Annotated in this window: 95 protein-coding genes and 3 pseudogenes (1 of these 98 running past the window's edge); 33 read left to right on the forward strand and 65 right to left on the reverse strand. The window is 69.8% G+C overall.

The features are described from left to right. Window positions 1–456 precede the first annotated feature (456 nt). The 6 genes from KJS59_RS13345 to KJS59_RS13370 all read right to left on the reverse strand — a co-directional run bounded on the left by KJS59_RS13345 (window position 457) and on the right by KJS59_RS13370 (window position 4,578). Window positions 457–714, reverse strand: coding sequence for a hypothetical protein (locus tag KJS59_RS13345; RefSeq protein ID WP_213453180.1), 258 nt, complete (start codon window positions 712–714; stop codon window positions 457–459). 44 nt (window positions 715–758) lie between these two features. Then, entirely contained in the window at window positions 759–1,049 is a 291-nt protein-coding gene (locus KJS59_RS13350; RefSeq protein WP_213453181.1) for a hypothetical protein, read from the reverse strand. A 253-nt stretch (window positions 1,050–1,302) separates the two neighbouring features. Continuing rightward, window positions 1,303–1,824, reverse strand: coding sequence for a GNAT family N-acetyltransferase (locus KJS59_RS13355; RefSeq protein WP_213453182.1), 522 nt, complete (start codon window positions 1,822–1,824; stop codon window positions 1,303–1,305). Further along, window positions 1,821–2,111 carry a type II toxin-antitoxin system TacA family antitoxin gene (locus KJS59_RS13360; protein WP_213453183.1) on the reverse strand — a complete coding sequence of 97 codons (291 nt, stop codon included), beginning with the start codon at window positions 2,109–2,111 and terminating at the stop codon, window positions 1,821–1,823. Before KJS59_RS13360 ends, KJS59_RS13355 begins: the two co-directional genes overlap by 4 nt. Before the next feature lie 507 nt (window positions 2,112–2,618). Continuing rightward, window positions 2,619–2,885 (reverse strand): Imm32 family immunity protein, encoded by a 267-nt coding sequence (locus KJS59_RS13365; protein ID WP_456316012.1) that lies wholly within the window; start codon window positions 2,883–2,885, stop codon window positions 2,619–2,621. A 499-nt stretch (window positions 2,886–3,384) separates the two neighbouring features. Continuing rightward, window positions 3,385–4,578, reverse strand: a complete 1,194-nt coding sequence (locus tag KJS59_RS13370; RefSeq protein ID WP_213453185.1) for a helix-turn-helix domain-containing protein — start codon at window positions 4,576–4,578, stop codon at window positions 3,385–3,387. Between the two features lie 175 nt (window positions 4,579–4,753). On the opposite strand from KJS59_RS13370, the gene KJS59_RS13375 reads away from it, so the two are divergent. Continuing rightward, a complete protein-coding gene (locus KJS59_RS13375; RefSeq protein WP_213453186.1) occupies window positions 4,754–5,020 on the forward strand; it encodes a flavin reductase in 267 nt (88 codons plus the stop codon). 32 nt (window positions 5,021–5,052) lie between these two features. Here the strand turns inward: KJS59_RS13375 and KJS59_RS32020 are convergent. The 3 genes and pseudogenes from KJS59_RS32020 to KJS59_RS13390 all read right to left on the reverse strand — a co-directional run bounded on the left by KJS59_RS32020 (window position 5,053) and on the right by KJS59_RS13390 (window position 6,953). Beyond that, a pseudogene (locus tag KJS59_RS32020) lies at window positions 5,053–6,326 on the reverse strand (tyrosine-type recombinase/integrase). Then, window positions 6,316–6,489: a helix-turn-helix domain-containing protein gene (locus KJS59_RS32025; RefSeq protein WP_213453269.1), complete on the reverse strand. Its 174-nt coding sequence runs from the start codon at window positions 6,487–6,489 to the stop codon at window positions 6,316–6,318. Before KJS59_RS32025 ends, KJS59_RS32020 begins: the two are co-directional and overlap by 11 nt. A 140-nt stretch (window positions 6,490–6,629) precedes the next feature. Beyond that, window positions 6,630–6,953: a hypothetical protein gene (locus KJS59_RS13390; RefSeq protein ID WP_213453187.1), complete on the reverse strand. Its 324-nt coding sequence runs from the start codon at window positions 6,951–6,953 to the stop codon at window positions 6,630–6,632. A gap of 154 nt (window positions 6,954–7,107) precedes the next feature. On the opposite strand from KJS59_RS13390, the gene KJS59_RS13395 reads away from it, so the two are divergent. Beyond that, window positions 7,108–7,716 carry a GntR family transcriptional regulator gene (locus KJS59_RS13395; protein ID WP_213453188.1) on the forward strand — a complete coding sequence of 203 codons (609 nt, stop codon included), beginning with the start codon at window positions 7,108–7,110 and terminating at the stop codon, window positions 7,714–7,716. 413 nt (window positions 7,717–8,129) lie between these two features. On the opposite strand, the gene KJS59_RS13400 is transcribed toward KJS59_RS13395, so the two are convergent. Both KJS59_RS13400 and KJS59_RS13405 read right to left on the reverse strand, forming a co-directional pair. Beyond that, window positions 8,130–8,741 carry a hypothetical protein gene (locus KJS59_RS13400; RefSeq protein ID WP_213453189.1) on the reverse strand — a complete coding sequence of 204 codons (612 nt, stop codon included), beginning with the start codon at window positions 8,739–8,741 and terminating at the stop codon, window positions 8,130–8,132. A 17-nt stretch (window positions 8,742–8,758) separates the two neighbouring features. Further along, window positions 8,759–15,778, reverse strand: a complete 7,020-nt coding sequence (locus KJS59_RS13405) for an RHS repeat-associated core domain-containing protein (protein WP_213453190.1) — start codon at window positions 15,776–15,778, stop codon at window positions 8,759–8,761. Window positions 15,779–16,181: 403 nt separating this feature from the next. Between KJS59_RS13405 and KJS59_RS13410 the strand changes: the two genes are divergently transcribed. Beyond that, on the forward strand, window positions 16,182–17,846 hold the full coding sequence (locus tag KJS59_RS13410) for a LamG domain-containing protein (RefSeq protein ID WP_213453191.1): 1,665 nt from the start codon (window positions 16,182–16,184) through the stop codon (window positions 17,844–17,846). A gap of 15 nt (window positions 17,847–17,861) precedes the next feature. Here the strand turns inward: KJS59_RS13410 and KJS59_RS13415 are convergent, their stop codons facing one another. From KJS59_RS13415 to KJS59_RS13480, 14 genes are all read right to left on the reverse strand, one after another. Beyond that, on the reverse strand, window positions 17,862–18,665 hold the full coding sequence (locus KJS59_RS13415; RefSeq protein WP_249714091.1) for an IclR family transcriptional regulator domain-containing protein: 804 nt from the start codon (window positions 18,663–18,665) through the stop codon (window positions 17,862–17,864). 86 nt (window positions 18,666–18,751) lie between these two features. Further along, window positions 18,752–19,891, reverse strand: a complete 1,140-nt coding sequence (locus tag KJS59_RS13420; protein WP_213453192.1) for an acetyl-CoA acetyltransferase — start codon at window positions 19,889–19,891, stop codon at window positions 18,752–18,754. Then, window positions 19,881–20,303, reverse strand: coding sequence for a Zn-ribbon domain-containing OB-fold protein (locus tag KJS59_RS13425; RefSeq protein WP_213453193.1), 423 nt, complete (start codon window positions 20,301–20,303; stop codon window positions 19,881–19,883). The genes KJS59_RS13420 and KJS59_RS13425 overlap by 11 nt, the downstream gene beginning before the upstream one ends. After that, the gene (locus KJS59_RS13430) at window positions 20,300–21,484 is read right to left on the reverse strand and encodes a CaiB/BaiF CoA transferase family protein (protein ID WP_213453194.1); all 1,185 of its coding nucleotides are present in this window, start codon (window positions 21,482–21,484) and stop codon (window positions 20,300–20,302) included. The genes KJS59_RS13425 and KJS59_RS13430 overlap by 4 nt, the downstream gene beginning before the upstream one ends. Continuing rightward, window positions 21,481–22,572, reverse strand: coding sequence for an alcohol dehydrogenase catalytic domain-containing protein (locus tag KJS59_RS13435; protein WP_213453195.1), 1,092 nt, complete (start codon window positions 22,570–22,572; stop codon window positions 21,481–21,483). The genes KJS59_RS13430 and KJS59_RS13435 overlap by 4 nt, the downstream gene beginning before the upstream one ends. A gap of 56 nt (window positions 22,573–22,628) precedes the next feature. Then, the gene (gene fabG / locus KJS59_RS13440; protein WP_213453196.1) at window positions 22,629–23,363 is read right to left on the reverse strand and encodes a 3-oxoacyl-ACP reductase FabG; all 735 of its coding nucleotides are present in this window, start codon (window positions 23,361–23,363) and stop codon (window positions 22,629–22,631) included. 8 nt (window positions 23,364–23,371) lie between these two features. Continuing rightward, a complete protein-coding gene (locus KJS59_RS13445) occupies window positions 23,372–23,842 on the reverse strand; it encodes a MaoC/PaaZ C-terminal domain-containing protein (protein WP_213453197.1) in 471 nt (156 codons plus the stop codon). After that, entirely contained in the window at window positions 23,842–25,206 is a 1,365-nt protein-coding gene (locus KJS59_RS13450; protein WP_213453198.1) for a lyase family protein, read from the reverse strand. The genes KJS59_RS13445 and KJS59_RS13450 overlap by 1 nt, the downstream gene beginning before the upstream one ends. Next, window positions 25,206–26,309, reverse strand: a complete 1,104-nt coding sequence (locus KJS59_RS13455) for a mandelate racemase/muconate lactonizing enzyme family protein (protein ID WP_213453199.1) — start codon at window positions 26,307–26,309, stop codon at window positions 25,206–25,208. Before KJS59_RS13455 ends, KJS59_RS13450 begins: the two co-directional genes overlap by 1 nt. After that, window positions 26,306–27,010: an aspartate/glutamate racemase family protein gene (locus tag KJS59_RS13460; protein WP_213453200.1), complete on the reverse strand. Its 705-nt coding sequence runs from the start codon at window positions 27,008–27,010 to the stop codon at window positions 26,306–26,308. Before KJS59_RS13460 ends, KJS59_RS13455 begins: the two co-directional genes overlap by 4 nt. Further along, window positions 27,007–27,780 carry an aspartate racemase/maleate isomerase family protein gene (locus tag KJS59_RS13465; protein WP_213453201.1) on the reverse strand — a complete coding sequence of 258 codons (774 nt, stop codon included), beginning with the start codon at window positions 27,778–27,780 and terminating at the stop codon, window positions 27,007–27,009. Before KJS59_RS13465 ends, KJS59_RS13460 begins: the two co-directional genes overlap by 4 nt. Before the next feature lie 2 nt (window positions 27,781–27,782). Beyond that, entirely contained in the window at window positions 27,783–29,567 is a 1,785-nt protein-coding gene (locus KJS59_RS13470; RefSeq protein WP_213453202.1) for an ABC transporter permease, read from the reverse strand. A 22-nt stretch (window positions 29,568–29,589) separates the two neighbouring features. After that, window positions 29,590–30,768: an extracellular solute-binding protein gene (locus tag KJS59_RS13475; RefSeq protein ID WP_213453203.1), complete on the reverse strand. Its 1,179-nt coding sequence runs from the start codon at window positions 30,766–30,768 to the stop codon at window positions 29,590–29,592. A gap of 49 nt (window positions 30,769–30,817) precedes the next feature. Beyond that, the gene (locus tag KJS59_RS13480; RefSeq protein ID WP_213453204.1) at window positions 30,818–31,906 is read right to left on the reverse strand and encodes an ABC transporter ATP-binding protein; all 1,089 of its coding nucleotides are present in this window, start codon (window positions 31,904–31,906) and stop codon (window positions 30,818–30,820) included. A gap of 261 nt (window positions 31,907–32,167) precedes the next feature. Here KJS59_RS13480 and KJS59_RS13485 point away from each other — a divergent pair, with 261 nt between their 5' ends. From KJS59_RS13485 to KJS59_RS13510, 6 genes are read left to right on the forward strand one after another with little or no spacing between them, the layout of a single operon-like run. Then, on the forward strand, window positions 32,168–33,499 hold the full coding sequence (locus tag KJS59_RS13485) for an MFS transporter (RefSeq protein ID WP_213453205.1): 1,332 nt from the start codon (window positions 32,168–32,170) through the stop codon (window positions 33,497–33,499). 32 nt (window positions 33,500–33,531) lie between these two features. Further along, window positions 33,532–33,993, forward strand: coding sequence for a nuclear transport factor 2 family protein (locus tag KJS59_RS13490; protein WP_213453206.1), 462 nt, complete (start codon window positions 33,532–33,534; stop codon window positions 33,991–33,993). Then, window positions 33,990–35,168, forward strand: a complete 1,179-nt coding sequence (locus tag KJS59_RS13495; protein ID WP_213453207.1) for a mandelate racemase/muconate lactonizing enzyme family protein — start codon at window positions 33,990–33,992, stop codon at window positions 35,166–35,168. Before KJS59_RS13490 ends, KJS59_RS13495 begins: the two co-directional genes overlap by 4 nt. A 12-nt stretch (window positions 35,169–35,180) precedes the next feature. Next, window positions 35,181–35,999: a fumarylacetoacetate hydrolase family protein gene (locus tag KJS59_RS13500; RefSeq protein ID WP_213453208.1), complete on the forward strand. Its 819-nt coding sequence runs from the start codon at window positions 35,181–35,183 to the stop codon at window positions 35,997–35,999. Beyond that, window positions 35,996–36,802 carry an IclR family transcriptional regulator gene (locus KJS59_RS13505; protein WP_213453209.1) on the forward strand — a complete coding sequence of 269 codons (807 nt, stop codon included), beginning with the start codon at window positions 35,996–35,998 and terminating at the stop codon, window positions 36,800–36,802. Before KJS59_RS13500 ends, KJS59_RS13505 begins: the two co-directional genes overlap by 4 nt. A gap of 11 nt (window positions 36,803–36,813) precedes the next feature. Continuing rightward, on the forward strand, window positions 36,814–38,361 hold the full coding sequence (locus KJS59_RS13510) for an aldehyde dehydrogenase (NADP(+)) (protein WP_213453210.1): 1,548 nt from the start codon (window positions 36,814–36,816) through the stop codon (window positions 38,359–38,361). Between the two features lie 178 nt (window positions 38,362–38,539). On the opposite strand, the gene KJS59_RS13515 is transcribed toward KJS59_RS13510, so the two are convergent. After that, a complete protein-coding gene (locus KJS59_RS13515) occupies window positions 38,540–39,226 on the reverse strand; it encodes a hypothetical protein (protein ID WP_213453211.1) in 687 nt (228 codons plus the stop codon). Between the two features lie 111 nt (window positions 39,227–39,337). Here KJS59_RS13515 and rpsD point away from each other — a divergent pair, with 111 nt between their 5' ends. Continuing rightward, window positions 39,338–39,946, forward strand: coding sequence for a 30S ribosomal protein S4 (gene rpsD, locus KJS59_RS13520; protein ID WP_213453212.1), 609 nt, complete (start codon window positions 39,338–39,340; stop codon window positions 39,944–39,946). Window positions 39,947–40,070: 124 nt separating this feature from the next. On the opposite strand, the gene KJS59_RS13525 is transcribed toward rpsD, so the two are convergent. The 3 genes from KJS59_RS13525 to KJS59_RS13535 form a co-directional block, all read right to left on the reverse strand. Then, window positions 40,071–40,928 carry a hypothetical protein gene (locus tag KJS59_RS13525; protein WP_213453213.1) on the reverse strand — a complete coding sequence of 286 codons (858 nt, stop codon included), beginning with the start codon at window positions 40,926–40,928 and terminating at the stop codon, window positions 40,071–40,073. Then, a complete protein-coding gene (locus KJS59_RS13530; protein WP_213453214.1) occupies window positions 40,925–42,097 on the reverse strand; it encodes a WxL protein peptidoglycan domain-containing protein in 1,173 nt (390 codons plus the stop codon). The genes KJS59_RS13525 and KJS59_RS13530 overlap by 4 nt, the downstream gene beginning before the upstream one ends. Window positions 42,098–42,191: 94 nt before the next feature. After that, window positions 42,192–43,688: an HtaA domain-containing protein gene (locus KJS59_RS13535; RefSeq protein WP_213453215.1), complete on the reverse strand. Its 1,497-nt coding sequence runs from the start codon at window positions 43,686–43,688 to the stop codon at window positions 42,192–42,194. A gap of 197 nt (window positions 43,689–43,885) precedes the next feature. On the opposite strand from KJS59_RS13535, the gene KJS59_RS13540 reads away from it, so the two are divergent. From KJS59_RS13540 to KJS59_RS13560, 6 genes are read left to right on the forward strand one after another with little or no spacing between them, the layout of a single operon-like run. Continuing rightward, window positions 43,886–44,689: a hypothetical protein gene (locus tag KJS59_RS13540; RefSeq protein ID WP_213453216.1), complete on the forward strand. Its 804-nt coding sequence runs from the start codon at window positions 43,886–43,888 to the stop codon at window positions 44,687–44,689. Continuing rightward, entirely contained in the window at window positions 44,686–45,741 is a 1,056-nt protein-coding gene (locus KJS59_RS13545) for a heme/hemin ABC transporter substrate-binding protein (RefSeq protein WP_249714092.1), read from the forward strand. Before KJS59_RS13540 ends, KJS59_RS13545 begins: the two co-directional genes overlap by 4 nt. After that, window positions 45,738–46,823 (forward strand): FecCD family ABC transporter permease, encoded by a 1,086-nt coding sequence (locus KJS59_RS13550; RefSeq protein WP_213453217.1) that lies wholly within the window; start codon window positions 45,738–45,740, stop codon window positions 46,821–46,823. The genes KJS59_RS13545 and KJS59_RS13550 overlap by 4 nt, the downstream gene beginning before the upstream one ends. After that, window positions 46,820–47,704 carry a heme ABC transporter ATP-binding protein gene (locus KJS59_RS31105; protein ID WP_249714093.1) on the forward strand — a complete coding sequence of 295 codons (885 nt, stop codon included), beginning with the start codon at window positions 46,820–46,822 and terminating at the stop codon, window positions 47,702–47,704. Before KJS59_RS13550 ends, KJS59_RS31105 begins: the two co-directional genes overlap by 4 nt. A 3-nt stretch (window positions 47,705–47,707) precedes the next feature. Then, window positions 47,708–48,373: a biliverdin-producing heme oxygenase gene (locus KJS59_RS31110; protein ID WP_249714094.1), complete on the forward strand. Its 666-nt coding sequence runs from the start codon at window positions 47,708–47,710 to the stop codon at window positions 48,371–48,373. Then, window positions 48,370–48,675, forward strand: a complete 306-nt coding sequence (locus tag KJS59_RS13560) for a DUF2470 domain-containing protein (protein ID WP_213453218.1) — start codon at window positions 48,370–48,372, stop codon at window positions 48,673–48,675. The genes KJS59_RS31110 and KJS59_RS13560 overlap by 4 nt, the downstream gene beginning before the upstream one ends. Before the next feature lie 9 nt (window positions 48,676–48,684). On the opposite strand, the gene KJS59_RS13565 is transcribed toward KJS59_RS13560, so the two are convergent. The 9 genes from KJS59_RS13565 to KJS59_RS31115 all read right to left on the reverse strand — a co-directional run bounded on the left by KJS59_RS13565 (window position 48,685) and on the right by KJS59_RS31115 (window position 58,042). Beyond that, entirely contained in the window at window positions 48,685–49,440 is a 756-nt protein-coding gene (locus KJS59_RS13565) for a class I SAM-dependent methyltransferase (RefSeq protein ID WP_213453219.1), read from the reverse strand. 92 nt (window positions 49,441–49,532) lie between these two features. After that, window positions 49,533–51,032, reverse strand: a complete 1,500-nt coding sequence (locus tag KJS59_RS13570; protein ID WP_213453220.1) for a hydrogenase large subunit — start codon at window positions 51,030–51,032, stop codon at window positions 49,533–49,535. A gap of 2 nt (window positions 51,033–51,034) precedes the next feature. Then, the gene (locus KJS59_RS13575) at window positions 51,035–52,519 is read right to left on the reverse strand and encodes a proton-conducting transporter transmembrane domain-containing protein (protein ID WP_213453221.1); all 1,485 of its coding nucleotides are present in this window, start codon (window positions 52,517–52,519) and stop codon (window positions 51,035–51,037) included. A gap of 1 nt (window position 52,520) precedes the next feature. Next, window positions 52,521–53,168: a hypothetical protein gene (locus tag KJS59_RS13580; RefSeq protein ID WP_213453222.1), complete on the reverse strand. Its 648-nt coding sequence runs from the start codon at window positions 53,166–53,168 to the stop codon at window positions 52,521–52,523. Between the two features lie 12 nt (window positions 53,169–53,180). After that, entirely contained in the window at window positions 53,181–54,122 is a 942-nt protein-coding gene (locus tag KJS59_RS13585) for a respiratory chain complex I subunit 1 family protein (RefSeq protein ID WP_213453223.1), read from the reverse strand. Beyond that, the gene (locus KJS59_RS13590; protein ID WP_213453224.1) at window positions 54,119–56,137 is read right to left on the reverse strand and encodes a proton-conducting transporter transmembrane domain-containing protein; all 2,019 of its coding nucleotides are present in this window, start codon (window positions 56,135–56,137) and stop codon (window positions 54,119–54,121) included. The genes KJS59_RS13585 and KJS59_RS13590 overlap by 4 nt, the downstream gene beginning before the upstream one ends. Continuing rightward, entirely contained in the window at window positions 56,134–56,577 is a 444-nt protein-coding gene (locus KJS59_RS13595; RefSeq protein WP_213453225.1) for an NADH-quinone oxidoreductase subunit B family protein, read from the reverse strand. Before KJS59_RS13595 ends, KJS59_RS13590 begins: the two co-directional genes overlap by 4 nt. 106 nt (window positions 56,578–56,683) lie before the next feature. Beyond that, a complete protein-coding gene (locus tag KJS59_RS13600; RefSeq protein WP_213453226.1) occupies window positions 56,684–57,028 on the reverse strand; it encodes an ArsR/SmtB family transcription factor in 345 nt (114 codons plus the stop codon). A gap of 804 nt (window positions 57,029–57,832) precedes the next feature. Next, window positions 57,833–58,042, reverse strand: coding sequence for a hypothetical protein (locus tag KJS59_RS31115; protein ID WP_249714095.1), 210 nt, complete (start codon window positions 58,040–58,042; stop codon window positions 57,833–57,835). Between KJS59_RS31115 and KJS59_RS32210 the strand changes: the two are divergent. The 3 genes and pseudogenes from KJS59_RS32210 to KJS59_RS13610 all read left to right on the forward strand — a co-directional run. Further along, window positions 58,020–58,109: pseudogene (locus KJS59_RS32210) on the forward strand (hypothetical protein); the annotation flags it as partial. The gene KJS59_RS31115 and the pseudogene KJS59_RS32210 sit on opposite strands and share 23 nt — an antisense overlap. Before the next feature lie 118 nt (window positions 58,110–58,227). Next, on the forward strand, window positions 58,228–58,383 hold the full coding sequence (locus KJS59_RS31120; protein WP_249714096.1) for an ATP-binding protein: 156 nt from the start codon (window positions 58,228–58,230) through the stop codon (window positions 58,381–58,383). Window positions 58,384–58,411: 28 nt separating this feature from the next. Further along, a pseudogene (locus KJS59_RS13610) lies at window positions 58,412–58,870 on the forward strand (response regulator); the annotation flags it as partial. Window positions 58,871–58,994: 124 nt separating this feature from the next. On the opposite strand, the gene KJS59_RS13615 reads toward KJS59_RS13610, so the two are convergent. After that, window positions 58,995–59,639: a GNAT family N-acetyltransferase gene (locus KJS59_RS13615; RefSeq protein ID WP_213453229.1), complete on the reverse strand. Its 645-nt coding sequence runs from the start codon at window positions 59,637–59,639 to the stop codon at window positions 58,995–58,997. A gap of 180 nt (window positions 59,640–59,819) precedes the next feature. Then, complete coding sequence (locus KJS59_RS13620; protein ID WP_213453230.1) at window positions 59,820–61,511, reverse strand: glycosyltransferase 87 family protein; 1,692 nt, start codon at window positions 61,509–61,511, stop codon at window positions 59,820–59,822. A 262-nt stretch (window positions 61,512–61,773) separates the two neighbouring features. Between KJS59_RS13620 and KJS59_RS13625 the strand changes: the two genes are divergently transcribed. The 4 genes from KJS59_RS13625 to KJS59_RS13640 all read left to right on the forward strand — a co-directional run bounded on the left by KJS59_RS13625 (window position 61,774) and on the right by KJS59_RS13640 (window position 65,989). Next, window positions 61,774–62,571, forward strand: coding sequence for an LLM class flavin-dependent oxidoreductase (locus KJS59_RS13625; protein WP_213453231.1), 798 nt, complete (start codon window positions 61,774–61,776; stop codon window positions 62,569–62,571). Between the two features lie 122 nt (window positions 62,572–62,693). Beyond that, a complete protein-coding gene (locus KJS59_RS13630; RefSeq protein WP_213453232.1) occupies window positions 62,694–64,328 on the forward strand; it encodes a tripartite tricarboxylate transporter permease in 1,635 nt (544 codons plus the stop codon). After that, on the forward strand, window positions 64,318–64,788 hold the full coding sequence (locus KJS59_RS13635; protein ID WP_213453233.1) for a tripartite tricarboxylate transporter TctB family protein: 471 nt from the start codon (window positions 64,318–64,320) through the stop codon (window positions 64,786–64,788). Before KJS59_RS13630 ends, KJS59_RS13635 begins: the two co-directional genes overlap by 11 nt. Before the next feature lie 52 nt (window positions 64,789–64,840). Next, complete coding sequence (locus KJS59_RS13640; protein ID WP_213453234.1) at window positions 64,841–65,989, forward strand: Bug family tripartite tricarboxylate transporter substrate binding protein; 1,149 nt, start codon at window positions 64,841–64,843, stop codon at window positions 65,987–65,989. Between the two features lie 526 nt (window positions 65,990–66,515). Here the strand turns inward: KJS59_RS13640 and KJS59_RS13645 are convergent. The 12 genes from KJS59_RS13645 to KJS59_RS13700 form a co-directional block, all read right to left on the reverse strand. After that, window positions 66,516–67,769, reverse strand: coding sequence for an MFS transporter (locus KJS59_RS13645; RefSeq protein WP_213453235.1), 1,254 nt, complete (start codon window positions 67,767–67,769; stop codon window positions 66,516–66,518). Between the two features lie 13 nt (window positions 67,770–67,782). Continuing rightward, window positions 67,783–68,562, reverse strand: a complete 780-nt coding sequence (locus KJS59_RS13650) for an SDR family NAD(P)-dependent oxidoreductase (protein WP_213453236.1) — start codon at window positions 68,560–68,562, stop codon at window positions 67,783–67,785. Between the two features lie 2 nt (window positions 68,563–68,564). Beyond that, a complete protein-coding gene (locus KJS59_RS13655) occupies window positions 68,565–69,965 on the reverse strand; it encodes an MmgE/PrpD family protein (protein ID WP_213453237.1) in 1,401 nt (466 codons plus the stop codon). Next, window positions 69,962–70,711 carry an enoyl-CoA hydratase/isomerase family protein gene (locus KJS59_RS13660; RefSeq protein WP_213453238.1) on the reverse strand — a complete coding sequence of 250 codons (750 nt, stop codon included), beginning with the start codon at window positions 70,709–70,711 and terminating at the stop codon, window positions 69,962–69,964. Before KJS59_RS13660 ends, KJS59_RS13655 begins: the two co-directional genes overlap by 4 nt. Then, the gene (locus KJS59_RS13665) at window positions 70,708–71,103 is read right to left on the reverse strand and encodes a Zn-ribbon domain-containing OB-fold protein (protein ID WP_213453239.1); all 396 of its coding nucleotides are present in this window, start codon (window positions 71,101–71,103) and stop codon (window positions 70,708–70,710) included. The genes KJS59_RS13660 and KJS59_RS13665 overlap by 4 nt, the downstream gene beginning before the upstream one ends. A gap of 48 nt (window positions 71,104–71,151) precedes the next feature. Further along, window positions 71,152–72,285, reverse strand: a complete 1,134-nt coding sequence (locus tag KJS59_RS13670) for a thiolase family protein (RefSeq protein ID WP_213453240.1) — start codon at window positions 72,283–72,285, stop codon at window positions 71,152–71,154. A gap of 275 nt (window positions 72,286–72,560) precedes the next feature. After that, window positions 72,561–73,424, reverse strand: a complete 864-nt coding sequence (locus KJS59_RS13675; RefSeq protein WP_213453241.1) for an IclR family transcriptional regulator domain-containing protein — start codon at window positions 73,422–73,424, stop codon at window positions 72,561–72,563. Window positions 73,425–73,449: 25 nt separating this feature from the next. Continuing rightward, window positions 73,450–74,826: an MmgE/PrpD family protein gene (locus KJS59_RS13680; RefSeq protein WP_213453242.1), complete on the reverse strand. Its 1,377-nt coding sequence runs from the start codon at window positions 74,824–74,826 to the stop codon at window positions 73,450–73,452. Further along, window positions 74,823–76,034, reverse strand: a complete 1,212-nt coding sequence (locus tag KJS59_RS13685) for a CaiB/BaiF CoA transferase family protein (protein ID WP_249714101.1) — start codon at window positions 76,032–76,034, stop codon at window positions 74,823–74,825. Before KJS59_RS13685 ends, KJS59_RS13680 begins: the two co-directional genes overlap by 4 nt. 5 nt (window positions 76,035–76,039) lie before the next feature. Next, complete coding sequence (locus KJS59_RS13690) at window positions 76,040–77,032, reverse strand: CoA transferase (RefSeq protein ID WP_213453244.1); 993 nt, start codon at window positions 77,030–77,032, stop codon at window positions 76,040–76,042. Between the two features lies 1 nt (window position 77,033). Continuing rightward, on the reverse strand, window positions 77,034–78,500 hold the full coding sequence (locus tag KJS59_RS13695) for an aldehyde dehydrogenase (protein WP_249714097.1): 1,467 nt from the start codon (window positions 78,498–78,500) through the stop codon (window positions 77,034–77,036). Further along, complete coding sequence (locus KJS59_RS13700) at window positions 78,497–79,180, reverse strand: GntR family transcriptional regulator (RefSeq protein WP_213453245.1); 684 nt, start codon at window positions 79,178–79,180, stop codon at window positions 78,497–78,499. Before KJS59_RS13700 ends, KJS59_RS13695 begins: the two co-directional genes overlap by 4 nt. Window positions 79,181–79,284: 104 nt before the next feature. Between KJS59_RS13700 and KJS59_RS13705 the strand changes: the two genes are divergently transcribed. Continuing rightward, window positions 79,285–79,686 (forward strand): carboxymuconolactone decarboxylase family protein, encoded by a 402-nt coding sequence (locus KJS59_RS13705; RefSeq protein WP_213453246.1) that lies wholly within the window; start codon window positions 79,285–79,287, stop codon window positions 79,684–79,686. Next, entirely contained in the window at window positions 79,683–80,588 is a 906-nt protein-coding gene (locus tag KJS59_RS13710; protein WP_213453247.1) for an NAD(P)-dependent oxidoreductase, read from the forward strand. Before KJS59_RS13705 ends, KJS59_RS13710 begins: the two co-directional genes overlap by 4 nt. Here KJS59_RS13710 and KJS59_RS13715 read toward each other — a convergent pair whose 3' ends face one another. Further along, window positions 80,589–81,902, reverse strand: coding sequence for an MmgE/PrpD family protein (locus KJS59_RS13715; protein WP_213453248.1), 1,314 nt, complete (start codon window positions 81,900–81,902; stop codon window positions 80,589–80,591). It abuts the gene before it with no gap. A 176-nt stretch (window positions 81,903–82,078) separates the two neighbouring features. Beyond that, on the reverse strand, window positions 82,079–83,830 hold the full coding sequence (locus KJS59_RS31770) for a carbohydrate-binding protein (protein ID WP_283775778.1): 1,752 nt from the start codon (window positions 83,828–83,830) through the stop codon (window positions 82,079–82,081). Between the two features lie 574 nt (window positions 83,831–84,404). Between KJS59_RS31770 and KJS59_RS13725 the strand changes: the two genes are divergently transcribed. Continuing rightward, entirely contained in the window at window positions 84,405–84,626 is a 222-nt protein-coding gene (locus KJS59_RS13725) for a mycothiol transferase (protein WP_249714098.1), read from the forward strand. Between the two features lie 206 nt (window positions 84,627–84,832). On the opposite strand, the gene KJS59_RS13730 is transcribed toward KJS59_RS13725, so the two are convergent. Next, window positions 84,833–86,374 carry a PQQ-dependent sugar dehydrogenase gene (locus tag KJS59_RS13730; RefSeq protein WP_213453249.1) on the reverse strand — a complete coding sequence of 514 codons (1,542 nt, stop codon included), beginning with the start codon at window positions 86,372–86,374 and terminating at the stop codon, window positions 84,833–84,835. 267 nt (window positions 86,375–86,641) lie between these two features. Between KJS59_RS13730 and KJS59_RS31130 the strand changes: the two genes are divergently transcribed. The 4 genes from KJS59_RS31130 to KJS59_RS13750 all read left to right on the forward strand — a co-directional run bounded on the left by KJS59_RS31130 (window position 86,642) and on the right by KJS59_RS13750 (window position 90,747). Then, window positions 86,642–87,484, forward strand: a complete 843-nt coding sequence (locus KJS59_RS31130) for a hypothetical protein (RefSeq protein ID WP_249714099.1) — start codon at window positions 86,642–86,644, stop codon at window positions 87,482–87,484. Between the two features lie 57 nt (window positions 87,485–87,541). Further along, on the forward strand, window positions 87,542–88,258 hold the full coding sequence (locus KJS59_RS13740) for a hypothetical protein (RefSeq protein WP_213453250.1): 717 nt from the start codon (window positions 87,542–87,544) through the stop codon (window positions 88,256–88,258). 224 nt (window positions 88,259–88,482) lie between these two features. After that, a complete protein-coding gene (locus KJS59_RS13745; RefSeq protein WP_213453251.1) occupies window positions 88,483–89,427 on the forward strand; it encodes an RNA polymerase sigma-70 factor in 945 nt (314 codons plus the stop codon). A 93-nt stretch (window positions 89,428–89,520) separates the two neighbouring features. Further along, entirely contained in the window at window positions 89,521–90,747 is a 1,227-nt protein-coding gene (locus KJS59_RS13750) for an NAD(P)/FAD-dependent oxidoreductase (RefSeq protein WP_213453252.1), read from the forward strand. On the opposite strand, the gene KJS59_RS13755 is transcribed toward KJS59_RS13750, so the two are convergent. The 7 genes from KJS59_RS13755 to KJS59_RS13780 form a co-directional block, all read right to left on the reverse strand. After that, window positions 90,737–91,270, reverse strand: coding sequence for a hypothetical protein (locus tag KJS59_RS13755; RefSeq protein ID WP_213453253.1), 534 nt, complete (start codon window positions 91,268–91,270; stop codon window positions 90,737–90,739). The genes KJS59_RS13750 and KJS59_RS13755 overlap by 11 nt on opposite strands. A 143-nt stretch (window positions 91,271–91,413) precedes the next feature. Further along, the gene (locus KJS59_RS13760) at window positions 91,414–92,610 is read right to left on the reverse strand and encodes a phosphatidylinositol-specific phospholipase C1-like protein (protein WP_213453254.1); all 1,197 of its coding nucleotides are present in this window, start codon (window positions 92,608–92,610) and stop codon (window positions 91,414–91,416) included. A 274-nt stretch (window positions 92,611–92,884) separates the two neighbouring features. Further along, on the reverse strand, window positions 92,885–96,127 hold the full coding sequence (locus tag KJS59_RS13765; RefSeq protein ID WP_213453255.1) for a carbohydrate-binding protein: 3,243 nt from the start codon (window positions 96,125–96,127) through the stop codon (window positions 92,885–92,887). A 260-nt stretch (window positions 96,128–96,387) separates the two neighbouring features. After that, entirely contained in the window at window positions 96,388–99,996 is a 3,609-nt protein-coding gene (locus KJS59_RS13770; RefSeq protein WP_213453256.1) for a fibronectin type III domain-containing protein, read from the reverse strand. Window positions 99,997–100,182: 186 nt separating this feature from the next. Further along, window positions 100,183–102,657 carry a pectate lyase family protein gene (locus KJS59_RS13775; RefSeq protein ID WP_213453257.1) on the reverse strand — a complete coding sequence of 825 codons (2,475 nt, stop codon included), beginning with the start codon at window positions 102,655–102,657 and terminating at the stop codon, window positions 100,183–100,185. After that, a complete protein-coding gene (locus KJS59_RS31775; RefSeq protein WP_283775779.1) occupies window positions 102,654–102,776 on the reverse strand; it encodes a hypothetical protein in 123 nt (40 codons plus the stop codon). The genes KJS59_RS13775 and KJS59_RS31775 overlap by 4 nt, the downstream gene beginning before the upstream one ends. A gap of 312 nt (window positions 102,777–103,088) precedes the next feature. After that, a complete protein-coding gene (locus tag KJS59_RS13780; RefSeq protein WP_213453258.1) occupies window positions 103,089–103,796 on the reverse strand; it encodes a zinc-binding dehydrogenase in 708 nt (235 codons plus the stop codon). Between the two features lie 423 nt (window positions 103,797–104,219). On the opposite strand from KJS59_RS13780, the gene KJS59_RS13785 reads away from it, so the two are divergent. Beyond that, window positions 104,220–104,456 (forward strand): hypothetical protein, encoded by a 237-nt coding sequence (locus tag KJS59_RS13785; RefSeq protein WP_213453259.1) that lies wholly within the window; start codon window positions 104,220–104,222, stop codon window positions 104,454–104,456. A gap of 128 nt (window positions 104,457–104,584) precedes the next feature. Here the strand turns inward: KJS59_RS13785 and KJS59_RS13790 are convergent, their stop codons facing one another. Beyond that, on the reverse strand, window positions 104,585–105,412 hold the full coding sequence (locus tag KJS59_RS13790) for a HEAT repeat domain-containing protein (protein WP_213453260.1): 828 nt from the start codon (window positions 105,410–105,412) through the stop codon (window positions 104,585–104,587). Between the two features lie 213 nt (window positions 105,413–105,625). On the opposite strand from KJS59_RS13790, the gene KJS59_RS13795 reads away from it, so the two are divergent. Together KJS59_RS13795 and KJS59_RS13800 are read left to right on the forward strand one after the other, a co-directional pair. Beyond that, window positions 105,626–106,150, forward strand: coding sequence for an HAD domain-containing protein (locus tag KJS59_RS13795; protein ID WP_213453275.1), 525 nt, complete (start codon window positions 105,626–105,628; stop codon window positions 106,148–106,150). Window positions 106,151–106,445: 295 nt separating this feature from the next. Next, window positions 106,446–106,760 (forward strand): hypothetical protein, encoded by a 315-nt coding sequence (locus tag KJS59_RS13800; RefSeq protein ID WP_213453261.1) that lies wholly within the window; start codon window positions 106,446–106,448, stop codon window positions 106,758–106,760. Window positions 106,761–106,827: 67 nt separating this feature from the next. Here KJS59_RS13800 and KJS59_RS13805 read toward each other — a convergent pair whose 3' ends face one another. After that, window positions 106,828–113,427: a polymorphic toxin-type HINT domain-containing protein gene (locus KJS59_RS13805; RefSeq protein WP_213453262.1), complete on the reverse strand. Its 6,600-nt coding sequence runs from the start codon at window positions 113,425–113,427 to the stop codon at window positions 106,828–106,830. Between the two features lie 113 nt (window positions 113,428–113,540). Beyond that, window positions 113,541–115,343: the 3' portion of a LamG domain-containing protein gene (locus KJS59_RS13810; protein ID WP_213453263.1), read on the reverse strand. It continues 2,208 nt past the right edge of the window; the window shows 1,803 of its 4,011 coding nt (coding positions 2,209–4,011); the start codon falls outside the window, past its right edge — the gene reads right to left on this strand; it ends in the stop codon at window positions 113,541–113,543.

The raw sequence follows: 115,343 nt of genomic DNA on the forward strand, positions 1-115,343 counted from the left end.
CCGCCGTTGCAGTACTAACAGGATTGAAGGCCCGGCCAAGGCCGGGCCGCGCGCACGCGCTACGGCCTACGGCCCCGCGCGCACGCCTACATCGCCGACCTCAACCCGTAGACGGTAGCCCGGCACAGGCCGATCGGCGGAATCACGGCCGTGACAATCCCTTCACGGGTCAATGCCGGCGTTGGTTCCGGGGATCGCCGCCACGCCGCTACGCGACGTGCCCACGAACGCCTTCATGTCAGTCGTGATTGGACACAACTAATCTATACATTTGCATATAGGGAGAACGTCTGACAGCAACGCTGACAGCAACGCTGACAGCAACCGGGGCGCACGGCCACACCAACCAGCGCACAGCAGAGTGGCACCAATACGATCGGTAATGGTGCCACTCCGGGAGCGTAACTGCCTCTCTCAACTGAAAATTGCGATAGCATCAGCCATTTAGTTTGGCGCTTAACCCACAGCCTCATCGCCTATCGCCCGCAGAACATCAGCGAGCCAAACAAGCCCATAGCCGAGGGTCTTTGAGTCGTCTTCAAGCATCCCCTGAAGGTTGGCCCAGGATTCAGAGACCTGCCCGATAGTGAGCTCGCTTGGCTCGTTGTACACGTCGTATCGCTCAGACGACGGTATTGACCAGAAGTAGTCCTTCGAGACCGGTAAATCGGTTGCCGCGCCCTTCACGACATGGGCCACTAGCAGCTCAAACACTTGCCGTAGCTGATCTACCGGCACTCGTACGCTTGGTTCTGACATCAGCACGGCCCGCCTACGATCTTGAGGTTGTCAACCTGCTTCTGGAACCCGCCAATTTCCTTCTCCAGATGGTTGATCCGACCGTTGATGATACGCTGTCGAACCTCGTCATTGGGTGCACGTTCCAGAAGTCCCTGATTGTCGTATGCCCACGGGTCCGCCTTATACGCTTCCAGCTTCGCCTGATGTTCGGCAACACGCGCCTCAAGCGACCTGATCGACTTCAATTGCTCGGGCGTCAGCTCGCCGCCGCTGTTGTGGACGAGCACCGCGGTGCTGCCAGCAAGCACGTAGTACGTGTGGAGTCAGCGCGGCTCTTCGAGTCGTCTGCCGAGCACGATCGGGCCTTGAGCTGGCCCTTTCCTCAACACCGATGACGAGGCCGAGGATGGCCGTCGCATGGTGACAGCAACCCTGACAGCAACACCAGCGAACGCGGCTGGTGACGGTCATCACAGAAGCGACGCCCGCCTATGTCGACACCCGAGGAGAGATCCGAAGCTGGCCGACCGGTCCGCTCAGGGCGGCCCGGCTACTCAGCGATCATGGAACGATGGCCCTGCGCAGGTCCTTCATCATCAGCAGCAGGTGCATCGGATCTGTCGGGCTCGGGTCGAACTTCGCCAACCGTAGGTAGAAGTCTCGGGCGGAATCGGATTCGCAGTGGATGAGCAGCGCTCGAACCCCGATGACTTCAGATGCGGTGGCGATGCGCCGCAGCGCGTCGACGACCAGGGCGCGACCCAAGCCTGCCCCCTGGGCTGCTCGATCCACGCCGAGTCGGGTCAATATGACTACCGGCTGGTGGTAGTGCCCGGCGCCCTGCATGATCCGGCGCGGCGCGTCGGCTGGGGCGACACTGCCGGCCGCGAGCGCGTAGTAGCCGACAACCCGCGAGTCAGGCTGGTCGACACCACGCACCACGTATACGCGCGACAGTCCGGCTCGGTGTGCCTGTAGCGCATGTTGAACCAGCCACTCCGACTGGGCCGCCGAGCCGCAGTCGAACCCGGCCACGACGTGCTCGGCCGACAGCGGTTCGACAGCGCCGAAGGATCCACTCACTCGCCATCACCGGTTTGCGCGACGTCGAGGACCGTCGGACCGGCCAGCAGCTCCCGCAGCCCGGCCACATCGCCGGCGGGCTGCGTCAACGCCTCGTCGAACACCCGCCACGCCTGCTGGTCCAGCACGAACACGCGCCGGTCGGCCAGCACGTCAGCCGCAGCCTCAGTGGCCGCCGCCAACACGAACGTCGACACACTCGCGCCGGTGGCCGCGCTGGCCGCTTCCAACAGTGCTTTCTGCTCCGCGTCCACCCGCAGGTGCAGACGCTCCGCCTTCGCAGTCATGGGCCAACTGTACGCACAATGTACGCCGGGTGCAACGAAGATCCAGGGCTGGCTCAAAACGTCTATACAGAAGTAATCAAGAGCGCCCGGCTACGCCGGACGCACGCGCACGCGCTAAAGCCGTTCCGACCCGCGCGCACGCCCACGCAACAAGGCTCAGCCCCCGCACAGACGCGAGCCACCCACTCACCACGAATCGGCAGCGCCATCGAGGGCTCCAGGCCGTGACGATCCCTTCACCGGACGGGCACCGCCGTTGCTTCCGGGGATCGACGCCACGCGCTACGCGACGTGCCACCGGCACAGCCTCCTCAGCCGGCTGTCGTGATTGGACAGTTAACATCAATCAATTCGCATACAAACTAAATGCTTGACAGCAACGCTGACAGCAACGCAGGTGAACAACCACGACCACCAGCGCACAACGGAGTGGTACCAATACGTTCGGTAGTGGCACCACTCCGGTCGAACGAGGCCGACATCGTCACGGCATCGAATTTAGAGAAGTCAATCTGTCATTCTGTCGATAATGAGGTCCCCGGATCCGGCTTCCAGCTCAACAGAGTCCGTCAGGTGAATATGGCTTCCCGGCGGGACTGATTCCTGAGCAAGCGTGAGGCAATGCCTTGCGAGTGAGACCAATCCAGCAGCGTTGGCCCTGATCGTCACTTCCGAATTCGTTCGATCTACAAGAATTTGGAAGCCATCGTCCCAGTCGAACATTAGGTGCGCATCAGGGCCATACGCTGGTACTTCGATGCGTCGCTCGGCCATCAGCACGTCCCTCCCTTGAAGTAGACGTGATCGTTCTGAACAACTTTCATTCTCCCAGTCTTCGGATCTACTTCCATGCGCTCAAAATTGGTGTGTGGTCCGCCGCCGCGCTTTCCGAGGATGTCACTATCGCCCATTCTAAAGACGCGAGTGCCATCTCTTGAAACGTAACGCCCACTGCCCGGAACTGGTTCCGTATGGCCATCGCCCAGCCATTTCAGCCCCGCGTCGAGCGCCTCATCAACGGTGAGATAAGAGTTATTGCCTGGCGTTGTGTAGCCGCCGTCGTTGTGGACCAGGACCGGTGTGTCACCGGCGAGGACGTAGTACGTGTGGCGTTGCTACGGCGGCTGCGGCGAGGTCATGGCGTCGATCTTGGCAGGGAGCTGGGCTTTTGCTCAACCACCCGCCGACGGCTCATCGATTAACGGTGATTTTGACAGCAGCCGTGACAGCAACGTGGGCGCACGCCGGGCTGAGCGACTGTCGGCCGGGGCGTCTACTCGGTCGGTCGTCTGGTGCTGGTGGCGGGTTTCTTCTGTGCGCGGCGGTCGATGAGCCGGTCGACGGCGGCGATGCGGCGGTGGAGGCGTATGGAGCCGGCGTCGATGGCGGTGGTGTCGATGCGGGCGAGGACCTCGCGGGCGGCGTCGAGGTCGCCTGTTCTGGCGTGGCTTTCGGCGAGCCAGGTTTGGTAGAGGGCGACTTCGCGGGCGTGGTCGTGGTTGTAGGCGGCGAGTGCGCGGGTGAGCAGGGGTTCGGCGGTGGCGGGTTGGCCGAGTTCGATGAGGCAGCGGGCGGCCATGACATCGATCTCGGCGCGGTTGAGCCAGTACACCCATTCGGGCTCGGCGACGTTATCGGTGCGCTGGTCGTAGGTGTCGTTGACGGCGTCGAGGGCGCGGCGGGTGGTGTCGGTGTCGCGGAGGCAGGCGGCGGCCCAGGCGAGGCGTTCCAGCAGCAGCGCCCGCACGAGCGGACTGGCATCGGGGGCGCCGGTGACGGCGGAGCGGGCGATGAGGAGGGCGTCGTCGCGTTTGCCGATGTTGGTGATCTGGTAGGCGAGGCTGGAGAGCAGTTGCGCGCCAAGTGCCCGGTCGCCGGCTGCCTCGGCGGCGGTTACGCCCGACAGGTAGAGGCGTTGGGCGTCCTGGTAGTGGCCGGCGTCGCTGGCGACCCAGCCGGCGAGTTGGGCCAGTTCACCGATCACGGTGTACAGCCGTTTGCCGCAGGCGTCGGTGTAGGAGGCGGTGCGGGCGAGGTGTTCGGCCTGGTCGAGTTCGGTGCGGATGGCGGGTAGCAGCGTACGGCTGCCGACGGTGTCGTCCAGGTGGCGAAGTTCGATCACCCGGGCTTCCAGCGTCTTGATGAGCCCGGTGCCGATACGACGGCCGGCGCGTAGCTGCCGGGGGACGGGTGGGTCGCCGATGAGCCATTCGTGGGTGAGCCGGATCGGGTCTGCTGGGGTGCCGATGGGGTGGCCGAGGGCGTGTTCGTAGCGTTCGACGACGTCGGGGGTGGTGGGGCGGCGGCCGGTTTCGACGAGGCCGAGGTAGGGCTTGCTGAAGTGGGTGAGCGCGGCCATGCCGGCGAGGCTGTGCCCGGCGGCCTCGCGGGCGGCTCGCAGGTGGGCGCCGAGGTCGGCGGTGTCGGGTGTAGACGGGGGAAGACTCTGCGGTGGTTCCATGGTCATCTCTTTCCGCTGATCCTGGTGGCAGGCCCAGCGGGGACGTGCATCGAGTCCGGACCTGGCTGGTGCTGTTCCGGGAGGGCCGGGACCGGTTACGAAGATCGGCATTCTTCATACCCGGGTGCGTGCCCGGCCCTCCCACCGTAGACCACGGACGGGTGCGGAGGGTTGAGCAGCGATGTCGATGCACGTGCCGGTTCGCCCGGCGTGGAGCTGTGCGGGGTGTGGGCTGGCGTGGCCGTGCCCGTCGCGCAAGCGCCAGTTGTTGGCGGAGTTCGCCGGGGCGCGGGTGTCGCTGATGCTCTACCTGTCGCGGTTCTTCGTCGAGGCGTGCGTGGACATGCCCGCCACCACGGCGGGGACCCTGTATCGCCGGTTCTTCACCTGGCCGTACGAACCATCCGACAGACGCGGCATTAGCGAGAGCGCCCCGCCGGGGTGGTGATCCCGGCGGGGCGCGTTCTCGGTTGGTCGGGTTCAGTCGTCGTGGGCGGTGTCGTGGTCGTCGTCGGGCTGGTCGGGTTGCAGCGCCTGGTCCATGGATTCGACGGCGTGGAGTTGCAGGCGGAGCCGGACGTGGGAGTAGATGTCGGCGGTGGTATGGATCTGCGCGTGACCGAGCAGGTCCTTGATCGTCACCAGGTCCACGCCCTGTTCCAAGCAGCAGCGTGGCGCAGGTGTGCCGCAGGTCGTGGAAGCGGATGGAGCGGACGTCGGCGAGTTCGCAGATGGCCTGGTGGTGGCGGTGCACCGCGGCCGGGTCCATCGGCCCGCCCGTGCTGTTGGCGAACACGAGCCCGGTTTCGGTCCACTCGTCGGCGGCCTCGCGTCGGTCGATGTCCTGCCGTGTGTGGTAGCGCTTGAGCGCGGTGACACTGTCGCGGGGTAGGACGATGCGCCGGGCGGAGCGGTGGGTCTTGACCGGCTGGAACGTCGGGCCGCCTCGGGTTCGGGCCAGGGTGCGTCGCACGTACAGGTGACCGGTGTCCAGGTCGATGTCGTCCCAGCGCAGGCCGAGCAGTTCGCCTCGTCGTAGTCCGGTGCGTAGGGCCAGTTCGAACAGGGGGCCGTGGCGGTGGTAGGCGGCGGCGAGGAGGTAGCGGCGGGCCTCGCCGGCGGTGAATGGTTGGAAGTCGCTGCGCGGGGTGGGCAGCCGCACCGAGTGGCGACGTTACGGCCGAGAAGGTCTTCGCGTACGCCGTCGGCGAGGGCGGCCGAGAGGACTGCCCGGATGTAGCGGACTGTCGCCGGGCGGATGTGCTTGTTGCAGCAGTTGCCGATGGCGCAGCAGCGCGGCCGGCGTGCCTTGACCGGATGGGCCGGGTTCCGTTTGCGTCCCAGCCCTGCGCGCAGCACTGGCAGACACTCGGGAGGCGGTCGAGGAAGGTCCGCACGTCCCGGACCGTGAGCGTGCCGAGTTTGCGTGCGCCGAGGCCGGGGATCAGGAACCGGCGGACCAGGGATTCGTACGTGACGTACGTGGTCGCGCGGAGCCGGTGCCGGGCCACGCCGGTTAACCACGCGGTCAGGTACTCGCCGACGGTGAGGTTCGGGTCGGCGGCCACGACCAGGCCCCGGTTCGAGTCGGCCAGCTTCTCGGCGAGCTTGTTGGCCGCCTGACGGCGGGTGGCGCCGTAGACGTAGATGCGCTTGCGGGTGCCGTCGGCGGCGAGGACGTATCCGGCGCCGCACCAGCGGCCGTCGGCGCGTTGGAAGATCGTGCCTTCGCCGTTGGCCTTTCTACCGGCCATGATCGGCCTCCTTGGTCAGTGAGTCGAGTAAGCCGGCCAGGGACCGGACGGGAATGCGGCGGCAGCGGCCGAGGCGTACGGAGTGCAGCCGGCGGGAGCGGATGAGGTCGTAGACGGTGTGCCGGCCGAGCCACGAGTACCGGATCCGCCAACCGACACGCATCACGGGCCGGATCTCGGCGTCAGCTAGCAGATACCGCACCAGATGGGCGGTCAGCCAGACGACCACCACGACGGCCGCCCCGGCCAGCAGCACGGCGGGAACCGCGGTGAGCAACCTCAGATGAGTCGAATCGATCGTCGTCATCCAGGCTTCACCGCCGTCAACGCCGACGCGCGGAAGATCTGCCACGGCCGGCCGTTCTTCTCCCCCGCCACCAACGTCAGCCCGGACGCCTTCACCCACTGGCCGACCGCGAGGTCCTTCGGCACCGCCGGCTGCGGCACCGACACCCGCAACACCTGCGGAGTCCCGCCCTCCACCGTCAACGCCAGGGGCACCTCCACCAACGGCGCACCCGTAGCGCGGTCCGTGGCGGCAACCCCGTTCTCCTTGTCCTTGAACTGCGGTGTCGCCCCGGCGAGCACCAGCAGTCCCCTACCACCGTCAATCGGCAGTACCAACACGAGCGTTCTCCTTCGATCGCCCACCACACCCCACAGCGCGGCTACTAGGCTTCCTAAGCTTCACGTGACAATCGTGATCTGGTCAAGAGGTTTGCCCCAGGAATCTTGGGTAGCCCGTGTAGCTCAACCAGGACAAGACGACTACGATCAGCACATGCCGCACGACGCCGACGACCGACGCGCCCTGTTCCAACGGGTCGTCGACGACATCGTCGACCAGATCCGCACCGGCAAACTCGCCCCCGGCGACGTACTCCCCACCGCCCGGCGAATGGCCGACACCTACGGCGTCGCCTCCATGACCGCCCAACGCGCCCTACGCGAGCTGCAACACCGCGGCCTCACCTACGCCGTCGTCGGCAAAGGCACCTTCGTCCACCCCCAGGCACCCCAACGCATCGGCACCGACGCCGACGGCCACCCCATCGGCGCGACGACCCAGACGCCGGTCATCGGCGACAACCCGGCACTCAACCGACGCCTCGCCCTCTACCTCCTGGAACGCGACCGCATCAGCGGCAAGATCGTCGACGCATTCATGAACAAGGACACCGCCGCCGCCTGGCAAGCCACCGAAGAACTCGCCACCCTCCAACAAGCACACACCGACCTCGCCGACGACCTCGCCGCATACGAAACCAACCTCGGACGAGCCGCCGCCAGCGAAGCGCCCGAGCCCGCCGAGCCGCCGACACCGAAGAAGGCACGCCGCAACCCGAAGGTGTACCCCAGCAGCCCGCCGCCGACGGAACCACTGGGCTAAAAACTGCTTCACCTAATCAAGACGGCCCGGCTACGCCGGGCCGCGCGCACGCGCTACAGCCGTTCCGGCCCGCGCGCACACGCCCACGCAACCAACCACCCCAACCCGCAAGACATGACGAGCACGGCAGGAGCCGTCGTCGGGCACCGGCCACGACGATCCCTTCACCGAGGCAAGCACCGCCGTGCTTCCGGGGATCGACGCCACGTCGCTACGCGCCGCGCCACCGGACAGCCATGTCGCTTTCAAAGCCATCCATAGATTTCCATGCGTACAATTTGATTGACAGCAGTCCTGACAGCAACGCAGGCGCACAACCACACCCACCAGGACACAACGAAGTGGCCCAGCTACTTTTGGCAGTTGCGCCACTCCATCATGTAGTAGATCGTTAGACCTACCCTGCCGCGCCGCTAGAACCGCCTTGCCGCGAATTTCTCAGCGAATAAACGATACGACTTCGAATAGACGTCTGGGGCGTCACCGATGCGGTCCAACTCCTGCTCGATTAGGGACTCTGCGTGCCGCCGGTCCCCGTTGATTGCGGCAACCAACGGAAGCACGAAAAGTTTCTGATTATCGAGCAGAAGCCCTGCGTCGGTGATGCCCGTCGAAAACGTATCCCAATTCGCCCACTTATCGATGAACGGCTGACCATAGCTGGCGACAGCCGTCGCCAAATCTTCCGCTATCGCGGTAAGGTCACCATCTGCCGGAAAGTTCCATTGCCCGAATGTGTTCTGAGGCATCAAGTAGCCTAGAGGCTTCGACACGCACGCGACCGGAGCCTTCCAATCAGCCAGGTCGACTAGCGCCTTCTCAAGTGGAACGTGCCTGACGCCCACCACCGGGTTGATCTGCAACTTAGCCGGTAGGGCCCATGTTGCCAGGTTCAGGCCGAGCCATCCGGTGACGTCTTTAACGTCCCGTGGCTGCAAGAGAATGCCACGTCGCTTCGGCACAAAGCCGTACCGCCTCAAGGCGGACGCGCAAGCGTCCTGGCTATCCTTCTCCAAGCTAGTCATGTCAATCACCCCTTACGTCAGCAGTGAGGATAGCCGCCAAACCCTGCGATATTCACGCGTGTCGGCCCCAACGAGGTGCCAGCGAGGCCCGCCTTCTGGGCGTTCGGGCCATAGAAGGTCCCCCCATGCGTTTCGACCGCTGCATATCCGCCGCGAGCGCCCTGATTCTTTGTGAAGCCAGCCGAAGGGCCGTTCTTCGCATCGTAGACCGATAGCACACCATTCTTCTCGGCCACAACGTCGAATCGTACGTTGACGCCGTTCGCCGCTGTCATGCTGATCTCGGTGCCTCGAATCATGTATCCACGGGCTTGCAGGTCATTGATGAGCATCTGGGTGCCAGCGGCACCGGCGGCCGGACCAGACGGTCCGCCCGTGTTGTGCACGAGGACCGGCGTGTCACCGGCGAGCACATAGTACGTGTGGTAGTCGGCGATGGTGAGGTCTTGCATGTTCTTGTCGCCACCGTACCTCACCACGCCGGTTACGGTGGCAACGCTGCTGCCAGCTGTTCTGAGCCGATCACCGACCCTCAAATCTCCTGCAAGCATCCAGCCCTGGGCGGAGAGGGACCAGAAGGGGTGGCGGTTGGTGGTGTGCAGCGTGGTTTGCTTACCGTCGTCCGTGGTGATCGTGAGGTCGGTCAGATCGCGGTCTTGGTTGTGGTGTAGTGCGACGACTTTGCCGGGTAGGTTGACGTCGGTTTCTTCGATGGCGGCAAGGACGAGGTCACCTTCGCGAATGTCCTTGATGGGCTTGGTGGACCCGTCGGCCATTAGTACTGGGGTGCTTGGGTCGAAGCTGTGTGTTACGCACGCTCGGGCGGTTTTGGTCGCGATCTCGACGGGGCCGGGCTTGACTGGGGCAGCGGCGGGTGGTTTGGCGCCTTTGAATGGGAGTTTGACACCTGGTATGGCGATGGATGCAACTGTGAGCAGGAGGTTCGTGGTGCTGCGGGTGCCGCCCTCGACGTCTCCGCTACCGTAGCCGCTAATCGCGGAGGCGCCCAGGTCGTAGATACCCTTGACGAGCAGGAACGGCGCGCATGCGGTCATCTTGCATCCGTGCCAACCAACCAATCTCACGTTTTCCCAAAACCAGTCGGAGGTCGAGATTTCACCGGATTGGTAGCGCTCATTTACCGATCGGAAGTCGCGCATTCCCTCAGTGATAGGACTGGTGACTGAACCGAATAGACCCTTGCCGAAATCCTTGCCGCCGCCGACGATGCCATCCCAGACCCGGCGTCCTGTACTTTTCTTCTTCTTGGGCGTTTCGTTCCCTACCCAGGGTGGGGGTGGGCAGGTGCCGCCGCAGCCGCCGCCGTCCTCGGCACGGGCCATGAGCCCGTCTGGGTCGGAGAAGGTGATGGGGTTGTTGGAGGCGTAGGCGTAGCCGTTCATCTGTTGCGGATCGGTGATGTCGAGGATGGGGTCGACGGTGATGAACCGGCCGGTGGTGGGGTCGTAGTCGCGGGCGCCGAGGTGGGTCAGGCCGGTGGTGGTGTTGGTGGGTTGGTTGAGGAAGCCGCGGTTGTCGATAGTGGAGATGTTCGGGCCGCGGTCCTGGCCGTAGGGGGTGAATTGCCGCCAGGTGGGTGTTTGGGCGGTGGAGTCGAGGTAGAGGGCTGGGGTGCCGTGCTGGTCGGCGATCATGAAGAGGTAGTTCGTCCCGCTGCCGTTGCGGATGGCGCTTCCGCCGCCGGGCAGGGTGTAGTAGCGGACGCCGGTGACGGTTTGGTTGGCGGTGTTGAGGGTGAGTTGTTGGCTGGGCAGGTAGAGGGTGGTGGTTCCGGGATCGTCTTTTTGCAGCAGCAGGTTTCCGTCGGCGTCGTAGATGTACGAGCTGTCGCCGTTGGTGCTGCCGGCGACGGATGTGAGGCGGCCGGCGTCGTCCCAGTTCAGGTTTTGGTCGCCTTGCTCCGGGGTCTTGCGGGTGAGGGTGTTGCCGGCTTCGTCGTAGCTGTAGGTGGTGGTGCCGGGTGTCGCACCAGTGGTGGAGGTGCTGGTGAGGGTGTGGGGTTGGTGGTCGCCGGCGCCGTCGTAGGTGTAGGTGGTGACGGTGTCGGCGCCGCCGGTGAGGTCGTGTTTGGTCCGCTTGGTGCGGTTGCCGAGGACATCGATGTCCCATTCGGTCCAGTACGCGCTGGTGGGGCCGAGGCTGTCACCGACCATCGTGGAGTCGCTGCCGGTCGGGGTTGCGGCGCAGTCGTCGGTGGCAGTCCACACCGCGGTCAGCCGGCGCAGCGCGTCGTACTTGTTGCACTGGGTTTCGGTGGCCGTGGCGGATCCGAGGCGGGTACTGGTCTGGCGGAGGATGTTGCCGGCGAGGTCGTATGTGTAGGCCTGCTTGTCGACGTCCCTGGGAGTGCCGACCGCCCGGGTGATGAGCTGCTCGGTGAGCCAGCCGGTGTGCGGGTCGTAGGTGTTGGTGATGTAGCCCAGGTTGGGTGCTGCTCCGATGGTTTCCTGGTTCACCCGGCCGTAGGCGTCGTAGGTGGTGCCTTGGGCGTATCCGCTGATGTTGCCGCCGACCCGGTCGGGTAGGTCGAAGACGCTGGTGTACCCGTAGGTCAGGGTTTCGGCGGGCAGGGTGCCACCGGCGGGTAGTCCTTCGCGCAGTAGGAGGCCCTTTGTAGTGGTGTAGCTGCGGACGTAGGTGTACTTGCCGGCCAGGTTGCCTTCGACGGCGGGGATGGTGATGGTCTCGCCGGTGGAGGCGCCGAAGACGTTGAAGTTGTTCTGTTGCCGGACGTAGGCGTTGCCGCCGTAGAAGGCCGTGGCGGTGGTGAGCTTGCCGAGGGGGTATTTCATCCCGGCGACCGCGTTGTTGCTGTTGTCGTATACCCAGGCGGCGAGCCGGTTGTTGGTGCTCTGCGCGTTGGCTGGGCCGGTGTGCTGGCCGGTTCTGCGGTTGAGGGCGTCGTACGTATAGGAGATCGCCTTGCTGCGGGAGTCGGTGGTCTGGACGAGGTTGCCGTTGTTGTCGTAGCTCATGCCGGTGGTTCCGGCGTCCGGGTCGGTCCGGCTGGTGGCCCGGCCTAGGAGGTCGTAGGCGGTTGTCCAGGTGTTGTTCTGCGGGTCCGTGATCGTGGAATTGTTCCCGTGGCCGTCGTAGCCGTACCTGGTCACGGCAGTCGTTCCGCCACTCACCGAGAAGGTGCCGGTGAACGTGTTGCTCGGAGTGTTCACCGTCGGCGCGGCGGTATACTGCCGCAGCTCCGTGGTGCGCCCAAGGGGATCCGTAACGGTGGTCGCGGTGACCGCACCGGTCGGTGGGACGACGGTGGCGCGATCTCCGTTGTAGACGGTCGTCGTCTTGGACACCACGACGCCGTCTTTCGCCTTTTCGCTAATGACGGTTCGGCCGAGGCCGTCGTAGGTGTAAAAGTCCTGATTCGGCACCGACTTATGCAGGTCCGCGGCGCTGACAGGCGTGGTGGTGGGCGTGGTGGTGTCGTCCCACCATCCGTTGTAGCGGCGGCTGACCCAGCCGCGGGTGTCGTAGAAGGTGTCGGTGACCATCCGGCCGCCCTGCGGCGTCATCTCCTGGGACTGCCGCGGCCGACCCTGCGCATCGTAGATACGCACCGTGGTGTAGTAGCCCGCGAAGTCGTTAAGCGTCTTGGTCGTCGACGAGGTGGGGCCGGTGTTGGACACGGTGTAGGCGAAGGTGTAGTCGGCCGAGAGCGTCGTGGCGCGGGAGTTCAGCCAGACCGCCGTGACCCGTCCCAGCGCGTCATACCGCTGGGTGGTGACGATCTCGTTGAGGTCTGTTGAGGTCAGGGTGAGGCCGCGCAGGGGATCGAGGGCGACGGACATGGTCTGGTTCAGGGGATTCGTCGTGGTGACGCCGGTGACCAGCCCGACAGAGTTGGTGGTGTAGGTGGTCTCCGTCTTGTTGCCGTTCGCGTCGTAGGCCCCGGTCACGCGACCGGCGGAGTCGTATTCAGCCCGGCTGGTGGTGACGTACGCGTATGTCCCGCCGGAGTAGCCCACGGCCTCTTGGCTGAGGGTGACCAGCCCCCGGGTCGGAGCGTCGGTCTGGGGAAAGGATGTGTCGAAGTTTGGGTCGTCGTAGAACGTGCGTGTGCTTGAGATGACCTGGTCGGGTCGGTTTACCGTGCTGGGGGTGGTCAGCTTGTTGAGGATTCCGGGCACGGATGCCGGTGATCCTTGGGTGAAGCCGCCGCAGGCGACCGACACGGTCTCGGTCTGGCTGGTGAGTCCGACCAGGTTCTTCGCGGTGTTCGCGGCCGCGTACGACACGGTCGTGCAGCTGCTGAACGCGGCGTCGACCGGGACGGTGTGGGTGTAGGTGTGTTTCAGCAGCCCGAATGTCGGTGACGTGATCGAGTCGTCGTAGGAGTTGTCAGTCTCAATGTACCGCCAGGTGGTCGTTCCGGTGCCGGTAACGGCTTGCCGGGTGAAGGACTCGACCGGTGCGATCGCGTTCGCCGTCAGCGCCTGCAACCCGGTGCGGGCACGCGTGGCGGTGGCGTCGGACACCCAGTAAGAGGTGATGGTCGATCGGTCGACTGGGCCGCCGTTTCCGACGTACGACGTCGTCTCCAACGCCTCGCCGGCAAGCGCGTTGTGGTCGTCGTGTGTGCCGCCCTGAGAGTCGGTGACGAGGACCGCGGCGGTGTTGTTGTTGCGGGACATGCCGCGGTAGTAGGTGGTCTCGCTGAGCGTTTGAGGGTCGTTGACCCCATCACCCTGCAGGGTCCTAACCTTGGCGTAGCCGCGGAATTGGCCGTAGGTGCGGTACTTGGCCTTGACGACCTCGTTGTCGTCGAAGTGCCAGGCGGCGCCGCCCTGGTAGACGTAGCTGGTCGCCGTGGTGGGGGCTCCGCCGGTGGGGTCGGTGGCGGTGACTTTGGTGGCGGCGTACTTGTTGAACCAGTCCTTGAACGGGGTGGTGGCGCCTTCCGGGGTCCAGTACACCGGGTAGCAGGACGAGGTGTTCGTGGCCGGGTCAAGCGTCACTGGCGCGGTGCAGGGGTTGGGCCGGCTGTAGGCGACCGTCGCCACGGAACCGGTCTCGTTGGTGATGCTCTCGATCCGGAAGCGGTTGAAGGCCGGCAGGCCGTCGGTGACGTTGTCGACCCGGTTCTGCAGCTTCACGCCGGTGAAGGTGGTGGCCGGCAGGGTGATGGGCGCGCTGGACCCGCCAGCGGTGGTGTCTGCCCCGGTACGGGTGATCGACGATAGCCACAGCGTTGGGGATGTGCCGTCACCGGTCGCGGGCAGTGTCTGGGTGAGGGCGTAGGAGTCCACGGTGACGTACGTCGCGGCCGAGGGCGAGTACTGCGCTGCGGTAATGCCCGTGAGCCGCACCGTTGAGAAGAACGATGCGCTGCGCGTGGGGCAGACCGTTGACGTGGTGCAGATTAGGTCGTAGGGCACGTCGGGCCAGTTGGCCTTGGTGGTGGCGCTCAGCGGGGTGCAGCTGGTGGCGATGCACCGGGGGCCGGTGGTGAAGGTGATCTTCGCGGCGGAGGTGCTGTAGGCGCCGCCGTCGGTAAAGCCGTAGTCGATGTGGTCGAGGTAGCTGTCGCGGACGTAGGTGCCGTTGAGTGCTCCGTTGTTCTGGCCGTACTTGTTGGTGTCCTGCTTGTAGTAGTAGGCCATGGCGTTGCCGTGGACGTCCTTGACGTAGTCGAGGTTCCACCGGTAGGCCATGGTGCACACCGATGCCGACCAGCCGTTGCTGCTGTAGCAGGGATCGCCGGCGTGCGGGGAGTAGACCGGGACGTAGTCGACGGAGTTGGTGGTGGGCTTTCCGCTGGACCAGCCGGTCAGCTGGTTTCGGCCGAACTCGAAGACGGTGCCGTCCCGCTGCGTCACCCGCCAGTAGTCGGTGTTGTAGGTTCCGCTGCCGTTGTTCGAGCCGGTGACGCGGGTGATGACCGAACCGTTGTCATCCTTCGGCTTGTACACCTTCTTCGTGGCGTCCCACACCAGCGCGGCGGTGGATCCCTTGATCGACAGGGTCAGGATCTCCCCGTCGTAGCACTGATCGGTGGTTGCCACGGGTGCCGCGCTGCCGCCGGGCTCGTCTGCGCAGGAGGCGAACGTCTGCTCGACGTACGACTGCGGCGAGGACCAGCCGTCGCCGATCCATGACGACTGGGCCTGCGTCGAGGCGGTCTGCCCGTCGATGGAACCGGAGTCATAGGTCAGGGCTAGGTCGGGGACGAGACTGGACGGCGCCGGAGGGACTTGGACCGGGTAGGTGTAGGTAAACGAGCCGGTACTGCTGCCTGCGCTCCACGACCCGGACGGTTTGAGCTCCGTCGCGGTGTAGGTGCCAGCCTCACCGCCACCCTCGGCGGCGGTTCCCACAGCGGCGACGACCACGGTGGACCCCTGCTGCCCGGCGACCGGCGCTGACACGGCCTGGGCGCCGGGATCGTTGATGGACGTGAGAGGCGTCAACCGCTGACACGACGGGGTTTCAGGGGCGGTCAGGACACACGCGGGCAGCTGCACCAGGCCTAGCCGGCTACCGAAGTTCCCGCCGTAGGCCTCAGCAAACGTGCCGTAGTCCAGCCCGACATGCAGGTCCTCAAGGGAGGAACCGGCGACGCTGAACAGCACACCCTTCACACCGGCCCGCTGGGCGGTGGCCTGGTCGTACACCTTCACTTCGAACGCGCCGGTGCTACGAGCACCGCTCGTCGAGGGCTGAACCCAGACGGGTGTGCCGGCGGCTCGCCGCTTGACCGCCGGGGCGGCGGAGCTTGGCGGGATACTGGCCCGGCTCGCGGCGGGCCAGGTGGTCCTGGTGGCTCGGTAGGGGTCACGGGCCTGGTCCCGCGGTTTCACAAACCGCGTCGGCAGGTTGTGCACGCCACGGACCGCGCGGCCGGGATTCGCCGCGGGCGCCGGATGCAGTGACGGCCCCGGCGCGGCCACCGCGCCCGTCACAAACAGTTGGCTGCTGAAAACGGCCAGAACGACGGCGAAGGCCAGCCGCCGCGTCAGCTTCGTTGTGCCGCGAAAATCCCCGCGTTGCGACATAACCACCCTCACTTGACCCGGCGTAGATCACGCCACCAAGCGCGCGGCCAAGCGGCAGCAGCGGCGGCGAGCGGTCCACTCTCCCATCCACGGATCACTCCGAGTGATTACGATTTAACAACGAGCATGCACTAGAATCGGACATCGATGCATTTAATAGACCGAATAGGACCATCGTTGTGGCGCTCGTCACAACCTTCAATGTCTGGGGTTTGGTTAGCTGTCGGCTGTTCATGACCGCAGCGCGACGGGGGACGACATGACAACGGATTCGGTGCGGCGCCTCCGGGCGCTGATCGCCGCCGCAGCGGTGACCGGTGTCCTGGCAGGAACGGGCACCGCCGCGCCACCGGCACTTGCCGATCCCGCCCCGATCCCCTCGCCGGGAGGAAGCGGCAACCCACCGGTCCTGACGGTGGAGCAGTCCCTGGTCAAGGCCCAGCAGACCAGTGCACCGGTTCCGGTGCCCGCCGCCACAACAGCCATCGACACCGTCGTGGCCAACCCCTCCGGGACCGTCACAGTCACCCGGTCGGCGATCCCTCAACGCGCCAAAGTGGACGGCGCGTGGAAAGACCTGGACCCAACGCTGCACATCAACGCCGACGGAAGCCTGTCCCCAGCGGTGTCCGCGGGCGGCACCGTCACCGCACACATCACGAACCTGGATGCCCCCGATCCGATCACCGCCCAACCGGCGCAGGCCTTGCTCACCGCCACCCACAGCTGGCCGCTGAACGGCACCTACGACAACCAGAACGCCATGCTCCCCGCCTACGACGTCATCGGCGGACTCCACGGCACCCCCTCCGCCGGCGCCAGCTGGAACAACGGCGACCTGTTCGACCCAGACCTCTACCTTGACGGGACCAACGGCGTGGTGAGCACAGCGAGCGCCGCCCTCGCCACCGACAACGACTTCAGCGTCTCCGCCTGGGTCAAACCCCTCAGCACAGGCGGCACCGTGCTGTCCCAGGACGGCACCAAAGCGCCCGGCTTCAAACTCTGGACCGAGGCCAGCGACTCCTCCTGGCGCTTCGGCATGTCCACCTCAGACACTGCCGCGCCAACGTTCGATACCGCCGACGCCGGCGCCGGCAGCGCCCGAATCGGCTCGTGGAACCTCCTGGTCGCCACCTACCGCAAATCCACCGGCGCCATGACCCTCCACGTCAACGGGGTCAAGGCCGCCATCGCCACGCACACCACCACCTGGAACGCGACCGGCTCGTTCCGCATCGGCGACCACCGCAACAACACCGCCCACGCCGGCAACTTCACCGGCCAGGTCGCACACGTCGACACCCACGCCCACGTCCTAGACCCCACCCAGGACGCCTCCCCCGCCGGCTACTACCAGGCCATCACGCAGACCCGGATCCTCGACACCCGCAACGGAACCGGCGCACCCACCGCCCCACTCAACGGCGGCAGCACCCTGGCCCTACAAGTAACCGGCCAAGCCAACATCCCCGCCGAGGCGACCGCCGTCGCGATCAACCTGGCCGTCGCCAACCCCACCACCAGCTCCTTCCTGGTCACCTACCCCGACGGAACCACCCGACCAACAAACACCTCAGCCATGCAATACCCAGCCGGACAAACCACCTCCAGCATGGTCATCGTCCCGCTCGGCACCAACGGCAAAATCGCCATCTACGAACACGGAACCGGAAAGACCGACCTCCTCGCCGACGTCGCCGGCTACTTCACCACCGGAACCAACGGCCAGAAATACCACGCCATCAACCCCACCCGACTCCTCGACACCCGTCGCGACGGCACACCCGTAGCCGCCAACGGCCTCAAAAAGGTCGCCCAAGGCAACACCGTCATCGCCCTCGACCCGTCACTCGTCCTCAACATCACCGTGACCCAAGGCACCGCCAACGGCTACATCACCGCCTACCCCGACGGAACAACCCGACCAACCGCCTCAACCCTCAACTACAACGCCAACGAAACAGTCCCCAACCTCGCCATCACCCCCACCGGCAACGGCACCGTCGACCTCTACAACTCCAGCACCGGCACAACCCACCTCGTCATCGACTGCCTCGGCTACTTCGCCGCCACCTGACGCCTCGCGACGGGGTCAGCTACCGGTGACCACGATCGGCATGGACTGCACGAGGCGCAACTCGTGGCTGATCAAGTCAGCGGTTTCGCGTAGCAGCGGCAGGTACTCGCCGAGCAGCTTTTCGACGGGCGTCTCGGCGGCATTCGTATTGACGTTCATGGCCGCGATCACCCGTCCGGAGGCGCCGCGTAGGGGGACGGCAACCGAGCGGATGCCCATGGCCAACCATCCGTCAGCGAGGGCCCAGCCCTGCTCGCGAACCTGCTTCAGCGCCTCGTCGCGCTCGGTGCTGTCCGGCAGCCATCGCGGGGTGACGCCGGATCGGCTCGGTTGGGCGAGGGTCTGTTCCAGTTCGTCCGGCTGGAGGTCGGCGAGGATGACCTGGCCCAGGGCGGTTTGCAGGGCCGGGAAGCGGGTGCCGATGTGCACGTTGAGGGCGACCACCTTGGGTACGGCGACCCGTGCCACATAGACGATGTCGCAGCCGTCGAGCTGGACGATCGAGGTGGATTCGTTGGTCTGCGCGACGAGGCGTTCCATGTGTGGCCGCGCGGCGTCCCACAGTCCCGCCGACTGTACGAACGCGAGGCTCAATTCCAGCACCTTCGGGGTGAGGCTGAAGCCGAAGTCGGTGGCCCGGACGTAGCCGAGTTCGGCGAGCGTGAGCAGGATTCGGTGGGTGGTGGGGCGCGCGAGGTTGGCGCGGGTGGCCAGCGCGGACAGGGTCATTGAGGGGTGGTGCGGCTCGAATGCTTTGATCACGTCGAGGCCGCGGGCCAACGCCTCGATGAAGTCAGGCGCACTGGACCGTCGCGCCAACCCACTCTCCCCCTCATAACCGGATGGCATTGATCTATTCACGATAAACGCTGTCCGTGATGCGGACAAAGATCACTCTTCGCTCATCACAGGGCACGCTCCGTACCCAGGATGACCGTCGCGTGCGCGCCGAGGGTGAGCCCCATGCCGTGCGCCAGCGCGGTAGTCGCCGCGGTCACCTGCCGCTCGCCCGCGTCACCGCGCAGCTGGCGGACCGCCTCCGTCAGCAGGAACAGGCCGAGCATGCCCGGGTGGCAGTACGACAGGCCACCGCCGTTGGTGTTGAGGGCCAGCGACCCGCCGGGGGCGATCGCACCGGACGCCACGAAGGGACCGCCCTCACCCTTGGCGACGAAACCCAGGTCCTCGAGCAGCACCAGCAGGCTGATCGTGAAGGCGTCGTAGACGTTGGCCGTATCGATGTCCGCGGGCGTGAGACCCGCCATCCGGTACGCGCGCTGCGCGCTGTCGACCGCACGGGTCGTGGTGAGATCGGGCATCCCGGAGATGTTGCGGTGATCGGCGGACTCGCCGAACCCCAGCACGTAGACGGGTGGCCGGGGCAGATCACGGGCCCGGTCGGTGGCGCACAGCACGAGCGCGGCGCCGCCGTCGGTGACGAGGCAGCAGTCCAGCTTGTGCAACGGGCTGCTGATCATCGGTGATGCGAGCACCTGGTCCACCGTCAGCGGTACCCGGTAGGGCGCCTGCGGGTTGCGCAGGGCCCACTTCCGCGCCGACACGGCGACCTCGGCGAGCTGTTCGGACGTGGTGCCGAACTCGTGCATGTGGCGGTGCGCGATCAGGGCCATCGGGCTGATGGGGTGGATCATCCCGTACGGCTGCTCGTACGGGAGCCACTCCGCCTGGCTCACCAGCTTGCCGCGGTCCGAGCGTTGCGTGCTGCCGTAGGTGACCAGCGCGTAGTCGCACAGCCCGGACCGGATCGCCGCGGCGGCGTGGCCGACGTGGGCCTCGAAGGACGAACCGCCGACCACCGTGGAGTCCGAGTAGCGCGGGTTGAGCCCGGTGTACTCGGCGAAGGTCAGGGATGGCGTGTAGTACACCGACGAGGCGGTGAACAGCCCGTCGATGTCGGACAGGCGCAGCCCGGCGTCGGCGACCGCCAGCCGGGACGCCTCGGCCATCAGGCCGACGGGCGAGCGGCCCCGCGACTCGAACGGGTCGATCTCGCTGATGCCGACGACGGCGACCTCACCGCGCATCGATGGCACCTCCCTTCGGGCGGAAGACCGGCAGGGTCAGGTCGTCGGTTACATCCTGGAAACCCACCTCCACGGGCAGCCCGATCCGGGCGGCGGCGGGCGGCACGTCGACCAGTTCGCCGAAGACCCGTACCCCCTCGACCAGGTCGACCAGGACCATCGTGTACGGGACGTCCGCCGCTCGCGAGGGGTGGCCGGCGCGATACAACGTGGTGAACGAGTGGATGGTTCCGTTCCCTGACGCGGCGGTCAGCTCCAGGTCGGTACCGCTGCACCGGATGCAGACCACGCGCGGGTACCACTGGGTGGCGTCGCAGGTGCGGCAACGCTGGTAGACGAGTTCCCGTTCGCGGGCGCGGTCGAAGTAGGCGCGCTCCTCGCCGCGCAGCACGGGGGTCGGGCGCTGGGTCACGCGACGGCTCCTTCCGCCCGAAAGCGGTCACGCTCCGCCTCGTCGTATCCGAGCTCGGACAGGATGGCCGCGGAGTGCTCGCCGAGCGCGGGGATCGGGTCCATCCGCGCCATCTCCGGCGACGGGGCGAGCGGCGGCAGCACCGCCTCGATCCGGCCGACCGGTGAGTCCACAGTGGTCCACCGGTCGCGGGCCACGAGCTGGGGGTGGGCGATCACGGCCGCCACGTCCTTCACCTGCCCACCGGCCACACCCGCCCGGTCCAGCGCGTCGAGCAGTTCCTCGGCGGTGGACCGGACGGTGCGCTCGGCGACGATGCGGTCCACCTCGCGCCGGTTCTGCGTCCGCGCGACGTTCGTGGCGAACTTGGGGTCGTCAACCAGGTCGGGCCGGTCGAGCACCCGCGTGGCCAGGGCGCGCCATCCGGCGTCGTTCTGCACCGCGATGATGACGTGCGCACCGTCGGCGGTGGGGTAGGCGTCGTACGGGACGACCGTCGGGTGCGCCAGACCGAAGCGGCGCGGCTGGGTACCGCCGAACAGCGTGTAGTAGATGGGGTATCCCATCCATTCGACCATCGCGTCGAACATGGACACCCGCAGCGCGGTGCCGGAGCCGGTCCGCCCGCGTTCGATCAGCGCGGTGAGCACGCCCTGAACGAGGTAGCCGCCGGCGGCGATGTCCGCCACCGGGATCCCCGACTTAGACGGCGTGTCCTCGCTGCCGGTGATGGAGACCAGCCCCGCCTCCGCCTGGATGAGCATGTCGTACGCCTTGCGGTCGCGCAGCGGCCCCGCGTCGCCGTACCCGGTCAGCTCGGCGACGATGAGCCGCGGGTAGGTGGCGCGCAGGTGGTCGACGGGGAACCCGAGCCGGGCCATCGCACCGGGAGCCAGGTTGTAGACGAACACGTCGGCGTCGGCCAGCAGGCGGCGCAGGATCTCCTTGCCCGCCTCGGTGGTCAGATCCGTGGCGATCGACTCCTTGTTCCGGTTCAGCCAGGCGAAGTGCGACGACATGCCCCGGACCTTGCGGTCGTACTGGCGGGCGAAGTCGCCGCCCGCCACCCGCTCCACCTTGATCACGCGGGCTCCGGCGTCGGCCAGGTGCCGGGTGGCCAGCGGCGCCGCGACCGCCTGTTCGACGGCGACGACGGTCAGGCCGTCGAGCGGGAGCCTCATCGCGCACCGCCCGCGGCCGGCGCGGTCTCGCCGTGGACCCGCATGACGATCCGGCCGGAGACGGAGCGTTCCTCCATCTCCCGGTGGATGTCCGCGGCCGCCGACAGCGGCCGGGTCCCGGTGATGTCGAGGGTGAGGCGGCCCGCCGCGACGAGCGCGAAGACCTCCGCCAGCTCGGCTTCGGTGCAGGACTTCGTCCCGATCAACGACATCTCCTTCATGATGAGGTGCGCGGGGCGTACCTCGCTGGGGCGTCCGTCGACGTTGCCGAGGACGACCACCCGCCCACCGGTGCGCACGGCGTGCAGCGACTCCGGCATCGTCGCCGCGCCAACGATCTCGATGACCGCGTCCGCGCCCACGCCGCCGGTCAGCTCCTTGACCCGGCGGGCGAACCGCAGGTCCGGCGCCACGATCACCTCGTCGGCCCCGTGCTCGACCAGGACGCGGGCCTGCCCCTCGCGGGACGTCACCGCGATGGATCGGGCCCCGAGCAGCCGCGCGACCGACAGCGCGTGCAGGCCGATCCCGCCGCTGGCGCCGGTGATGACCACGGACTCGCCGGCGGTCAGGGCCGCCCGCGCCTTGAGCGCGTGGTAGGCGGTGCCCAGCGTGCACGAGGTGACCGCGGCCAGGTCCAGCGGGATGCCGTCCGGGATGCGGGTCATCGCCCGGTCCGGGACGCACAGGTACTCGGCGTAGCCGCCGTCGAAGTCGTCGCCCATGAACAGCGCCCGCCCGGACAGGCACCCCGCCTGGTTGCCGCGCTCGCACGCGGCGCACCCGCCGCAGCCCATAAAGATCAACGACAGCACCCGGGCACCCACCTCGAACCGGGCCCGCTCGCCGCGGTCGACGACCACGCCGCTGACCTGATGCCCGAGGGTCATCGGCAGCGGGATCTTCGGGAAGGCCCCGGCCCTGGTCAGCAGGTCATGGCGGCAGACGCCGCAGTAGGCGACGCGTACCAGCACCTCGTCCGGCCCCGGCGCCGGAACCGGGACCCGCTCCCAGCTGAGTACCTCCGGCCCGCCGAACCCGCGGATTCGCCACGCCCCCATCGTCTTCGCCGAATCCGGCTCGCCCATCTGCCTGTTCCTCCGCGTCGTTGTTCCTGCGCTGCCCTCGGTGCGAGTCGAACGGCCTACATGTAGCGACCTCCGGCGATCTCGAGCACGTTGCCGGTCATGTAGCTGGACAGGTCGCTGGCGAGGAAGAGGGCCACGTCCGCCACCTCCTCCGGGGTGCCGGCGCGCCCCATGGGGACCTCGCTGACCTTCTTTTCCCAGATGTCCTCGCGCAGCGCCTCGGTCATCGCCGTCCGGATCAGGCCGGGCTGGATGGCGTTGACCCGCACGCCGTCGCGCGCGAACTCCTTGGCCGCGACCTTGGCCAGAGCCACCAGGCCGGCCTTCACGGAGCTGTAGTTGGCCTGGCCGATGTTGCCGACCTTGCCGGACATCGACGAGACGTTGATGATCGATCCGCTCCGCTGCGCGCGGAGGTACGTCGCCGCGATCTTCGTGGCGATGAACGCGCCGGTCAGGTGGACCGACACGACCTCGTTCCACTGGTCCAGCGTCATTCGCCGAATGGTGGCGTCCCGGGTGATGCCGGCGTTGTTGACCAGCACGTCCAGCCCACCCAGCTCGTCGACGCAGCGTTGGAACGCCGCCTCCATGGCCGTCATGTCGCGCACGTCGGCCGCCACCGCGATGCCGGCGGTGGGCAACTCGCGCACGATCTTCGCGGCCCGATCGCCGTCCAGGTCGACGATCGCCACCTTCGCGCCCTCGCCGGCGAACCGGCGGGCCATCGCCGCCCCGAGTCCCTGTCCACCGCCGGTGATGAAGGCGGTCTTGCCATCGAGCAGTCCCATATCGCCCCTCACTTGCCTGCCGAGTCGTTCGATTCCCGCGGCCTGAGCCGGATCAGGGCCGGGCTGCTGCCCTCCTGCACGCACACGCCCCGCTGGTTCCACAGGCTCAGGTGGCGGTCGACCAGTCCCCGCTCGCCGCTTCGGGTGAGCCGCTTCTGCTCCACCCTGAACCGGCAGGTGAGGGTGTCGCCGATGAGGACCGGTGCCACGAACCGCCAGTCGCGGTACCCGAGCAGTGCGATCATGGTGTCGGAGAACCAACCGGCCGCGTACATGAGGCCGCCCATGATGGAGAAGCAGCACATGCCGTGCACGACCCGCTGGCCGAAGGCGCCCTGCCCGGCCGTCTCCGCGTCCACGTGGATCGGGTTCCAGTCGCCGGACAGCATCGCGAACGACACCACGTCGGCCTCGGTGACGGTCCGCGACGCCGTGACGTACTCGGCCCCGACCGCCAGGTCCTCGTAGTACAGACCCATCAGCTGACCTCCTCGTCGTCCCGGCCGAAGTGCCACCGGGCCACCGCCACCTCGACCAGACGCGCGGTCTCACCGAGGTACGAGTCCGGGCTGAGCGGAGCGGTCAACAGCGCCCGGTGCTGCTCCGGCAGGGCCTCGCGAACGGCCTCGAACAGGGTCACCCCGGTCGACCGGGCCGCCCGCACCGCGGCGTAGACCACGTCGTGTGCGTTCTCGCGCCCGAGCGCCGGAGCGAGCTTGATCATGTACGCCTCGGCCATCACCAGCCCGTGGTCCAGGGCGAGGTTGGCGCGCATCCGGTCGGCGTCGACGCGCAGCCCGCCGAGCAGTTCGCCGGCGGTGCTCACCGCCGCGGCCGCGTTGCCGGCGAGCTGCGGGAACACCTGCCACTCCGCCTGCCACTCCCCCGCCGCCCGGTCGTGGCCGGCCTCCATGGTCCGCAACAGCGCCGAGGCGAGGGCTCCGCTGACGGTGGCCAGACCGACCAGGATCTCCGACGAGATCGGGTTCGCCTTCTGCGGCATCGTCGACGACGCGCCCCGGTGGTGCCCGGCCCGCTCGGTGACCTCCGAGATCTCGTTGCGCGACAGGTTGACCACCTCCCGGCCCAGCCGGGCGCAGGTGCCGGTAATGGCGGCCACCGTGGTGCCCCACTCGACCAGCGCGTCCCGCGCGACGTGTCGCGGTACGACCTCCACCCGCAGCCGCAGCCGCCGCGCCACACCGGTCCGGATCTCGTCGATCCGCGGCCCGTACGCCGCCGACGTGCCGCCGGCGCCGAACAGCGAGACGTACCCGACGCCGTGCCGGGCCCGGCCCAGCCGCGACCGGTGCCGGGTGAACTCACCCAGGTACCCGGCGAGCTTGGCGCCCCAGGTGGTCGGCACCGCCTGCTGGCCGTGCGTCCGGGCCGCCAGGACCGTGTCCACGTGCTCGGCCGCGGCGGCGGCCAGCGCGCCACCGGCGATGGCGAGCAGCTGGTCCAGCCGGTCGCACGCGGCGACCAGTTGCAGCGCGAGCCCGGAGTCCATGATGTCCTGGGTCGTGGCGCCGAGGTGCGCGGTACCCCGGTGCTTCTCGGGCAGCAGCGCGTCGAGCTGCCGGACCAGCGGGAGGATCGGGTACCCCACGTTGCGGGTGTCCGCCCACAGCCGGTCCAGGTCGATGTGCTCGACGCGGGCGGCGGCCGCGATGGCTTCCGCGTCGCCGGACGTGATCAGGTCCACGTCGGCCTCGGCGGCGGCCAGCGCCACCTCGACCCGCAGGAAGGCGTCCACCATCGACCGCTCCGCGAAGATCCCGGCGGTCGCCGGGTCCCCTGCCAGGGCAGTGAGCAGGTCGAATCCACGCCGGTCGGTATTCATCACAGGTCCACCCGGTAGTGCCGCAGTTTGTCTTCGTCGATGGTGACGCCGATGCCCGGCGCCTGCTGGTCGACCGCCATCCGGCCGCCGCGGATCACCGGCGGTACGGTCACCAGGTCGTCCGAGAGGGTCCGGAAGAAGTCCAGTTCGCAGCCCTGTGCCGCGGTCGAGGAGAACGCGGCGCCGAACGCCAGCGCCGCGGCCGTGCCGATCGCGGAGTCGCCCTGACTGCCGATCACGGTCGGCACGTTCAGGCTCTGCGCCAGGCCGACGATTTTGGCGCTGTCCCGGAACCCCGTCCGCGCCGTCTTGACGCTGACCGCGCGGGCGGTGCCGCCCATCAGCTCGCGCGCGGCCGCGCCCGGCGTGGTCGCGGCCTCGTCGGCCATGATCGGGATGTCGAGGCGGGCGGCCAGCAGGCGGCGCCCGGCCACGTCGTCGAGGGGCGTCGGGTCCTCGATCAGGCACAGGTCCAGGTCCGCGGCCCGGGCGGCCAGCCGGAGCACCTCCTCGGCGCGCATGCTGCGGTTGGCGTCCACGTACAGCCGGGCGGTCGGGCCGACGGCCGCCCGGACCGCGGCCAGGATCGCGACGCCGGCCGCCACGTCCCCGTCCACCTTGATCTTGAACGAGTCGATGCCCAGCTCGCGCTTCAGTTCGCCGGCCTCCTCGGCCACCGCCGCCGGCGGGCCGATGCTCAGCATGCTGGCGACCGGAACCGACTCGCTGGCGGCGCCCAGCAACCGCCAGCACGGCTGGCCCAGCGCCTTGCCCTGCAGGTCGTGCAGCGCGATGTCGATCGCGCCCTTGGCCGTGTGGTTGTGGACCGCACCGGCCAGCCGGGCGCCCAGCTGCTCCACCGCGAACGCGTCCATGCCGGTGATCGCCGGCGCGAACCACTCCCGGATCGCGGTGACGATCGACCGCTGCGACTCGCCGTAGATCGCCGGGCGGGCGGGCGCCTCCGCCACGCCGACCAGGCCGTCGTCCGTGGTGACCCGGACCAGCACGTGGTCCGCGGCCGGCATGGACGCGGTCGCCATGTGGAAGGTGCGCCGGTACGGGATCCGGAACGGCACCGCCGTGACCGATTCGATCTTCATTGAGCTCCTTCCCTGGGCCACTGCCGCCGGCTCGGCTGGAGCCCCAGCCGGAACAGGCAGGTCGCCATCTCGATCGGCGCGCTGATGCCGTCGACGACGGGCACGCCGACCGCCTCCTCCAGCTCCAGGCGGGGGACGATCACCGGACACATCGAGACACCCATGACGATGACGACGTCCACGTCGTGGGTCTGGACCATCCGGGACACGGTCGCGATCAGCCCCTCGCGTACCGCGGGCGCGGACGGACCGAGCTGGTTCATCTCGATGCCCAGCGACTCGAAGGCGACGACCCACCGCTCCATGCCGTACGACCGGATGAGCCGGCGCAGCGCGGGCTTGAGGTCCGGGGTGTAGCAGATCATCCCGAACCGGCGACCGACCATCGCCGCCGCGTGCAGGGCGGCCTCGCACGGGCCCACCACCGGCATGATCGACTTTCCGCCGTCCGCCCCCAGGTCGTACATCCCGAACGGGACGGCTACGTCGTAGCCCTCGGCCCTGGCCTGTTCGAACGCGTCGAGGAACTGCGGGGTGAGCCGCTCCAGCCGGTCCGGCCCCAGGCCGTCGTACGTCCGGGACGGTATCCGGATGATGCCCAGCTCGACGCCGTCCCGTTGGTGCCGCATGATGGCGTCCTCGCGGCGCCGCTGCTCCTCGGCCGGATACGTGCTGATCACGAAGGCGACCCGCGGTGTCACGATTGCCCCCGCTCATCGCGCCGGGCCACCTGGCGAAACAGTGAGCCAAGGCCATCGGTGGCGTGTGGCACCCCCGCGTCCTGGAGGAACGCCCAGAACGTCGCGTCGAGGTTGGTCACCACCGGCAACCCGAACTCCGCCTCCAGGACGGGCACCGCGACGGTGCTGAGCCAGGCACCCCCCGCCAGGACCAGCACGTCGGCGTCCGCGCGTCGCCGCAGCGCCTCCCGCCCGAGCCGCAGCGCGAGGTCGACGCCCTCGTCCGTGCCGATCCGCCACAGGGTGTCCGGCCGGAAGTCAGCGCCGGCCACGTGGTGACCGTCCAGGCCCGCGTGCCTCAGGTAGTCGACGGCCCGGTCCAGCAGCGCGGGCTCCCACTTCGCGGTGAACACGAAGCGGCGACCGCCGAGGGCCCGCACCGCCCGCACGGTGTCCTCGAAGTCGAGCCCGACCGGTGCGCCCACCCGGTCCGACGCCTGGCGGGCCAGGTCCAGCGCCCGCGGCCGGCCCAGCGCGGCGAGCACCGGGACTCCGGTGATGCGGTACAGGTCCGCGCCGCGCCGGGCGAGCCGGTCGACCGACGCGTGGATGGACGGCACCGCGGCCTCGACCCGCTCGGGGGCGAACGAGTCGACCTCGAAGTGGCTGACGACAAGGTTGTTCGCCATGCCGCACGCCCGGTAGAACTGCCAGTACACGGTGTCGGCGAGCGGCAGCGGGTAGGCGATGCCGAGGTTCCTGCGCGGCAGCCCCGCGATCTCCCGCGCCACCGTCAGCCCCCCAGCCCGGGCTGCGCGCCGTCCTCGCCCCGCCGCTTCAGCAGCAGGAACGGGCTCAGTAGCACGGTCAGCCCGACCAGGATGACGCCGTACACGGCCGCCTGGCTGGCGCCCGCCATGGCCAGGGAATTGAACAATTGCACGGACAGGGTCTCCGATCGCGGCGAATACAGGAAGATCGTGACCGGCAGTTCGTTCACGACCAGGATGAACACGACGACGAGGCCGGCGCCGACGGACCGTGCCACCAGCGGCAGGAGGATCGTCCGGATCCGCCGCGCGGTGCCGGCGCCGAGCACCCGCGCGGCGTCGTTGACGTCGCCGCTGATCGGCGCCAGCCCGGCGTCGACCATGCGGACTCCCTGGCTGGTCCACCGGGCCACGTAGCCGACCAGCAGGATCCAGACCGACCCGTAGATCACCGCCGGAAACCGGATGTACGCCCAGAGCATGCCGATGCCCAGCGCCAACCCGGGAATGGCCACGGTGATCGTGGCCATGAACTCCAGCGTGGCCCGCCCGCGCGCCGACGTCAGCCGCCGGACATAGGCCACGGCGAAGCCGACGGCCAGGACGAGCACCGACGCGGCGATGGCGAGGAACAACGTGTTTCGCAGGGCCGCCCAGCCGCTGCCGGAGAAGACGGTCCGGTAGTTGTCCAGGGTCAGGTTCTTCGGTGAGATCGAGGGGTTGACGAACGGCTGCAACGACGCGAGCACCAGACTGACCACCGGGCCGATGGTCACGGTGCACCCGTATCCGGCCAGGAGGACCACCATCGGCCAGCGCATCGCACCGAGCCGGATCGGTCCGGACGAGCGGGCCTTGCCGCTGCTGGAGACGTAGCGGTGCGCGTTGCGGGAGATCGCCGCGTACAGGGCCAGCCCGAGGCCCGCCACCGCCATCAACAGCAGCGCGTACGCGGCGGCCTGGTTCGACCTGGCGGGGAAGTACGTGGTGGCGAAGTAGATCTCGGTGGCGACCGTCGGATAGTTCTGCGCCCCCAACAGGGCCGGCACCGAGAAGGTCTCGGCCACCAGCGCGAACACCATCACCCCGCCGGCCAGCGCGGTGGGCAGCAGCAGCCGGCCCTGGAGGCGCACCGTGGACCGGAAGAATCCCCCGCCCAGCGAGCGGGCGGCCTCGGACAGCTCCAGGTTCAGGCTCCGCATCGGCCCCCGGAAGTACAGGAAGCAGTAGCTGCTCATCCAGATCGTGAGCACGACCGCGATGCCGAAGAACGAGTAGATGTCCGGCGGGTCATCGATCCCCAGCGCATCGAAGATCGGCTGGGCGTAGCCCGGCCCGCCGAGGGCGGCGATGACCGCGAGCGTCAGGACCATCGGCGAGAGGTAGAAGGGCGCGCTGATCAGCAGCTCCCATAGTCGCGGCGCCGGGATGTCGGTGCGGGCGACCACGAAGGCGAGCACCGCTCCCAGAATCACGCTGATCACCGCCACCAGCACGGCGATCTTCACCGTGTTGAGCAGCGGCCGGACGACCTCGGCGGAGCCGAAGACCGTCCGCAGGTTGGCCAGCGTGAACGTCGCGTCGCTGCCCGGCGGGCCGCTGCGAACGGCCCCGTAGACCAGGTACAGGATCGGCGGCAGGATCAGCGCCGCCACGACGACGTACACCAGCGTCAGGCCGGCGACCCCCGGCAGCTTCTTCCACCGGCCGGCGCCCCGACCGGCCCCGGCCGGGCGCCCGGTCTTGCGACCGGGACGCCCTCCGGGTACCGGGCGCGCCGGGACCGTCTCTACGGTCTTGGATGTCATGCGCCCTCCACCCCCGACCCGGTCACTTGAATGTGTTGGTGAACGTGGTCGTCAGCTCGGGCAGCGCCTTCTCGATGGCCGGCCAGTCCGCGTCGTAGTAGGCGTCGCCCGGCGGTGACTCGAACCAGTCCTCCGTCACGAACGGGCGCTCGTCGGGGATGCTGTCGCTGACCGGTGCCAGCAGGTTGGCACTCGACCACTTGGCCAGTCCCGTCTTCGACAGCGACCAGGCCATGTACAACTGCGCCGCCGCCATGTGCGGGGCCCCGGCGGCGACGCCCAGCATCTGCGGAACGCCCACCGCCGGTTGCGGGTACACCCACTGCAGCGGGGCGCCCTTCTGCAGCGCGTCGCCGGGAACGGTGGACTCCGCGTCGAGACCCACCGCGATGCTGCCGGCGGCCAGCCGCTGGGTCAGCGGGGTGATGCTGTCGAAGACCACCGGGTCGAACTGCGCCTCGAGCTTCTGCCAGTACTCGATGCCGTACTTGTCCTGGAGGAAGTACAGCGGCAGCTGGGCGGTCCCACCGGCCTTGATGTCAACGATCCCGGCCTTGCCCGCCAGCCCCTCGACGGTCAGCAGCTGGTCCCAGGTCTTGATCGAACTGAGCTGCTGTTGCTGTGCGGCGGAGACCGCCTTCGTATTCCAGAAGACACCCATCGGGTCCAACCCGATCCCGTACCAGAAGCCGGGGCGGGACCACCGCGCGGGAACGTTGTCCGCGTTGGGCGGGGTGTACTTCTCCAGGAAGCCCTTGTCCGCCGCCCCGTCCAGGAACGCCACGCTGAAGTTCTGGATGACGTCCGCCTGGTGTTTGCCGGACTGCTGTTCCTGCGTGAACCGCTCGGCGAGCGCGCCGCCGGATGCCTGGAACGCCTCGACCTTCACGCACGGGATGTCTTTCTGGAATGCCTCGTTGACCTTCTTGATGCCCGGCGGGATCAGCGAGTAGAGCGACAGGACGCCTTCGGCGCAGGCGCGGTCGACGACGTCGGCGGGAAGCTCCGGGACGTTCTTCTCGACCCACGCCTTGGCCGCCGCCACGTCGGAACCGCCCTGGGAGCCGGACTCCGCGCCACAGGCGGCGCTCGCGATCATCAGGAGCCCCGCGCCGAGGACCGCCCCGGCCCGGCGTGCCACGCCGGGGTGACGGCCGCCCGGCGAACGGCGGTGTTTACGGGGTTCGTAGCTCAAGGTCATGGTTTCTCCAGGCTTCTCCGGTGTCGAGGAATCAGTTCCGGACCGTTTCCTACCGTTCGAGCAGCACCAGCTTTTCGGGTGCGATGTGCACGTCGACGTTCTGATCGATGGCGATGTCGCGGTTCTCGCTGGAGCACCGCAGCACGCCGACGGGCGTCTGGATGTCGTAGTGGGTGGTCGCGCCGAGATAGAACCGGCCGGTGATCTTCCCGGGGAAGATGTTCGGCCCGTGGTGCCCGCCGGCGCCGCCAGCGGCGGACACGACGATGTCCTCCGGCCGGACGATCAACCGCCGGCCCGCGGACGTCGCGCCGTTGCCGATCGGGGGCTCGGCCAGTCGCAGTGCCACGTCACTGTCGTTGATCGAGGCGTTGCCCGCCGCGTCGACGGCGGACACGTCGAGCACGTTCGACGAGCCGATGCTTTCCGCGGCCACCCTGGTGCGCGGACTGGAGTAGATGGTCTCCGGGGCGCCGTCCTCCACCACCACGCCGCTGTCCATGACGAGAATCCGGTCGGCCAGCACCAGGGCCTCGGCGTAGTCGTGGGTGACGAACACGGCCGACACGCCGATCCGCTTGATCAGCTTCCTGATGTACTCGCGCATCCGCTCCCGCACGCGCAGGTCCAGGTTGCTCAGCGGCTCGTCGAGCAGCAGCAGCGGCGGCTCGACGACCAGGCACCTGGCCAACGCCACCCGCTGCTGCTGGCCGCCGCTGAGCGTGCCGGGGTAGCGCTCCTCCAGGCCCTTCAGGCCGACGACGTCGAGCATCTCGAAGGCCCGCTCGCGGGACAGCGCCCGCGGCGTCTTGCGCACCCGGAGTCCGTACGCGACGTTCTCCCACACCTTCATGTGCGGCCAGATCGCGTACGACTGGAACACGAAGCCGATGCCGCGCTGCTCGACCGGAACCGATATCCGGGCGTCCCGCGAGTAGAGCGTCCGGCCGCCGAGCACGACCTCGCCGCCGTCGGGCTCGATCAGGCCGGCGATCGTCCGCAGGAGCGTCGTCTTGCCGCAGCCGCTCGCTCCCAGCAGCGCCACGACCTCGCCCCTGGCGAGCTCGAAGCTCACGCCGCGGACGGCGGTGAACGACCCGAAGGACTTCCGGACGTCTCGCACCGACAGCTCTGTCATCTCCACGTCACCCCTTTCATCGCCGCCTTGACCGCCGGTCGAGAATATCGGACGATCATCCGGCATGCGGACACGATGCAGTGTTGACGGTCGCACCCGGGTTGTCAACCAGTTGTCAACCAGTTCTTTGGTTTCGAGTCGGTCAGCATATTGACCGCCGTTCAGCATCTTGACCGTGATCGGTGCCGGCATTACGTTCTTCCGCAATCACCGGCCGACCCCCCAACCCGTTCCACGCCCCCCGCACGCGAGGAGTGACCCATGTCGACGACATCGACCACGGTGGACAGATCTCCGAGGCAAGCCCGCAAGGTCGCCATGGCCACGCTGATCGGAACGACGATCGAGTGGTACGACTTCTACCTGTACGGCGTGGCGGCGGCGCTGATCTTCGCCCCGCAGTTCTTTCCCGCCGTCTCGAGTACCACCGGCACGCTGGCCGCCTTCGCCACGTTCGGGGTGGGCTTCTTCGCGCGGCCCCTCGGAGCGCTGGTTTTCGGCCACTTCGGCGACCGGGTCGGCCGCAAGGGCGTCCTGGTCTGGTCCCTGATCCTGACCGGGGTGGGCACTTTCGCCGTCGGCATCCTGCCCGGCTACGCCAGCATCGGCCTGGCCGCGCCGATCCTGCTGGTGCTGCTCCGCCTGGTGCAGGGCTTCGGCGTGGGCGGTGAGTGGGGCGGCGCCGTGCTGATGGCCGGCGAACACGCGCCCGAGGGCCAGCGCGGCCGTTACGCCGGGTGGCCGCAGTTCGGCTCGGGTGGCGGCCTGTTGCTGGCCAACGGCGTCTTTCTCGGCACCCGGCTGATGCTCGACGACGCGCAGTTCGCCAACTGGGGCTGGCGGGTGCCGTTCCTGCTCAGCGCCGTGCTCGTGGTCTTCGGCCTGGTCATCCGGGCGCGACTGACGGAGAGCCCGGAGTTCGAGCGGCTCAAGGCCGAGCGGGGGGTGGCGAAGAACCCGCTGCGCGCCGTCATCACCACCGCGCCGCGCACGCTGCTGCTCGTCGCCGGCGTGTTCCTGCTCAACAACACCGCCTTCTTCGTGACGAACACCTTCGGCCTCGCCTACGTCACCAAGACGATCGGCGTGTCCTCGTCGACCGGCCTGGCGGCGGTCATGCTGGGCGCGGTTACCCTCTGCTTCGGCATCATCTACTTCTCGAACCTGTCCGACCGGGTCGGCGGCAAGCGCCTCATCGCCGGCCTGTACGCCTGCTGGCTGCCCTACTCCTTCATCTTCTTCCTGCTCCTGAAGACCGGCAGCACCCCGCTGGTGTACCTGGCAATGGCGATCGGCATGCTCCTCACCTCGGCCTACGGCCCCATGGGCGCCTACCTCCAGGAGCAGTTCCCGACCAGGGTCCGCTACATGGGCGTCTCCGTGGCGGTGCAGATCGGTTCGGTGATCGGCGGCGGATTCGGTCCGCTGCTCGCGGCGAAGCTGTCGTCCTCCTACGGCATCTGGTCGGTATCGGCCTACGTCGCCTTCATCACGGCCGTCAGCCTCGCCTGCACGCTGGCGCTCGGTGACCGCGGCGGCCGCGCGACCGAGGAGCACGACCGGCCCCGCCGGCCCGCCGCCCGGGCCATCTGAGCAAGGAACGCCAGCACCGAGAGGAACCAGGGATGACCACTCGACTGACCGCCGTGCAGATCGAACAACGGATTCGCGACTACATGGACGCCTGTACCGCCGGCGACGCGGCCGACATCGCCCGCTACTTCGAGCCGGACGCCGTGCACTACTTCCCACCCGGCATGTACGAGGGGCCGTTCCGGGGCGCCGAGGCGATCGCCCTGCGCTGGGCGCGGGCCGTCGAGCAGAACCGTTCGGCGTGGACGGTCGACGCGGTGGTCGTCGACGAGGCGCGCCAGCAGGCCGCCTGCGAGTGGACCCACTTCAAGCAACGGCAGGGCGTCGTCCTGCGGGGGTGCGAGTGGTACGTCTTCTCCCCGCGCGGGCTGATCTCCGAGATCCGCGCGTACTACGCCGCACCCCAGGACGGCTCCATCACCCGGCTCGAACTCGGTGGCTACGACTACGCCGGCCGCGGCTACCCGATGATTGCGCCCGGAGCCTCGGCATGAGCGGCGGCCCGCGGACGATCCCGACGGTTGAGCGGCTCGAGGTCTGGCCCCTGGAGCACCGTCTCGGTGACCGGGCCTTCGGTGGCTCGCGCCGGCTGGCCAGCGCCCGCACCAGCACGCTGGTCAAGCTCACGACCAGCGAGGGCGCCGTCGGCTGGGGCGAGGCGTTCGGTTCGCCACGGGTCAACGCGGCACACCTCGCGGACCTGGCCGACCGGGTGCTCGGGCAGCCGATCGACCGCACCGAGCACCCGCTCCTGTCCTACCTCACCAGCGGCTACCACCTCACCAACGGCGGGACCCACATCGCGGCGCTGTCGGCCATCGACATCGCGATGTGGGACGCCTGGGCCCGCACGTTGGGGGTCTCCGTCGCCTCGCTACTTGGCGGGCGGCTGCGGGACACGGTCCCCGGCTACGCCTCCACCGGCTACTTCCGGCCCGGAGGCGGCCTGGAGGAGTTCCGGCGGGAGATCCACGAGGCCGTCGAGGACGGCTTCACGGCCATCAAGATCAAGGTCGGCGGTTCGCTGGCCGACGACCTGGCCCGGGCCGCCATCACCCGCGACGCGCTCGGCCCGAGCGGCACCCTGATGGTCGACTACAACGCCAACTACCCGGTTCACCTGGCCAAGTCGTCAATCCAGCGCCTGCGGCACCTGGACCTGCACTTCGTCGAGGAGCCCGTACCGCCCGACAACCTGGCCGGGTACCGCGCCCTACAGCACCTGGACGTTCCCATGGCCGGCGGCGAGGCCGTCCACACCCGCTTCGGCTTTCGGGAGGTGATCGCGACCCGGGCGATCGACGTGATCCAGCCGGACGTCACCCTGTGCGGCGGGTTCACCGAGGCCCGCCTGGTCTGCCAGATGGCCCAGGCGTGGGACCTTTCCCTGGCCCTGCACTGCTGGGGTGGCGGGCTCTCGCAGGCCAGCACGCTCCAGTTGATCGCCAGCCTGCCGACCTGGCCGTACGGTGACTTCGGCGCTCCGGAGCACGTGCTTGAGTGCGACCGGTCGGAAAATCCACTGCGGACGGACATGCTGACGACGCCCATCCAGATCACCAAGGGCAGGGTCACGATCCCCGCCGGCCCCGGACTCGGCGTCGAGGTCGACGAGGATGTCATGCGCCGCTACCTGGTCGACGGGCGTACCCACGTCCACTCACGATAGGAGACATGGAGCTTGACCGAGACACGACGGCTCCTCATCGACGGGGTGGTGACCCGGGTCAGCCGGCACGGCGACCGGTTCGTGACGGCGGACGGCCGGGCCGTCGACGTGGCGACGGCTACCCACCTGCCGCCCTGCACCCCCACAAAAATCATCTGTGTGCACCTCAGCTACCGCAGCCGCATCGAGCAACTGGGCGCCTACAGCGTCGAGACCCCCACCTACTTCCACAAGCCGGTCTCCTGCCTCAACAGCCATCGGGGGACCGTCCTGCGGCCCCGCGGCACGAAGTACCTCAACCTCGAAGGCGAGGTCGGCGTGGTCATCGGTCGCACCACCCGATGCATCACCCCGGAGCGGGCGCCAGACCACATCGCCGGCTACACCATCGCGAACGACTACGGGCTGCACGACTTCCGGGACACCGACGCCAACAGCATGCTGCGGGTCAAGGGCACGGACACGCTCGGCGTCGTCGGCCCCGGCCTGGTCACCGACTGGGACCCGCGCGACAAGCGGCTGCGCACGGTGGTCAACGGTGAGATCGTCCAGGAGGACACGACCGCCGGCATGCTCTGGGACATGAACTACCTCGTCGCCGACCTCGCCCGGCTGATCACCCTGGAGCCCGGCGACCTGATCCTCACCGGGACACCGGCCAACTCCCGACCCGTCCAGCCCGGCGACACGGTAACCGTCGAGGTCGAGGGACTGGGCGAGCTGACCAGCCGGATCGCGGAGGGACCGCCGGTCATGGCGGGTTTCGGCGCCATGCCCACCGACTCGGCGACGGTTCGGGGGGTCGCACTGGGCACGGGTCTGGTCAAGTGACCGCCGAGAACTCCGGGGACCGCTCCCGCTCCCCCGCGGTCACCCGTGCCGCGGCCATCCTCATGACCCTGGCCGAGGACCCGCGGCGGTCCCTCGGACCCAGCGAGCTGAGCCGGCGGGTCGATGTTCCCAAAGCGACGGTGCTCAACATCTGCTCGGCGCTGATCGAGGCACAGCTGCTGAGGCAGACCAAGCACGGGTACTCGCTGGGCCGGCGGCTGGCCGAACTCGGCAAGGCCTACCTGGCCAGCGTCGAGGAGGTGGAGGAGTTCTACCTGCTGTGCCGGCAGCTGTTCGGCGAGGCCGAGCAAACCGTCCAGATGGCGGTGCTCGGCGACGGCCCGAACGTGGTCTACCTCGCGCGGCACGACGGGCGGGAACCGCTGCACCTCGGGCTGGCCTCGGAGATCGGCCGCTCGGTACCGGCCCAGTGCACGGCCGCCGGTAAGGCACTGCTCGCGGCGCTCACGCCGCGGCAACTCGACCGGCAGCTCGCGGGGTGGCCGCTGCGGGGCCTGACCGAGAAGTCGATCACCGACGAGCAGGCGCTGTTCAACGAACTCGCGCTCACCCGCGAGCGGGGCTACGCGGTCGACAACGAGGAGGTCGTGCCCGGCCTGTACTGCTTCGGCCGGCACGTGGCGACGCCGCACCGCGAGGACGGGCTGCTGGCGGTCAGCTTCACCTTCCGCGCCCACGGCCGCACCGACGAGCACCGGGCCCAGGCGGTCGCCGGCCTCGCCCACTTCGCCGCCACCTTCGGCGCGGCAATCGGTGGCCGCGACGACCAGAACAAACCTTGAGAAGGACAGCCATGACGATCATCAGCGTCGACCCGCGGACCGGACTGGGGGAACGCCTAGGTGAGGACTCCACCCCCGAGGAGGTGCGCGCGGCCTGCCGTCGTGCGGCGGCGGCCCAACCGCACCTGGAGGCCCTTGGCCGGCATGGCAGGGCCGGGTTACTGCGGGCGATAGCCGACGAAATCGAGGCGGACGCCGAGGAACTGGTCGCCCTCGCCGACCGGGAGACCGCGCTCGGCCCGGAACGGCTGAGTGCCGAACTCGTCCGGACGGTGCACCAACTGCGCTTCTTCGCCGAGGTTCTGCACGACGGGGCGTACCTCGAGGCGACCATCGACCACGCGGGTGAGACGCCACCGGGCGCCCGGCCCGACCTGCGCCGGATCAACGTGCCCATCGGCCCCGTCGCCGTCTTCACGGCCAGCAACTTTCCGCTCGCGTTCTCCGTGCCCGGCGGCGACGTCGCCGCGGCCCTGGCCGCCGGCTGCGCCGTCATCATCAAGGCCCACCCGGCACACCCGCAGACCGCCCAGCGCAGCTACGCCGCCCTGACGAAGGCGGTTGCCAACGCCGGCGGCCTCGACGGTGCCATCGGCATCATCTTCGGTGTGGACGGCGGCGCCACGCTGGCCCAGCACCCGGCCATCAGGGCGATCGCGTTCACCGGCTCCGTTGACGGTGGTCGCGCGCTGAGCCGACTCGCCGCCTCCCGCCCGGATCCCATTCCCTTCTTCGGTGAGCTCAGCAGCGTCAACGCCCTGGTCGTCACGCCTCAGGCCGCCGCCGCCCGCGGCCGGGAGATCGGCGCCGACGCGGTCGCCTCCTTCACCCTCGGCAGCGGCCAGTTCTGCACCAAACCCGGGCTGCTGTTCGTGCCACGCGACGCCGCCGGGCAGAGCATCATCGACGCCGCCGTCGAGGCGCTCGCCCGGGTCAAGCCCGGCTACCTGCTCAACGCCGGCGTCCACGAGCGGTACCGGCGCAGCGTGGATGTCCGTTCGCACCTCCCCGGCGTCACCGCCACGACGGGGCAAGCGGCCAGCGGCGACGGCTTCTCCGCCGGTCCGGTTCTGCTGCGCGTACGGATCGAGGACCTCGCCCCCGACCTGCTGGCGGAATGCTTCGGTCCGATCTCGGTCATCGTCGAGTACGGCGACGGGGAACAGCTCACCGAGACTCTCCGCGCACTTCCCGGGGCCCTCACCGCGACCATTCATGGCGATCCGGACGACCCGCTGGCCGTCGCGGCGGCGACCGCCATGCGCGACGGCGCCGGCCGCGTCGTGTGGAACGGCTTCCCCACCGGGGTCTCGGTCACCTGGGCGATGCACCACGGTGGACCGTGGCCATCGGCGGCCGACGCCCGGGAAACCTCCGTCGGCGCCGGCGCCATCCAACGTTTCGTGCGCCCCGTCTGCTACCAGAACACCCCCAGCACGGCGCTGCCGCCGGAACTCCGCGACGATTACACGGCGATCCCCCGCCGAGTCGACGGCAAGCTGCAGATCCCCGCCGGCCTCGGCCACGTCGTCCTCCCCCGGACCCCGCCGCCCGACTGACTCAGGCAGCGGGCCGCTGGCGGGCCAGCCGCGGCCGTAACGGAGGCTTGGGCAAAGCTCAACTGCGGGCCTGCGGGCGGCGTTCCCGCTCCGCCAGCGGCGATCGGCTGGCTGTCCGGGCAGCACAGCGGTTAGGCCGCAGCCGAATGGGCGGGTGGGATGGATGCCGCGGTTGCCGTCAGGAGTCGGTGGCGTGGGTGAGCCGGAGTGCGCGGGCCACGCAGCCGGGGCAGTCCGCGGGCGAGGAGAACTCGATGCGGTGCGGGCCGGGCGTCGCCATTACCAGTCCGTGCCGGTCGAGCCGGACCGGCAGGCACCGCCCGCGTGGGTGTGGCACGAGCGCGGCCAGTTCGTCGGCGTGGTGGTCGCGGAGGTCCTGGAGGAGGTCCCGTTCGTGGGGGTGGAGCGGGTCCGGCGTGGCCGCGACGAACTGTTCCGCCTCCAGCAGGACCGTGTCCCGTCGTTCGAGCCGCACCTCGCCGAGTTCGAGGCTGAACAGGTCGACATCGGCGCCCAGGTCCAGCAGGTCATGCAGCGGGTTGGCCGCCGCGAAGTCCAGGCCGGCGCGGTGCAGGTCGCGCTCGGCGACCCGGTGGACCCAGCCGCAGAGGTGGACCCGGCCGAGCCGGGGTGATTCGGGGAACGGCGGTGCGTCGTCCACGGCCAGGATGGCACCCGCGTCGTCCCCGTTGCTGGCAAGCGCCAGCCACGCGTGGGAGTCGCGGCGTGCGGCGATGAGCACCTGGCCGGCGGCGGTTGTCGCGTGCGCGACCGGGATGTCCCTGGTCAGCGCGGCCAGCCACAGGCGGCCCGGCAGGCGCCCGCTGGCCAGGGTGCGAGCGATGTCGGCGGCGGGTGGTTGCACACGGGGCTCCTTCTTTGTCAGGGCGGGGCGAGCTCTCTCAGGGCGGGGCGAGCTTTGCCAGGGCGGGGCGAGCAACTAAGGTGAGGCTACCCTAATTGAGTAAGGAGCCTCGTGAACAGTCCTCGACCCAAGGCGCGCCTCTCCCGCGCCCTCGGCATCCCGCTCACCCCGAAGTGCACCCGCTACTTCGAGCGGCGTCCCTACCCGCCGGGCGTCCACGGTCGTGCCCGCCGCAAGTCGTCCGACTACTCGGTGCGGCTGCTGGAAAAGCAACGCCTGCGTCACCAGTACAACGTGAGCGAGAAGCAACTGCGCGCGGCCTTCGTGCTCGCCGTGAAGTCCGACGGGAAGACGGGCGACGTTCTGGTCAGCCTGCTGGAACGGCGGCTGGACGCGGTGGTGCACCGGGCCGGGTTCGCCCGCACCATCTACCAGGCCCGCCAACTGGTGGCACATGGACACCTCACTGTGGACGGCGCCAAGGTGGACATCCCGTCCTACCGGCTGCGGCCCGGTCAGGTCGTCGCCGTCAAGGCGGCCAGCCGGTCGAAGCCACCGTTCCAGATCGCCGCCAGCGGGGCGCACGCCCCGCAGAAGCTGCCGCCCTACCTGAGCGCCAGCATGCCCGACCTGAGCGCCAGTCTCCTCGCCCTGCCCACCCGGCGGGACGTACCCGTGATCTGCGACGAGCAACTGGTCGTCGAGTTCTACTCCCGCTGACCGGCCGCGGGCACACGGGCTGGCCGACCCGCTGACCCCGCCCGGCGCGAGCTTGCCCGTTGCGGCGCCTATTGCCGATTTTCCGCGCGAATATTTACCTGTTCAGGGGTCAGCGCCGGCACCGTCAGGTGGCGGCCCGGTGACGCTGCTGCCGGGGGCGGCGCGATCGCGGCCGAAGCGCGATCGGTATGGCGACCAGAATGGCGGCCAGCACGAACAGGCCCCAGGGGTACCTGGTGGTTTCGATCACGAAGGCGACGGGGCGCTCAGGCAGGTCGACCCGGCCGTGGAGTTCGTGTTTTCCGATGACGGCGAGGTCCATCGGCACCCGGATGTCGTACTCCCGCGCCTGTCCGGGTTCGATGGTGCCCAGCGCCGGGGCGTCGACGATGGTGTGTGCCCGGCCGGCCGGGCCGAACAACAGCGTGAGGGGTGGGTCGACCACGGCAGCCGGGCCGGGGTTGCGCAGGGTGAGGTGGACGGTCAGTTCCTCGGGGAACCCGAACCAGCCCCGCAACGGGCCGCGTTCGGCGACGCGCAACTCGTCGATGGCCAGTTCCGGTGCGGCGGCAGGGGCGGGGGCCGGCGCCGCGGTCACGCCGGTCAGCGGTAGGGCGGCGGTGGCCTGCACGGCGCCGGTGAGGTTGCGGGCCTGTACCAGGCAGGGGCAGGCGACCGGTGGTGCCGCCAGCAGGATCGGCACCACCGCCGTACCGGCCGCTGGGACCTGGGCGTAGGTGGCCTGGTCGCTTGCGCAGTCGAGGGCGCCGCGGTGGGCGCCGTTGCCGCAGAGTTCTAATTGGACCGTACCCGGTGGCCAATGGCGCAGGGTGACCATGATCTGCTGCCCGATCGCCAGCGCGCCGGACGGTACGACGATGTCGGGCCGTGCTCGCGCGGTGACGGACGGGGTGGACGACGGGGCCGGAGCCAGGGCGGCCAGCGCCAGCATCGCGACCGTGGCCGGCAGCAGCGGGTTCACTGGGCGCCGGCCGCCGCCTCTTGCCCCGCCGCTCCGGTCGGGGGCGGTTCAGCCGCGGACGGTTCGGCCGCGGGTGGTTCGGCCGCGGCCGGGACCGGGCGTCGGCGCCGGTATCGACGCAGGTAGAGCCAGGCTACGGCCGCCGCCAGCACCGCGAGGAGCAGCCACGGCAGCGCCCAGACGCTCGCGGCGCGCTGCACCGGCGGCAACGCGGTGTCCACCGTGGTGGGTGCGAGGTCCACCGTCGCGGTCAGCCGCAGCGCGGGTGGCACTCCGACGACCCGCTCGGTGACGGTGAAGGCGGCGCCGGGTAGCAGCTCGGGCAGGTCGATCGGGGTGGTCCGGGACAGCGTCCAGCCGACCGGCCCGTTGACGATCACGGCGCCGGTGCCACCGATGCGGACGTTGCCGCTGTTGCGGATCCGGTAGGTGACCGTCATGTCGGCTCGTCCGGCAGGGTTGATCGGGGTGTCGTACCCGACGCGTACCGATTCGACGGTCACCGCGGGGTGGATCTCGCCGGCCACCCGGAGGTAGACCCGGGCCGCGACCCGCTGGTCGAGCCGGACCTGCTGCCCGTCGGCGGTGACGCCGACCTGGGCGATGCCGGCGATCACCCCGCCGGCGTGGTCGCCCGGCGTGGCGTTCGGCGGCACCGACAGCCGGAACGGGATGTCCTGTCGTTTGCCGGGTGGGACGGTCCAGCTCTGCCGGTCGACGCTGATCCAGGTGCCGACGTCGGTGGCCGGCTGGTCCGACGGCAGCAGCGCGAAGGCGCCGTCGGTCGTGGTGTACGCGTCGGTGCCGTACACCGCGAAGGTGAGCGGCCGGTCACTGAGGTTGGTGACGCCGACCTGGTCGGTGATGGTGCTGCCGGGTGCCAGGTCGTAGATGAAGTAGTTCCGCCCGGTCGGTCCCTTCGGCCCGGACGGTTGGACCGCCCACCGGGCGGCGCCGCCGGTGGCGCCCGGGGCGACGGTTGGCGACGGGCTGGGTGCCGCCCAGGCGCCGGTGGGCCCGAGCGTGGGCGCGGCGCCGGCGGCGGCCGGTGGCCCGAGCAGCACCGTGAGGAGCATGGCGGCGAGCGGAGCGCCGGCCCGGGCAGCAATGGCCAGAGGCGTGGCCCGCCGCGGGGATCGGATCCGGGTGGCGAGCGTGACGAGGGGCATACCGTGCTCCGGGTGCGAGGCGATCGTCGGGTGGACGGGCCGGTGGGGCGCGGGCGAGTGCCCACGCCCCACCGGGTCAGACCCGTTCCTTCAATCAGGACAGGGTCAGGGTGAGGGTCGCGGCGTAGTCGCCCGCCGTGGCGGACGCCGGCACACCGAGGTTGAGTTCGGCACCGCAGGCGAAGACGCCGTTGCTGGCCCCGGCCGCGGAGGTGCACAGGGCACGGGCCTCGCCGAGACCGGCGCCGGGAGCGGCGGCCGCCCCCGGGGTGACGGCACCGGTGGTGCCGCCGAGCGGGTCGTTGACCACGCTCGCCGTCGGGGTCCAGCCGAGATAGTTCCCGGCGATGACGCCGCCGCCGGCCGAGGTGAAGTCGGAGACCTGGCCGACCAGGCTCCACCCGGTGCCGGTGCCCCGCAGGTCGGCCACCGTGGCCGTGTTCAGCGGGGCTTTGGCGTACTCACCCTTGCCGACCGCCGGCAGTGCGACGTTCGCACCGGCAACGCTCAGGGTGAGCGGGCCGCCGGTCACGGTGCCCGTGATCCGCTGCTGGGCCGTGTTCCCGCCGCCACCCGCACTGCTGAAGGTGATCGGGGTGAACGTGTCCTGGCTGCGGTCGGCGGAGCCGCGGGCGGCAAAGGTGATCACGTAGCACTGCACCCGGGTGCAGTCCACCTCGTTGCCGTTGCGGTCGGTGTAGACGGCGCTGATCGGCAGCGTGGTGCTGAAGCTGCCATCGGCGGCCATCCGGTCCCGGGCATCGGTCGGCTCGTTGGTCTTGCTCACCCACTTGGTGACCTGGAGCACGCCGGCGTTGGTCCAGTGCTCGTCGACCTTCGGGCCGAACGAGACGTAGATGCCCGCCGCGTCGTTGGCCTCCGGGTCGAAGCCGGTGCCGTGCACGGCGATCGTCGCGCCGGCCGGGTCGACGCCCTGGGCCGGGTTGGCGGTCACCGCCGGCGCGGCCGGCGCGGTGCCGCCCGTGCCGAAGGTGAACGAGACCGGGTCGAGCGCGTCACCCGGGGCGTAGAAACCATTGAACGCGCTGGCCCCCTGGGTGGTGAGCACCGCGGCCAGGTTGCTGCCGGTCACCGTGTTGCCGCTGGTGGCCGGGCTGCCCGTGAGGGTGGCGATGGTGGCCTGCTTCACCGAGACCGGATCGGTCATCGTCGTGTCCAGGTCGACGTCCGCCTTCAGCGAGGCGGTGCCGCCGGAGATGGCGATCGTCGGGTTGGCCAGCGTGATGGTGAACAGGTGCGCGGGGTAGGAGAAGACCACCGTGCCACCGTAGGTGGCATTGGTCGTGCCACCGCCGGCGTCGTGCGAGCCACCGGTCGACGGGAAGGTGAAGGTCCCGTCGGCGTTGATGGCGGCACCGTTGCTGACCGCGATCGGCGGGTTCCCGTCGCCGGTCTTGACGTACGCGCGGAAGCTCGCCTTGAACCCCCAGGTGAGGCTGCCACCGGTGATGTCGGCCTCGGCCGCCGAGGCGGGGCCGGCGCCCACGAGCGCGCTCGACGCGCCGAGGGCGAGTACCGCCATCCAGCGCGTCGACCGGTGCCGGCGGGCACCGGCTCTGGATCTGAGCATGCTGCTTCCTTTCGAGACAGTGACAGGAGGAAGCCATAGGTTAGGCAAACCTAACAAGGATGTGTCATCCTCAGGGCGTCCGGATTCTCGGGCCGAAGGGGCCCTTGCGGTTTGCCGCGCACTCACTTAGGTTAGCCAAACCTAAGTGGCTGCTTCCGGTCGGGTCCGCCGACCGCCAATGTCGTGTGAGGAGCCCGATGCGAGCGCGGCACTGCGCCATCCTGGCCGCGGCCCTGGCCACCGCGGCTGTCGTCGCCGTCCCGGTGCCGGCGGCCGCCGGCACCGGCCGCGGTGCCGGCGGCCAGACCCTGACCGTCACCCCGAGCACCGGCCTGAGCAGGTCGGGCGCGACCGTCTCCATCTCCGGCCGGGGGTACGACGTCACCAAGGGCATCTATGTCGCGTACTGCGTGGACAACGGGGCCGGCGCGGTCCCGACCCCGTGCGGTGGCGGCGCCGACACGAGCGGCAGCCTCGGCGCCTCGCACTGGATCTCGTCGAACCCGCCCTCCTATGGCGAGGGTCTGGCCGAGCCGTACGGCGCCGGTGGATCGTTCTCGGTGACCTTGAAGGTGACCACCACCATCGGCGACGTCGACTGCACCGTCCGCCGCTGCGCGGTCGTCACCCGCGCCGACCACACCCGCACGTCCGACCGCACCCAGGACGTCCGGGTACCGATCACCTTCGCCACGGCCGGCACCCCGACCAAGGCCAAGCCGGCACCGGCGACCACCACGACCACGCCGAAGACCACCACCCGCAGCACCCCGCCCCCGTCCACCTCGGCCGCGGCACCACCCGCCGCGGGCGAGCCGCCGGCCACGGATGCCGGCGCCGCGCCGACGATCGCCGCCGCCAGCGAACTCCACGTCACCCGGGTCAGCGACGCCTCCGGCGCCGGACGCGGCTGGACGCTCGGGCTGGCCGCCCTCGGGCTGGCCATGGTGGCACTGATCGGCCTCGGCCGGTGGCGGCGGCGCCGCGGTGCCACCCGATGACCCGCCCGCACCGGGCCCACCGCGTGACCAGCCGCCGGCCGCTCCGACTCCCGCTGCTCATGCTGCTCGCGTCGGCCGCCCTCGTGGCCACCGGATGCTCCGCACCGGGCGCGGCGTCGAAGTCAACCGCCGGCTGCGGGCCGACCACCGCCACCATGGACAGCACCGACATCGAGCCGCTGCGCCCGGCGCCGGCGCCCGCCCTGCCGGCCACCGTGCACTCCAGCGACGGCCGGACGGTGACCGTCACCGACGCCAGCCGGATCCTCCCGGTCAACCTCTACGGGTCGATCGCTGAGATCGTCTTCAGCCTCGGCCTCGGCGACAACGTCATCGGCCGGGACACCTCGACCACCTTCCCCGCCGCCGCGCACCTGCCCGTGGTCACCCCGGCCGGACACGACCTCTCCGCCGAGGCGATACTCAAACTCAACCCGAGCGTGGTGCTCGCGGACGACAGCATCGGACCACCCGAGGTGCTGCGGCAGTTGCAGAAGTCCGGCATTCCGGTGGTGCTCGTCCAGGCCGAGCAGACCCTCGACGCCGTACCGGGACACATCCGCGCGATCGCCGCGGCGCTTGGCGTGCCCGCCGCCGGCGAACAGCTCGTGACCCGGGTCGAGGGCGAGATCACCGCCGCTCGACGTACCGCGCCTGAGGGCAAGGCACCGCGGATCGCGTTCCTCTACCTGCGCGGCACCGCCGGGGTCTACCTGATCGGCGGCCGCGGCGCCGGCTCCGACGCGATGATCGAGGCGATCGGCGGCATCGACGCCGGCAGCGCCGCCGGCCTGGCCAAGTTCCGCCCGCTGACCAGCGAGGGACTCATCAACGCGGCACCGGACGTGATCCTGGTGATGAGCGAAGGGCTCGCCTCCGTCGGCGGGGTCGACGGCCTGGTGAAACTGCCCGGCGTCGCGCAGACCCCGGCCGGGGCGAACCGGCGCGTCGTCGACATGGACGACGGCGCCCTGCTCAACTTCGGTGCCCGCTCCGGCCGGGCGGTTCAGGCCCTGGCCCGCGCCGTCTACTCCTGCGAGGACCCGTCGTGACCGCGGTGCAGGCCCGCCCCGCACCCGCCCCCGACACCGTCCGGCCCAAGGGCCGGCGCGGGCCAGTGCTGCTGGCCGGACTCGGCGTCACCCTGCTGTTGGTCGTCCTGCTGGCGGCCGGACGCGGCCAGGTGGACATCTCCCCCGCCGAGGTGATCGGCTCCGTGCTGCACCGCCTCGGCCTGGACATCGGTCCGCTGCCGTCGGCCGTGCAGGGCGAGAACGCCCTCTGGATCGTCCGCTTCCCCCGGGTGCTGCTGGCGGCCATCGTCGGCGCCGCCCTCGGCTGCGCCGGCGCCGTCATGCAGGGCGTCTTCGGCAACCCGCTCGCCGAGCCCGGGGTCATCGGGGTCTCCGCCGGCGCGGCCGTCGGCGCCGCCCTGGCCATCGTCACCGGTGTCACCGTCCTGGGCGGGTGGACCGTGCCGCTGGCCGCCTTCGCCGGCGGCCTCGCCACCACCTACCTGGTCTACGTGCTGGCCCGTTCCGGGGGCCGGACCGAGGTGGTGACCCTGGTCCTGACCGGCGTCGCCGTCAACGCCGTGGCCGGCGCGGTGATCGGGCTGCTCATGTTCGTCACCGACCAGTCGGGTGTGCAGGCCATCGCCTTCTGGAACCTCGGCAGCCTCGCCCAGGCCACCTGGTCGGCCGTCAGCCTCGCCGCGCCGTGCCTGCTGGTCGGGCTCGCCGTCGCCCACGCCGACGCCCGCCGGCTCGACCTGCTCGCCCTCGGCGAACCCGCCGCCCGGCACCTCGGCGTCCACGTGGAACGCCTGCGGATCCGCATGATCGTCATCACCGCGCTGCTCGGCGCCGCCGCGGTCGCCTTCACCGGCGTCATCAGCTTCGTCGGACTGGTGATCCCACACCTGATCCGGATGATCGCCGGACCGGGGCACCGGGTGCTGCTGATCGCCAGCGCGCTCGGCGGGGCCATCGTGGTGATCACCGCCGACCTCGCCGCGCGCACCCTCGTCGAGCACCAGGAACTGCCCCTCGGCGTGCTCACCGCGGTGATCGGCGGGCCGGCGTTCTTCTGGCTGCTGCGCCGCACCCGCAACCGGGCCGGAGGCTGGGGATGAGCCGGCTCGCGATCGGCCGCCTGCGTACGCTGCGTCCGTTCGCCGCGACCCGCACGCCGCAGCCGGTGCCGGCCGGGCACCCCCGCGTCCGGGTCGTCGGGCTGCGGGTCGAACGCGCCGGCCGGGTCGTGCTCGACCAGATCGACCTGCGGGTACGCGCCGGTGAAGTGCACGCCCTGGTCGGGCCCAACGGGGCCGGGAAGTCGACCCTGCTCGCCGCGATCAGCGGCGACCTTCCGGCCGCGGCCGGCCGGGTCGAGGTCGACGGGCTGCCCCAGCAGTCGTGGAGCCCCGTGGAACTGGCGTGGCGACGGGCCGTGCTCACCCAGCGCAACACCCTCAGCTTCCCGTTCACCGTCGACGAGGTGGTCCGGATGGGCCGGGCACCGTGGGCCGGACGCCCCGAGCAGGAACACGACGACGCGGTCGTCACCGACGCGCTCCAGCGCTGCGACATCGCCCGCTTCGCCGCCCGGCCATACCCCGCGCTCTCCGGTGGCGAGCAGGCCCGGGCCGCGCTGGCCCGGGTCCTGGCGCAGCGGGCCACCACGCTGCTGCTCGACGAGCCGACCGCCGCCCTCGACCTGCGCCACCAGGAACTGGTCATGCGGATCGCCAGGCAACGGGCGCGGGCCGGCGACGCCGTGGTCATCGTGCTGCACGACCTGGCCCTGGCCGGGGCGTACGCGGACACGGTCACCCTGATCGCCGACGGTCGGGTACGCGCCGCCGGTCCCCCGGACGTGGTCCTCACCGCCCCGCTGCTGAGCGAGGTCTACCGGCACGACATCGAGGTCGTCCCGCACCCACGCACCGAACTACCGCTGATCGTCCCCAACCGCAGCCGGCCCGACCGTTCGCATGTTGGCAAGGAGAAATAGCAGATGAACCCACCCGACACCGGATTTTCGGCCCGGTTACGCGCCGAGACCCGCGAGGCGCACCAGACGGCCGAGTCCCAGCGGTACGTCTCCGCGCTCACCGCCGGCGAACTCGACGTCGCCGGCTACGCCACCCTCGTGGTCCAGCATCACGTGATCTACGAGGCCCTGGAGGGCGTCGCCGGGACGATGCGGGACGACCCGCTGGCCGGCCCGTTCGTCGACGACGCGCTGACCCGGCTGCCCGCACTCGCCAGGGACCTACGGTTCCTGCTCGGACCCGAATGGCGCCAGCGGATCGAGCCGACCCCGGCCACGGCCGCCTACGCCGCACGCATCAACGCGGTCTGCGCCGGATCGGCCGAACGGTTCATCGCCCACCACTACACCCGCTACCTCGGCGACCTCTCCGGCGGACGACACATCGGACGGTGCGTCGTCCGGCACTACGGGGTCACCGGCGACGCCGGGGCGGCGTTCTACACCTTCGACCGGATCACCGACCCGAAGTCGTACAAGGACGCCTACCGGGCCAGGCTGGACGCGCTCGCGCTCGACGAGGCCGGCCGCGCTGCCCTGCGCGACGAAGTCCTCGTGGCGTACGGGCACAACACCGCGGTCTTCACCGACCTGAGCCGGCTGGTCCCCACAGCGGGCGAGGCCGCATGAGCGCCGGGTTCCCGCCCGAGGTGGTCGCCGCGGTCAGCCGGCACATGAACGACGATCACGCCGAGGACGCGCTGCTCATCTGCCGTACCCTGGGCGGCCAGCCGGCCGCCACCCGGGCCCGGACCACCGGCCTGGACGCCGACGGCATCGACTTCGCGGTCACCGTCGACGGCACCGAGGTGCCGGTACGCGTCCCGTTCGCGGCCAGGCTCACCGAGCGGGCGCAGATCCGCCGAGAGGTGGTGCGCATGTATCAGGATGCCTGCGACGAACTCGGGCTCCCACCTCGGTCGGCCGGCTGACGCTCTGTCTCAGCTGCTCAAGGCTTGGCGCGGCGAATGAGCCGGTGCGACGGCGTGGGCGGTGATTGCGATGTTCCAGGGAACGACCCGGCCATCGCTCGGTTCCGGCTGCCAGGGCCGCATGTTGGTATCCAACTCGTGGACCGCGGTCAGGCGGAGGCCGGGTTGCGCGAGGAACGCTCCGAGGAATGTTGCCAGCGTGAGGTAGCGGACGCCGACTCGGCTGCGCATCGGGTACGTGCCGGTGGGGTCACGGTGGATCCGTTCGTCGCCGTAGCCGGCTCTGAGGCATGCTTCCCGGTCGGCGGTCTCGGCGCGCCGGTCACAGAACGCTCCGACGTAGGCCGGGTGCACGCCGAGGTAGATAAGCCGGCCGCCGGGCCGCAGGACACGCGCCGCTTCCGCGACGGCGGCGGGGAAGTCGTCCACGTCGGTGTGGACGAAGGTCATGACCGCGGTGGTGATCGAGGCGGTCGCTATCGGTAGCCTCCGTGCGTCCGCCCGGATAAGGCGGGGGTTACGGCTTGCGGCTATCCGGAGTTGGTCGGCGGACACGTCAACGCCGATGGCCCGGTAGCCCTTTTCCGCTACCGCACCGAAGTGCAGTCCGGTGCCGCAGCCAATGTCCGCATAGGTGGAATCGGCGGGGTCTGCCGGGCCGAGAAGGCGGGCCAGCAGTCCTGCCGAACCCTGTGCGTCGCCGTAGGCATGGAACGTCGTGTCGTACCAGCCGGCATGACCGTCATAGCGGACGTCCACTATCATCCAGCCATTTTGGCCCCGTCATCTGACGCGGGCGACCTCAGACACGGACGGATGATGCCCGCCCCGGCGCGGCCGCCCCGCCCGGCGGCGGGTCACAGGTCGTTTCCGGCGTAGGAGAGGTTGAAGCTTTTGTTGGTGAGGGGGAAGTCCGGGACGATCGTGTCGGCGAGCGCGACGGGCAGGGCGGGCCAGTTGAAGAATGACGGGTCGACGATCTTGGCCCGGGTGAGGATGCCGTCCGGGTTCAGTTCGACGCGGTGGGTGATGGTGCCGCGCCAGCCTTCGACGATGCCCACGCCGGTCGCCCGGTGCCCGGGGGCCGACAGGATGCGCTCGTCGGTTGCCGGGTCGGCGGTGAGGGTGGGCAGGAGTGCGGTGAGGATCGCCGCGGAGGTGCGGACTTCGTCGGCGCGGACGAGGAAGCGGGCGAGCACGTCACCGTCGGCGTGCACGGGGATGGTGAGGCCGTCGAGGTGGGTGTGGGGGTGCGCGTGGCGGGCGTCGAACGGGAGGCCACTGGCTCGGGCGACGTAGCCGAGGGTGCCGATGTCGGCGGCGTTCTGCCGGCCGAGGACGGCGGTGCCGGTGAGCCGGTCGCGGACGACGGTGTGGCGTAGGGCGAGGTCCACGACGCTGGCGATGTCGTCGGCGATCGCCTGGATGGTGGCGGGGTCGGGCACGGTGTGCAGGCGGGCGCCGCCGGGGAAGACGCCCCCGCGTAGCAGCCGGTGTCCGGTGGTGGCGTGGTTGAGGCGCAGGAGTTGTTCGCGGATGCGTTGGGCATGGGTGTTGGCGATGCCGTAGCCGACGTCGTTGCAGATGGCACCGATGTCGGCGATGTGGTTGTGCAGGCGTTCCAGTTCCAGCAGGGCGGCGCGGGCGCGTTGGGCGGGCGGGGGGACGGCGATGGTGAGGGCGTCCTCGACGGCGAGGCAGTGGGCGAGGGCGTGCGCGACGGCGGTGTCGCCGCTGACTCGTTCGGCGAGGGCCGTTCGCTGCCCGGCGGGGTGGCCTTCGAAGAGCTTCTCGATGCCTTTGTGGACGTACCAGAGGCGCGCCTTGAGTTTGAGGATGGTTTCCCCGACGACGGAGAACCGGAAGTGGCCGGGCTCGATCAGTCCGGCGTGGACCGGGCCGACCGGGATCTCGTAGACACCGGGGCCTTGGACGGTGACGAACGGGAACGGCTCGGACGCGGCCAGGGGTGGGCGGGGTGCGGCGTCGGCGCGCATCGGGTACCAGCCGGCGGGCCAGTGGGGGTGGCGTACCAGGCGGCGCGGCAGCGGGTGGTTCTCGGGGCGGACGCCGTACAGGTCGTGCATCTCGCGCTCGAAGCGGCTGGCCGGGAAGGACAGGGCGGCGAGGCTGGGCACGGTGGGGCGGTCGGGGTCGACGCGCAGGTGCAGTTCGGTGCGCCGGTCGGGCGGGCCCGCGGTGAACAGGTAGACGATCCGGATAGCGTCCGGGTCGTGGTGCGCGGCGACCAGGGCGAGCCGGGCGCCGTCGGCGAGGAGTTGACCGGCCTGCTCGGCGAGCCGGTCGGCGGTGATGGTGACGACGGTGGCCGGCGGCACGACGCGTTGGCTGGTCATGGTCATCGCCCTAACAGGATGGTGGTGGCCGCGGCCTGCAAGAGTTCCTGTAGGGGGCCGAGGCTGATACCGAGTGCCGCCGCGGCGACCAGCCCGATCACCAGTGGGGTGATCGCCGCCGGGCGGAGGCGGATGGCGCCGGCCGTTGGGGCGCTCGCGGCCGGGTCGATGGTCGGTGTCGGGTCGGGCGGGCCGAGCAGGATCCGGCCGCCGTGCCGGGCCACGGCGGCGAAGGCGACCAGCACCAGCGCGAACGCGGCGGCGATGACCCAGCCCTGCCCGGCGGCGAGGCCGGCGCGGGCGATGCCCAGCTCGGAGGCGAACAGGCTGAACGGGGGCAGGCCGAGCAGGGCCAGCAGTGCGAGGCCGAAGCTGGCGGCCAGGGCCGGGTAGCGGGCGGCCAGCCCGCGTACGGCGGCCAGGCGGCTGCTGCCGGTGGCGGTGACGAGCTGGCCGGCGCCGCAGAACGCGACGGCCTTGCTCAGGCCGTGGCCGAGCACGTGCAGCAAGACGGCGGTGATGGCCAGGCGACCGCCGATGGCGGTGCCCAGGGCGACCAGACCCATGTGCTCGATCGAGGAGTACGCCAGCATCCGCTTGTAGTCCCGCTGGGCGAGCAGCAGCGCGGCCGCCACAGCGAGTGATGCCAGCGCGGCGACCAGCAACAGGGTACGGGTGTAGCCGTGGCCGAGTACCGCATCGGTGATGGTCTTGTAGCGCAGGATGGCGTAGAAGGCCACCGACAGCAGCACGCCGGACATGAGGGCGGAGACCGGGGCGGGGGCCTGGCTGTGCGCATCCGGCAGCCAGGCGTGCATGGGCGCCAGGCCGGCCTTGGTGCCGAAGCCGAGCACGAGCAGCCCGGCGGCCAGCCGCATCAGGTCGGGGTCCAGGTCGGCGGCCTGGCCGGTCAGGTTCGTCCAGTTCAGGGCTGCGCTGCCGTGCGCGCCGGCGGCGACCGCGGCGGCGTAGACGCAGGCGGTGCCGAGAAACGCGATGGCGATGCCGACCGAGCACAGCACCACGTACTTCCAGGCGGCTTCGACCGAGGCGCGGCTGCGGCGGTGCCCGACCAGGAACGCGGTGACGATGGTGGTGGCCTCGACGGCCACCCACAGCAGGCCGAGGTTGTCGGCCAGCACCGCGAGGCTCATCGCGGTGATGAAGAGCTGGACCAGGATGAGGTACCGGCGGTCGGTGGCGGCGGCCGCCTCGTCGGCCAGGTGATGCACGCCGGCCCAGCAGGCGATGGTGGCGACCGCGCCGACGACGATGAGCATGAACGCGGTCAGCGCGTCGGCGCGCAACAGCCCGGCGACGATCGGGCCGCCGCGTACCGTGCCGGCGAGCCAGGCTCCGGCGGCGAGGACGCTGGCGGCGGCGCCGACCCCGGCCCAGGCGGCCGTGCGGCGGCCGAGCAGGGCGCTGATGACGGCGGCGGCGACCGGCGCGGCGAGCGGGAGGTACAGGGCGGGGGTACGGGTCATCTCAGTCGTGCAGCTCTCGTAGGTCGTCGAGGTCGGTACCGCCGAACGCGGCGTGCAGGCGGGTGGTGAGCACCTGGAGCACCAGCACGGCGAGCAGCAGGTCCGCGGAGACACCCAGCTCCACGAGCAGGGGTACGCCGCCGGTGGCCAGGAACGCGACAGCGGCGATCCCGTTGTCGATCAGCAGCACGCCGACGATCTGGGAGATGGCCCGCCGGCGGGTGGCGGCGAGGAAGAACCCGATCAGCATGACGGCGATGCCGACCGGGGCGGCACCGGCGGTCGGCGAGGGCGCGAGGTCGATCAGTGGCCGGGCGGCGGCGTACGCGAGCAGGGTCAGCGCGGCCGCGGCCAGCAGCGACGTGGCGACGTTGACCAGCGGGGCGGTCTCGCGGGCCTCGGGCACCCGGGCCAGGATCCGGCGCAGCAGGTACGGCAGCACTGCGATCTTGAGGATGCCCACGGCGAGGGCCACCCCGGCCGTCTCCGCGTGCCGCTGGTCGACCGCGAGCAGCACGGCGATGCCGGCCAGGGCGACGCCCTGGACGGTGAGCAGCGTGATCAGCGCGGCCAGTTCGCGGCGCCACAGCACACCGACGGCGGTGAGCAGGAACAGCCCGCAGGCGAGGTTGAGTAGCTGGTCGGTCATCCATCCTCCCGGTCAGGCCAGCACGGACGAGGCGACCACGGCCAGCAGGCCCAGCACGAACGAGCCGGCCAGCAGCTCCGGGACGCGGAACAGCCGCAGCTTGGCGAGGAAGACCTCGCCGGCCGCGACCAGGCAGCCCAGGGCGGCGAGTTTGACCACGAACACCCCTGCGGCCACGGCGAGGGCACCGGGGTGCGGGTCGGTTGCCACCCCCCAGGGGATGAACAGGTTGGCCAGCAGGCCCAGCAGGATGGTCAGCCGCATCGCCGCCGCCCACTCGACCAGGGCCAGGTCGCGGCCGGCGTACTCGAGCACCATGGCCTCGTGCACCATGGTCAGCTCCAGATGCGTCGCGGGGTTGTCCACCGGCAGCCGCCCGGCCTCGGCGAGCGTGGCGAGGGCGAGGGCCGCGGCGGCCAGGGCGCTGGCCGGCGTGAAGACCTCGGCCGGGCGGGTGGCGCCGGCGGCCACGATGGCCCCGAGGTCGGTCGAGCCCACCCTTGTGGACAGTGCGAACACGGCCAGCAGCAGGGTCGGCTCGACGAGCGCGGCGATGATCATCTCCCGGCTGGCGCCCATCCCGCCGAACGCGGTACCGGTGTCCAGCCCGGCCAGGGCGAGGGCGACCGCGCCGAGCAGCAGCAGCCCAACGACGACGACGAGGTCGGCGACTCCGGACAGCGGGCCCCGGGTGGACAGGAACGGCGCCACGGCCGCGACCAGCACGCTGGTGGCCACCAGCACCGCCGGGGCGGCGGTGAAGAACGCGCCCGCATCGGCCGGGATCAACGGCTCCTTGCGCAGTTGCTTGCGCAACTCCCGCCACGGCTGCAGGACCCGGCCACCGGCGCGGCCCTCCAACCGGGCCCGCACCGCGCGCATGAGGCCGATCAGCAGCGGCGCCACGAGCATGACCAGGACCGCCTGCCCGGCGGCGAGCAACCAGGGAATCACCGGACGACCCCCGCGAGAAGCACCGCGACGAGGGCGGCGAGCATGTACGCCAGGTACCGGTGCACGCTGCCGGTCGCCAGCGCCCGGGCGGCCCGACCGATCGCGTCCACCGCCGTGATGAGCGGCCGATACAGGCGGGCCTCAACGCGGTCCGGTAGCCGCCGCCGGTACTCGACGGCCCGCACCAGGTAGGCGGACTCCGCGGACTGGGTGACATCGACCGCCTGCTCCGGTGCCAGGACGTCGTCGAAGACCCGCTGCAACGGCTCGGCGAAGGCCGTCGCGGTGTACTCCATCCGGGCCGTCAGCGGCCCGTCGCCGCAGTCCCACGCGGGTACCCGTCGGCGCGCCCGGCCCAGCGCCCGCCCGGCGGCAGCGCACCCGACGGCCAGCCCGACAACGCCGACGGCGATCCACAGTGGCGAGATGGTCGAGGCGATCCCGGCCAGCCGCAGGGTGGCGCTGCTGCCGCCCAGCGGGCCCGGCCCGGCCCGCAGCCCGGTGACGACCCGGTCCAGTGCGGGCGCCAGCACCACGGGGACGACGGCCAGCCCGGCGCACACCGCCGCGGCCAGCCCCATTCCGGCCAGCATGCTGGGCGGGGATTCCACCGCGGCGGCGGCTCCCTCGCCGCGCGGGCGGGCCAGGAACCCGACACCGAGCGCTTTGACGTACGTGACCACGCCGACCCCCGCGGTCAACGCGACCACGGCCACGGCCACCGGGGCGGCGATGGTCAGCACCGTCCCGCCGGCCGGATCGCGGTGCAGCAGGGACTGCAGCAGCAGCCACTCCGAAATGAACCCGTTGCCCAGTGGCAGCGCCGCCGCGCCCAGCACGCCGACCGTGAACAGCGCGGTGGTCGCCGGCATTCGCCGGGACAGGCCGCCCATCCGGTCCAGGTCGCGGGTGCCGGTCGCGCGCAGCACCGAACCGGCCCCGCAGAACAGCAGCGTCTTGAACCCGGCGTGGTTGGCCGCGTGCAGCAGCGCCGCGGCCAGCGCCACGCCCGCCACCGCGGGCTGCCCCGCCTCGGCCCATACCCCGGCCGCGGCCAGGCCGAGCAGGATCAGGCCAACGTTCTCGCTGGTGGAAAACGCCAGCAGCCGCTTCAGGTCGGCGGCCACGGCGGCCTGCAGGATGCCGTACAGCGCCGACACCGCACCCAGCGCGCCGAGCAGCAGCCACCACCAGCGCGGGCCGCCACCGAGCAGGTCGAAGCCGAGCCGCACGATGCCGTACACGCCGAGCTTGACCATCGCGGCGCTCATCAGCGCCGACACGTGCGACGGCGCTTCGGCGTGCGCGCGCGGCAGCCACGGGTGCAGGGGCACCGCCCCGGCCTTGGACGCGAAGCCGGCCACGCACAGCAGGAAAACGCCGCCCGACACCACCGGCGACAGCCCGGCAGCGCCGGCTCGGATCGCCGCGAACGACTCCCCGCCGACCGCCGCCGCCAGCCATGCCAGCCCCAGGAGGACGACCACGAATCCCGCCTGCGTCATCGCCGCGTACCACAGGGCGGCCGAACGCACCGCGCGGCTGTGCCGGTGCTCGGACAGCACCAGCAGCAGCGACGCCATCGCCATCAGCTCCCAGGCCAGCAGGAACGTCGACACGCTGCCCGCCGCCGGCACCAGCAGCATCGCCGCGACGAACACCGGCAACACGGCCGAGGAGCCGCGGGCGGCCGGGCCCAGCCCCGACGTGCCGGCATACCCGATGGTGTAGACCCCGACGACCGCGGCGACCCCACCGATCAGCAGCAGGAACCAACCGGCCAGCGGGTCGACCGCCAGGGTGACGCCGGCCAGCGGCAGCAGGCCCGGCAACCGAACCTGCCACCCGGTGCCGGACACCGCGGCCACGCCGGACACCGCGCCCGCCACGCCGACCGCCGCCGTCACTGCGCCGACCGCCGCCGACCGCCAGCGCGCCGGCACCGCCAACCCGGCGACCCCACCGACGCCCGCCAGGACGAACGCGGCGCCGAGCGAAGCAGCGACCCCGTTCACCGACCCGTCACGCCCCGCAGCGCGGCCACGATCGCCGCCGGCTCGGGCGGGCACCCGGGCACCTGCGCGTCCACCGGCACCACATCGGACACCGGCCCGAGCACCCCGTACCCGCCGGCGAACATCCCGCAGTCGCGGGCGCAGTCGCCCACCGCCACCACCAGTCGCGGCTCGGGCATCGCCTCGTATGTCTTGCGCAGCGGCCCGGCCATGTTCACCGTGACCGGACCGGTCACCGTCAACACGTCCGCGTGCCGCGGCGAGGCCACCAGCCGCGCCCCATGCCGCTCGGCGTCATACACCGGGCTGAACGCCTGCCCGATCTCGATCTCGCAACCGTTACACGAGCCGGCGTCCACATGCCGCACCTGCGCCGATCCGCCCAACGCGGCCGCGGCCGGCAGCGGTTGCGCCGGCCCCTCCGGCGCGGGCTCGGCCACCCGACCCACACTGCGGATCTTGCCGATCAGCCCCAACGTCGGTCCCCCTCATCCACATCGCCCCGGCCCTTCGTATCGGTCACCCCCACCGCTCTGGACGGCGCGCTCACGCCGGGTCGGTCCGCTGGGCGGCGCGCAGATCACCCAGCAGTTCGGCCTGGTTGGTCAACACCTCGGTGAGGATCCGCCGGGCCACCGCCAGCAGCTCCGCGACCTGCGGGCTGACCAGCGAGTAGTACACGGTCGAACCGTCCCGGCGAGTTACCGCCAGGTTCGCCCGGCGCAGCACCGCCAGCTGCTGCGACAGGTGCGCCGCTTCGATACCCACCTTCGGCAACAGCTCGGACACCGCGTGCTCCCGCTCAGCGAGAAGTTCCAGGACGCGAATCCGTACCGGATGCCCCAACGTTTTGAAGAACTCGGCCTTGGCCTGGTACAACGGCGTGCTCATGGGCCCACCCCTTTCTGGGGAGACACGCTACGATCCGCCTCTTGCCGGGACGCCCCGGCGACCGCCGGAGGGAAAGCGCGTCGAAGTTCGGCCGCTGCCGCGGGCAGCCCGCCCCCGTCGTCCGGCGGCCGCCCACCCGCTGGCCTCGATTCCTCGCGCCGCCGCGGCATCCGGGATCGCCGTTCGTGGTCTGCGTCAATCTGTGGCGTCGCCCACCCGTCGGCGACCCGCGATCCAAGGGCGTCGAGCACCCGGACAGGCGCGGCGTGAGCCAGCTCCCCATCCTGGCAGCTTGCAATCAAGTTGCATCTCATGACTTGCTAAAGTTAGCAAGTCATGAGGACGTCAGAAAGCGGCTCGCACATAGTGCCACCACTGATCACCTGGGACCAGACCGACAAATCGACCACCAGCCCCTGCCGGCGGAGACTCGACGCGCCGAGCCTGGCTCCCTCGCCGCCGCGATGACGCCCACTGACCGGCATGGCCCGCCGGCCCATCTCTCGTACGGCGGGCCATGCCACCACCCACGCCCGGCGCTGACCGCGGTCGGCCGCGCACCGGCGCTTCACCGTCCTACTCGTCGCGGCCGGCGCTGTCGCGGTGGCCGGTTTCGCGCTCAGCGCGCTACCACCGCGAACGCTCCGCATCCGGCGGCGGGACATACCGAACACCCAAACCCGACGCGCCTTCGATCATGAGCTTTGGGGCCTCGGTGGCGTTGCATGCCCGGTACCGCTGGGTGGCCGGCGCCGCCGGGTTCGCGACCGTGGCCGCGATGCTGTCGGCGTTCCCGCTCGGCTACTACGGCGGGCCGGTCCGCGTCGGCCAGGTGCTGATCCTCGGGTTCTTCGTCAGCGGGGCGTGGGTGGCCGGCTGGCTGGTGCGGCGCCGGGCGGCACAGCTCCGCGCCGCCCGCTCCGCGCCGGTGCAGCAGGCCGAGGAGGCGGTCGCCCACGAGCGGGTCCGGATCGCGAAGGAGATCCACGACGTGGTCGCACACTCACTGTCCATCGTCACCGTGCAGGCCGGTGCGGCGGAAGCCATGATCGACACGGCGCCGGACGCGGCTCGCGAGCACATCGCCGCGGCCCGCCGCACGGCGCGTGAGGCGCTCGCGGAGATGCGCCACATCCTTGACGTGACCGGCGGAGACCACCGTCCGGGTCGACTACGACGACGAGGGGATCGACATCGAGGTGAGCAACATCGGCACCGCCGCCACCGTCAACGAGCGGGGTCGCGGCCTGGTCGGCATGCGCGAACGGGCCAGGGTGTACGGCGGTGTCGTCCAGACCGGGCACGACGGCGACCGGTTCACGGTACGGGCCCGGCTGCCCAGGACCACGATATGACCGGGAACCTCGCGGCACGGAGCACCCCATGATCAAAGTTCTGGTCGCCGACGACCACGCCCTGATCCGCTCCGGGCTCACCGGCATGCTGGGGGTCCAGCCCGACATCGAGATCGTGGGGGCGGTCGAGGACGGGACCGCGGCGGTCACCGGCGCGATCGAACTCCGGCCGGACGTGGTGGTCATGGACATCCGGATGCCGCGGCTCAACGGCATTGAGGCAACCCGGCAGATCCGGGCCCGGCCGGAGGCACCACGGGTGCTCGTGTTGACCACCTTCGACCTCGACGAGTACGTCTACGAGGCGCTGCGGGCCGGAGCCGGCGGGTTTCTGCTGAAGGACGCGCCACCCGGACAACTCGCCGAGGCGGTCCGGATCGTCGCGGCCGGCAACGCGCTGCTCGCCCCGGCGGTGACCCGCAGACTGATCGGGCGGTTCATGCGCGTGCCGCCGCCCGAGCACGTGGCCTCTCGGACTACCCCTCGGGCGCGGTGTTAGGGGGTGCTTCCTATCGGGAAGCAGAGCAAAGCGCCGCGCAACCCCGACTCCGGGCGTGAACTCGACGAGCCGTGGCGAAGGGGGATCGGCCGGGCACGGTGGTCGCGTTCGGCTAGCCGATGCCCAGGACGGGTAGGCACTCCTGGACGCCGATCAGCTCGATGTCGGCTCGGCGGACCGGTTCCCACGCGTCCCGAGTGAGCCGCCACCGCTGGATCCGCGCGGGCTCGCCGCGGCGGGTGTCCCAGTCCGTGCCGTTCCGTTCGTAGCCCAGGCCACGGGAAACCCGGTTGGACGGTTCGTTGTCGACGAAGGCGTCGCTGCCGGCTTCGCGCGCGCCCAGCCCGGCGAAGGCCAGCTGCAGGATCGCCGCCCGCATTTCCTTGCCGAGCCCCTGCCCACGGCTGCCGGGGGTCAGCCACGAGAAGCTGGACACCGTGCCGAACCGCGCGAAGTTCGTGCCGATGAGGTCCTGCATGCCGACCGGTTCGCCGTTGACGAGCACGGCGAAGTACAGCCGCCACGAATCCGGGCTCACCCGGGACCGGCCGGCCCAGATGCCGCGCAGCCATTGCCATTCGCGTTCGGGGCTGTCGGCGTAGAACGAGATCGGGTCGTCGAACGGCCACGGCTCGGCGTCGGCGACCCCGGCCCGCACGAGCGGCACGAGACGTTCCAGCAGTTCGTCGGACGCGGCGGCCAGCGTCAGGCGCGGCGTGCGGACTTCGACGTTCAGCGGGGGATACGTGTGGGCCACGCCCGGACGGTAGCCAGCCCGCCCGGCCCCCGCATCCGGTTTCCCCGGTGCGGTGTCCGGCAGTGTTCGCTGGGTTGGTGGTGCCCGGTTTTGGCGGCCGGTGATGAGCACCGCTAGCCACCCTTTCAGCAGCTCAGGGGCCGGTGCTGCGTGCCGGGCCGGGTCCGCCGAGGTTCTGAGCTAGGTCTGGAACTTGCCGCCGGTGCTGATGACCAGGCGACCCTGCCGGTCGTACCCGCGCAGATGGGCGTACCAACTGGTGGTCGCCTGGAGGGCGAAGCCCCAGCGGTGGTCGCTGTACTGGAACACCGGCACCGTGAACTGCGCGGCGCCGGGCGCGGCCAGGTACACCAGGCGGGCGATCCGTTCCGGGTCGACGGCTCCGGTGATGGAGGAGGTGGAGCCGTCGTACCCGACGCTGTAGTTGAGCGGTAGCTGGCCGCCGAAGGTGAGGTCGTCGCAGCTGTCGGCCGGGCAGGTGAAGCCCTGTTGGTCGCCGCTGGGCAGCCGGCCGGCGTCGAAGTCGGCCTGGGTGTAGGCGCGAAGCGCGGGATCGCTGCGGGCCGGCAGCGGCATGACGGTGAAAATGGCGGCGCCCACGACCAGGGTGGCGGCTACCGCGACGGCCGCCGCCCACGGCGACCGCGCGACCTTGCCCGCGCCACCGATGGGTGCCGTGTCCGGCCGGGCGCGGACCGCCGTCGCGGCAGCGCCGAAGCCGGCGCAGCACACCGCCACCGCGCCCAGCGCCCGGGCATTGTCGAACAGGAACACCGCCGTCGACCCCGGGATCAGCCAGGCCGCCACGTTCCCCACCGACAGGATCATCGCCACCAGCAGGAACGCCCCCGCCGTCCGGCGCACCGGCCGGCCGCCGCCGATCAACAGCATCGCGGCCAGCACCGTCCAGACCTGGTGGTGCGTCCAGGACACCGGCGAGGCCGCGACAGTGGCGCAGCCGATCAGGACGCCGGCCTCGGTACGCCGGCCGGCGCGGGCCAACCCGCCGGCCCGCCACAGCGCGACCGCACAGATGAGCGCGACCAGAACAAGCCAGACCAGTGGCAGGGCCCGCAGCGGCAGGCCGGCGCGGATCAGCATCCCCTGCACCGACTGGTTGCCCAGCGAGGCCAGGTCCCCGATCCGCGACGTGGTGAACACCGCCGACAGCCAGTACCGCAGGCTGTCCCCAGGCAGCACCAGCAGGCCGATCAAGCTGGCGCCGGCGAACCCGGCCAGCGCCCGTGCCGCGTCCCGGCGCCGCCCGCTGACCCAGTAGTACGGCACGAACAGCAGCGGGGTGAGTTTGATCGCCCCGGCGATGCCGACCAGCAGTCCCCGCCACCGGGGCGGTACCAGTTCCAGCGCGTCCACCAGGGTCAGCAGGACGACGAAAAGGCTGACCTGACCCATCCGCAGGTCACTCTGTACCGGGGCGGAGACGATCAGTACCAGCGCGATCAGTGCCGCGAGCACCCGGCGACGGCCCGGCACCCGGCCCGGCCACCGGACGGCGCCGGCCATCGCGAGGGCGGCCACCGCAAGGACGGTGGCGGCCAGCCAGACCACCCGGGCGGCCGGTTCGGTAAGCCATCCGGCCGGCCACAGGACGAGCAGGGCGAACGGAGGGTACGTGAACGGGTCACCGTTGGCGGCGGCGTAGTCGTACAGCGGTTGCCCGTGTCGCACGGCGTCGATCGCGCCCAGGTACACCTGCAGATCGGCGAGTCGGTCGTACCCGGGCCGGCGCAGTGCCTGGAACGCGGACGCGACGGCGACCGCGAGGAACGAGGCCCACAGCACCGGCCCGGTCCACCGGCGGCTCGGCGTGGTTGTCCCGGCCCGCCGGGCGTCCGGCATGATCGTCGTCACGACGGCACCCTATCCAGGCGCCGCCGCAGCCAAGGGCGCCTCCTCGTCACCTGGTGGGGAAGCGCTCAGCACCGCCTGGGAGCAGGCGCATCGAGCGGGCGCGGGTCATGACGGCTGCCAATCCCGCCTGTGTACCGCTGAAAGCAATCTGACCCGCTATGACGCGGCGTCCCGCTCCCCGAGCCCGTCGTCGGCCGATCCGCCGAGGGACGACTTGGCCCCGACCTGCGACGATCGGCTTCGGACCGTGGGAGGTGGCCGAATGCGGCTCGGAATGATGATGCCCACCAAGGACGACGACGGCGGCAGCCTGCGCTCGGAGAGCCTGGCGGACGCCGCGCGCCGGCTGGAGGAGGCCGGTTTCGACGGCATCTGGGCCAACGACTCGATCGGCCGCCCATACGCGTCGGTCGACCCGCTCACCGTCCTGAGTGTCGCCGCCGCCGTCACCGCGCGGCCGGTGCTCGGTACGTGCGTCCTCCAGGTGCCGCTGCGCTCCCCCGTCGACCTGGCTCACCGCGTCATGTCGACCCAGCTGGTCTGCGGCGGCCGGTTCGCCCTGGGCGTCGGCGCGGGTTCCACGGCGGCCGACTTCGCGGCGTGCGGCGTCGACTTCGAGGAGCGGTTCACGCTGCTCGACCACGGGCTCGAGATTCTCGACCGGGTCTACGCTGGCGGGCCGCCTCGGATCGTCGGCTGGGACTCCACCCGGGAACGCCCGCCGGTGCTGCTCGGCGCCTGGGGCGGCCGGCGCGGTATCAAGCGGGCCGCGACCGAGTTCGACGGGTGGATCGGGTCGGCGAAGAAGGGGCGCCCGCTCGTTGAGGTGCTCGCCCGCTTCCGTGCCGCCGGCGGCCGGCGCGCCGTGCTCACCACCATCGAGACCGACCTCGACGTGGTCGGCGACGACGGCGACGACGGGTTCACTCTGCGGTGCTCGCCCCGGAAGGCGGCGGATCGGCTCGCGCGCCTGGCCGATCTGGGCTTCGACGATGCGGTCCTGCGGTCGCCGCGGACCGACGCGCGCACCCTCGCCACGCTGCGCAATCTCCTCCCATAGATGGTCGTCAGTGTAATCGTCATGTGATCTGCCGGACATCTTGACGGGCTGATTCGGCATCCCTAAGGTGTGCACCTAATGCACTACTGACCACTTGGCGCACAGGACGGACCTACGCCGACATGGGTTTACTGAACGACGCCGTCCACGCGTTCGGGTTGATCCTCGAACCCGGCCGCCTCATGTGGCTGTTCATCGGCATCCTGTTGGGAATGGTCGTCGGCCTGCTCCCGGGCCTCGGCGGCATCGTCGGCATGACGATCATGTTCCCGTTCATCTACGGCATGGACCCCTACTCGGGAGCCGCGCTCCTCGTCGGGATCCTCGCCGTCAACACGATGTCCGACTCGTTCCCGGCGGTGCTGCTCGGCATCCCGGGTTCGTCCGCAGCCGCCGCGACCATCATGGATGGTTATCCCCTCGCGAAGCAGGGCAAGGGCACCCGCACGCTCGGCACCGTCTTTTTCAGTTCGGCGGTGGGCGGCATCATCGGCGGTATCTGCCTGTTCCTCATCATCCCGGTCGCCCGACCGCTCGTGCTCGCGCTCCAATCGCCCGAGCTGCTGATGTTCACGCTGCTCGGTATCAGCATGGTCGGCGTCCTCTCCCGCGGGTCGGCAGCCAAGGGCGTCTGTGCCGGCGCGCTCGGCCTGCTGCTGAGCACGATCGGCACCTCGTTGGTCGGCACCGACTACCGCTACACGTTCGGCAGCCTCTACCTCTGGGACGGCCTCAACATCAGCATCATCGCGATGGGCCTGTTCGGCATCCCCGAGTTCATCGACATGCTCATCTCGCGCGACCCGGCGTTCAGGCACCGGGCGCTGCGGGAGAAGACCGACACCCGTGGGCAGCTGATCGCCGGCATCCGGGACGCGATCCGCCACCGTTGGATCGTGCTCCGCTCGTCGGCGATCGGCGTGGTCCTCGGCGCGATCCCCGGGCTCGGCGGCGGCGTCGTCGACTGGATCCTCTACGGCACCGCGATCCAGTTCTCGCGCGACAAGAGCAAGTTCGGCAAGGGCGACATCCGCGGCGTCATCGCACCGGAGTCGGCGGCCAACTCGCGCGAGGGCGGCGCGCTCATGCCCACTCTCCTGTTCGGCATCCCGGGCAGCGGCGGCATGGCCGTACTCCTGGCAGGTTTCTTCCTCCTCGGCATCGAGACCGGTCCCGGGCTCGTGCAGAGCCCCGAGGGCAACACCGTCGTGCTCGTCGTGGTCTGGACGCTGGTGCTCGCCAACGTCGTCTCGGCCATCATCTGCCTGGGCCTGGCACGCTACATGGTGCGGATCAGTCAGCTGCCGCCGCGGATCCTCACGCCGTTCCTGTTCATCCTGATCGTCGTCGCCGCCTACCAGTCGTCCCGGGACCCGCTCGACATCGTCGTGCTGCTCGTGATCGGTGCGCTCGGCTGGGCCCTCAAGCAGTTCGCCTGGTCGCGGGCCGCGGTGCTCATCGGCTTCGTCCTCGGCGAGCCCGCCGAGCGCTACCTCACGATCTCGGTCACCCGCTACGGCGGCGGCTGGCTCACCCGCCCGGGCGTGCTCGCCATCGGCGCGCTGATCGTACTCAGCGTCGTCGTCGCCATCCGGATGAAGCCGTCCGCGGCGATCGAGAGCGGCGTCGTCCACCGCGTGGCGGCGGTCGACGAGGAGGCGGGCGCGACGGCGGCGCAGATGACCGACGCCGGCACGCCCGCACCGCGCACCGACCGGCACGACCAGCCACAGGAGGACAAGACCCGTGGTCACTAAGGCCGTCAAGCTGACGTTCGACGCCCTCATCGTCGCGGTCTTCGCGTACGCCGCGATCGAAGCCACCAGCTTCACCCCCGGCGGACGCTGGCTCCCCCTCTTTGTCGCGATCGCCGGCGTCATCCTCGCCGTCGTCAACATCGTCCTCGACGGGATCGGCGCGGTCCGCGGCGCCCGGGCGAACGGGGCGGCCGCCCAGGCCGACCGCGAACGTAACCAGGAGTTCGAGACGGACGTCAGGTCGGCCCTCTACTGGCTCGCCTGGCTGGTCGGCTATGTCGTCCTCGTCATCGTGTTCGGCGCCCTCATCGCGAGCCCGGTGTGGCTCGGGCTCTTCCTGCGCACACAGGCGAAGGTCGGCTGGCTCGCGACCCTCGCGAGCGTGGTCGGCACGGTCGCCGTGCTCTACCTCTTCTCCCGCTATCTCCCGTTCGTCCTGCCGCCCGGGATCTTCGAATAACAGGGCTTCCCGACCTCGACACACGACAGCACCACACACCCCAAGGAGTGCCATGCGACTCACTCACGACCTCCGGCGAGGAGGGACCGCCCACCGACGGGTCTTCCGCCCGGTGGCGGCGGCCGCCACCGGGGCGCTGCTCATCACGGCCGCAGCGTGTGGCGGCACGTCTGGTAACGGCTCGGGGAGCGCCGACGCCTACTACAAGGGCAAGACCATCCACATGATCGTCCCGACCGACGCCGGCGGCACGGTCGACACCGCGGGCCGGTTCCTCGCCCTGTTCCTCACCAAACACCTCGAGGGCAACCCCAAGGTCGTCATCGATAACATCACCGGCGGCAACCAGCTCGTCGGCGCCAACGAGTACGCGCAGAAGCGCAAGCACGACGGCACCGAGCTGTTCATCAACGGCAACGGCACCAACCTGATCCAGCTCCTCGGCCACCCGCAGAAGCACTTCGACTACAAGAATTACGAGCCGCTGATCGCGTTCGGCGGCAACGCGCTGGTCATGAGCAACACCAAGAGCGGCGGCATCAAGTCGCCCGCGGACCTGGTCGGCGGCCCGCGGGTCCCGGTCTTCGGCGGCACCTCCGCCTCCGGCACGGACCTGCCGAACGTGGTCGCGCTCGAGATGCTCGGGATCAACTACAAGCCCGTCTTCGGGTACGAGAGCAACCAGGCACTCGTGGTCGCCATTCAGCAGGGCGAGGTGGACCTCCACTCCGACTCCACGCAGTCCTACCTGCGCGAGTTCAAGGACCAGATCGCGAGCGGCGAGATTGCCCCGATCTACTCCTACGGCCCGATGAACCCCGACGGTACGTTCGCCCGCGACAAGCTCATCCCCGACGTGCCGTCGGTACCCGAGGTCTACAAGCAGCTGCACGGCACCGATCCGCCGGACAGCCTGGCCTTCCGGGCCTACAAGGCGATCATCGCGAGCCGCGCCCTGGCCAACGTGCTGTGGATCTTCAACGACGCACCGGAGGAGGCCAAGACGGCCCTGAAGGACGCGATCGCCAAGTCCATCGCCGACCCGGAGTTCACGAAGGGCCTGGAGGCCGCCGTCGGCGGCAACGAGCCCAATACCGGCGACGAGATTCAGCCGGCCCTGCAGGCGGTGCTCAACCCCGAGCCGCAGGTCGTGCAGTGGATCAAGGACTTCCTGAAGACGAAGTTCGACATCAAGCTCTGACGCGCCGACGCGCGGCGGCCCGGGAAGCGGCGGCTTTCCGGGCCGCCGCCTGTCAGTGCCCAACCCGCACGCGGTCGCCAACCCGCACCCGCCCACGCCCAGCTCGAACGCGGTCGCGCCCAGCCGCACGCGGCCTCGCCAGCCGTGCCGGCCACCGCGGCCCGCGGCCGAGGACGGCACGGCAACCATGCGGCCTGGCGGATGCGGCACCAGGCGGGATGGGGCGGTGTGCTGGCTGGCGCGGGAGTCCACCGCGCCGCCGCGGCCGATCGTCACCGCTGCCAACACGCAGACAACGGGTACGAGCTTGCATCGTCCTGAACCCGGTCACGTGGCGCCGGGCGCCGGCGGATGCCGGCGCTGGCGCCTGTTTCGGACGGGTCGGTCGAGCCGCGGCGAGGCCCAGGTGGTGATCCGGCAAGGCGCCGGGTTGTCCGGATACCGGTGTTGTATCCGGACGGTCCGGCAACGCCGCCGGTCGTCGTCCGGGGCCGGCGCGGCCGACCGTGCCCATCCGAAACAGGCGCTAACCGCCAATGCGGGACGGGCGGCAGAAGAACGCGGCCACGGTGATCAGCCCAGCGACGGTCACCAGCGACACCGTCGCCGAGCTCACGTCGGCCAGACTGCCGCTCATCAGCGCGGCCAGCGGTCGCGTGCCCTGGAACGCGACGATCCACAAGGCCATCACGCGGCCGCGGAACCCGTCGGTCAGCCGCAGCTGGAGCTGGGTGCTGAAGCTCGACAGCGCGATCGACATCCCGATCCCGGCGACGAGGAACGAGCCCGCCGCCGTCGGCAGCGACCAGCTGGCCGCGGCGCTGAGGTTGCCGGCGGCCAGCACCACGAGGCCGGCGGCGCAGGCGCGGGCGATGCCGATCGCGCCCTGTACCGGGCGGGTCAGCGTAAGGCCCAGGCCGGCGCCGACGCCGAAGGACGAGACCAGCATGCCCACCGCGTGGGAGCCGGACCCGCTTGCCGCCGCAATCGACGGGCTCAGGGTGAGCACCGGGTCGGTGCCGAAGCTGATGGCGGCCACGCCGAGCAGCAGCAGGAGGATCGACGGGTCGCGGCGCACGTAGGCGAACCCGGCCCGCACCGTGCTACTCGCATCGCGGGGCTTGCGCGGGCCGACCCGGCGGCCGACCTTCATCGGCACCAGCAGCGCCGCGAACGCGAGGTTACCGGCCGCCGCAAGCAGGAACCCGTACCCGGGGCCGAGCGACGTCGCGACGAGCGCGCCGACCGCCGGGCCGCCGGCCCGGGCGATCGTGAACGGCGCGTTGCCCAACGCGATCGCCGCCGGCAGTTCGGACGGCTTCACCAGCGAGGGCACGAGCGAGTGCATCGCCGGATGCCCGATGGTGAAACCGAAGCCCACCACCAGCGCCGCTACCAGCACGGGCAGCACGTTGGGCAGGTTCTCGACGCCGACGAGCAGGATCCAGGTGCCGACGACGGTCGACCCGGTCGCGGCCACGATCCGCCCGGTGATCAGCTGCCGGCGCCGGTCGCCGCGGTCGGCCATCGCGCCGGACAGCGGCGCCAACAGCGTCTGCGGCAGGAACTGCGCCACCGACACCAGACCGACGACAAAGGCGGAGCCGGAGAGCTGGTAGGCCACGATCGCGCTGACGACGTTGTTGACCCACATACCGGCGCTGGAGAGCAGCTTGCCGTAGAAGAACGGACCATACTGTGGATCGACGAGTAACCGCCAGGTGGCCCGGGGCGGATCGTCTTCGCCCTTTCCGGGCCTTTCGACCACCGCCTCCGCCACTGAGCCCCCCTCGTCAGTAGTCGCTCTCCCGGGCACGGTGGCGCACGAGCGGGTGCGCCCCACCGGTCACCAGCAGCTCCTGTCCGGTGACGTAGCCGGCCTGCTCGGACGCGAGGAAGAGGCAGGCGGCCGCCACGTCGTCCGCCGTGCCCAGCCGGGCCACGGGGATGTCCTTGAGGCCCTCCTCCCAGATTCTGGCGATGTCGTCGGAGCCGTGGTTGTAGCGCGGGGTGTCGATGAGCCCCGGCACCACGGTGTTGACAGTGACGCCGAACCGCGCCGTCTCGTTGGCCAGCGCGCGGCTGAGCCCGACCAGGCCCAGCTTCGACGAGACCACGTGGGGTCGCTGGACGCTGCCCTTGTAGGCGTCGATGCCGCCGATGTTGATGACCCGGCCCCAACCCTGCTCGACCATGTGGCCGAGCACGGCCTGGGCGAGGAAGAACGGGCCGCGCAGGTTGGTGGCGTGGACCCGGTCCCACTCCTCCGGCGTGACGTCCTTGATCTTCGTACGCGGCCGCGTGGCGGCGTTGTTGACCAGGATGTCGACATCGCCGATCGAGGCCACGTCGGCCTTCATCCCCGGCAGGTCGGCCACGTCGAGGTGGTGGGCGCGGGCCGTCCCACCGGCGGAAGTGATCTCCTTGACGACACCCTCCGCCGCCGCCTCATCACGCTGGTAGGCGCAGACCACCATCGCCCCGTTGGCGGCCAGGGCGATCGCGATCGCCCGCCCCAGGTTGCGCCCGGCGCCGGTCACCAGCGCGACCCGGCCGTCGACCGTGAAGCGCATGCTCAGCGCCCCGTCCCGAGCCGGGCCAGTAGCGCGTGCACGTCGGGAACCCGTTCGATCTCGGCCAGCTCGTCGAAGACCATCATGCCGGCCACCTCGTCGCGACCGCCGGCGCGAAGGCAGTCGCGGAACTTGGCCTGGCTGTCCTCCCAGGACAGTGGGTGCTTCGGCGACCCGGTCGGGTAGTGGCGCTGCTGATGATAGGACTGCCCCGATCGCGTGTGGACGGTGACATCGAAGAACCCGCCGGTGCCGGAGCTGCTGTTGGCGGCGGTCGGGTCCTCGGGCCGGTTCTTCGGGTCCTCGCGGACGTCCACCTTGGACATGATGGCGCGCACTCCGGGGCGACTGACGTTCTCGTCGCTGAACGAGTCGAGCGTCACCTTACGGTCGAGGAACGCGGCCGACGACACGTACTGCATGCTGAACTTGCCCTGGAGGCCGGTGCGCGGGTCCTTGTGGATGAGCGGGATGGTCGCGTCGGTCGGTGCCACGATCTCGATCTTCGCGAGGTCGTCGGGCGACACGTCGTGCTCGGCCTGGATGGCGAGGATCGAGTCGATGACGCGGTGGGTAGCGTAGCAGCACGGGTACTTCTTGAGCGACACGCCCGGCTTCTGCAGCGCCCACGGCGAGCCGAGCGTGTCGATCGCCTCGGGCCGGCTCGCGCCCGCGCCGTAGATGTCGAGGAAGCCCTTGGGTCCGTCGAGGATCATGTCGTTGGCGGTGAAGCCGACCGCGGCGAGCTGCGCCGCCATGACGCCGTTGCGGGCCGCGAGGCCGCTGTGCAGCGGCTTGGTCATCGTGCCGAAGTTGCGTTGCAGGCCGCCGGCGAGCGTCGCCACGATGCCGAGCGCGATCCGGGCGGTCGCCATGTCGAGGCCGAGGAGGCGACTGGCCGCCATCGCGGCGCCGAAGCCACCGCCGGTCAGCGTTGTGTGCCAGCCGAGCTTGTAGTGCTTGGGGCCGATCGAGCGGGCGACCTTGGCGATGACCTCGAAGCCGATGACGTACGCCTCCAGGAGCTGGGTGCCCGCCAACGGCTCGGAACGGGGCAGCGCGAGCAGCGCGGTCAGCGTCATCGCGCTGGGGTGCCCGACGCCGGACATCTCGTCGTCGTAGTCGAGCCCGTGGGCGAGCGTGGAGGCGATCAGCGCCTTGGTCTCGGGCGGGGCGTCCTGCGGCGCGCCGTACCAGGTGAGACCGGCCGTGCTGCCGGGCATCGCGGCGTCCGTGCCGTAGTGCAGGATCGTGCTCCCCGCTGGTCCGGAGCTGCCGGCTGCGATGACGCCGATGGTGTCGATGATCGGGCGGATCGCGAGCTTGCGCAGCTCGTCGTCGATGTCACCCGGTTTGGTGTCGATGGCGAAGCGGGCGACCTTCTCCGTCAGGGAGTCCGTCATGATGCGCTAGCTCCTTCGTGACGCGCGGCCTTGATGTTCTTGACGGTGTTGGACACGAGCGTGCCGTAGTCGAGTGCCTCGCTCCACGGCATGAGTTCCATCTCGCGCAGCGCCTTCTTGCAGAACGCGACGGCGACGGCGTCGCGGGCCGCGATGCCGGCGGCGAGCTCGGTGGCCCGCTCCATCAGCGTCGCGGCCGGCACGACCTCGTTGACGATGCCCCACCGCAGCGCGGTCTCCGCGTCAACGCGCTTGGCGGTGAACATCAGCTGCGCCATGTGCTTGGGCAGGATCCGCCGGGCGGTGGACGGGCCGGCGAGGGCGGGGAACGCGCCGAAGCCGAGCTCCGGCATGCCGAACTGGGCGGTGTCGGCGGCAATGGCGAGCTCGCTGTTGTTGACGAGAGTGAGCCCACCGCCGACGGCGAAGCCGTTGACGGCGGCGATGAACATGGCGGGGTGGCGGCGCATCACCTCGACCGCCTCGAGCCAGAACGTGCCGCGCTCGGCGCCGACCGTCTTGCGCCAGGTGCCCGGCTCGGCGCGCTCGTTGAGGTCCATGCCGGCGCTGAACGACCGGTCGCCGGCCCCGGTCAACACGATCACGGGCACGTCCTCGAGGTCGGCGAGCACGGCCCGGAACCGGTCGGCGAGCGCGATCGTGATGGCGTTGCGCTTCTCGGGGCGGTTGAGGGTGACGACCGCGAACCCATCGCGTCGCTCACCCAGGACCAGGTCGGCGCTCATTGATTCACCTCGATCGATCGGAACACCGGCAGCTGCTGGTCCCCGCGCTTGTTGGACTGGAAGACCACCGCGACCCGGGTGCCGATCGGCGGCGGGGCCGCCGTGCCGGCAGCGAAGCCGGCGATCATGAACGGGCCCTCGTCGAGCTCGACGAACGCCACCTCGTAGGGCAGGTCGAAGGCGTCGGCCGGGAAGTAGCGCTGGTGCATCCGGATCCACGACCAGACCGTGCCCCGCCCGGACGGAAGCTCCCACGCGAACTCGCGGCCGAGGCAGTTGGGGCACAGCGGCGACGGGGGGTACCGCCAGGTCCGGCAGGACGCGCAGCGTTGCAGGGCAAACTCTCCGGCCGCACACCGTTGCCAGTAGGCGGCATCGTCGACGATCGTCATCGGGATGGCTCAACGTCCTTTCGGGATGGTCCGGCGGGGGGCGGCGGTTCAGTCACGCCGCCGGAAGATGTGCGAGCTGACGATCGGCGACACGCAGATGTACTGCGCGACCTCGGCCCCGGAGACCTGCCGCTCCCCCGCCTCGCCGCGCAACTGCCGGACCGCCTCGACGTGCAGCGCCCAGCCCTGCATGTAGCTCTCCGAGGTGTGTCCGCCACTGGTGTTGATCGGCAACTCCCCGCCCCGGGCAATGCGGCCGTCGCGCACCCACTCCCACGACCGTCCCCGCTCGGCGAAGCCAAAGCCCTCGAGCGAGAAGAGGATCGTCGGGGTGAAGTTGTCGTAGATCTGCGCGACGTCGACCTGGGCGGTGGTGATGCCGGCCCGCTTGTAGACCCGCCGGGCCACCGTCTCCGCCGGCTCGAAGAAGAAGTCGCGGCTCGTGTAGTAGTTGGTCAGATCGCCGCATGCGGCGGTCGCCTCGATGGTGACGACCGGACGGCCGAGCTTGCGGGCCCGCTCCTCGGTGGTGACGATCAGCGCGACCCCGCCGTCGTTGATCAGGCAGTAGTCGAACAGGCGCAGCGGCTCCGCGACGAACCGGCCGGCGAGGTAGGCCTCCTCGGTGATCGGCGTGCGCATGACGGCGTTGGGGTTGAGCGCGGCGTTGGCCCGGTTGGTGATCGCGAGCGGGGCGAGCGCACCCTCCGGGACCTGGTAGAGCTCCTGGTAGCGCTGGTACATCATCGCGACGTAGGCGCCCGGCGAGGTCATGCCGTAGGCGGCGTCGAACGGGGCGGTCGGCGAGGCGTAGGCGTCGCCGCCGTAGCGGGCGCCGGCGGATCGGCCGTTGTTGCCGTAGATCAGGGCGACCGTCGTGGCGAGGCCGGCCTCGATCACGGCGACCGCGGTCTGCAGCGCGACGGCGCTCATCCGCCCGGCAGCCTCGAACCCGTTGACAAACGACGGCCGGCGCAGCCCGAGCATGTCGGCCATCCGGTTGTACGACGAGAGGCGCGCGGTGAGCAGCCCGTCAATCTCGTCCTTGGCGATACCGGCGTCATCGAGCGCTTCGGCGAAGGCGAGCGCGGCGAGGTCGTAGTCCGAGCGCGTCGCGTCGCGGTCTTTGTAGTAGGCGCCGAAGGGCGTCGTTCCCACGCCGATGATCGCCACTCGACTCACCGCGGTCCTCCTCAGAGCTCGACATCGTTGGTCGCCACGTGCACAACCGACCACTAGGTGAACAGTCTAGGGTGAGGCAACAGGGCTGTCAAACACGGTCGCGCTACTCCCAGATCGCGGTCGGCAGCGGGATGCGCGGAGCTGAATCCCGATTGCGTTCACCTCACGCACGATAGTTCACCAGGTGCCCACCTGGAAGAGCGCACGAAGGCGCCGCCGTCGCGGTGCAGATCCGTGCTGGCAAGGGAGCCGACCCCGATGCAGGGTGGTGCTGGTCAGGCCTCCGCGGTACGCGGTGTGCGGACCTCGCCTCGGGAGTAGCCGAACAGCAGGCTGATCTCCTGGGCGGCGGCCAGTAACGGCGGCAGCAGGTCGCTGACCGCCCGCTCCCGCGACACCCGACCGCCGTGTGCCGAGATGTTGAGGGCCGCGACCGCGGTGCCGCGCACGTCATAGATCGGCGCGGCGATGCCCAGGAGCCCCTCGTCAACCTCGTCTTCGACCAGCGACCAGCCCCGCTGCCGGACCGCGTCGAGTTCGGCGCGGAGCGCGACCTTGCCGGTCATCGTCTTGGGCGTGATCGGGGTCAGGACAGCCCGCTCCAGATAGGCGTCAAGCTCGGCGGGTGGTAGGTCGGCGAGCAGCACCCGGCCCATCGACGAGGTGTAGGCCGGGATGCGCTGGCCGACGTAGACGCCGACGGTCACCAGCCGGTGGGACGTCCGGGCGACGCAGATGACGCTCTCGTCGTCCAGGACGCCGGCGAGGCAGTTCTCGTTGACCTTGGTGCCGAGGTGCTCCATCACCGGGGCGGCGCTGTGCCACTGGAGCTGGGAGGAGAAGTAGGCCGACCCGAGTTCGAGGACGGCGGGGCGCAGTCCGAACCTGCCCTCCTCGGACCGGACGTAGCCATAGTCTTCCAGCGTCAGCAGTAGCCGCCGCGTGGTCGCGCGGCTCAGGTTGGCCCGGCGCGCGATCTCGGAGACCGTCATCATCCGGTCGCCGCGGGAGAAGCTCTTGATGACGGTGAGGCCCCGCTGGAGCGACCGGACGAGCTTGGTAGGAGAGTCCTCCGCGCCAGCGCCGTCACCGGCGAGGTCGCCCTCGAACTCTGCGTCGTCACGTTCGGTGTCCGCCATGATGGACAGCACGATATCTCATCTGTCACGCCCGCTCGGGGTCGCGGAGCAGGGCTATGATGTCGTCCTCCCGCTCAACCTCGCGAAGGCGCCTGAGCAGGGCATTCGTCGCCTCCGGGGGCGAACCGCCAGCGGCCAGGCAGGCACGGAACTTGGCGTCGACCTCGGCGTCGGACAGCGGCCGCGCCGGCATGCCGCGCGCGTGGTGCACCGTCGCGACCCGGTTGGTGCCGTCGGTGAGCTCGGCCGCAACCTCGACGAAGCCGCCCGACGAGGCGCTGCTGTTGACGCCCTCCGGATCCTCCGGCCGCACGCGCACGTCCTCGACGATGCGGATGGCCGGCAGTACCGCGCGCAGCTCTGGGCGTCGGGGCCCGGCGTCCTCGAACGTGGCGATCGAAATGTCGCCGTCGACCAGCGCGACCGCGAGTCCGTACTCCAGGCTGAACCTGGCCTCGGCGCCGTCGTCGGGCCAGCGGTTGATCAGCGGGCCCAGCGTGCCGGGCGGCACGGTGCAGCGCAGCGCACGCAGCCGCGCCGGCTCGACCCGGTGCGCGGCCCGCAGTTCGAGGACCGCGTCCATGCCGCGGTAGAGCTCGAAGGCGCAGGCGTACTTCTTGAGCGAGATCCCGGGATCCAGCAGGGCGTACGGGTTGCCGAGCCGCTCGATCTCCGCCGGGCGGCTGGCGCCGATCCCGTAGACGTCGAGGAAGCCGCGCGGGCCTTCGAGGATGTCGGTGGCCGCGGTGAAGCCGGTGCGGGCGAGCAACGCCGCCGTGACCCCGTTGCGGGCCGCGAAGCCGCTGTGCAGCGGCTTGGTCCCGGTGCCGAAGTTGCGTTGCAGCCCGCCGGCGGTGCTGGCGGCGATGCCCAGCGCCGTGGCCACCCGGGCGGCGTCGAGCCCGAGTACCTTGGCCGCGGCGGCGGCCGCCGCGAAGCCACCGATCGTGCTCGTGGTGTGCCAGCCATGGCGGTAGTGCGCGTGGCCGACCGCCCGCGAGAGGGTCCGCATCACCTCGACGCCGACCACGTAGGCCTCGATGAGCCGCCGGCCGCTCAGCGGCGCCGCACCACGGGCGACCGCGAGGATCGCGCTCAGCACCGGCGCGCTCGGGTGGCCGGCGCCGGGCAGCACGTCGTCGAAGTCGAGCGCGTGGGCCAGGGTCGAGGTGACCAGCGCGGCCGCCTCGGGCGGCAGCGCGGCTGACCACGGGTCGGCGACGCCCGCGTAGCGCAGCACGGACGCGCCGGCGTGGTCGGCGACGCCGGCCGCCACCACGCCGAGCGTGTCGATGATCGGCACCTTCGCGGCCGCGACCAGCGCGTCGGGGAGCGCGTCGACAGTGGTGTCGGCGACGAACCGCGCGACGGTCGCCGTCCACGTCCGGGTGGCGGTCGTCATGCGACCACCCGGTCGGCGACGACACCGCGGGCGAACAGGTCGTCGACCTCGACCGGTGCGTATCCGAGCTCGCCCAGGACCTCGCGGGTGTGCTCGCCGACGTGCGGCGCCCGCCGCCGCACCGCCGGCCCGCCGTCGGGGGTGACGTCGAACGCCCAGCTGATCTGGCGCTCGCTGCCGCCGTCCGGGGTCCCCACCGGGATGTAGAAGTCGACGCCCGCCGCCGCGAACCGGTCCACCAGCTCGTGGGCCTTGGCCACCTTGGCCGCCGGGACACCGGCCGCCGCCAGCCGCGAGGCCGCCTCGTCGCCGTCGCGGCCGGCGGCCCAGACGGCCAGTAGCTTCTCCACCTCGGCGTAGCCGGCACGCCGGCCGGCCGCGTCGCCGAACCGGTCGTCGGTGACTCCGACGACGGCCGCTGAGGCCGCCCAATGGCGATCGTCGCCGAGCGAGATGGCAACCCACTCGTCTTCGCCGGCGCACGGGACGCAGAAGTCCGTGCCGTCGGGCCCGCGGTTTGCGGTCGGTGTCGGGGCCGCGCCGGTCGCCGAGGTGGCCAGCAGCCACTCCCCCAGCATCGACGTGACCGTCTCGCGCTGCGACAGGTCGATCCAGCAGCCCTGCCCGGTCTCCCGGCTGCGCAGGTGCCCCCAGGCGGCGAGTCCGGGCGCGAGGACCGAGACGATCTGGTCCGGGTAGTTGACCTTGTTGGTCGACCAGGTCGGCGTGGTCTCGTCGTAGCCGGTCATCGACATCAGCCCGCCGAGCGCCTCCAGCGTGCTGCCGAACGAGACGTAGCCTCTCTCCGGGCCGGTGCCGCCCTGGCTCGACAGCGACAGCAGCACGACCCGGGGATTCCACTCGCGCAGCGTCGCGTATCCGAGGCCGAGCCGGTCAAGCACCCCGCGCCGGAAGTTCTCCACGACGACGTCGGTGCGCTCCACCAGCCGGCGGACGATGTCGCGGCTGTCGGGGTGCTTCAGGTCGACCGCCACGCCGCGCTTGTTGCGGTTGACCACCCGGAAGGCCGGGTTGCCGAGGTCGCCGAAGCCGGTGGAGCCGGTCACCACGGTCCAGTGGCGGAACGGATCGGGCCGGCGCGGCCCCTCCAGCTTGATCACCTCGGCGCCGTAGTCAGCCATGATCTGCGTGGTGCGGCCGCCGGCCGTGATGCCGGAGAGGTCGAGGATGTGCAGCCCGTCGAGCATGCCGGTCACGCCGTGGTCCTTTCGCCGTCGATGGTCCATGGCAGCCGCGGGTAGCGCACCGCGCCGGCACCCGGCACGTCGGCCGTGGCGAAGAGGTCGCGTGCCGCGTTCTGGGGATCGGTGAGCAGCTCGGCGGTGTCCCACACGGCGCCGACCGGGATGCCCGCAGCCTGGCCGGCGTGGTAAATCTCGGCCTTGTCGCGCGCTGCGGTGAACTCCTCAAGGATGGCGCGGAGGTCGGCGCGGTCGGTGTCGCGACCACGCTGGGTCGCGAAGCGCTCGTCGTCGAGCCGGTCGTCGCCGACGAACCGCTTGACCGCCGGCCACTCCTCGGGCCGGTAGTAGAAGCCGACGAAGCCGTCGGCACAGCGCAGCACGAGCGGCCCGCTGTCGGAGCCGCGGCGCAGCACTCGGCCCTCGTCCTCGTGGTAGATCTGGCTCTTCCAGTCGAGGAACGCCGTCGCCCGGGTGCCGGTGGTGGCGACGACCGCGCCGCCACCCGCGCCGGCCCGGCGAACCAGCGCGAACATCGTGGCGGTCAGCAGGGCGAGACCGGCGGTGTAGTCGGCCTGCGGCCCGGGCAGCCGCAGCGGGGGCCGGTCGGGTTCGCCGATGACGTACATGAGCCCGCTCGACGCCTGCGCCTGGAGGTCGCGCCCCGGTGTGCCCGGCTCGACCGACGTGGCCACGGCGACGACGAGGTCCGGATGGGCGGCGCGTAGCGCCTCCGGTGCCCAACCACGCGCGGCGAGGTCGGCCTCGGGGAGGCCGGCGAGCACGACGTCGGCCCCGGCGAGGAGCGCGTCGGCCTGGTCGGTGGCCACCATGCTCTTGCCCTGGTCGAGGTAGGCCGCGCGGGCGCCGGCGCCGCCGGGCAGGGCGACATCGTCGGCGTATGCGGGGCCGACGGCCACCTTGCTGACCGTGGCGCCGAGCCCGGCCAGCAGTAGTCCACAGTAGCCGGTCGCGGGGTGGCTGCCGAGCTCGACGACGCGCATCTCAGCCCACCACCAACGGGTCGCGGACGGCACCTTCGAGTTCCAGCCACACGGTCTTGACCTCGGTGTAGTCGCGGACCGCGTCGGCACCGCTCTCCCGGCCCCAGCCGCTGGCGCCGTAGCCGCCGAAGGGCGCGAACGGCGCGACGGTGCGGTAGGTGTTGACCCAGACCGTGCCGGCACGGACCCGGTGGGCGACGCGGTGCGCCCGCTGGATGTCGCGCGTCCAGACGCCCGCGCCGAGGCCGTAGGCGGAGTCGTTGGCCAGCCGGACCGCCTCCTGCTCGTCGTCGAACGGCAGGACCGCGAGCACCGGGCCGAAAACCTCCTCGCGGGCGATCTCCATCTCGGGCCGCACGCCGGTCAGCATCGTCGGCCCGATGAATAGCCCGCCCAGCCCGCGGTCGTCGCCGTCGAGCACCGCGGTGGCGCCGTCGGCGACCGCCCGCCCGATGAAGCCGCGCACGGTCGCGTACTGGGCCTTGTTGGCCATCGGCCCCATGTCGGTCTCGATCGACAGCGGGTCGCCGAGCCGGATCGCGCGGCCCCGCTCGGCGATGGCCGCGACCATCGCGTCGTGGATCGGCCGGTGTACGAGCAGCCGGGAGCCGGCGATGCAGGTCTGGCCGCTCGCCGCGAAGATGCCGGCGATGACGCCGTTGACCGCGGACGGCAGGTCGGCGTCGTCGAAGACGATCTGCGCGGACTTGCCGCCCAGCTCCAGCGTCGTGCGGGCGAGGTGGCCCGCGGCGCTCCGCGCGACCGCGATGCCGACCCGCGTCGATCCAGTGAACGCCACCTTGTCGACGCCGGGGTGCTCGACCAGCGCCCGGCTCGGCTCCGGCGAGTTGGCGGTCACCACGTTGAGCACGCCGGGCGGGAAGCCGGCCTCCTCGAACCGCTTGGCGAACTCCAGCGCCGACACGGGCGTGTAGTCGGAGGGCTTGAGGACGAAGGTGCAGCCGGCGGCGAGCGCGGGCGCGAGCTTCCACATCGCCAGCACGAGCGGCGAGTTCCACGGCACGATCGCCGCGACCACGCCCACCGGCTCGCGCCGGGTGTAGAGGAAGAAGTTGGGCTTGTCGGCCGGGATCGTCTCGCCCTGGAGCTTGTCGGCGATGCCCGCGAAGTAGTAGAGCCAGCCGGCGAGGCTCGCCATCTGAGCCTGCGACTCCCGCAGCAGCTTGCCGTTGCCGGTCGACTCGATGACGGCCAGTTCCTCGGCGTCGCGCTCGACGATCGCGGCCAGGCGCCGCATCAGCCGGGCCCGATCGAAGCCGGTCAGCCGCCCCCAGGGCCCGTCAAGCGCGGCGCGGGCCGCGTCGACCGCCCGGTCGACATCGGCGCCGCCGGCTGCGGGCACCTCCGCCCAGGCCTTCCCGGAGTAGGGGTTGAGGCACTCGAACCGCTCCCCGGACGCGGCGGGCGTCCACCGGCCGCCCAGGTACATCTCGTAGCTGGCGTTCACGGTCGTCCTCCTTCGGCCGGGAGCAGCTGCAGCGCGAGCGCGGCGGCCGCCTCGACATGGGCCTTGCACGCCGCCTCGGCGCGGTCGGGGTCGCGGGCGGCGACCGCCTCGACGATCGCCTCGATCTCGCGGATCGTCTCCTCGGCCCGACCGGGGTGCGACAGCGTCCGGCCGCGCAGCAGGGTCACCCGCGCCCGCAGCGTGTCGGTCATCTTCGCCGCGACGCTGTTGCGCGCACCGGCGAAGAGCGTGGCGTAGAAGCGGTCCTTGTGCGCGACCAGGTCGGCGGCGCGGCCCGCAGCGACGTCGTCGCGCAGGGCGGCGACCACCGCCCGCAGCGCCGCGACGTGCTCCTCGGTGGCGTGCATCGCGAAGCGCCGCCCGGCCAGCCCTTCGAGGGCGACGCGCACCTCGTAGACCTCGCGGGCATCCTCCCGGGTCACCCGGGCCACGATCGGCCCACGGTTGGGGATGAGCTCGACGAGGTTCTCCGCCTCCAGGTGGCACAGCGCCTCGCGCACCGACGTACGGCTGACCCCGGTCAGCTCGCACAGCTCCTTTTCCCGCAGGCGGCTGCCGGTCGTGAACCGCTGCTCGATGATCGCCCGGCGCAGCTTGGCGACCACCTGCGAGCGCACCGGCGTCGCCTTGGCCTCCACCCTCAGCGAGGCATCGACCATGCGTTCCTCCTCGTCAGCGCTATCTTGACGTACGGTATGGCCGTCATACAATCCTGTCAACCGCCGGCCGGGACCGGCCCGGCGGAACGACAGGAGGGCTGCCCATGACGACCGAACGATTCGAAGCCGGCCGCGAGGTGCGCCGCGAGGTGCTGGGCGACGCCTACGTCGAGGCCGCCCTCGCCCGCGCGACCGAGTTCAACCGCGAGTTTCAGGCGCTGGTCACCGAATACTGCTGGGGCACCGTCTGGACCCGCGACGGGCTGCCGAAGCAGACCCGCAGCCTGCTCAACATCGCGATGATGGTGGCGCTCAACCGCCCGCACGAGCTGGAGCTCCACGTCAAGGGCGCCCGGCGCAACGGGTGCACGCCCGACGAGATCAAAGAGGTCCTCCTTCAGGCGACCATCTACGCGGGCGTGCCGGCCGGCGTCGAAGGCTTCCGCGTCTCGACGAAGGCCCTCGCCGAGGTGGCGGCCGAGTTGGAAGCGGCGGCGACGGCATGACCGACGCCGTCGGGTTCGTCGGGCTGGGCAACATGGGGTGGCCCATGGCGCGTCACCTCGCCGCGGCCGGCCTGGCGCTGACAGTCTTCGACCTGCGGGGCGACGTGAGCGCCCGGTTCGCGGCCGAGCACGGCGCGACGGCGGCCGGCGACATCGGCAAGCTGTTCACCGGCGCCGACATCGTCGTGACCATGCTGCCCAATGGGAAGGCCGTGCGGGCCGCGGTCGAGGCCGGCCTCGCCGCCGCCGGCACCCGCACCGGCCGACTGCTGGTCGACATGAGCTCGTCGGCACCGCACGAAACGGTCGAGCTCGCCGGAGTGGTCGCCGCCGCCGGCTACGACCTGGTCGACGCCCCCGTCTCCGGCGGCGTGGTACGGGCCGAGAGCGGCGACCTGTGCATCCTGGCCGGTGGCGACGCCGCCGCGGTCAACCGGTGCGCGCCGCTGTTCGCGGCGATGGGGCGCGAGACGTTCCGCGTCGGTCCGGTCGGTGCGGGCCACGCGATGAAGGCGCTGAACAACGTGATGTCGGCCGCCGGACTGCTGCTCGCCGCCGAGACCCTGCTGGTCGGCCGCAGGTACGGGCTGGCGCCAGAGACGATGCTCGACGTGCTCAACTCGTCCACCGGCATGAACCACGCGACCCGCACGAAAATCGCCCAGTTCGTCCTCTCCGGAACGTACGCGTCCGGGTTCGCGCTCGACCTGATGGTCAAGGACCTCGCCATCGCGGCCGGCATCGCGCGCGAGGCCGGTGCGCCCTACCTGCTGGGTGGCCTCGTGACCAGCGTCTGGGAACTGGCCAAGGGGCAGGTGCCGGCCGGCTCCGACCAGATGGTGCTGGTGCGGTGGCTGGAGGACCTCGCCGCCACCCGGCTCGCGCACGACCCCGCGTCCTGATCAGAAGGTCGCGTCGAGCAGGTCGCCCAGGGCGCCGGCGCTCGCCACGTCCGCCCAGCCGGCCGCGGCGTCGCCGGCGATCCCACGTACCTTCGCGTCGAGCCGCTCCGGTGACATCGGGTTGGCCGGGTGGCCGGTCGGATTGGTGACCTCCACCTCGTGGACCCGGCCGGCCCGGTCACGGGCGACGATCCGCGCCACGATGCGGTCCGGGTAGGCGGCCGTCGCCGCCTCGTCGGCGTGGGCGGCGATCCGCCCCAACAGCGGCCGCAGCGAGTCATCCAGATAGGACCCCGGAGCGAACGAGTCCACAGTGATCGAACCATCGACGAGTGCCCGGGCCACCATGTAGGGCAGGCTGTGGTCGGCGGTCTCGCGGGTACGCGGGTCCCACTTCTCCTGCTCGCTCGCGATGCTGCGCCACGCCTCCTGGTAGGTGCCGACCTCGATCCTTTCCAACTCGTTGACCGGCACCCGCTCGCGCAGCCGGACCGCGGCCTCGATCGGTGCCTGCGCGTGGTAGCAGGCGGGCCACGGCTTGATCGCGGTGCGCCGGATCCGGTAGTCGCGGCCGGTGGCCGCCGGCCCCAGTGCCAGCTCGAACCCGCCGGTGACGAGCGGGAAGATCCCGCGCCGGCCCTCGAACGCGGCCGGCGGCCCGGTCAGCCCCGCCCGGGCGAGCAGGGTGGCGAAGACCGCGTTGCGCGTCGCGTACGCGGTGGCGCAGCCCTTCCACATCGACAGCTCGCCGGAGCGCGAAGCGCCGGTCGGTATTCCGGCCGCCGCCATGATGCCGACCGCGTTGCCCACCGCGGCGGCGTCGATCCCGAGAAGGTTACCGATCCCGGCGACCGCGGCGATGCCGAGCGCGAAGCCCTGGTCCCAGCCCAGCCGCGGCAACTTCGACGCTTCGGTGAGGCCGATGAAGACCTCGTAGGCCGCGACCGTCGCGGTGACGAGGCGCCGCCCGTCGACGCCGGGCCGGTCGGCCAGCGCCAGGAACGCGCCAACGACGTCGCTCGGGTGCCCGTTGGGGGCCCAGTCGTTGAAGTCGAGGTAGCGGATCATGGTGGTGTTGACGAACGCCGCCGCATCCGGCGGCAGCCGCAGGTCAGGCCGGCCGATCACCCGACCGTCGCCGCCGGCGCCGAGGGTCGCGAGCGTGATCCGAACCGGCTCGGCGTCGCGGGTCGCGAGCGCGCACCCGACCGTGTCGAACACCCGCATCGATGCCTCCCGGACCACCTCGTCCGGAAGGTCGGCGAAGCTCAACCCGAGCGCGAAATCGACAATGCGGCGCGTGGTGGGGTCCACTGGAATCCTCTCGCCGGGCAGCACTGGTCACTGCGTGCACGCTAGACCACTTAGCGCACAGGCGATAGGCCCCGGATCGCCGGGTGGGGGCCCGCGGTCCACTGATTGGACGCGTGTCGTTAGCCCCTCGGGCGTGGTCAACGCAGCGACCAGGCCCGAGGGCTAAACCGTCGCGCTCAGCCGGGAAGATGCCCCGCCGGTAGCCGGGTCTGCAGCACGAACGTCTTCACGCTCTGCGCCGGAAGGGACGCCGTGAAGTGATTACCCGTCACCCTCGGGGCCGGGAACCTCTTGAGGTTGCGGTCCGCGTCCGTCACCCATGAATCGATCGCCGACACGCTCGTACCCACGAGATGGATTCGCTGCTCGACGGCGGTCGTGTTGGTATTGACCGCGACGACGGTCACCTTGCCGTCCGCGCCCAGGTAGGCGGACGTGAGCACGCCAGGCTGCGCCTCCTTGGTGGCCTCGACGCGGACGTCTCCGGGCCGCACGAACTTCGTGTAGTGGGCCATCATGTAGCCGCGCTTGCTGATCGTGCCATCCTCCAGGATGGGCCCGTAGCTTCGGCGGATATACCACCAGACGTACGCCTGGAACTGCGCGTCGGCCATCGCGTGGTGGATGTTCTCCGCGACCTGAAGTGCCTCGGGCCACCGCTGCGCCGAGTCGGCCTCGCTATTCGGCGTGTAGAGCTCCGTCATCCACAGTTCCTTGCCGGCGCCCTTCTCCTCGAAAAGGGGGTACCGGAAGTCGGCGTACTGCGTGCCGTACAGGTGCGTACCGAGGATGTCCAGGTTGGCCAGCGCACCGGGGTCGTTGAGGATCGGGTCTGACATGTTCTTCTTGTACTGGAACGACTCGGGCGCGATGACCCGCGTCGAAATCACGCCCGCATAGTCGCGCAGGAAGCGCACGATCTCCTCGGGAGTCCACCAGGTCCAGTCGAACGCATAGTCCGGCTCGTTCTGGACCGAGATGCCGTACAGCTCGACACCATTGGCGCGCAGGTACTCCACGAAGTCGTTCAGGTGCGCCGCGTACTCGGCGTACTTGTCGTGCGCGACGCGCCTCGCCTGCGTCGCGTCCGTGTACGGCGCGGCGGTCATGTTGTCGAGGCTCGGCCCGCCGCCACCGGTGGTTTCCAGCCGCACGACATTCATCCCCGGCGTCATCTGCACGTGGACGAGCTTCACCCCCCAGGTCGACGCGCCGCCGGTCGCCCCGAACTCGACGCCGCTCGCGACGAGGTTGTCGTTGACGTAGAGGTCCATCGCCCGCGTGCCGCTCGCCAGCGCGTAACGGAACCCGAACGTCTTCAGACCGGCCGAGCCGATGACGACGTTGTTCCATTGCACGCTCGCCCCCGCGGCGGCCGTAAACTCGACGTAACCCGTGCCGTTGAAGCCCGCAGCCCTGGTCGCGGTGACGCCGTTGACGAGCACCCCGGCCTCCGCCTCGTAGACGCTACCGATGAGCTCCGGCGCCTTCTCGAACGTCTCGACCAGGTCGGCCGGCGGGTTCCACGGCGCCGCGATGACCAGCGCACCCTTGCCCGCCGCGGCCTGCGCCGTCGCGAGGGTGCGCGACCAGTCGGCGCGGTCCTCGGGCACGGGGATCCGCAGGATCGACAGACCCAGGTCGCCCTGGCCGTTGTCGAAGGCCGTGTCACGCTGGACCGGCGTCAGATCATCGATCCACAATGGGTGGTTCATGCCGCCGAAGCCGCGTATGGTCTGCCGCTGCTGTCTGACCTCCACCACGACACTGCCGGCCTTCGTCGACGCGGTCGCCGACGACGAAGGGACTGTCGTGAGGGATCCCGCGACTGCCACCACCGCGGCGGCGGCGATGAGCGGGGACCTGAATCGGGACGTAGTGCCGGATAGCTTCATTGCCATGAAGTCTCTCCTCTGATCCGAGTTCACCGGCCGGTCGCGCTATGCCCGGCAAAGGAGCAACCTGGACCCCCTGGCCGCGAGATCGATCTCCGGGCGCCTCAGGCTAGGCCGAGAACTCCAGCGATACAAGTACATGTTTCGCTGTACGGGCGTGGCGGGTGAGGCCGGGCTTCGGGGCGACCGCTGCCAGCGCGGCGGCGTCGGGGTGGTGAGCACGTTGGCGACGTTCGTCAGATGCCCTCAGCGAACGACTGCGAATGCCGTCCCCTCTCTCGATGGCTTGCCGGTCGGTCAATTCATCCATAAAGGCGAGCGCGCGCAGGTCCCACGCAAGCTCGTCCTCGGGGGTTTTCCTGCACATCGGCCAGCGAGTGAGCAAGGAAGATCTTGGCGTACGCATCGTCTCCACTTTCCACGTCAGCGACCAGGGTCTCCATGAGGGCCTTCGCTTCAGGCGAGCGGCCCTGTTCACGTAGGGCAATCCCCTCGCGAATAGCTACGTACGCGGGCGACTCGGGCGAGGTAGTCATGCTGATCCCCTTATCGTGATCGATGGGAGTGGCCGCAACGCGGACATCCGCTCATCTGGGATGCTTCGTCCATGCCTTCCTACCCGCCCACCTTCGCCGACCAGGTCGTCGCACAGCCAGCCCGTGCCCAGTTCGAGGCGTTCCTCGACGAGCACCGCGACGCGCTCCATGGCTGCTTGGACGGGCTGACGGAGGAGCAGGTGCGTCGATCGTTGGTGGCCTCCGGGACCACGCTGTTGGGTCTTGTGAAGCACGCGACGTTCGTCGAGAAGGTCTGGTTTGACGACGCGTAGCGGCGAGGCCGGGTAGGGACCGGCGGGAGCGATGCCGGCGCCGGCATCAACCTTGCCCGGTGCGGTACGGCCTACCGCTCGACTGACAGCCGCCGTGCTTGACCCAGACAGGGCCCGGTCCGCAACCGTGCCCCGTCTGGTGCGGGCGGCTCATCGCCCGATGGGTAGCCGCTCCGCTACAGCGGGGAGGCTCACTTCCTGACAGGTCAGCAGCAGGGGCTGCCGTTGAGGGTGAAGCTGTCCGGCGCGGGGTTCGGGCCGGTATTCGAGGCGAGGAAGCCGAACTCGGTGCTGCCCCCGGGTGGGATGTTCGGGTTCCAGTCGGCGTTGCGGGCGGTCACCACGGCGCCCTGCTGGCTGCCGAGGGCGTTCCAGAACGTGCCGGCGAGCTGCGCGGCGGGGAAGGTCCAGCCCACCGTCCAGCCGTTGATCGGCGCGGTGCCGGTGTTGGTGATGACCAGCGCGGCGGTGAAGCCGGTCCCCCACTGCTGGTCGACCCGGTAGCTGATCGTGCAGGTGGCCGGCGGGGCGGTGGTGCCGAACGAGATCCGGTGCAACTGGCCGGGCAGGTCGTTGACCAGGTACAGCTCGCCGTCGGCGTCCTGGCCGAGGCTGGTCGGCTGGATGGTCAGCTCGGTCAGCGCCTGGGTCGTGTACGCGCCGCCGGGGCTGGTCGGCGGCCGGGCCACGAACGCCGTACCGGAGCAGTAGTCGGTGGCCAGGTACGTCCCGGCGGCGATGTCGGCGTAGGCCCGGCCCCGGTAGACGTAACCGCCGATGATGGCGCAGCCATCGATCGAGTTGCGGTACGAGTGCACCGGCTCGATGTACGTGGCGCCGGCCTGGCACCGGTCGGGGTTGAAGATCTGCGGACCCTCCCGGCAGGACCAGCCGAAGTTGGCGCCGCCCTGGTTCCCCGGCACGTGATCGATCTCCTCGAAGGCGCCCTGTCCGACGTCGGCGATCCAGAGCGAGCCGTCGCCGCCGAGGTCGTGCGAGAACTTCCACGGGTTCCGCAGCCCGTACGCCCAGATCTCCGGCCGCGCCCCGGCCGTGTCGACGAACGGGTTGTCGGCGGGTACGCAGTAGTTCCGCCCGTCGCAGGAGCGGCTGACATCCAGCCGGAGGATCTTGCCGAGCAGGGTGCCGAGGTTCTGCCCCGAGTTGAGTACGTCGTCGGATCCGCCGCCGTCCCCGATGCTCCAGTAGAGGTAGCCGTCCGGGCCGAACTCGACGTTGCCTCCGTTGTGGTTGGAGAACTCGACGTGCGGCTGGGTCAGCACCACCTGCTCCCGCGCGGCCGGGACGGGCGTCTGGTCGGCCGTGTCCAGGGTGAACCGGGACAGCGTCACGGTGCCCTCGGGCAGCGCCGTGTAGGTGACGTACAGGGTGCGGGTCTGGGTGAAGTTCGGCGAGGTGACCACGCCGAGCAGGCCGCGTTCGTTGCCGGAGATGTCGACCCGGTCCCGGATGTCGAGCAGCGGCTCCGTCGCCAGCCCGGTGTCCGGGTGGTAGACCCGGATCGTCCCCTGCTTCTCGGTGATCAGCAGCCGGCCGCTGCCGTCGTCGGGGGCGAAAATCGCGGTCGGTCGTTGCAGCCCGAAGGCGACCTGGGTGGTGCTGACCGTGAGCTGGTCGAGCGGCGGCACGGCGGCGGCCTCGGCGCGGTCCGGCGCGGCCGGCTTCGGCGCGGGTTGCCCCGCCGCGGATGCCCCGGCCGCCACGAGCGGGGCGAGCAGGGCGGCCATGCCAGCCGTACAGAGCCGCCAGAGAGAAGAAGAACGTCGCAGCATATTGGCTCCCATCTCTTAACGGGACGGTAGTGCCGCAATCGGCTCCCGAATTCGCGCGTCCCGATGTATGGGAACGTTCCCTATGGACGGACGCCCACGGCGCGTCCCGGCCCGTTCCTGGTCCGGCTCGGCGCCACCAGCCGCCGCCCGTGGCCGGTAGAGTGTCCGCCCGTGGCAGTCCGCATCGACGTCGACGCGTTCCGGGAATCCGTCCCCACCACGGTGGCCGAGGCCGCGGCACGGCTGATGGGTGCCGGCGGGGTCGCCGAACTCGAACCGGCCGGCGGCGGCGTCCAAGCCGTCGTCCACGGCCGGGATGGCGTCTTCCAACCCTGGATCGGCATCGTCGGCGGCCTCTTCACCACCGACTGCGACTGCGGAACCGTCGGCGACGACCTCTGCGCCCACGCCGTCGCCACCGCGCTCACCGCATTCGACGCCGGCACCGTCTTCTCGGGCGCCGCGACCCCACCGGGCGCCGCCCCGGCTGAGCCCGAACACGCCCACTATCTCCATGCCGTACGGCGGCTCTCCCCTCGACAACTGGCGAACCTCGTCGCGGAACACGCCCTGCGGGACCGCCTCTTCGCCACCCAGCTACTGGCCGAAGCCGGCCTCCTCGACACCACCGACCAGACCGGCCTGCACGACGCACGCGCCGCCATCCGCGATGCCGCCAATGCCACCACCGGCAGCAGGTGGCAGATCTCCGACGTCGAAGCCGCCGGCCATCAACTCGCCACCGAAATCGAGATTCTCTGCGCCCGGCCCGCCACCACCGCCATGCTCGACCTCGTCGAAGAGGCCATCCTCGTCTGGGACGACTTCTCCGGGCACCTCCGCGACGCCTACCACATCACCCGCACCGAGCCCGAGGAGATCACCGAACCGCTCGTCGACGCCCATCATGACCTGTGCGAACGGCTCGACCTCGACGCGGAGGAGATCGACCATCGACTGACGCGGCTCGTCGAACGCTGCCACCACGACACCATTGACATCGACACCTACACCGACCTCCTCGGCGAACACGCCAGGACGATCAGCCACGCCAGCCGCTGGTAACGGCAACTGCTGCACGTGCTGGGTGCCCCGCACGCATGGTCCAAAAAGGACGGCGGCTTGTACAACGCCGACATCATGTACGGCTGGACCGACTACTGGATGCTCGACCAGGACTTCAACACGTACTACGACCCCAGCGAGCTGACCGCGACGTTCCACCAGGACCCGTACCCGTCGACGTTCAAGGGCACCATCGCGACGCACCCGGTGCTCACCGCACCAACCTGCTGCGACGTCGGGTTCAGCAATGACCTGCTCACCGCGCAGGAACGCACCATCGAGGCCGACGCGCCGTATGGCACCCCGACCGGGTTCACCGCGGCCGGCGCGGGTTGGATACAGGTGACGCCGCCCGGCTCCGACAGTGCGGTGTCGGCGAGGTACTACGACGGCCGGCGCTCGCTCACGATGAACGTGCAGTCACACGCCGAGGGCTCGGTGTCGGTGACCCGCCGCCCAGCGGTCACGGCGGGCACCAGGTACAAGTTCTTCACCCGGCTCACCGCCGACACCAGCGGCACGGTCAAGCTGCGGATGTCGTGGTTCACCTCGTCCAACGCACTCATCTCCACAAGCGACGGTGCCCTCATCACGCTGGACAACACCTGGCCCGAGCGGTCGCTCACCGCCGTGGCACCCGCAGGCGCGGTCAGCGTGCAACTGAGCGTCGTCAGCCCGGCCGGGCAGACCTTCGCCTACATCCTCGATACGCAGCAATTCAACTACTGCAACAACACCGGCAACACGTCGGACGGCTGCCGGACCAGCGTCTGACCACGGAAACATCAATCGGCGCGCCGCGGGCACCGCTCGCGGCGCGCGCCACATACCCGATCGGTGCGGCGGGAATTGCGTAAACACCGGCGCCTGATCCCGCTCCTTCTGCCGAAGGCCCCTAACCTGACCGACGGACGGTGGCCGGCCCGTTCGACGGGCCACCACCACCCGCCCGACGGACATCCCGTCGCTGCCCCAGAGCTGCTGGCTAGGCTCGGACCATGCCGTTGACCGCGAGAGACGTGGCGGGGTTCGAAGCCGCCAGGCCGCGCCTGGAGGCCATCGCCTACCGCCTTCTCGGCTCGGCCGGGGAGGCTGAGGACGCCGTGCAGGAGACGTTCCTGCGCTGGCACGCCGCCGACGTCGACCGTATCGAGGTCCCCGAGGCATGGCTGACGAAGGTCCTCACCAACCTGTGCCTCAACCAGCTCACCTCCGCACGTGCGCGCCGCGAGACCTACGTGGGCCAGTGGCTTCCCGAGCCGCTGCTCGCCGGGGACCCGATGCTCGGCCCGGCCGAGACCGCCGAGCAGCGCGAATCGGTCTCGTACGCGGTCCTCACCCTCCTGGAGCGCCTCGCCCCCAACGAGCGGGCGGTGTACGTGCTCCGGGAGGCCTTCGACTACCCGCATCGGGAGATCGCCGAGATCCTCGACATCACCGAGGCCGCCAGCCAGCAGATCTTCCACCGCGCCCGGAAGCACGTCGCGGACGGCAAGGCCCGCATCGAGATCGACGAGGCCGCCGCCCGGCGGATCGTCGAGGAGTTCCTGGCGGCCGCCACCAGCGGCCGCACGGAGCCGCTCGTGCGCCTGCTCACCGAGGACGCCACCGCGATCGGCGACGGTGGCGGAAAGGTCCCGGCCCGCGCCACGGCGTTCGTGGGCGCCGTCGCCGTCGCGAAGTTCCTGTGGGGCCTGTTCAGACCCAGCCAGGCCAAGCGCGCCGTGGCCGGCGGCACGCCCGAGGTCTACGCCTGGATCGCCAACGGCGATCCCGCCGTCGTGGCGGTGGTGGACGGCCAGGTCATCGGCGTCACCTGCCTGGAGATCACCGACGGGGGCATCGCCGCCTTCCGCAGCCAGGTCAACCCCGACAAGCTCCGCCGGGCGAGCGCCCGGTGGGCGGCCACCGACCACGGGGAGCCCCTGTTCGAGGCCTTCTGACGCGCATATGAGGTGCTTCACATCGCGTTCCTGTCAGGAATCGCCCGGCCGCCCGGTTCAAGTGGCGAACCCACGCGAGACGGGAGCCCACCCATGCAGCACCGCATCATCGTCCTCGGGGCCGGATACGCCGGAGCCATCGCCGCCGGGCGCCTCGCCAGGCGGCTGCGCCGCGAGGACGTCGCCATCACCGTCGTCAACGCCGAGCCCGACTTCGTGGAACGGGTCCGCATGCACCAGCTGGCGGCCGGCCAGGACCTCAAACCCCGGCCGCTGAACGAGATGTTCGCCGGCACCGGCGTCGAGCTGAGGCTCGCGAAGGTCGACGGCGTCGACGTCGACCGCAAGATCGTCGCCGCCACCGACGACAACGGAGCCGGGGAACTCGCCTACGACACGCTCGTCTACGCCCTCGGCAGCGGCTGGAACTCCCGGGGCGTCCCCGGGGCCGCCGAGCACGCCTACCAGATCGCCAGCCGCCCCGGGGCACTCCGGCTGCGCGAGCGCCTGGCCCGCCTCGACGCCGGGCAGGCCGTGGTCGTCGTCGGCGGCGGCCTCACCGGCCTGGAGGCCGCGACCGAACTCGCCGAAGCCCGCCCGGACCTCGACGTCGCCCTCGCCGCCCACGGCGGCCTCGGCGACTGGCTCTCGCCAAAAGGCCGCCAGCACCTGCGGAAGGTCTTCGGCCAGCTCGGGATCACCGTGCACGAGCAGGCCGCGGTCGCCGGCGTCGAAGCCGACCGCGTCGTCACCGACGACGGCCGGGCCATCGCGGCCGCGGTCACCGTGTGGGCCACCGGATTCGCGGTCCATCCGATCGCGAAGGCGACCACCCTGGAGGTCACCGGCACCGGCCGGATCGTGGTCGACGCGACCATGCGCTCGGTCTCACACCCGGACGTGTACGCCATCGGCGACGCCGCCTTCGCGATGGGCCGAGGCGGTAAGCCGCTACGGATGTCGTGCGCCTCGGGCACTCCCATGGCGTGGCAGGCCGCGGACGCGATCGCGGCGCGCCTGACCGGCGGAAAGCTCCCGAACGCGCCGCTGCGCTACTTCAACCAGTGCATCTCCCTGGGCCGCAAGGAAGGTCTGATCCAGTACGTCACCGCCGACGACCGCGCCGTGCCGGCGGTACTGACCGGCCGGCTCGCCGCCGCCTACAAGGAGCTGGTCTGCAAGGGGGCTGCCTGGGGCGTCGCCAACCCGATGCTCGGACTGCCGGCCCGACGCCGCCGCGTCACCCGGCAGCCGGCCCCGGCGGCCCGGCAGCCGGCCCCGGCCGTCAGGGGTCCTGAGTCACGATCGGTCAGAAGGTAAGCGCCGCCGCCAGGGCCGCGAAGGCCCCCAGGAGCAGTGAAATCCCCATCCCGACGCCGGTGACCGCGGAGATCGCGACGCCGTGCCGGCGGGCCAAGGGCACCGCGGCCGCCGCCGCGCCGGTGGCGAGCGCGCCAATGACATGCAGCACCGGATAGTTCAGGATCACGGCCAACGGGAAGAAGTGAATTCCCACGATGAGGCCAACCAGGACCGGAATGAACTCCTTGCGCCCGGTGCCGCCGAGGATCACCGCACCGATGCCGGCGAGAGCGAACTCGATGCCGACCGCGACGCCGTAGTGGATGCTGGTGTCCCGGTCGAAGGCGGTGCCGGTGTCGAGGTTGAGGGCATAGAGTGTGACGCCGGCGATGACGAGGAGTACCGAGACGACCGATCCGGCGACGAGCCAGCGCCGCCAGGACCGGGGCGGAGCTTCCTGTGCCCAGCCGAACCACACCATGGCGAAGAAGCCGAAGATACCGACGGTGGCCGCCGCATCGCGCAGGTACTCAGGGGTCACGACGGGCAACGCTACCAGCCGGCGCCGGCACCCAACCCGCGCCGGCCGGCCACCGGCCTGCGAGTATCGGCCGGGCGGCGCAACGGGCACCTACGTTCTGGCACCCGCCCGCCGCCTGACCCCGCCGCCCAATGTGGACCTATCTATCGTTCCAGGTGGCCGTCGTGGCAGTTCGCCGGGGCGGACACCGGATTGCACCGCACCGCCACCCCGCCGGGCAGCTCGGCCACGAAGTCACTGTCGTACCGCGCCGCCATCCCCACCGTGGGAAAGTCCGTGGTGACCAGCTGAGCGCCACTGCGCAGGGCGATCTCCACCCGGCTGAACTCCGCCGCCTTGACCGTCTGCAGCGGCTCGTCCGACCGCGTACGCACCAGGTAACCGCGCTGGACCAGGTCCCGGATGGCCGCCTCGTTTCCACCGCGGGGATCGTTCACCATCGTGATCGCCGCATCGGGGCTGCCCGGCCGCCCCTGGGTGAACACCGCCCGGCCCTCCAGGTTCGGTCGCCCGGCCGTGTACAGGTCCCGGATGGCGCCGGGTCCACCGTTGTCGAAGAAGAACAGCACCTTGCCGCGCACCTGGTCCAGGCGCGGCCAGCCGTACGTCAGCACCGACTGTTCGAGGGTGAGCCCGGGCCGGCGCAGGTCGTCGGCCGTGATGAGCTGGTCCTCGGCGAAGACCGAGCGGATCTCGTGGTCGATGTCGTCCAACAGCTTGCCGTCCCATGCGGGGCTGGCCGCTCCGCCGAGCTGCTCCCAGCGGTCGTCGGTCTGCTTCAGCTCGAGCTGGAAGATGATCGGGACGTGGCCCGGGTTGGCGGCCGACCAGGTCTTCACCTGCCGCATGCAGCTCACCAGCGTGCGGCAGGTCGAGTTGTAGTCCTGGTCCGCCACATGCAGCACCTTCATGCCCGGCGCGGCCATCGCGGGGTCCTCGATGGGGCCGAGGCCGGCGCGCTGCCGGGGCAGCGGGTGCCGGTAAAGCCCACCCTTCGGGTCGGGAAGCAGGTCCAGCTCCACCGCCCGGACGTTCTGCCGGCCCAACATGTCCGGAATGGACACATGCGAGTAGTAGCCCCACTGCGGGTAGCCAGGGTCGATCTTCAGGGACTCCGCAAGCTCGACACCCTGCATTTCGCGGTGGTACGCGTTGTGCGCGCCCATGAACTGGATCTGGTTCATCCGCAGATCGCCCACGCCACCGTTGCCCTGCGCCGACGACGAACTCGCGACCGGGCTGGTCGGCCAGTCGTTGGTGACGACCGACGGCAGGGTTCCGACGGCGGCCGCCGCCAGGACGGCGGGCATCATGGCTTTCAGGCGGGTCAGCTTCGTCATCTGTCCTCCTCAGACTGGTTGATGACGGCTAGCACGCTAGGAAGGCGGAGCGGCCGGACCGTTACGGCGGATCTCCGGAGGACTGTCCAGACCGTGAATTGATGATCATCTGGGTGGCATGCTCGCCGGTCCTGACCGCGGACGGGGCACACCCGTTCGTACCCGGGGTGCGGTACACGTGGCCGCCCGCCGCCGGGCATCGCGGTCGAGCAGAAAACCGAGGGCGGACAGCGAAGGAGCCGCCCCGATCCGAGGCGGCTCCTTCGCGCCGGCTTCAGCCGGCGAGCGTCCAGGGGCCGTAAGGGATGCCCGGCGCCTGGTTGCGGGTCCACCACTGGGCGACGTACTTCCTGCCCTGGTACACGACGACGGCACCGGCGGTGAAGATCCGGGTGGCGGTCCAGATCGGTGTGCCGTCGGCCGTCGCCGCGATCTCCTGCCACGGGCCGTACGGGTCGCCCGGCTCCTGGTTCTGGGTCCACCACAGCGCCTGCCACGCGGAGCCCTGGTAGGTCACCGTGTCCCCGGCGACGTACACCGCGGTCGCGCTCCACCCCGGCACCCGCTTCTCGATCTCCGACTCCCAGCGGGTCAGCACGGTGGAGTTGTCGCTACCGGTGGAGCTGCTGTAGTACATGCCCACTCCGCCGAGGTCGGACATGTCGACGTCGGCCGCCAGGCGAACCTGCCGCAGATAGCCGAAGTCGTCGCCGGGGCGTGCGTCCGCGCTGGCGGAGACGTCCGCCGCGAGCTTGCCGTCGACGAGGCTGAGCTTGACGGTGAGCTCGGTCAGGTAGGCGCTGATCATGGCACCCCGGGTGTACTTCACGTCGGGGTTCTCCGGGTCCCACATCAGTTGCGGCAGCGTCGAGCCAAACGGGCGGTTGGCGCTGTCGTACCGGACCGCGGAATCCCTGCCGTCGGTGATCTTGACGAGGTAGACCGCCACGCCCGCCACGGCGCCACCGGGGTTGAAGCCGAGCTCCGAGATCTCGGGGGCGGCGAGTCGCTGGAACCGGAGGGCATAGCCGTTCATGGCGCCCGGCTCACCACGCGTGATCATGTCCAGCCGGACCCCGTCGGATTTGATGTAGAGGTCCAGGAAGTCCGGCGCGGAACCGAAACCCTGGCCCGCCGTCTTGTTCGGGGCGAGCTTCACCGTCAGGGTCACATCGCCGAATGCCTCGCCCACCGGCTGGTAGTGCAGGCGGGACTCCCGGTCGGGCGAACCCGTCTGCAGGCCGGAGAACCCCGCGGAGCCCTGGGTGGTGGAGCCGTCCGCCCAGATCCAGCCGCTGCCGCCCGCGCCGTTGGTGAGCGTCCAGGTGCCGGGGATGATCCGGGGCTGGACGTCGGTGGGCATGTTGTTGAAGTCCGTCGTGACTCGGGACACCTCGTTGCCGGCGGCGTTCATCGCCACCGCGACGTCACCCTTGGCGATGTCGCGGCCGGAGGTGACGACCGTCGTCGTCGCGGCGGGTTCGCTCACGTTGTACCTGGGCGTGATCATGGCCATCAGGGAGGAGCCGACGTCGCCCTCGCCGATCGGGTAGACCCGCTCGGGTTTGTTCAGGCGGCTGGTGACCAGCGGGAGCGGGTTCGGGTCGTCGGCGCTCCTGACGCGGAACCAGGAGATGACCGACGTGTCGAGCAGGCCGTCACCCTTGACCTGGAAGTCGTAGTCGAGTCGCGCCTTCCCATCGGCGCCGATGACGATCGTCGGCTCACCGCCGGCGGTGAACACCGGGGCGTCGATATAGGGCGGCTGCACGGTCGCCAGCGCGGCCGCCTCGATGCCGAGAGCGTTGCGCGCCACGATCAGGACCTGCTTCTGCTCGTAGCCGGTCAGCGTCGAGCTGACCTCCACGCGGTTGCCGTCGGCGCGCAGCTCGACGTAGGTCGCCGGCCGGTACTTCCTCGTCGCGGGATCGATGGCCGCGGCCTGGTCCGGGACGTAGTCGTACGCCTCGAACGTCCAGGCGCCGAGGCCGCCGCTACGACCCGCCTCGGCGCTCGCGGTGAAGGTGGCCGGTGTGCCGCCGTTGTGGATGGGGGTGGCGCCTCCGTCCCGAGCCAGGCTGGCCGCCCGCGGAACGGTCCGGTAGAACCCGTCCGCTACGCCTTCGGCCGCTTCAGCCGCGGCGATCGCCTCGACGTGGCCGTAGGGCAGGTACACCGCGTTGGCGCCGTCGAAGTTGTCGAGGCCGAGGATGTTCTGGAGGTTGTAGTACACCGTCCCGTCGTGCTCGACCCGGTACGCCTTGAGCAGCTCGCTGTCGCCGGGGATGACCACCGACGAGCCCGGCGTGAAGTGGTCCTGGATGACGTAGGGCTCGCCGTCCAACGTGACGTTGTACTGGTAGCTGCGCGTCGTGGGGTTCTTCGGGGTTCTGGTGGACCAGGAGACCCCGGCCGGCATGTCCGGTGTGACGGGGTTCTCGGTCAGGCTCGGTCCACGGTGGAAGCGGGTGTCGATCGCCACGCCCGAGGTGCTGGTGCTGTCCCCGAAGCCCTGCTCGTACACCGTCTTGCCGCTGGTGTTGACCGGCAGCGGATCGAGGTAGATGTCGGAGTTGTAGAACTGCGTCCCGCCGCTGAAGTTGGTGTTGTACAGGTGCAGCGAACTGTTGATGTACGTGCTGCCGCCGCCCGCGTGCCCACTGGACTCCACGTAGCAGTCAATGTAGAGGGCGGTGAAGGGCAGCAGGTTCAGCCGGCTGACGAACGCGGTGTTGACCGCGACCGCCTTCGACACGCTGCTGCCGCCGAAGAGCTGCGCCTGTGAAATGGCGTCGAACCGCTTGGGGCGGCTGAGTCGCTCGCCCGCCGGCAGCTTGCCGTCGAGCGGGAAGCTGAGGTCCACGTTGACGTAGTTGCCGAAGGTCACGTTCTCGGTCAGCAGGCCGGTCGAGGTGAACCTGAACAGGTTGAAGTTGCCGTCGGAACCCTGCTGCTGACCGCGCGCGGCCGCGAACACCACGTTGGACTTGTTGCCGGTCAGGCCCTGGATGTGCAACCAGTCGGCGTTGATAGTCATGCCGTACAGACCTTCCTCGGGGTTGTCCGAGGGGCGGTCGGGACGGATGAACCCGTCGTCGGGGTCGTCGATCCAGTAGACGCCCGGCGCCATGAGCACGGTCATCCGCTTGTCGATCGTGCCGTCGTGGACCGCACCCGCCGCCTTGGCGTCCTGGAGGGACGTGAAGGCATGGGGGTTGCCCGCGAGCTGAGTCCGGTCCAGGCGGTAGTCGATGAAGATTGTGGACTCGTCGAGCGTCCAGACCTTCCCGTTCCAGGTGACCTCGGTCCCGTCGAACCCGATCTGTTCGGCGCCGTTGTCGAGCGACTGGTAACCGAGATACTCCGTCGCCGCGGCGCCGCCGGCGAGCGCGTTGCGGCCCGTGTGGAGCCGGTCCGTGGGAACGGCCGCCGTGGCCGGTGTGCCCAGGCCGACCAGGGACAGGCTCACCGCGAACGCAAGGGATAGTGCTTTGGGTTTGCGCAGTGCTCTTCGCATCTTTCCGCTCTCCGTTGCGTGGCTATTTCACATAACCGAAGTTCGTTACCTGCTTTTCTGGCACAAGGGCGCTCCTTGAGAAACGCACCACAACCTGGACCGCGACCACCGACGAAATCCTGGAAATGGCCGCCGCGCCTGACCGCTGGTGTGGCACCGCCACAGCAGTGCCACACCAGCCCGGCGGTCACCGCAGGCGGACAGATCGGCTCCCCAACCCGGGTTCGATCGTGTCGGCCCGCCGCATCGCGCGCCCGCCGTCAGTACGTACCGAGGTCCTTCCAGGGGCCGTTCGGGTCGCCCGGCTCCTGGTTCCGCGTCCACCACTTCGCCTGCCAGGTGTGACCGTTGTGGGCGACCGTCTCACCGCCCGGGTAGGTCGTGCTGGCCGTCCACGCCCGGACACCCGCGCCGGCAGCCGGCACCAGCTCACCCACCTCGGCCCATGGTCCGTTGGGGTCGCCCGGCTTCTGGTTCTGGGTGTACCACTGCGCCAGATACACGCGGTTCTGGTAGCTCACCCGGTCACCGGTGGTGTACGCCTTCTTGGCGTCCCATGCCGGATGGGTCACCAACGCGGCCACGCCGGCGGCCACCGCGGCGGTGGCCGCGTCCACTGTCGCCCGATCCACGCGACCGGCCTTCGCGTCGCCCAGCACGCCCGCGGCGTGATCGAGGACGGCGCGGAGCCGGCTCCAGGACGGCGCCGTGTAGCGCGCCTCGTCGAGCGCTTGGGCGGCGTTGATGGCCTGCTCGAGCGCCGCGACGTCCACCACCTGGATGGTGACCCGCGGACCGTGGCCGGACCACTTGCCGAAAGTGATCTGGTTGCGGGGCAGATCGGTGTTGCTGGTCCCGGTGAAGCCGGTCGACCCGGCCGGGCCACCCGAGCCGGAGGCGTACCGGAGGATGTCGTAGCCGGCTTCGACCCGCAGCGTGTAGTCGGTGCCCACGGCCCAGGCGTCGGTCGGCACCTCGAAGGTCGTGCCGGTCGTTGTCGCGACGGCGTTGACCTGGTCGAGGCCGCCGGCGGCCGGCTGGAGCGCGACGTCGTTGACGTACACCCGGTAGCCGGCGGACTGGGCCGTCCGCCCGTTCGACTTCTGCGCGACGTCGTCCGCCCGCCAGGACAGGACGACCGGCTCGCCCGGCCCCGCCCAGGTGTAGGTCAGCTCGGCGCCGGCGTCCCACGTCGGCGTGCCCTCCTGGGTGGCCGGCACCGTCGTGAACGTCACCGGGGTGTACGGCTCACCGAGATCGCCGGCCCAGTTGACCGCCCGGACGGTCGCGGTGTACTCGACGCCGTCGTTCAGGCCCCAGAGCGCGTAGCCGCCGCGGGGCAGGGAGGTGCCACGGTTCCAGTCGTAGTAGGCCCGGAAGGTCTTGGTGACCCCATCGGAACCCGTCGCGGTGATCAGGTAGTAGTGGATCCCGAAGCCGGCGTCGGCCGAGTCGGCCCAGGTGAGCCCGGCCCAGGAGACGCCGCTGGGGTTCGATGTCACCGTGGCGTCGGTCCGGGTGATGGTCGAGGCCGGATGCGACGCCGCCCCGGTCCGGACGGTGGCGGTGAGCTGCGGCCCGAACGTGTCGGGGGTCTCGGCACGCACCGCCACCGCGAACTTCTGGTTCGGTGCCAGGTAGAGCTCGTAGCCGGTGGCGTCCGCGGGGAGCGTCGTCTTGTTGACGTACTCCCGGCTGGACCCGTCCTTGACGAGCACCCGGTAGAGCGTGGTGCCGCCGGCGGCCGCCGGCCAGGACAGGGTCACCTTGTTGCCCTCGGTGACCGTCGCCGTCAGGGCGGCGCCGTCAGGGAACGCCAGCGGGGCCGGCGTCCGGTCGGCGTTGCCGGAGACGTTGTGCAGCGTGATGTTCCTGGCTGTCGCCGAGATGGCGGCCGGCACGCCGGGGGAACCGGTGATGTTCGTGAAGGACGCGCTCTCCAGCGCGGCCGCCTGGATCCGGCCGGCGGTCGAGCCGGTTCCCAGGTGCAGCAGGCGGATGTCGTCCACGTGGAAGTCGCGCACCACCATGCGTGGCGCCACCGCGCTGTTGCCCGGTTCGCCGACATTGAACAGCGGTCCGTCCAGGGCCCCCGTGACCGTCAGGTTGCTGACGTTCACGTCCTCGTACACCGTGGGCAGCTCACTTTCCGGGCTGAACGCCGTGCTGGCGTTCGAGTCGGAGTAGCTCGTGTCGACGCTGATGATCCCGGCGCTCGAGCTCACCGCGTAGTGCAGGGCGCTGTCGCGGAAGACGAGGCTCCTGACCCCGCCGCCGGTGGTGGGGCCCGACTTGATGCGCAGCACGCCGGCGCCGCCGGTCTCGTTGAGGTTGTGCAGGTTGTCCTCGGCCACCAGGTCGCCGATCCACCCGCCGGTGTGGCTACCGGCGGCGATCAGTCCACCGTGGCCGTTGCGGACGTAGTTGTTGACGATGCGGCCCTCGCCGGTGGCCACCCGTCCGGTCTCGTTGCGGACGACCGCGCCCTGCCCGGCGGCGAAGTTGATGGCGTCGTCACCGGTGTCATAGAAGTTGTTCAGCAGGTGCAGGCCGCGGGAGTCGCCGAACTCGATGCCATCGCCGTTGTTGGCGTTGAAGGTCTGGAGGACGGTGCCGAGTTCGGTGATGTCCTCGGACTGGTAGTTGACGATGCCGTGGAACGCCGGGTTCCTGAAGGTCAGGCCCTGGTAGAGCAGGTTTTTGGCACCACGCACGACGGTGAGGTTCGGGCGGGTGTTGTACCACTGCGAGGTGCCCGAGTTCGGCGTCCGGTCGGACGTCGACTTGCTCATGGCGTCGGAGGCCAGGATGCCGTTGGCGATGACGTTCGAGCTGCTGCCGGCGAAGTAGTTGGGCAGCCGCCAGCCCATGCCGGTCGGGTCGGGCGTGCCCGCCATCCCGGTCGGCGTCGGGTCGAGCGGCCCGAGGTTCTGTAGCGGGCTGCCGGCGTCCTGCCAGCCGTTGCCGTCGACGATGCCCGCACCGACGATGCGGATGTTCTCCAGCGTGCCGTTGTCCCACGTCACGGCGTTGATCAGGCCGTAGGTGCGGATGTCTTGCGAGTACGGGTAGACCAGCAGCGAGCGCGGGTAGTGGTCGAAGACCGGGGATCCCAGCAGGACCGCACCCCGCTCGATCTCGAAGGTCATGTTCGAGTGCAGGAACAGCGACCCCGAGACGTAGTACCACGGGTTGGCGTTGTCTCCGGAGCCGCGCAGCACGGCCTTGCCGCCCGGCCGGGTCGCATCGATGGTGGCCTGGATGGCCGCCGTGTTGGCCGCGAACGCCGCCGTGCTGGAACCACCGCCGGGGGTGACGAGGTCACCGGCCTTGCTCGTCCAGTGCGTGACGCCGAAGTCCGCGGCATCCACCACGGTCGGGACCGCCGTCGTCCGGCCGGTCACGGCCGCGCTCCAGGCCGAAACGCCACCGTCGGCGTAGACCGCGCGGACCTTGAAGGTGTACGCCGTGCTGGCGTCCAGCCCCTTCGCGGTGAAGGAGGTCAGGTTGATCCGGTAGTGCTCGAACGCCGAGGTGGAGTCGTAGAACTGGTCGACCCAGGCGTTCAGGTAAGGGTAGGTGGTGGCGAAGTTCGCGCGCGCCGAGCCCAGCGACTCCCCGTTGGCGGAGACCTCGTAGTCGGAGATCCTGGGTGCACCGGGAGAATGGAAGGTGGCCGGCTTCTCCCAGGCGATCGTGATGCTCGACTCGTCGAACGCCATCGGCGGGATGGACACGTTCTGCGGGGCGCCACCGGTCGCGGCGGCAGAAGCGGGCTGAACCGCCACGCCGGCCGCCCCGATGGCCAAGGCCAGGACAGCGAAGAACGCCGCGGATCGTCGAGCGGTTTCCTTCTTTACACGGGACATGCGGTACCCCTTGCTATGGATGCGATCGGTTATTGATCGGGCATGGGTGCGAATGGCGGTGAATGTTCAGCGCCCTCAGCTCCGTGCTCCCCCGAGGGCGACTCGCATCGCCTCGCCGGAGCACCATGACGCCGTGCGACCCGGAAGGGGTGGCCGGGCGATCTCTCGCCCGGCCATCCGTCGTCCTTACCCGACGATCCGGATCTGGCGGATCTGGGTGTTGCCGGCGGTGCTGACGTAGACCCGGTAGGGGCCGACGTCGTAGGTGCCCGCCGCGTTGTTGTGGATCCGGAAGGTCTTGGTGAGGTCACTCGTCGTGGTCCTACCCGTCGCGCCACCGGAGTAGGTCTCGCGCACCGTGATCGTGAGGTCGTTCGTCGCGCCCGCGAGCTTCTGGACCCGGGCGGATGGCGTCGCGCTGACGAGGTGACCGTTCACCGCGTACACCCGCGACCAGTCGCTGGTGTCGGCGGCGTTGACCGCTCTGATCCGGAAGAGGTACATCGCGTCCCGGTCGGTCGCGGTGGCCAGTAGCCCGACGGTCTCCGGCGTGGCGAACTGGTTTGTCTCCTGGGTGATGAGGCTGGTCGGCCTGGCCGTGGCGGGCACCATCGTGATGCTCTGCCAGTCGCCGGCACCCCTGTCCCACTGGATCTCGTAGCTCGACGTCAGGACGTCCTCGTTGGCCCAGGTGACCGTGAAGGTGTCCCGGTGCACGACGATCTTGCCGGGCGGCGGGATGAACTCGCTGATCGCGGAGCGCACCTCGTCGTTGATCCTCACCTCGGTCACCCGGGGCGCGGCCGGAGCCGACGTCGCAGCCGGCGCGGGCAGCGCGCCGGCGCGGGTCTCGACCTCGGTCCGCAGGGCCGCCGTCTGGGCCGGGGTGCCCGTCGGCCACACGCCTTCGCGGTTCGGCCGGAACGACCAGTCGAGCTGCGCGGCCGGGTTGGTGGTCATGGTCGGGTTCGTCGTGGTCGAACCCGCCGCGACGACCACGCCGATGTCCAGCTTCGGGTCGAAGTTCTTTGTGGACGCCCCATCGAGGACGTTCGGCTCCAGGCTGAGCGCGGCCTCCTTGAGCTCCTCGAGCCCCGCCTCGGTCAGGCCAGGCAGGTAGTCGGACGAGTTCCGGAAGCCGTCCACACTCGCCGGGAAGTCGCCCCCGGTCGCCACCTCCCTCGTGATGAGGAAGCCGGGTGCGTCCCCGAAGAAGTGGTTGAAGCCGGCGTTCGCCGTCGCCGACTCGCCCGGCCCGGGCTCGTAGTCGATGGCCTGGAAGCCCCGGGCGTGCCCCTGGCGGCTACGCAGGAACGGGAAGTTGACGTGTTCGAAGATGTTCCCCTCGGCCCAGATCGTGGCGTTGTGGCCGGCACCGATGCCGTAACCCGTGTTCCGGTCCAGGAGCTGGTTGTGGTACGGATGCCCCTGGATGTCCTGGTACAGGTTGTTGAACACGTGGACCCGGCCGTTGCGGACCCGGGGAGTGCGCTCCTCCGTGCCCGCGAACCAGTTGTGGTCGACTGTGCCGTAGTGGGCGCTGATCGAGGTGGCGCCGCCACCGATCAGCATCGCCTTGCTGCTCCCGGCGAAGCGGTTGTAGGCGACGGTGTAGTTCCGCGCATGGTTGGAGATGTCGACCGCGCCGTCACCCTTGGCCTGGTCGGGGTCCTGGCCCAGGGCGAGGAACTTGTTCTGCCCGTACCCGAAGGTGTTGTTGTGCACCCAGAGGTTGGACGCCCGGGTGCCCGTGCCGCCGCCGTCGAGGTAGATCGCGTCGTCGTACCACTGGTCGATGTGCAGGTTGCGGAACTCGACGTTGTTCGCGCCGGCGGTCGTGATGCCCCAGCCGAAGAGGGTGGCGTCCGGGCCGATGCCCTCGACGGTGACGTTGCCGTTGCCCGCGCCGATCGCCATCATGCGGCTGTCGTTGACGCCCGGGGGGACGACCGCGCCGGCGCCGGCCTTCGTGGCCGCGACCGTGTCGAACGAGCCGATCGTGCCGAGGACCCGCACGACCAGCGGCGTCTTCGCGTTCGCGGTCGAGCCGCGGCCCGCCGAGAACACCGTCGCCGGGAATGTCGTCAGGTTCTCCGGCGTCAGGTAGACGACGGCGGCGCCGGGGTTGACGCGGCCGTCGGGCAGGTAGCCGCCGACGGCCCCGTCCGGCGCGGCGTCGTTGCTGCCGGGGAAGTCGTCCACGGCCTCGTCGGAGGGCACGAAGGCCGCACCGTTGCGCGGGAACGACCACGTCGTCAGGTCGGTGAACGTGTCGACGACGGTGACGCCGTCGGCCGCCCTGACCTGGATGTCATACGCGCCGCGTGGGAGACCGGGGATGTCCACGCGCCAGGTGCTGCGGGCGGGGTCCACCTCGCGGACCAGCTGGGCATCCACCTCCTCCCACTCGGTCAGCCAGCCCTCGATCCGGCCGCCGTCCCGCCAGTCGTACGCTCCGCGGGTCTTGACGTAGGCCCGATAGCCGGCGTCGACGCCGGTCCAGGTGGCGTAGGCGCTCTCGAACCAGGTGCCGCTCGACGCCTTGGCGGAGGCAGCCGTGGTGCCGGTCTCGGCGCCTTCCGCCGCGAGCGCGAAGGCCGGTACCGCGCCGAGCGCGAGAACGGCGCTGACGAGAATGCTGGTGGCTCGCTTCCTTGTCACGTCCACTCCTCCTGCGGTAGCCATGGCCGACCGCAGAAGTCGCGGTGCTGGGACGCCTCGACGCCAACGTGATCGGACGCGGCGGCCACGCTGCCGGCGATGAGTACGGATCTGCGCATGGAGTCTCCGATCTCGAGGAAAGCGCATTCCCGTCTCACCGTGCTCCTTCGCGGGGCGCACGTCAACGGATCATGGGATGCAGGTTTGTTGCAGAGCGGGACTCGCCTCGCCCAGGGCTCCGACCATGACCTACGTTAGGAAAGCGGCTTCCTGCCGCCCGCGCATCGATCAGCGCGTACAAGCGGCAGCCGACGCACACCGCTACGGCGACCACTGTGGCCAGCCGCCAGCGCTCTGTTTCCAGCCGTGCTCAACCTCGGCGGCGGCCGCCGCGGAACATGGCCGGCGGATCTGTCAGGAGAGCCGCAAAGTCACAGGAGCACGACGGGACGAAGAACCTCTCCCGACAGCAGCCGTTCGTATCCGGTCTGGGCATCCTCCAGACGGAAGGTCTCCTGAACGTACTCCTCAAGCGGAAGCTGTCCGGCAAGGTAAAGGTCGGCCAGCTTGGGGAGATCCCTGGAGGCGACGCAGTCACCCCAGATCGAAACCCGGATCGAGCCGCCGGTGAGGAACAGCGGCCGAAGCGCGATCTCGGCAACGTCGGTCGACTTCGGCGCGCCGACGATGACCAGGCGGGCACCGGGAGCACGCAGGCCCAGGCCCTGCGTGAACGTCCGGGTCCCTCCGACGGCGTCGATAACGACGTCGGCGCCCTGACCCTCGGTGATCTCGCGGACGGCACCGGCAACCTCAGCCGCGGTGGTCACGTCGACGACGTCGGTCGCCCCGAACCGCTGCGCCATGGGCAGCTTGGCGGGATTGCTGTCGAGCGCGATGATGCGCTGCGCGCCAGCGTGCCTGGCCCCGGCGATGGCGGCGAGGCCGACCCCTCCACAGCCCATGATGACGACATCGTCCGCGGGGCCAACGCCAGCGGTGTGAACCGCGGCGCCGAAGCCGCTCGGCACTCCGCAGCCCAGCAGGGCGGCCACCTCGCGCGGCACCCGGGGGTCGATCCTCACGACCTGGCGCTCGGGCATGACCACCAGCTCGGCCAGCCCGCCGACGCCGAGCACACGGGTGGCGGCCGAGCCATCGGCGAGTTGGGCCGGCGGGTTCTGGGGGAGCTTCCGTGGGCAAGCCTCCGCGCGGCCGGGTAGCCTGACGCTGATTACTGTGGGGTAACAGTACGTGTCCGATGATCGACACGAACCGATCCCCAACCCTGGCTACACCTGTCTGGCGCCATGCCGCTCGGCTAACAGCCACCCTACCCGGGCTGGACTTGTCCCGAACTGCTAACCCAGGGCGGCGCGATGTGCTGAGGTCTCGTTCGCCAGGCAAGCGGTCGTCGAACTGAAGCGCGGCCGATCGGCCTCAACGACGTGACGGACCGCGACCCGCGGTACTCTCACGAGCCGAAGGTCTGACTGCTGTTGCGGCACGCCGACCATGATGGGTCCGCGTACTGTTCCGGCGCCGACCGAGCGCTACGGACCGTGACCTACTACCTGGTGTCGAGACGCTCGATCGTGCCGAATACAGCGCACCTGATCATGCTCGCCTCACCGTATATCTGCCGATGGCCTCGGCCCATCAGCCCGGGCCAGCCATGCGACATCGACAACGAGCCAGACAGGTCGGTGGCGCCGCTGCTCGCAAAGCGACCGACCATGGAGCAGCAGCGATATCTTGACGTGCTGCGTGCCGACGGCGGCATCCGTCGGCATCGCTGATGAGATTTGTAGACGTGGATCATTCGGATCGTGGGGTCCGGGATCTCCGGGGTATATAGGCGATCATTGGCAGGCGGGAATCAGACTTGCGCGTTACTGTCCGGCATCCGCGCGAGCTGAATGCCTCTTCAGTCAGCCTTGAGTAACGTCTGTACTCTCCGTGCGGCGATGGCCGCCTGGATTCGTCGGAGAGTGCGTAGGGCTTTTTTCGCCGCGACGCGGACCTCTCCGTCGAATACGGTCACGCCGCGGTCGCCAGCCATCAGCCGCTCCAGCGTCGGTACGACCCGGTCGTCACCTGTCGATCCGAGCGCGACGGCAGCCCAGTACCGCTGATCCGGATCCGCGCGGTCGGCCGCGGCCAGCAGTCGGGGCACGACCTCCGGCGTGAACAGGGCCAACGTACTGGCGATATAGCCGATCCGCGGAAACCGTCGATGCTCGAACTCGTCCCACAGCGCCTCGAGCGCCGCGTCGCCCCCGATACGCGCCAGGGCGTCGGCGGTCCGCCGGCGCAGCCATTCGGCCTGGTCGCCGAGCAGCGGCCGCAGCGCCGGCACGACCGAGGCGTCACCGAGGCGACCGAGCGCGGCCACCGACTCGTCCCGGACGATCCACTGCGGATGATCGAGTAGCGCGATGAGCTGCGGCACGGCCGCTCGGACGTCCATCGCCGCGCATCCCATCGCGGCCCAGGCCTGGCAGTTGTACCGGGTGTCACCGAGCGCGGCAAGCAACGGGTCCTGCAGCCCGGCGTCCGCGAAGACGGCCGCCTGGTTCATCGCCCGCGTGTACAACGACCGATGAAAGTCTTGGTAGTCGCGGACAAGCACGCGCAGCGCGGCGATGGCCGATTCGTCGCCTCGCGCCCGGGCCCGGTCGAGCAACTGGTACAAATGCTCTTCGCGGGACTCGAGGTCGCCCGATCGAAGGCCCTGCAGGTCAGCGGGATTCACCGTCCGACAATACGCGCCACCGCCCCGGCCTCAGACAAGACCGTCATAAGCCTACGTGGCGGCCCTTCTCCGTCCCGGTGCCCTCATCCTGCCGCCGACCGGGCGTCCCGAGTGTGTCGCGAGGGATGCGTGCAGCGAACAGCCGGTCCTTCGCCAGGAGAGTTAGCGCGCCTGGCTCAGCCCGGGATGGGCCCACGACACGGTTCGAACGTGATGGCCGCCCTCGCCAACAACCCCTTGATCTTCGTCGATGTCGACGGACCGCTGCTCCCGTTCAAAGCCCGGCCGGTCAGCCGGGAGCGTTCTTTGGGCCGTGCCGTCGTGCAGTCCCTGGACGGTACTGGCAACCCCCTGCTCGATCGGTTTGACCCAGATGACGGGCGGAGGCTGTTGGCACTGGGATGCCAGTTGGTCTGGGCGACGACATGGATGGCGGAGGCGAACGAGATCATCTCGCCACGACTCGGGCTTCCCGACCTGCCGGTCGTCGAATGGCCGGACGACCACGAGGATCCAGAGCACGGTCTGCACTGGAAGACCGTATTCCTTACCCAGTGGGCCGCCGGCCGCCCATTCATCTGGCTTGACGACGAGATAACTGACGCTGACCGCCGATGGGTCGCAGCACACCACCCGGCGCGGACGCTGCTGCAACGTGTCGACCCATACGTAGGTCTGATCCAAGCGGACTTCTTAGCAGTCCGTCGATGGCTCGGGCAGACTGACGGCGCCGCTTGATCACCTACACGCTCATGCCGCCGTCCGTGCTTCGTGGCGGCCGTCCGGTCGTGACGGAGCCGGGATCGTGCCGCTTTACAGTTGGGCGAAGGTGGCCACTACGGGTGCGTGATCGGAACTTGGCGCATCGCGGCGGGTATCTGGGTTGGTCGGGTCGATCGAGGTCAGCGGCGCCTCGATGAGGGCCCGGGCGGTCACCGTGTTCAGCGGGGTGACCAGCAGTTTCGAGGCGAGGATGTGATCGATCAGTTCGGGGCGACCCTGGTCGATGCGCGATTAATCCTGGCCGGCCGGCATGAGCGGCCCCAGATTCCACATGCGGAAAGCGTCGGCCGTGGTCGGGCTGGGCGAAGCCGCAGGTGCCGATCTCCGAGCCGGGCGGGCCCTGCAGGAGTTGGGTGGTGGCCGCCTGGACGGTGTCGTTGAGGTCCCCGGTGAGGATCACCGGCCGCTGCTGGCCCTGACCGGCGAGGGCTTCGGTGAGCGCGGCACGCACGGTGGCCGCCTCGGCGGCGCGGCGGCCCAGGGCGTAGGTGGCGTAGCGGACGCGTTCGTGTTGAGCTACACACTCACCTCCAGGTCCGCTGGGCGCACGAAAGACCGAGGCTAGGTCCCGGATGTGTGCCCGGGTCGAGGCTAGGTACCGGCCCGATGTGTCGGGCCGGTACCTAGATAGATCATATGTCTTTCAGTTGCTGCACCTTCCAGTCAGGGAGGCCGCTCTTACCGTATGGTGAACGCGGACTCGCTGGCTTCGGCTTTGGCGGGGGGTACACCCTTTTCGGCCTCGGCTTGTACCGCGGCTTCGTCCCATACTCTCTAAGACCTCTGGCGAAGCCCTTGATTAAGACGGTGGCACGAATGACATGAGGAGATGAGCTGACAAGCGGCCCCCAATGAGCGGGGAGGATATGCATGTCCTCAAGGAACGCCAGGAGACCGCCGAACCTCCAACTGTCGAATTTTTCATTGGCTTCGAGAGCTCCGCGGGCTCCGCCCTTGGCATCGGTAGCACGAATATTTCGTTTGTCTGCCTTCTTTGCGGCATTTTCTGCTAGCTCGCGGCCTGCTTCGATTGGGCATTCGTCTGGATTGCCGGTGTTGTGGACCAGAACATCCGCTTCGCCGGCCAGGACGTAGTACGTGTGGATGTCGTCGACGGTGAGGTTGTGGACCGTGGCGACGGCATTGTAGGCGACGATAGCAATGACGGTGACTCGTGCGCCGTCGGGGGTCAGGAGTTGATCGCCTGGGTTGAGGTGTTCGGCTCGGAGCCATTGCCGCTGGTTGTCGACCCAGAACGGGTGTCCGTCGGTGGCGCTGATTGTGCTATCGGCGGTCCCATCGCCGTCGGCATCCACACTGATGTCGACAAGTTTCTTCTCTCCGTCGCCGGTGATGAGTGCGGTGACGGGGCGGGCGCCTTCGTTGCCGGTTTCCGGGTCGCTGGCCCAGACGACGTCGTCGAGTCGGATGTCTTCGATCGGCTTGTAGGTGCCGTCGGCCATCAGCACCTGGGTGCCGGGGAGGAAACTGTTGCAGCTCTTCGCCAGTTTCCTCCCCGCATTCTTTACGGCGCCTGCGCCGCGGACGGCGGTTCGGGTTTGTCGGACTCCTGGGATCATGGAGGCGATGCCCACGGCGCAGCCCATCTTGTCGCGGGCTGCACAGCTCTTTGCGGTGTCGATGGCGCCGGCCACGGCGGCTATGGCGCCGGCTGCGGCGGCGACGACCTGGGCGGGTGGGGGCAGGAACGTAGCAACGAGGGCGACCGTTCCGGCCACGGCCGAGATGGTGCCGGCGTTGTCCACGATGGCCTTGGTAGTGGCCTTGGCCGCGTTGACAGCGGCGTTGCCGGCGCTCTTCACCGCGTTCTTGATCTTGCCGAAGAAAAGGCCGTCGGGATCGGCGAAGGTGGCCGGGCTGTTGTTCGCATAGGCGAACGGGTGCATGCGCTGAGGGTCATATTCGTCGATATCGGGGTCGACCGAGATGAACGAGCCCAGCCTCGGGTCGTAGTAGCGTGCCCCGAGCAGGATCAGCCCGGTCGGGTCTTCGATCCCACCAACGAACCCACGCTGTCCGGCCTTCCAGGTGCCGCCGGTGCTGCCGCGGGGGTTGCCGTATGGGTCCGCGTAGCGGATCGTCTCGACCCGGGTGACGGAGTTGACCGACCACATCGCCGAGTCGTGCTGGTCGGAGCCGAGCCAGATCAGGTCCGCGGCGCCGACACCGGTGGTTGCGGATCGGGACGCGATGGTGTCCCCGGCGTGCTCGTAGTAACGGGTGGCGGTCAGGGACGATGACGCCTCGTCCCAGGACAGTTCGTGGTTGAAGACATATGCGGTGACGCTGCCGTCTGCATCGGTGCGGGCGATCCGGTTGCCGTCGACGTCGTAGATCATCCGGTTGTCGCCGCCCGGGCCAGAGATCCCGGTGAGTTTGCCGTGCGGGCTCCAGGTGAAGGTTTCGGTGACCCCGCCGACCAGACGGTAGGTGAGGTTGCCGATGGCGTTCCAGTCGTAGTGGTCGACCTGGCTGCCGGTGGTCACGGTGCGCACGGCGTGGCTCGTGCCCGACTGGAGATATCCGTAGTCCGAGGTGACGTCGCTACGGTGGTCGGTCACCGAGGTGCGTGATCCACCCGCATCGAGTGCATACGACATCCAGTACGGCGCTACCCCACCGACGACGTCGGCTGATGGGGAGGCGGCGCATTCGGTGGCCTGACTCCAGGCCCGGGTGAGCCGCTGCAGGTGGTCGTAGCGGAAGCACTGCACATCGGACGCGCCAGGGCGCGGATTGCCATCCACGTCTTGTGGCCGGTTGGCCATGGACAGCACATTGCCGGCCGGGTCGTAGGTGTATTTCAGCGCGGCGACGTTGGGGATGGTGGCGTCCCGGTCGAAGAAGAATTGCGACAGCCGGCGAGTCGCCTCCTCATAGACGTATGTCTGGTACGCCTGGGGCCCGCCGTTCGCGCCCATCTTGCGCTCCAGCAACTCACCGTACGGGGAGTATTTCGTCGAATCGACGTAGACCGTGTTCTTCCCGGACGGGTAGGAGGTGCCGACCAGCCGGGTGACGTTGCCGAGGTCGTCGTAGGTGTGGGCGATGACCTCCGACTCCAGGCTGCCCAGTGCGGGCAGGGTGGCCCGGTGCGGGGACCCGTCCTCAGCGAATGTGTAGGTCGCCCAGTAGGTGCCGGCAACCGACTGCAGGCCCGGCATCTTCGGGATCGTGACCTCTTCGTCGACGACCTGGTAGGCGTCGTTGTATTCGTAGACCTGCTGTACGAAGGAGTAGCCGTCGACGATCGAGGTCGACTTGGTCAGGTGACCCTTCTTCACCGTGTCGTAAAGCCATTCGGCAGCGAGCTGCCCGTTGAAGAAGCGCTTGCGCTGCCGCCCCAGTTCGTCGTACTCGGTGGACACGGTTTCGCCGAGGGCGTTGGTGGAGGAGATGACGTCGTCGGCGTTGTCGTAGACGAGTTCCGTCTTGCCCTTGTCGGGGTCTTCGGTGCGTATTTCGCGGCCACGCAGGTCGTAGGTGTAGGTCCAGGTTTTGCCGAGCGCGTTGGTGACCGTGGCCAGGTCACCGCGCGGGGTGTAGGTGTAGCGGGTGGCGTCGTAGCTGCCGGTCGGGGTGGAGGCGTGGAACTGCCGCAGCTCGACCGTCTGGCCGTGGATATCGGTGATGGTCGCGGCGGCGGTGCCACCTTGTGGCGGGGTGATGGTGGCCTGCCAGCCCTGCGTGTTGCCGCCGTAGGCGGTGGTGGTGGACCACAACTCCTGCTGTTTTGACCAGAGCGCTTCCTTGACCACCCGGCCCACGTTGTCGTAGGTGTAGACGGTACGGCTGCGATCCGCACCGGGCGTGATCTCCAGCAAGGTGTTACCCGGCGCGTCGGTGGCATGGTTCGGCCCCGAGGTGTATGCCTCCAGGCCACGGTCGTTGTAGCCGGTCGACCCCACCAGTCGGCTGCCGGCCGGCCCGTCTTCCTGCGTCTGCACCGACCGGTACAGGGAGTCGAACAGGCCGACCTCGGTGATGTAGCCGCCGTTGGGGCCGATCCGCTTGGTGGTGACGGCCAACGGCCCGTCGTCGCGGATGAGGTAGCTGAACTCCATGTTCGGCGACTTCGTCGTGGCGCGTCCCGGCAGCCACACCTTGGTCAGCCGACCCAGCGGGTCGTGCTCCAGGTCGGTGCGCTTGTCGTTCGCATCGACGATGGCGGTGGGCTCGGCCCAGGCCGGGTGCTGGTAGGTGGTCACCTCGTGGCGCAGCGGGTTCTTGGTTACCGTCTGGGTGGTGGGACCGGGGCCTGCCGGCGTGTAGGTGGTGGTGGTCACCTGGCCGCGCGCGTCGGTGACGCTGAGCACGCGGCCCAGCGCGTCGTAGGAGCTGCGGGATGTGGTGAGGTACACCGGTCCGCCGTTCCACGAATCCAAGGTGTCTTCCCGGGTGACCAGACCCTTCGTCGGCGCGGCGCCGTGGGTGTCGGAGCCGTCATAGAAAGTCTTGACATCCGAGATCACATCAGCCGGACGGGACACGCTCTGGTCACAGGCCTTCGCGACAGTCTCCACCCGCGACACCGTCTCGCGTATCCACGCGGTCTTGTTCACCACATACGTGGTGCGGGTGCAGGTCTCATCACCCGGTTTCGACGTGTCGCCCAGGTCCGACACCGTCAGCGGCAGGCCCTCATCGTTGTACGTGGTCCGCTGCTCCGTGCGCGCCCAGGCGCCCGGCGCCAGCAACGTGCGGGTCTTCTCCACGGACGGACCGACCAGGTACGCCCGGTCAACACCGCCCGCGTGGCTACGCGACGCGGTCTGCTTCGTCCAATACTGCGTGGTCGACGCTTCGACGATTGTGCCGCCGTCGAGCGTGGCCTCCTCCAGCGTGGCTCCCGCCAACACCTCATGGTCGGGGTAGGTGTTGCCCTCCGAGTCCGCCACGACGACGGTGCGCTTGCCGCCATTGGGCAAGGGCTGGGCATCCAGACCCCGGTAGAACCGCTTCCGGGTGGTCAGCCGGTTCGCCGACGCGGGTTCGCCGACCTTCGTCGTCACCTGGGCGTAGCCACGCCATTGGCCATACGTACGGTGCTTCTTCTTGATGAACTCGCTGTCGTCCCAACCCCACAGCACACCGGTGCCGCCACCGCTGTTGGAGTACTCGTAGCTGGTGGTGATCGGTGGCTGGTCCGCGGTGTGGTCAATCTCGGAGACCTCGGTGACCACGTACTTGTGGAACCAGTCCAACGCCGGCTCGTAGTAACCGTCCGGTGTCCAATACACGGGGTAGCAGCGCCGGCTGTTGTTCTCTGGCGCGGAGGGAAGATCGTTGGTGTCGCAGTCCGGCTCGGAGTACGTCACGTGGATATCCGCACCCGACTCGGTACGGATGTTCTGAATCCGCCAGCGCGAGAAGAGGGGCGCACCCGCCAGCGCGTTCGCCCGGTTCACCAGCTCCACCCCGGTGAACCGCACGGCGGGCTCGGTCACCGTGCCCCCCACATGCCCGGCGTGGATGATCTCTTTCAACCACAACGACGCCGACCCGGCGACCTTCGGTGCCTTGAACTCATGCGCCAGAGTCCACGACTCCACATCGGAGAAGGTGGCCCCTTCCCGCACCTGAGTAGTGATCTTCGTAAAGCGTTTGGTGCTGAAGAAGACCGGCGCCAACTTGTCGGTGCACGGCGCCGCCTGGCACTCCTTGTCCCACGGCACATCCGGCCAGTTCGCGTTGACCGGCTTACCGTCCTTGAAGCACTCCGACACCAGGCAACGGTCGTCGGTCTTGAACACCACGCGGGCGGTGGCCGCCACCGTGGGGTAAGCGGTGTGCAGGCCGTACTCGATCCGGTTCAGATAGCCGCCCCGGGTGAACGACACCCGGTTGTTCTTGTCCCCCGCGGCGCCGTAGTGCCCGGTCTCGGCGGTGTAGTAATAGCGCGCCATGTTGCCGTGCACATCGACGGCCTTGTCCAGCAGCCACCGCCACGCCTGCTGGCACGACGAATTCTTGAACTCCGTGGCACGGCAGGCCTCACCAGCGTGGTTACCGAACACCGGCATCGTCCAACGAGAGTTCGACGTCGATACCTCACCCGCGTAGTAATACTGCGTGCCGTCCGGCGTGGTGATCACCCACCGCTCCGTGGTCGCCGCGCTCGACGACGCCGGACTACCCGCCAGTTCGACCTTCCAGTTCGCGTCGGCCTGGGCGCGCCACGCCCCGGTGGCATCGTCCTTGATCAGGGTGGTGTTGGCACCGTTCAGCGAAACGGTGACGCTGGGCGAGCTGCCCTTCCAGCACTGATCGTAGGTTTCCATCGACTTGTTGTTCGGATCCTGGCCATTGACCGCAGTGCGGTCATCGTTGCAAGTCACATAAGTGCGCTCGATGAAGCCAGGAGCGTATTCCCAGCCATCGCCCACCCACGAGGCCTGGTTGTTGGCACCGGCCATCCGGCCATCCACAACCTGCGACGAGTAGTTCAGCGATATCTCGGGCACCGGGCCCTCAGCCGGCGGCAATCGCAATGGATTCGAGTACGAGAATTCGCCCGAACTGTCGCCCCCGGTCCATGAGCCGGACGCCTTCAGATCGGTGGCCTTGTAATCCCCCTCCTCGGAGGAGGTGTCAGCGGTGATCGCGAACACCGAACTCCCGGAGCTCGATGTCTCCACGTCCGTCGACAGCTCCTCATCGGAGGCGTCCTTGTCGACCTTGACCGGGGTGGTTTTCTGACAGCCCGATGCCCTCGGAGTGCTGGCCGCGCACGACGGCAGCTTCACCAGCGTCATCCGGCTGCCCCAGCCACCCCCGTACAACCGCCGCAGGCTCGTGTAGTTGAATGCGGCCTTGACCTCGCCCTCGTCTCCGTCGACCGCGATCACCGGGCCGCTAAGACCCAACAACTGCGAGTACGCCTGGGCCAGCAGCCGCACCCGCACCGACGCCGGCGCCCGCTTACCGTTGACGGTCGATACCGTCACCGGCAGCCCGCCGGCCATTCCGTCTGCCGTCGACCGCCCCAGCAGCGACAACGACAACTCACCCGGCGCCGGCCAACCGGACTCCTTCGGCGCCTCCCACGTGCCGCCATCCTCCGGAAGCGGCGCCGCAGCCACCGGCACCGCACCGAAGTCGCGCGGCCGGGCGGCCGCAACATTCCGGTCGCCGGACAGCACCGGCTCCGCGAACTCCACGCCAACCAGCAACGACGCCAGCAACGCCGCAGCCGTAACCAGAGAAATCACACGTCGGGTCGATAAGTTAACGGTGCGTGATTGCAACATGGCAACCCCTTCTACAGGGCGGGCAACACCGAAACGAACAGGTCGTCGATCGAAAGAGGGTCTAATGTGCTAACTCAGCCGGCCGCGAGATCAGCGATCCGGTCGGGGTGCAAAGTAGAGCTCCACATGCGGACGTCATCAACCACGCCGCCCAACTGCTGCGATCTCGCCCCGGAAGTGGTCCCGGAACAACCGATCAACGTAGGACCACTCGCCATCCACGGTGAGGCAGGACCGTCCGCCTCACCCTGCAGCACGCCATCGACATAGAGCCGCACCTTGCCCGCCGCCACGTCGTACACACCCGCAAGGTGCGTCCAATAACCCAGCCGCGGTGCTTCCTGCGACATCACCTTGTGCCACGTCACGGTCGAACCCACCCCCGTCGACGCCAGCTCGAACTGCCACCGATCAGCGGTCGGGTAATACTTCAGCTGGAAACCAGGGCGATCCGTGCCCGCCTGCGAGACAACCGTGTGGTCCCCGGCGGTCTGCTCAAGCAGCACCCACGCGGTCACCGTGAATGACCCATCGGTCCGTACCACCGGGTTCACCGTCTCCGCGCAGGAGCCGGCCGCCAACTCCAACCCCAAGGCACCGTCGCGACCATAGCCACGGTCCCGAACCCAGGAGTAGGCACCGGAGATCGTCAGATCAAATCCGTTGCCGGAGACATCCGTCAAGTAGGTCGGCTGGTAGCTGCCCGGACCATCCAACGGCCACACAGCCCGCACAGCCACCGGCGGATTGCCCCCGTATACCGCAGCCACCTCGGCCGCCGTAAGCGCACCGCGCCAGACCCTGGCATCGGAGATCGCACCGTTAACCATGTCGCCGTAGACGCCCGCGTACTTGGCACAACCGAGAGTGAGCGGCCCGCTCGCGCGCCATGGCGTTCCGGTCCGGGTGGTCTCGCCGACCTTTCGGCCATTGAGGTAGAGCGACATGGCCTGGGTCGTCGCGTCGTAGACAGCGGTCAGGTGAGTCCACTTGCCAACATCGGCGGTGATGGCAGCGGGAGACCGGGTGAACTGCGAAGGTGAGTTTTCGTCGTCGTCGGGCTTCATCATCAACGACCAGTACGGGATACCTCCGGAATAGCGGGTACCGAGGTACCAGGCGCTGACCCGGTTTCCGTCCTGCCCCACGACCGTCTGGTTACCGGCACCGACCTCAGCCAGCTTCACCCAAACGGCGACGCTGAAGGACTCGTCGGTGCGCAGCACAGAGGTGCTCGTCGTCGCACACTGGCTGCCGTTCAACTGCAACGCCGATTCCGTCCTGCCGAACTGATCATCGACCCAGGACACGTCCTCGGGCACGGTGACATGCCGGGCGAAGTCGGTGCTGTCGGAGCCGTCGCCGTGCAGCTGCCACTCGCCGACCAGGCTGCCGGGCAGCTCAGTAGCGGCGCGGCGGATCTGCTCGTCCGACAGCAAGCCCTGCCACACCCCGACCTGATCGATGGAGCCGTTCATCCGGCTCCAGGTCGAGGTCATGTCCCCGCCGCAGCCGATGAGGAACCTGCCCTGCGCGTTCCACAGCGGGTGCGAGATGCTCCCCTCGCCCACGAGCACGCCGTCGACATACAGGCGCATGATCTTCGCGACCGGGTCAACCGTCCCAGCAATGTGTTGCCACGCCCCGATAGTGGGTGCTGCCGCGGTATTCAGCACCGTATACGTGTCCCCTGGTGAGCGTCCATCCGTCACGACAAGCCGCCACCGGTCAGTGGTAGTGAGGTAATGCAGTGACAGCGCGTACCCGTTGCTTGCCACCTGCTGCAGCGCCGCGTATTCCGCGTTCTTGTCGGTGAGCTTGACCCAGGCGCTGATGGTGAATTCGGCGTCGGTGCGGATTACGGGTGTGGTTTCGGC

Source organism: Rhizomonospora bruguierae (assembly GCF_018397995.1).
GTDB classification, from domain to species: Bacteria; Actinomycetota; Actinomycetes; order Mycobacteriales; family Micromonosporaceae; genus Rhizomonospora; species Rhizomonospora bruguierae.

Bases quoted from the DNA above. Each gene is read 5' to 3' on its own strand.
- KJS59_RS13435 (WP_213453195.1), bottom strand. From the start codon at position 22,572: ATGGGCGAGCCGGATTCGGCGAAGACGATGGGGGCGTGGCGAATCCGC.
- KJS59_RS13655 (WP_213453237.1), bottom strand. From the start codon at position 69,965: ATGACGGACTCCCTGACGGAGAAGGTCGCCCGCTTCGCCATCGACACC.
- KJS59_RS13490 (WP_213453206.1), top strand. From the start codon at position 33,532: ATGACCACTCGACTGACCGCCGTGCAGATCGAACAACGGATTCGCGAC.
- KJS59_RS13360 (WP_213453183.1), bottom strand. From the start codon at position 2,111: ATGACTGCGAAGGCGGAGCGTCTGCACCTGCGGGTGGACGCGGAGCAG.
- KJS59_RS31105 (WP_249714093.1), top strand. From the start codon at position 46,820: ATGAGCCGGCTCGCGATCGGCCGCCTGCGTACGCTGCGTCCGTTCGCC.
- KJS59_RS13475 (WP_213453203.1), bottom strand. From the start codon at position 30,768: ATGACCTTGAGCTACGAACCCCGTAAACACCGCCGTTCGCCGGGCGGC.
- KJS59_RS13450 (WP_213453198.1), bottom strand. From the start codon at position 25,206: ATGAATACCGACCGGCGTGGATTCGACCTGCTCACTGCCCTGGCAGGG.
- KJS59_RS13685 (WP_249714101.1), bottom strand. From the start codon at position 76,034: ATGCTCGACGGGCTGCACATCCTCGACCTCTCCGGCATCACGGCCGGC.
- KJS59_RS13750 (WP_213453252.1), top strand. From the start codon at position 89,521: ATGCAGCACCGCATCATCGTCCTCGGGGCCGGATACGCCGGAGCCATC.
- KJS59_RS13770 (WP_213453256.1), bottom strand. From the start codon at position 99,996: ATGTCCCGTGTAAAGAAGGAAACCGCTCGACGATCCGCGGCGTTCTTC.
- KJS59_RS13800 (WP_213453261.1), top strand. From the start codon at position 106,446: ATGAGCGGCCCCAGATTCCACATGCGGAAAGCGTCGGCCGTGGTCGGG.
- KJS59_RS13495 (WP_213453207.1), top strand. From the start codon at position 33,990: ATGAGCGGCGGCCCGCGGACGATCCCGACGGTTGAGCGGCTCGAGGTC.
- KJS59_RS13765 (WP_213453255.1), bottom strand. From the start codon at position 96,127: ATGCGAAGAGCACTGCGCAAACCCAAAGCACTATCCCTTGCGTTCGCG.
- KJS59_RS13535 (WP_213453215.1), bottom strand. From the start codon at position 43,688: ATGCTCAGATCCAGAGCCGGTGCCCGCCGGCACCGGTCGACGCGCTGG.
- KJS59_RS13680 (WP_213453242.1), bottom strand. From the start codon at position 74,826: ATGACGACCGCCACCCGGACGTGGACGGCGACCGTCGCGCGGTTCGTC.
- KJS59_RS13580 (WP_213453222.1), bottom strand. From the start codon at position 53,168: ATGACCGACCAGCTACTCAACCTCGCCTGCGGGCTGTTCCTGCTCACC.
- KJS59_RS13640 (WP_213453234.1), top strand. From the start codon at position 64,841: ATGCGACTCACTCACGACCTCCGGCGAGGAGGGACCGCCCACCGACGG.
- KJS59_RS31775 (WP_283775779.1), bottom strand. From the start codon at position 102,776: ATGCGCAGATCCGTACTCATCGCCGGCAGCGTGGCCGCCGCGTCCGAT.
- fabG (WP_213453196.1), bottom strand. From the start codon at position 23,363: ATGGGACTGCTCGATGGCAAGACCGCCTTCATCACCGGCGGTGGACAG.
- KJS59_RS13570 (WP_213453220.1), bottom strand. From the start codon at position 51,032: ATGACCAGCCAACGCGTCGTGCCGCCGGCCACCGTCGTCACCATCACC.
- KJS59_RS13365 (WP_456316012.1), bottom strand. From the start codon at position 2,885: ATGGCCGAGCGACGCATCGAAGTACCAGCGTATGGCCCTGATGCGCAC.
- KJS59_RS13705 (WP_213453246.1), top strand. From the start codon at position 79,285: ATGACGACCGAACGATTCGAAGCCGGCCGCGAGGTGCGCCGCGAGGTG.
- KJS59_RS13540 (WP_213453216.1), top strand. From the start codon at position 43,886: ATGCGAGCGCGGCACTGCGCCATCCTGGCCGCGGCCCTGGCCACCGCG.
- KJS59_RS13730 (WP_213453249.1), bottom strand. From the start codon at position 86,374: ATGGCCGCCCTGCTCGCCCCGCTCGTGGCGGCCGGGGCATCCGCGGCG.
- KJS59_RS13395 (WP_213453188.1), top strand. From the start codon at position 7,108: ATGCCGCACGACGCCGACGACCGACGCGCCCTGTTCCAACGGGTCGTC.
- KJS59_RS13710 (WP_213453247.1), top strand. From the start codon at position 79,683: ATGACCGACGCCGTCGGGTTCGTCGGGCTGGGCAACATGGGGTGGCCC.
- KJS59_RS13600 (WP_213453226.1), bottom strand. From the start codon at position 57,028: ATGAGCACGCCGTTGTACCAGGCCAAGGCCGAGTTCTTCAAAACGTTG.
- KJS59_RS13470 (WP_213453202.1), bottom strand. From the start codon at position 29,567: ATGACATCCAAGACCGTAGAGACGGTCCCGGCGCGCCCGGTACCCGGA.
- KJS59_RS13445 (WP_213453197.1), bottom strand. From the start codon at position 23,842: ATGGGTCTGTACTACGAGGACCTGGCGGTCGGGGCCGAGTACGTCACG.
- KJS59_RS13690 (WP_213453244.1), bottom strand. From the start codon at position 77,032: ATGCGCGTCGTCGAGCTCGGCAGCCACCCCGCGACCGGCTACTGTGGA.
- KJS59_RS13485 (WP_213453205.1), top strand. From the start codon at position 32,168: ATGTCGACGACATCGACCACGGTGGACAGATCTCCGAGGCAAGCCCGC.
- KJS59_RS13545 (WP_249714092.1), top strand. From the start codon at position 44,686: ATGACCCGCCCGCACCGGGCCCACCGCGTGACCAGCCGCCGGCCGCTC.
- KJS59_RS13455 (WP_213453199.1), bottom strand. From the start codon at position 26,309: ATGAAGATCGAATCGGTCACGGCGGTGCCGTTCCGGATCCCGTACCGG.
- KJS59_RS13530 (WP_213453214.1), bottom strand. From the start codon at position 42,097: ATGCCCCTCGTCACGCTCGCCACCCGGATCCGATCCCCGCGGCGGGCC.
- KJS59_RS13575 (WP_213453221.1), bottom strand. From the start codon at position 52,519: ATGACCCGTACCCCCGCCCTGTACCTCCCGCTCGCCGCGCCGGTCGCC.
- KJS59_RS13745 (WP_213453251.1), top strand. From the start codon at position 88,483: ATGCCGTTGACCGCGAGAGACGTGGCGGGGTTCGAAGCCGCCAGGCCG.
- KJS59_RS13725 (WP_249714098.1), top strand. From the start codon at position 84,405: ATGCCTTCCTACCCGCCCACCTTCGCCGACCAGGTCGTCGCACAGCCA.
- KJS59_RS13375 (WP_213453186.1), top strand. From the start codon at position 4,754: ATGTCGATGCACGTGCCGGTTCGCCCGGCGTGGAGCTGTGCGGGGTGT.
- KJS59_RS31115 (WP_249714095.1), bottom strand. From the start codon at position 58,042: ATGGACAGTGAGTGTGCGACCACGTCGTGGATCTCCTTCGCGATCCGG.
- KJS59_RS13400 (WP_213453189.1), bottom strand. From the start codon at position 8,741: ATGACTAGCTTGGAGAAGGATAGCCAGGACGCTTGCGCGTCCGCCTTG.
- KJS59_RS13510 (WP_213453210.1), top strand. From the start codon at position 36,814: ATGACGATCATCAGCGTCGACCCGCGGACCGGACTGGGGGAACGCCTA.
- KJS59_RS13480 (WP_213453204.1), bottom strand. From the start codon at position 31,906: ATGACAGAGCTGTCGGTGCGAGACGTCCGGAAGTCCTTCGGGTCGTTC.
- KJS59_RS13370 (WP_213453185.1), bottom strand. From the start codon at position 4,578: ATGACCATGGAACCACCGCAGAGTCTTCCCCCGTCTACACCCGACACC.
- KJS59_RS13760 (WP_213453254.1), bottom strand. From the start codon at position 92,610: ATGACGAAGCTGACCCGCCTGAAAGCCATGATGCCCGCCGTCCTGGCG.
- KJS59_RS13650 (WP_213453236.1), bottom strand. From the start codon at position 68,562: ATGCGCTTCACGGTCGACGGCCGGGTCGCGCTGGTGACCGGCGCCGGG.
- KJS59_RS13675 (WP_213453241.1), bottom strand. From the start codon at position 73,424: ATGGCGGACACCGAACGTGACGACGCAGAGTTCGAGGGCGACCTCGCC.
- KJS59_RS31110 (WP_249714094.1), top strand. From the start codon at position 47,708: ATGAACCCACCCGACACCGGATTTTCGGCCCGGTTACGCGCCGAGACC.
- KJS59_RS13625 (WP_213453231.1), top strand. From the start codon at position 61,774: ATGCGGCTCGGAATGATGATGCCCACCAAGGACGACGACGGCGGCAGC.
- KJS59_RS13700 (WP_213453245.1), bottom strand. From the start codon at position 79,180: ATGGTCGATGCCTCGCTGAGGGTGGAGGCCAAGGCGACGCCGGTGCGC.
- KJS59_RS13630 (WP_213453232.1), top strand. From the start codon at position 62,694: ATGGGTTTACTGAACGACGCCGTCCACGCGTTCGGGTTGATCCTCGAA.
- KJS59_RS13430 (WP_213453194.1), bottom strand. From the start codon at position 21,484: ATGAGGCTCCCGCTCGACGGCCTGACCGTCGTCGCCGTCGAACAGGCG.
- KJS59_RS13560 (WP_213453218.1), top strand. From the start codon at position 48,370: ATGAGCGCCGGGTTCCCGCCCGAGGTGGTCGCCGCGGTCAGCCGGCAC.
- KJS59_RS13795 (WP_213453275.1), top strand. From the start codon at position 105,626: ATGGCCGCCCTCGCCAACAACCCCTTGATCTTCGTCGATGTCGACGGA.
- KJS59_RS13565 (WP_213453219.1), bottom strand. From the start codon at position 49,440: ATGATAGTGGACGTCCGCTATGACGGTCATGCCGGCTGGTACGACACG.
- KJS59_RS13420 (WP_213453192.1), bottom strand. From the start codon at position 19,891: ATGCGCGGTGAGGTCGCCGTCGTCGGCATCAGCGAGATCGACCCGTTC.
- KJS59_RS13660 (WP_213453238.1), bottom strand. From the start codon at position 70,711: ATGAGCGCCGACCTGGTCCTGGGTGAGCGACGCGATGGGTTCGCGGTC.
- KJS59_RS32025 (WP_213453269.1), bottom strand. From the start codon at position 6,489: ATGCGTGTCGGTTGGCGGATCCGGTACTCGTGGCTCGGCCGGCACACC.
- KJS59_RS13665 (WP_213453239.1), bottom strand. From the start codon at position 71,103: ATGACGATCGTCGACGATGCCGCCTACTGGCAACGGTGTGCGGCCGGA.